The sequence below is a fragment of the Enterococcus sp. AZ095b genome (assembly GCF_051714725.1).
Lineage (GTDB): Bacteria > Bacillota > Bacilli > Lactobacillales > Enterococcaceae > Enterococcus_B > Enterococcus_B pernyi.
In genome coordinates this window covers 287,546-402,888 of record NZ_JBIOSL010000001.1, presented here as the reverse complement: position 1 = coordinate 402,888, position 115,343 = coordinate 287,546, and the positions used below count along the sequence as shown (strand labels likewise).

Sequence of the window (115,343 nt, the reverse complement as noted above, 5' to 3'; positions counted from 1 at the left end):
TACGCCAAGATTTAGAAAAAGCTTTCTCATTGATTCCTGGGAATCATAAGTTGAATTTACATGCCATGTATCTAGATACAGACGAACCGGTCGATTTAAATGAGATCGAACCAAAACATTTCGAGAAATGGGTCGCATGGGCAAAAGAACAAGGCATCGGTCTTGATTTCAACCCAACCTTCTTCTCTCACCCAATGATGAAAGATGGCTTGACACTTGCTCATCCAGACAAAGAAGTACGGGATTACTGGATCGAACATGGGAAACGTGCTCGTAAAATCGCCGAGTATATGGGAAAAGAAATCGGACAAACATGTATCGATAATTTTTGGATGCCTGATGGAATGAAAGACAATCCAATCGACCGCCTATCTCCACGCCAACGGTTGATGGAATCTTTAGATGAGATTTTCTCAGAAGAACTCAACGAAGAATATACACAAGATGCCGTAGAATCCAAACTATTTGGACTTGGTGCCGAAGCTTACACAGTAGGTTCACACGAATTTTATATGGGCTATGGATTGACACGTAACAAATTGATCTGCCTAGACGCAGGACACTTCCATCCAACTGAAGTCATCTCCAATAAACTTTCGTCTTTAGCCTTATTCTCAAAAGGGATCATGCTCCACGTCTCTCGTCCTGTGCGTTGGGATTCAGACCATGTTGTGATCATGGATGATGAATTACAAGAAATCGGCAAAGAATTAGTCCGCAATCATTTACTTGAAAAAACAGCGATCGGACTCGATTTCTTTGACGCAACCATCAACCGGATCGCCGCATGGGCAATCGGCACAAGAAATACGCAAAAGGCATTGTTAAAAGCCATGCTTGAACCAATCGAAGAATTAAAAGAAGCCGAACTAAACTTCGACTTCACCAAACGCTTAGCCTTCACTGAAGAATTAAAAGACTTCCCATACGCCGACGTTTGGAATTACTTCTGTGAAATCAACAACGTCCCAGTAGGCATGGACTGGTACCAAGAAGTCCTACAATACGAAAAAGACGTACAAAGTAAGAGGTTGTGAGAAAGCCGTTTAGCTCCGAGTATTAAGACGGAAATCGAGAAAATAGTTCCTCATATTTTTTCGATTTTTGACTTAATATTGAAGGAGCTGGCTTTCGAACACCGTTTATCACAGGTTGTGAAAGAAGCGTTCTGGCCTGAGCAGTAAGATAGAAAATCGAAAATGGCTGGTTCATTTTTGATTTTTCTGGCTTATGACCGAAGTGTTGCTTCATGAACACTAACTATCAAGTTGTAAAAAAAGCCCTTCACCTATCAACAGAAGCCTTCGAGAATCCGTCTAACTGATTTTGAGGTTCTTTCTGTTGATTTACAAAATAACCACATACTACATGTTCTTTCTATTCATCAGAAAAAGAAAAGAGGTCTCACTCGTGAAAAAATCAGCGATGCTCACTGCTCCATTTGTACAAGAGATGATTCAAGCAACAACCAATATGTACCGCCTAGGATGGGATGAACGTAATGGTGGGAATATCACCTACTTATTAGAAGAAGCACAAGTCTTACCTTTTATCGATCCTACGAAAGTTTTACGAACACTGCCGTTGCCATTTGATGCCCAACAATTAGCCGGAAGGTATTTCTTAGTGACAGGGTCTGGAAAATATTTTAAAAATGTACAGGCAGAGCCAGAAGAAAATCTTGGATTGATCCGTGTGACCGGAGATGGTCATGCGATCGACATTTTATGGGGATTAAGCCCTGATGCTGTTCCGACTTCTGAGTTACCAAGTCATTTCATGAGCCATATCGCTCGATTAAGTGTCGATCCAGATAACCGCATCGTCATGCATTGTCACGCAACACACTTGTTAGCCATGACTTTTAGCCATCCACTTTCTGAACGCGAATTGACTCGTACATTATGGCAAATGTGTACAGAGTGCTTAGTTGTCTTCCCAGAAGGCATCTCGGTCATTCCATGGTTAGTTCCCGGTTCGAATGAAATCGGCGAAGCAACTGCTGCAAAAATGAAAGAAACCCGTTTAGTCGTTTGGCCACAACATGGAATCTATGGTTCTGGAAAAGATATGGATGAAACATTTGGTTTGATCGAAACAGCTGAAAAAGCTGCCCAAGTCTATACGATCGTCATGTCCCAAGGTGGCATCAAACAAACGTTAGAAGATGACAATTTGAAATTACTGGCTGATGCGTTTAGGGTTGTCCCACGTGCTGGCTATTTGAACGATTAACAATCGTGAGGTGCAAAATGAAATCCAATGTCGAAAAAATGATTGCTGGTGAGGTCTATCGTCAAGATGAAGAATTATTGCAGCTTCGTTTGGTCACGAGAGATCTCCTTTATGAATTCAATCATATCCATCCTCGAAAATTATCTGAGCGTCAGCAATTGATCAAAAAAATGTTCAAGCAAACTGGGGACAAACTCTTTGTTGAACAACCCTTTCATTGCGACTATGGAATCAACATCACCGTTGGAGAAAACTTTTTAGCCAATAATAATTGCACGTTACTTGATGTTGCTCCGATCACGATTGGTAAGGATGTCTTACTTGCTCCAAATGTGGGGATCTACACAGCCGGCCATGCCTTAGATCCTGTTTTACGTCAAGAGTACCAAGCAGAATTTGGGGCGCCTGTTACGATCGGCGACAACGTCTGGATCGGTGCAAATACATCCATACTGCCCGGGGTGACAATCGGTGATCATGTAGTGATTGGAGCTGGAAGTGTCGTCACGAAGGATATCCCAGCTAATTCTTTAGCAGTAGGAAATCCTTGTCATGTGGTGCGAACATTCAATAAAAAGGATCGCACCTATTATTTCAAAAAACTGCGTTATCCATCAGAATATATAATTTCTGAAACCGACCTACCTAAAGGAGAGTAAACCAAATGGCAAATCGAATGATTTTAAATGAAACATCCTATCATGGAAAAGGGGCTATTGCAGCTATCCCAACGGAATTTCATGCCAGAAATTTCAAAAAAGCAGTGGTGATCACCGATAAAGAGCTGCATAAAATCGGTGTCGTAGCAAAAGTCACCACCTTATTAGATGAGGCAGAGATTGCTTATGAAATCTACGACGGTATCGTACCTAATCCAACGATCGAGAATGTCAAAGAGGGCGTGACTTTCGTTCAAGAAGCAAAAGCGGATGTGATCCTGGCAATTGGCGGAGGTTCGCCGATAGACACAGCCAAAGCCATTGGAATCATCGTAACGAATCCAGAGTTTTCTGATGTCCGTAGTCTAGAAGGTGTGGCAGATACAAAACATCCAAGCTTGCCGATCTTAGCTGTTCCGACGACTTCTGGTACGGCCGCTGAAGTCACGATCAACTATGTGATCACTGACAAAGAGCGTTCTCGTAAATTTGTATGTGTTGATCCTCATGATATTCCAATCGTTGCCTTTGTTGACAGTGATTTGATGATGGGCATGCCGAAAGCCTTGTGTGCGGCAACTGGGATGGATGCGATGACTCATGCTATCGAGGGATTGATCACGAAAGGTTCATGGGAAATGAGTGATATGTTCCATCTCAAAGCCATTGAGATCATCGGTCGTAGTTTAGCCGATTCCGTGAATGGTGATCCAAAAGGTCGAGAAGATATGGCTTTAGGACAGTACCTTGCAGGAATGGGTTTTTCAAATGTTGGTTTAGGTCTTGTGCATGGAATGGCTCATCCATTATCCGCATGGTATGACATCCCCCACGGTGTCGCTTGCGCTGCCTTATTACCAACGGTCATGAAATACAATAAAGAGTTTACAGGCAATAAATATCGAGAAATCGCGAAGGCACTGAACATCAAAGACGCAGAATCTCGTTCCATCCAAGATATTCGTGATGCCGCTTGTGAAGCGATTGACGCTTTATCGAAGAAAGTTGGCATCCCTGCGACGATCTCCGAACTAGGTGTCAAAGAAGCGGATATTGCAAAAATTGCTGAAGATGCGTTCAATGATGTCTGTACCCCAGGAAATCCAAGAGAAACGAACGTGTCAGAGATCATTGACATCTATCAAAGCTTGATGTAAGTTTATCGACTCTCTTGTTGTTACGACTTGACTGATCAATTAAAAATGGTTCTCTTGGTTTGTGAATAACGACCAAGAGAACCATTTATTTTAATATAGAAAATTTATTTCATTAAACCATCAACGTGTACATACCTACTGCGACGATTGCACCAACCATTGGTCCTGCAATCGGTACCCATGAATAACCCCAGTCAGAACCACCTTTATTAGCGATTGGTAAAATCGCATGAGCGATACGTGGACCTAGATCACGAGCTGGATTGATCGCATATCCTGTTGAACCACCTAGTGATAACCCGATAGCTAAAATCAATCCTCCAACAGCAAAGACATTTATTCCACCCGCAAATTCTGTTTGGCCAAATGCCAATAGTCCTAAGACTAAAACGAACGTACCGATCAACTCTGTAATAAAGTTAGCAGGATAGTTGCGGATGGCTGGTCCAGTCGCAAAGGTTCCTAAGATTGCCCCTTGATCCTTTGTTGCTGACCAATGTGGCAAATAAGATAACCAAACAAGTACCGCACCGACGATTGCACCTAGTAATTGCGCGATGATGAATGGGAAAACCAAATTCCAACCGATTGCCCCTGTCATTGCCATCCCAAGTGTCACCGCAGGATTTAAATGAGCGGGTCCCATGAATCCTGAAATAAATACTGCCATCGTAACAGCCATTGCCCAACCAAATGCAATGACGATCCAACCGGAGGCTTGCGCTTTACTTTTGTTTAAATTCACTGCTGCACATACGCCGTCCCCTAAAAGGATCAAAATCATCGTTCCAATAAATTCCCCCATGATTTGGGTCATGTCTGCATTCATTTTATTTTTCTCCTTTCAGGTCACGTAAGTCTGACTCAGCGATCAGTTGCTCTAAATGTTGTGTTTCACGTTCTTTTTCTTCGTCTGTCCATTCAAAGTATGCAGCAATCGCATCAATGATCGGTTGTTTGATGGCATCTAACTGATCTCTTTCAAAAAGTAGATGGTTGGTACGGCGAATCAAATAGTCACCTGGAACTAAGACCATTTCGTTTTCTAATCCGTAACGCAGACGCGCAGATTCTGCCAAAGTCAATCCTGGATAAGGATTCATTTCTTTTGCTAATTCAAAGATGTGTTTCGCATTTGTTCCATAGAAATCTGCGATATATGCAGCATCTTTTTCATCAAGACCTGCTTCCACACCGATTTTTGTATATTCTTCGACCATTTCTTCTTGTTTCGTCGGATCAAAATCGCCGCCTGAGATCGAATAAGTCTTGGAATCAATCTCTTTTATAGTTACACCATACTCTTCTTGTAACAGTTGACGGATCAATTTCATCGCGCCTTCTGCCATTTTGCGATAATCGGTGATTTTACCACCAGATAAAGTAACTAGTCCATCTGGTTCACGTTCTAATGAACTACCGCGAGAAACAGTGGATGGTGCTTTTTCATCACGACTACTTTCTAAATGATTCAACACATCTTCGACTTCTACTCGTGATACCTTGCTTTCTTTGTAATCCGTCACCGTATCAACGACTTTACGGAAACTTTTATCAGAGATCGAACCGTTATCACCACCGTTGTAGTCAGAACCAGCATTGCCGATCAATAACGGACGTAATCCTGCCCAACTTGATTCGATATCAGCCAAAGTGATATTTGCTTCTGGATAACGATGATTGATCACGTCTAGTAAGTAATCCACATCTTCCTGTGTTACTTGAGGGTCTGTAAAATCGCCTTGGTAATCGGTATCTGTTGTCCCAAAATACGTTTTGTTTTCACGAGGAATCGCAAAGACCATCCGACCATCTTGTTTTCCTGTATCGAAATAAGTAGGCTGTGGCACAGGCAGTTTCTTCGCGTCTACTACTAAATGGACGCCTTTTGTCGGACGCATTTTTGGTGAGATCGCACGCTTGAAGTTCAGGTTACGGATCTTGTCCACCCATGGTCCACTTGTGTTGATCACTACTTTTGCTCGGATCTCAATGACTTCATCACTTAACAAATCACGCGCTTTGACTCCGATGATCTGGTCACCTTCATAGATAAAACCGGTAGCTTTCATTTTGCTGACCAGATATGCTCCGTCTTCTGCCGCTTTTTTGATATTATCGATCACTAAACGGGAATCATTATTCCGGAAATCCAAGTAAACACCGGCACCTGTTAAGCCATCTTTTTTAAGAAACGGCTCACGTTCAAGAACTTCTTCAGGTGTCAACGTATAGTTTTCATACTTCGTTCCAGTTACTTTTGCTAATTTATCATAAAGATCCATCGCTACTTTTACAGAAAACATATTGAATGTCGTTGCGCCTTCTCCTTCATAAATCGGCAATAACATCGGATCTGGTTTAGGGATATGCGGTGCCACTTGTTGTACCACTGCACGTTCGCCTACTGTATCTGCGACCACTTCAACGTCAAACGTTTTTAGGTAACGAATCCCCCCATGAACTAACTTGGTTGAGCGTGAAGAAGTTCCTTCTGCAAAATCCTGCATTTCGATCAAACCGGTTTTAATACCTGAAGCAGCTGCTTGGATTGCTACACCTGCACCAGTGATTCCGCCCCCAATAATCAAAAGATCTAATTCTTCTTGTTTCATGTGGTCAATGTTATCTTGTCTTGTTTTTTTTGAAAACATCTTGTGTTCCCTCCCTTTACTCAAATGCTTGAGTTGCTTTCACTGCTTTTTTCCAACCAGTGTAAAGTTTTTCTCTACGCTCTTCTGGCATTTCCGCCTCGAAGATTTTACCAGCTTCATAAAACTCACGAATTTCATCCGTATCTTTCCAGTAACCAACTGCTAATCCTGCAAGAAAGGCAGCACCTAATGCAGTGGTCTCCAAGTTACCGGCACGTTGGATCGGTACATTCAAGATATCTGTTTGGAACTGCATCAAGTATTCATTATTGGCTGCACCTCCATCAACTTTTAACACAGGAATCTGGATGCCGGTATCATCTTGCATCGTATCGATGATATCTCGAACTTGGTAGGCAATGGATTGTAATGTCGCCTTGATGATATCCTCTTTCGTTGTTCCTCGAGTAAGACCAAACATAGAACCACGTGCTGCTTGATCCCAGTAAGGAGCGCCAAGTCCAACAAAAGCAGGTACAACGTAAACTTCGTCATCACTAGTTGAACGTTTCGCTGCATCTTCTGAATCACTCGCTTTTTGTAGCATTTGCAGACCGTCACGCAACCATTGGATGGAAGAACCGGCAACGAAGATACTCCCTTCTAGCGCATAGTAAACCTTTCCATTTATTCCGTAACCAATCGTCGTCAACAGATTGTTTTTAGATAATTGTGGTTTTTCACCTGTGTTCATAACAATAAATGAACCTGTACCATACGTATTTTTGACCATTCCTGGCTCAAAAGCCATTTGACCGAATAAGGCCGCTTGTTGGTCTCCTGCCATCCCAGAAATCGGTGCTTCACTACCATAGAAGTGGTACCCTTGTGTATAACCGTAAACCTCTGAATTTGAGGTTACTTTCGGTAACATCACTCGTGGAATATTCAGTAGATCTAAGATTTCTTGATCCCAATCCAATTCATGGATATTGAACAACATTGTACGACTCGCATTCGAGTAATCGGTTACATGTGCTTGCCCATCTGTCAATTTCCAAACAAGCCAAGAATCGATCGTTCCAAACATCAACTCGCCTTTTTCTGCTCGCTCTTGTGCACCTTCTACATGGTCTAAGATCCAGCGAATCTTAGTAGCAGAGAAATACGCATCAATGACTAAACCAGTTTTTTCATGGAAAAACTCTTGGTGTCCGTCTTCTTTTAATTTGTTAGCAATACCAGCTGATTGACGCGATTGCCAAACTACAGCATGATAAATCGGACGTCCTGTATCTTTTTCCCAAATCACTGTTGTTTCACGTTGATTCGTGATACCAATACCGGCGATTTGTGTTGGCTTGATACCAGATTCAATAAACGCACCTGCGATAACTGATTGTACGGAGTTCCAGATTTCATTCGCATCATGTTCTACCCAGCTTTCCCGGGGAAAATATTGTGTGAATTCCTTTTGCGAACTACCGATGTGTCTTCCTTTTTTATCAAAGATAATCGCTCGTGAGCTTGTTGTCCCTTGGTCAATCGCCATGATATACGTTGATTCTGTCATTATGATCTCCTCCATTTTTGCAAACGCTTTCTTTAACTACTTTTATGGTACACCTATTTAAGGAGTAGAAACTGCCAAAAAAATAGCAATTCACTTTTTTTTTGACAGTTTTTTTAATTTTTGGCTTTTTTTTCTTGCTCGATTTTTTGCTTTAACCTTAAAATATCATAACTTGAAGCAAACTCCGATAGATAATAGTACTCTTGACCTTTTTTATCCTGATTGAAGGTGATCACAAAATCATAACTTTTTTCTGGTTGGACTTCTTCGATCACGATCCCGCTGATCCCCTTTAACTCTCGAATCAAGAACTGTTGGAAAGCAACCCGATAGATCGGTAATGATTGTAGATCAATGCCAATAACCACAGATTTTTCAATATAGAAATCGATCATCATCAAAATATTCGCGTATTGACTCATCAGATTATCCAAAACTTGATTGGTCAATTTTTTCATAGGAAGCTGTTCGACTGTCGTTTTTTTCAATCGTTCAAGTAATTGAGTCAACGAATCACCCAACATCCGTTGTTGTTGGATGAGTAAGTGTGGCGGATCATAGATGGTTAAATAGCCAGAAAAAAAGTATAACTCATTATTGATTTGTGCCAAGTGATACCCAATTGTTTTCTCTTCCTTGATTTTTAGACGCCTTGGTCGATAATGCCACAGCATGGTTTCTCGAATATACGTATCCAACACCGCTGTAGGTAACTTTTTGCTACGAGTCAACTCGTATTGATAAAATGTCTCTTCCTCCAGTACCGAGAAAGTAACGAGAAAACTATAAAACATCATCGACTCATACGCCGTAACATCAGCTGCTGTTCGACTAAGATATAAGGAAATCACCGGATGGATGGTCTGGTACAGTTGATCCTCTTGATATATTTCTTTTTTCTCTTTTGTACTAGAAAACTTCATCTTATCTGACAGTAACCTTTTCCGTGTAATACCGATCCATGTCGCAATTTTTGTCGATGATTGTGGGGAAAAAGTTGTATTCAACACATGCGCCAATCCTACTATCAACGGACGCTTATCTGGAGTATCTTGTAAATACTGTGGTCTTTGTGACTCTGGGAAAAATTGAAATAAGGAATAATAAAAATAACGGATCTGGAGCTCTTCTCCTTGGATTTGTCCATTCTTTATCTGTAGAGAGAACTCTTTCAATAGCTGATTCAATTCTTTGGTTTTTCTAAAGACAGAGGATTCACTGATCGTAAAAGCTGTTGCCAAACGAACACTTGAAGCTTGTTGGTGTTCAAGAAGATACGTCAAGATCTGATATTTCACGCTTTGTTGTACCAAAAAAAGCATGATTTTTTCTAAACTCGTATGCTCATCTAATTCAAGGACGACTTGAAATTCATTTTTTCGGACAGAAATCTTTGTTTTCATCATACGACCGATCAATTCAAGGTCTTCGATATATTGGTCGAAGGCAGATTTTGATAATTTCACAGAGGAGCGCAACTCATTGATTGAAGCGGAACCACCTTCTAATACAAGCATTCGTAAAATCTCAATTTGGATTTGCTCTTTTTTTTCTAAAAATTCTTCAATCTTCATCGAAAGAATCAACCACCTTTACAAGAGCTGTTGGCGCTCGATACTCTGGTTGAAAGAAGAATTCGCGCGCTTCCAGGTCTGCGAGTGTCCATCCTTCCTCAACTGCTAAAGTCAGTCGGTCTAAAAGATAGAAAATAACTGCTTGGCTATGACATTGCGCGCCAATCAGTTTTCCTTCTTCCGTCAATAGCACTTTTATTTGGATCAACTCCTGATTCGCAGCAGAAGCTCTGGTGGTTAAATATTGTGTGTTGATTTCCCCAGCATAAAAGATACTTTCGCTTTCTGTTAAACCGACACTCCCAAAATAATGTCCGAACCAGTGATTACCGATTGGACGATACGTACCTAAATCCTTCTTTTGTTGCCCACTGATATTTTTACTGGCGATCTTCGCCGTTCGAATCGCATTGTTGACTAAAGACACGTACATCTTTTCTTGCGTTGGTCGATAGGTTACTTGGATGGCATCGCCAATAGCATAAATATTTTCCTGGGATGTTTGCAGGTAGTCATTTACCCAGATCGTCCCATCATCATTCAATCGCAAGGATTCTTCCCATAATTGATTATCTGGTCGGGTGTAATTTGCTAACAAGACTAAATCATACGTCTCACTTCTTTTTTCCGTGAAGATCTTTGTTTGTTCTGCTTCAATGATTTCTTGTACTTGTTCATTTAAGAAATATCGAATACCTCGATTGTTCAGCTCGCGATACAACGGCTTGATCATCTCTGGATCAAAATATCGGAATAAAACTGTCGATTGGCTTTCGTACAGATGAAGTTCTTTTCCCAGGTTCGCTAATCCTTCGATGAGTTCCAAGCCAACTTGCCCTGCACCGACCACTGCGATTTTTTTTGCATTTCCAATACGTTGTTGGAATTGTTGCGAAGTTTTAGGATCTTTGATTGTCCAAATCGTGTCGTTTTCTTGTGTACTAAAACGGAAGCGTTGTTGTGAGCCTGTCGCAATCACAAGAAAATCGAAAGACAATATTTCCCCATCATTTAATTGGATTTGGTTTTTATCGTTGTTTAGCGCAGTCACTTCTGTTTCTACCCGTACTGCTATCTGATGTTCTTGAGTCAATTGCTCTTTATTGATCCAATAATGATGGGCTTCTTCATGAAATTCCCCTTTTAAAATCAAATTGACACTATTCGGGATAAAACCTATCCGCGCTTGCTTCTCAATAATGATTATCTCACTTTCTGGACAGTCGTTGCGCAAAGAAATAGCTGTCTGAATGCCCGCAAATGAGCCACCGACGATTACGATCCTCATATGTTATTCTCCTCTTTTTCATCTATTATCCTTAGAGTATCATTTCTTAGAAAACGTTTCAATCAGTAAAGGGTATCGTGGTGGACGCTCGCTGGAAATAATCAGATAATCCCTTTCACTAAGCCACGCTATTGAACTAGAAGAACGAAAAAATTAGTTGAAACATCGAAGATAAAAACACAAGGAGCACTCGAAATTTGTTGGTTTTCGAATGTCCCTTGTGTTTTTGTGCGTATACACTGCCTGACTTATGCCACGCTTTCTGATCTTAGCTTTAAATTTTATAGCCAATGCCCCAAACAGAGGTGAACAATGACAACGCCCTCCACAATGCACAAATCACTCCCCCACAAAAACAAATCGAAACGAGTCAAAGTGGCGATGATGAGCAAAACAACAACGAGTAAACAGATTTTGATTGTGCCAATGATTTACTTGATCAAGCAGATGAGCCTGGGATTCTTGTGTCTATGAATGGTGATCAATTTGAACTAGAGATCACAAAATTTTATCAAAAAAATGAAGATGAAGAATCCTATGACATGGCCGTTTCCTCTGACGAAAAATTAAGCTTTACTATTACCAGTGAGATTGAGATTACATTCGTTATTTATGATGCACAAACTCAAAACTCTCGAATCGTTGAAGGCTCAAGAGCAGACTTACAGCTTGAAAAATCCGTCAATCTTTATGGTCAACAAGTTGGCGATACCTTTATTGCCACCAAAGTCATCATCATGCAAATCAATTAGATAGCTAGAAAAGCTGGTTGATTAGAAAAGAAAAAACTAAATGTACCACCCTTATACTTTAAAATCACACACCAATCTATCTTGATTGATACTTCGATCCTATCCAATTGTTTGGAGAATGATATGATCCCAATTGTCTAAGTTTTTCAACAAAAAAAGTGCTAGTAGAAAACAAGACTGTTTTCTACTAGCACTAAATATTAAAGAACTACTTTTTAGAAACACTACAAGCTTCTATGCTCTCTTTTTTTACACATCAGCACATCGATTATTAATTCGCTTGATTGATGGAGATATTATGCAGGTTTTCAACTAATGTTCGATGTTCACGAGGTCCGGTTGACTCTGGTGCTTGATCGAGCTGTTCGATCAAAGTCAATTCTTCTTCTGATAATCGGAAATCAAAAATGGCGATATTTTGCTTTATACGATCCACATGGACAGACTTAGGAATTGTGATAATCCCTAGTTGTGTTTGCCAACGTAGGATGATTTGTGGGACAGTTTTTTGGTATTTTTCAGCTAATTCCTTTAAAACTGGTTCATCAAAAATCCCATCTTTTCCTTGGTTGAAGGGACTCCACGCTTCAGTCACGACGTCAAAATGAGTGGCTGTTTCTCTTTGTTGTTTTTGTTGACGGTATGGATGTTGTTCGATTTGGTTGATCACTGGCTTGATCCGATGATTCAAAATCAAATCAGTCAAACGACCGGTTGAAAAATTAGAGACTCCGATTGCCTTTACTTTTCCTGCATCATAGAGTTCTTCCATGACACGCCATGCGCCATAATAATCATTGTAAGGCTGATGGATCAAGAAAATATCAATATAGTCTACCCCTAATTTTTGTAAAGAACGTTCGTACGCTTTGTATGCGCCCTCGTAAGAAGCATCAGTGACCCATAACTTGGTTGTAATAGTGATCTCTTCTCTTGGAATCCCACTTTTTTTGATTGCCCGACCAACGGCTTCTTCATTGTAATAAACAGCCGCAGTATCAATCAGGCGATAGCCAGCATTCAGCGCTTCTAAAACGACTTGCTCACATTCTTCTTGATCCCAGATTTGAAAGACACCAAATCCAAGTACAGGAATTGTCAATCCGTTGTTCAAGGTCCGTGTTTCCATCATTGATTTCCTCTCCAAACTCCACGTTATTTCGTCAATTCAGCAACGACTTTTTCTCCTAATAAATGTGCAGACTGTGGGTTTTGTCCTGTTAATAAACGCCCATCTGCATGAACAACTTCAGTAAAAGCTTTCCCTGCCTGATAATCGGCCCCTTTTTCCTTCAATGAATCTTCGGTTAGGAATGGTACGTTATTCGTTGTTCCATTTAATTCCTCTTCTTCATTACTAAAGCCAGTCACTTTACGTCCAGCTAAAATGGACTGTCCGTTTTCATCAACGACAGGTAATAAGCCTACGACACCATGACAAACCGCTGATACGATCCCATTATTTTTGTAGATCGCAGAACCAATCTCTGCTAATCTTTCTGATCCGGGGAAATCCCACATCGTTCCATGTCCACCGGCATAATAAATCGCTGTATACTCTGTTGGGTCCACTTCATCCGGACGTAACGTTTGCCCTAACGCACGATTACGAAAGTCTTCATCTTGGTAATAGGTCCAATCTACTTGGTCCATATCTAATATACTTTTTGGTTCCAATGGTACGTATCCGCCATTCGGGCTAACAAAATCAGCTTCGATCTTGTTTTTGACTAATACATCATAAAAATGAGTCAATTCACTTAACCATAAACCTGTTGGACGCTCGATATTGTCGTATTTTTCTACATTTGTCAAAACAATCAAAACTTTCATTTTTTCAGCTTCTTTCTTAGATATTGATGGTTGATCCATAGCGTTGATCAAGAAAATTATACAACGGACTTGGTAAATACAAGTCTTTGTATGCTTCAGAAAAAGGTTTCGTCACAAATTCAGCATCTCGACCTTCTAATAATTTGACTGCCCATTCAGGATCTACCAACATTTGTTGACCTACTGCTACGAGTTCCGCATGAGCTAACACAGACTCGACATCTTTGCGGTTACGGACATTCCCGACACCTACTAACGGGATTTTCCCTTGAATCGCTTCGTGGACATATTCAAGAATTGATTTTTCGTTGTAGGTCTCAGAACGAGCCACACGATCATATGTGTTCAATGAAACATGCAGATAGTCTAATTTCGTTTCACGTAATTGTTCCATCAACCAAATCGTTTCTTCAAAACGGATACCTGGTGTTTCAAATTCTTCTGGTGAAAAACGATAGCCAACAATAAATGGTTTGGTTGCGTGTGTTTCAACTGCTTGGAAGACAGATTTCAATAATTCTTCAATAAAATGATAACGTTTCTCTAAAGAACCACCCCATTGGTCTTCTCTACGGTTCGAATGAGGAGAAAAGAATTGTTGGATCAAGTAAGTATTCGCACCATGTAATTCTACTCCGTCAAATCCTGCTTCAATGGCTCTGCGTGTTGCTTCTCCAAATGCTTGGATCGTTTCACTAACTTCTTCATCACTTAATGCCCGAGGTGTTTCGGCAGCTGGACGTTCTGCCGGAATCGCACTAGCAGATACTGTTTGTTCTCCTGATAATGTCGCACGGCTTGTCATACGACCGCCATGGAAGATCTGCACGATTGCCTTGGCGCCTTCGCCTTGAATGGCTTGTGCTAACTCGCTTAGACGAGGAAGCATTTCATCATGGGCGATACTCAATTCCCCTGGCCAACCTTTACCGATGTCTTGCACATTTGCTGCACCAGTGATCACAGCTCCTAATCCTTTTGAGCGTTGTGCATAGTATTCGATCTCGTCTTTTGTGATTACCCCATTAAAAAAGCTAAGTTCTGTAGTCATTGGTGATAGCATCAACCGATTTTTCAGCTCACTACCTGATGGAAATGTGATTGATTCATTGAATTTTGCCATTCTTCTTCCTCCAATATGACGAATGTCACTTATTTTTTCTCGTATTTATTTAACCATACGATTAGTTGTACATGCAACTGTTATGTTTAAAAAATTTTATTTTTTTTGTAATTTATTGGTCGCTTCATTCAGCTCTTGAGAAAGCCGCTCGCTCTCGGCAGCACCTAAAACAACTTTATATGCGTGGTGCAACTCATCCCAACTACTGTCGATCTCTTTGACAAATTCACGACCTTCATCAGTTAAAAATACCAAAGATAACCGTCCTTCTGTAACCGTTTTGACATAGCCTTTATATTCTAACTTTTCTACAAAACGTGCAATCGTTGAAGGCGCTGAATACAACATCTGCGCGATATCTTTTTGAGGAATACCGTTTTTTTCTTTCAAAATCAGTAAGATAAATCCATAAGTAGGTGCAAGTCCCGTTTTCTTGAAAGCTTCATCAGCTAATTTATTCAATACTCGATCGAGCTTCTTCACACTAAAAAAAAGACATTCTTCTAACGAACGTTCAATTGATTTCCCCATTTTTACACCTCCTGTTAGCGTACATATCATAGTATGATTTAGTTGATTTGTCAAAGAGGAGAATAGCATTCATATGTAGTTCAAATGATCATCTATAAAAATACAATGATATGTAGAAGCATCTATTCGTTTTTAGAAGGTGTAAAACAACTAAGGACAAATCCCCATTGTCGTATCTAAACATTCATATAGCATGCAATGAGCAATTCAGTTCACGCATTTAAAAACAACCCACGCTCATAATGAGATCAGACGGAAAGGATGGTTACTATTTCCCTCAAAATATCCACACTATAAACTAGTCTATGCTTAATGTTGATTCTTATTGAGTAATACGAATTCCTACTAGTTTTTTCATACGGTGCCAGTGACTGAAAAGGATTCTTTCGAATGACCTTGAGTCATTCATCAAACTGCTTATGTAACCCAGCTCCCTTAAGTTTAGTAAGATCTTTTTCGTAATTTTTTTAATTTCTATAATGTATCCCAATCAATCTCATCTAACTCTTCCGTTTCTTCCTCTTCGTATTGCTTAATCTGATTGAGCACCCCTGTATTTTGTAAATAGAGCGTTTCCTGAATTGCATTCCAATCTGATTTACTTATGATTACTACACTTTCCTCTTCACTTTTAGAATGGATGATTTCAACCGGTTAATTGTCTGCCACAGCATGCCTAATCAAGCTATATAAATGATTACGAGCCTTCGTTTCCATCTCTATTCACGCCCTTCTTTATTGCTAAGTATAACGTACATACAAGCGTGCACCAATAATCATAAACCTGATAAATTTCATCTTATATCTCTTGTTAACATAGGCTTTATCATTTGATTTCATTGACTGATCATAAAGAAGAGAACATAGCTTTTTATTCAATATCTCCAAGCCTAAAAAAAATACAACACTAGGCTCGAGACATTAGGTAGCTTGCACACCTAAAACCAAATGAACGGTGTTCCAGAAATAAGTGTGAAATATAAAAAATGAAAAGAAAAATTTCCGATACTTCACACTTATTTCTCGGAGCTGAGCAATTCTATCACTCATCACCCAATTTTCACTACAAATGCTTCATAAGGACGTAATTCGATTTCTCCTACAGGTACTTCTCGATCATAGTTGGCAATGATTAGTTCCGTTGCTTCTTGCGGAATAGTCCATTCATGTGTTTGCTCGGATAAGTTACAGACGATCAACCAACGTTCTTCATTTAGTGTACGATAATAAGCAAAGACCTCAACTGGCGTTTCTGTCAACAATTCATATTCTCCCCAAACGATGATCTCATTGTGTTTGCGTAACTCGATCAAGCGTTTGTACGTATAGAAAATCGAAGAGGAATCTGCGACTGCTTGTTCCGCGTTGATGGTTTTGTAGTTTGGATTGACGGATAGCCAGGGCATTCCTGTCGTAAATCCACCATGTGCTGTTTCATCCCACTGCATTGGTGTACGTGCATTGTCACGTCCTTTGGCATTGATAGACTGCAAGATATCTTCTTTATGATAGCCAGCTGCAAGTCGTTCGTGATACATATTGATCGTTTCGATATCTTTTGCTTCTGAGATGTCCCGGATTGGCGCATTTGTCATGCCTAGTTCTTCCCCTTGATAAATATAAGGAGTCCCTTTCATCATGTGTAGTAAAATAGCAAACATTTTTGCACTTTCTACACGATATTCCTGATCATTCCCCCAACGTGAAACAATTCTCGGTAAATCATGATTATTCCAAAACAAACTGTTCCAACCTTCATCACCTAACGCTGTCTGCCATTTTGACAAAACTTTTTTCAGTTCAGAAACATCTAAAGCTTTTAGATCCCATTTATCCTTACCTTCTTGTTGGTCCAAACTCATATGTTCAAATTGGAAGATCATGGATAGTTCATTTCTTTTAGGGTCTGAATAAAGCTTCGCGATTTCTGTCGTTGCGCCCCAAGTTTCACCTACCGTCATCAAATCTTTGTCGCCAAAGGTTGCTTGATTCATTTCTTGTAGGTATTCGTGAAGCCGAGGTCCATTATTGGTGATTTCTTGATCGGGTAGTTTGCCGATCGTATCGATGACATCCATGCGGAACCCGCCAATTCCTTTATCGATCCAAAAATTCATCATGTCATAGACTTCTTGTCTGACTAGCTCATTCTCCCAATTCAAATCGGGTTGTTTCTTGCTGTATAGATGCAAATAATATTGACCAGTCGCATCATCAAATTCCCAAGCAGGTCCACTAAAAATCGAACGTAATGTATTAGGCACATCACCATTTACTGGATCACGCCAGATATAATAATCTCGATATGGATTGTCTTTGCTTTTTCGTGATTCGATAAACCATGGATGTTCATCAGAAGTGTGATTGACGACTAAATCCAAAATGATTTTGATGCCTGATTTCTTCGCTTCCTCAATCAGTTCGCCCATTTCAGCCATCGTCCCAAACTCAGCCATGATTGCTTCATAATCGCTGATGTCATAACCATTATCATCATTTGGGGATTCATAGACTGGGGAAAGCCAGATCGTATCGATTCCTAGATAGGTTAAATAATCTAATCTTGAAATAATCCCTCTTAAATCACCGATTCCATCTCCATTCGTATCTTGAAAACTACGTGGATACACTTGATATACCACTGATTGGTGCCACCATTTTTTCTCCATATGATCCTCCATTTGTTTTGTCCTATTCTTAAAGAATTGTAACGCTTACAAAAACAAGAGTAAACAGGTACAAACATGTTACCGATAACATTAAAATCTGGGGTTTAGAAATAAAAAAGAGCGTGGGGAAAGTTTCAATTCATGGAGTATGCCTGAAAACAGAAACCATCGATTGAAATAAGTAGAATTTGCTATCAACATGTCCGTTTAGAGTGTACCCTAAATAGACACTAGCCGATTATTGAAAAATCTCAATTTCCAATGTATGATTAGGGTGTATTTTAAATAATTCGAGAAAGTAGGTAAAAAATTGAAAGTTGCTTATATTCGAGTTTCGTCGATTGATCAAAATGAACAACGGCAAATTGAAGAAATGAAAAAGTATGGCGCAGAAAAAATTTTCATCGAGAAACAATCTGGAGCAACGATCACCCAACGACCGATTTTTCAGGAAGCTTTAGAGTTTGTCAGAGAACAAGATATTTTTATTGTCGAAGCCATCGATCGATTAGGCAGAAATTATGACGAAATCATTGACTCAGTCAATTACCTCAAAAAGAAAAATGTACAACTAATCATCACTAGTTTACCAATCATGGCTGAAGCAATTGGAAATCCTCTCCTGGATAAATTTATTAAAGATTTGATCATTCAGATCTTGGCCATGATTGCCGAGCAAGAGCGTTCTGAATCTAAACGACGCCAGGCACAAGGAATTAAGATTGCAAAAGCGAATGGTGTTTACAAAGGACGTCCTAAGTTATATAGCGCAGATACAAAAGATCCCCAACGTCGCCTTGTTTATAAAAGCATCGTTGAGGATCTTGAGAATGGCGTTGCTATTTCTAAGATTGCAAAAGACTACAATATTACTAGACAAACAGTTTATAGAATTAAAAATGAAATAAATAATAAGAATACCTATATAAAGACAAATAATCATTAACCATTATAAAAACTCTTACTAAAGTAAGAGCCTACACATTTAAGTTATTCCCATCAGCCATCAATCCATCATACCACATTGAAAATCATGGAATGTTTCGGGTCCATACTGCGTTTGTACCCACATAGTTCTTTGAAGTAGATGAGATAGTCACTTTCGACGATTCGAAGGATTTCCACATCTGAACAGTGATCAAAGTCGATCAGATCTACTACTAGACTCATCTTGGCATCGATTCCTAAGATCTCCGGCAATAGTTTCCAAAAATTCTCCTGACAGATCTGACTTACTAAGGTTTCCAATCGTTGGATCTGGGTGTTTAAATAGACCTTTAGGTCTTCACTTGCTCGTTTTTCTGCCTCTTCAAAGGTACTTTAAAAGCCCTCCAGATACGCTTCTTTTGTAAAAAATGTAGGCATTGTTTTTTCCTTCCTTCTTTTAAAATGTTTCATGATCGATCAGTGGATTCAACTGATGCTTGACTCTTGCCCAATCTTGCGCCGTAGGAATACTGCCCATAAGAACATAATCCGTGTCAAGAGCGTAATCCAAAAGGTACGGTCGATAGTTCGTTACAATCAAATCAACGTGTGCATCATTTAAATGTTCCGGCGTCAATTCCTGAAGCGGCATAAACAACAGCTTATGATATTCCCCTAATAGTACACGTGCCTGCATTCGGATGGATTGAACCACTAAGTAGTCACCTTCTAATAAAAATAAAACTTTTTTGACCGGTTGGTAATAGTGGAACAATAAGTTCATATATGCCGTAAAACTCACCACGATATCTTCAAAATATCGGGCAGAAAAACTGAGTACTCGGGCATGTTTTAAGAGAAATTGTTTATGGGCTTCATAAATCTGTTTATCGCTTTTCTTTACTATCCAATGGATTTCTTCTAGCTCTTTGTTCAACACTGGACTCACTGCTTCATTCATCAAGCGCGAAATGAAAAAAGAGGTCATAAACGGTTCTAAAGTATCCGTATCCCATTGTTCAAAGAAAGGATCAGAAAGATAATCTGACACGATGAACTGAAGATCCTTCCAGCGGTTGAATCGTTGGTTAAAAGTTTGTTCTTGGTCCACACGATGGATCGTCCGTTTGGAAATAATCGATAAATGGATCCAAGCGAATTCTTCCTTTGATAGATAGATCTCGTATTCATCTTTGATTCTTTCTTGTAAAGAATAAAGCAACTGAAAATCTTTTTCCTGATAAATGCTTACTTTTACCCATTCAGGTAAGGACATAAAATGGTTTTGATGAACTCGGACCATTGCGATATAAAGCTGGTAATAAAAGGCTGAAATCGTGATTCCCGTACCCAATTCATACTTTCCCAATTTGCCAGACAGTTCGTTCAAGACCAACGTATGTAAGTCTTCTGGCGGACGGATTGTATACGGAGTTTGTTCACTGCTATAATAAAAATCAAAAAAGAACTTTCGGATATTGGCTTCTTCCCCTAAAAAATTGACTGGGTTAAAAGCCAACGTTAACTCATACTCAGCTAATACCGGTCGGATTCTTGATAAAAACCTTCGTAAAGTACTCTCTGCATAACTGTGCTGGTGAGCCAAGTCAGCCACTGTAAAATCTTTTCCCCAAAAAACATTTCCCACGATTTCAAATAACACTTCGTTTTCCAACAGTTGTTCTTTTTTCTCTTGGTAGTCCCTACGATTTCGTTCTTCAAAATAATACCCACTATAATTCGAACGTAATTCGATGCTTGTGCCAAAATGGTTTTTGAATGCTTGAATATCTTTTATCAAGGTACGTTGTGAAATAGCCAGTCGTTCACTCAGCTCTCCAATCGTAAAACGCCGTTCTTGTTCCATCACACTTAACACCTGCATCCATCGCTTGACCTCTGCGCTTGTAATAAACGCCATCTGAAACTCACGCAATTTTTTTCCCCCTCACTTTTTCAAATATTTCCCTCTTATGCTCGTTCACTCATCTTTACTCAGAAAATGCAGAGAGCACTTCATCGATTTTCTCCTTGCTAGGTACATAGGGAAGTTCAATCGTTTCACGAGCGTTTCTAGCTTGTGGTTGATTCACGATTTGTACATGACGTACTAGTCCAAGTGGATTCATTTGGGCAGCTTCCACCACCTGTAAGCCAGATTTTTTTAAAATCGTTTCAACTTCCTGTTTGATCCATCGTGTCAAAGCACGTGGTCCTACTAGCTGATAGGAAACATAAATCGTCTGGCTATATTTTTTCTTCTCAGCTAAAAAACGTTTCATGAGTACTTCTAAAGGAGACGGTTTCTCACTGTTTGCATATGGCACTTGTTCTGGTGCTTCAAGTGTAGGTAGCTGGAAAAAGGCCTCCATTAAAAAAAGGAGTGTTTCGAAAAAACCATAAGTCAGTCCTTCGGTCTTATGCATCGGTAACTCATACTCACTCGCAGGTGAAAATGTGCGGGTAAATGCCTGTTGTGTCAAAGGGTTCAAAAATTGACTCTCATCTAACGTGAGAAGAAACAACGCAGCTTTTTCTGGTCCTGGCAGAACCACACTCACCTGTTGATCCAAAGCCTGGATTAGAGTTGTTTGGGCTTGTTTATGTGCCACTTGTTCTTGTAAGCAATGTCCTTGGTCGACTCGTTGCTTAGCTAGTTTCAGCCATTGATTAAACAAGGTTTGATCTAGGTACCAAGGTCCGTCTTGAATCGCCACTTTCTCCTGATGTAGGTCCTGAATATGCTCTGAAAGAAACCTAGGATACAATGGTAAGGTGAAATAAAAATCATAAAGGAATTGGCGAATCCCCGCTTCTTCTCCCCATAATCGATTGGTTTTAGATTCAATTTTTATCCCATAATAGGTCGTTAATAACGTTTGAAGCTGCCGTTTCATCCGTTGGAAGCTTGCACTCGACACATCAAGATACGCCATCCACTGTTGATTGTCTAAACACTTTTCCGCAGCCAACTGATCCACAAAGAGAAAAAGTTTCTCTTCATTTAGTAACGCTTGTTTCTTCTCATAATACTCTTTAGGGTTCAGAAAGGAAAAGTGATAGCCCTTCTCATCGCCGATCAAATGGATCCGCTCACCAAAATAGTCCTTGATCGCCTTTATATCCTCAATAATCGTCCGTCGCCCAAACCCAGTCTGTTTAGCTAAGGTTTGTGCGGTAACATGTTCCTCTTCTTCTAACGTCGCCAATAAGAGCAGCCAACGTTTCGTCTTATCTGCCATGACTAAATGATCAAATAAAATGTGCATATTTTTTCTGTCCTTTCTATAAAGAAAAAGAAAAGAGCCGCAGCCCTTTTCTTTCTTGTGACTAATTGTCGGGAACTACACTTAGTTCCCAGGTGAGTGTTGTTTCATAGGTGCTTGCTCTTGGATTCGCGGTTGGAGGGACTTCAAGTGCCACGCTTTCGCTTGCACTTTCACCGTCACCAAACCGATAGATCCAGGTACCTGCTCCTTGGCCATCGAGCGCGGTCAGAAGTTTAGTCTTTTCTCCTGGAATTAAGGTAACACCGTCTTGATTATACAACATCGGTTCATCACTTCCGTGAATAGACTCCAATTGTTGGTTAGTGAAAGACAAACGTGCCCCTCTTAGTTCATTTTCCTGTAGATCCGTAAATTGACTGTTTTGCGTAACTGCTAATTGCCAGCCGTGACGTTCCTCTTCTGGCCGTCGATCACTGATCTGGATATAGTTTGGTCGCTCTTCAGCCTCATTGACGGTTCCATCCGGATTTAACAAGCGTTGCGGTTGCGCATAATATCGCTTCGTTCGCGTAGAAATTGCTTGTTGGCCAAATGTGAATCGAGAAGCAAAATCTATGCTTAACAAGCCTTGGTCTTCTTCGAGCTCAGGTTTATTCTCTGGATCGACTTCTATTTCTGGATTCATCGGATCCTTAGGATTAGGTGGTCTTCTCGATTTTTCAACAACCGTACTTGCGGTAGCAGATTTTCCGTTTAGATAGGCATAAGCCGTCACTTCGTTTCCTTCAGTGAATAGTGAATCTTTAGGTAACTCATATAAATAGTCTCCATTTTCATCAGCAGTCACATGATATTTATCGGTTTCCGAAAAATTTGGTGATGGAATTTCACCATCTGGTATTGCTGGATCACCAGAGAACCGTATTACACTGTGCGGAGAAGCCTTGCCGGTAATAGTATAAGAATTTACTTCCAATGCGTCTTCCGTTAGAGGGTCAATAGTTATCTCCACATCTGGTATTTTTTCAAAGAGTATTCTCTGAACGTTACGTGTAGTAAAAGCTTCATTGAAGCTAGTCATCGTCTCTTGAAAGATAGAAGAAACATTCGTGATTGTTGGATTTATCGTATTGTAACGAAGAATTAAATTAAAAATAGGGGTCCAAAAATAATCGGGTTCTTCTGTAAAATTATCTCTATTCCATTGCTTAACAGATTGAACATCAATATCCAATTGCCCTGTACTTCCTGTGATATTAATCAGTCCATTAGTTACAGAACCTGAGATCTGGTTTGTCCGTTCTAAATTAACCTTTTTTGCATCAGAAAATTCAAATATTGAATTTGCTGAAGCAAAAAATAGTAAATTTTGATTGATTGAATTACTGTCACTTTTTATGTCCATAGATCCATCTTTAGCAATTTTAAAGTTAGCAGCACCTGCGACATAAATGATGCTAGAAGATGCACTTCCTCGACCTTCAGCATTTATATTAAGTTCAGCATCTGACCCCACTAAAAGCGAACTTCCCGCATTCATAGAAACTAAGTTGCGATTAACTCCATTACTTGTGAAACTGTGATTCGTAGATTCAATATTAAATTTTGCTCCATCATTAACCTCTAAAGTAGAGGTAGTACTACGCAAAGTTAGTGCTGCAAAATTCCGAGTCGTATCAATATTGATTGTTGATCCTTCATCCATTATCAAATTTCCATTTGCAATATCAATGCTGGATCCAGTCTGCGCATTCGCATTCGCACTGGCTAATGTACCGTTTGATTCTAGGTTGAAGGTAGCATTTTTTTCAAGTGTAAGACTACCTGACTGGTTACCTACGCCAATTACGACATTGCCAGAGTTCAAAGTAGAAAAATTGACAACAGCATCTTCTTTAATTGTTAAACTGCGTGACTCAATATTTATAGAATTAGGAGTATACACAGCAAAGTTCGTTCTAAAAGGTGAACTATAGCTTGCTACTACATGGTTATCAATTTTACCATACAGATCTACATGGGTATAATAAGGTGCAAGCATTTGATTCCCCACAACAGACACATCTTTCAACGCTATTCTGGATATCTGTTGCTGAGCCAACGAGAGTCCCTGTTGAACTGACCAAAATCCCCACCAGTTACCTGAGTAAATAGTCGCATCGTTAAAAGTGATATCCCAAGGTGATTGTGCATTATGGGTAACCCCCATCGGAACAAGTGACACTGAGCCAAAATCTATATGATGTCCATTCCCATTCACTACTAATTTTCTCGAACTATTTGCAGGTGTCAAATAAACAAATTGTGCACCTCCTGATGGATTAGAACCTACGCCAGTAATAAATCCCGGTACAGTGGAGTTTGTTGGAACTTCAAAGTCTTTTGTCACTTCTATTGTCGTGATAGAAGGCGTACCTAAAGCCTGTCCAAAGTCTGTCCAGTTAGTTACCTCAGCTACTCCTTCTTCAGGAGAAATATAGGAAACAGCCTTGTCAATTTCAACTTGATCACCTGTAGCTGTGTCTTTATTTTCTTTACTTTCTTCGGCTTCAGTTGATTCATCTTTATCTACATTAGTTTCTCCTTGTTCATCCGGTGATATTGTTTCCATCGGCTGTATATAAATTTGTACTTTTGCTTCATCGATTGCGGCTTCATAACTTCCTTCTTCTTCGAATACCACCGGAAAAGTGAATGTTTCTTGCATTTTTTCAGAATGAATTACCCAGTAATTTGCTTCCTTGGATTCTTCGATCGTAACGCCTACTGGCATATCTTCTTCAACAATCCTAGCTTCTTCAGGCAATTTTACGGTTGCTTCATTTATTTTTTTATTTGCATGAAATGAGAGAATGATATTTTCTCCAGCTTTGCCTACAATAGTTGAATCAATAGTTGAAAAAGAAAGAGGTAAATCTTCAATTTCCTTCAACTTGGGAATATTAGGTAGAACTTCTTCACTAAAGCCATCTAGTTCGGTTTGATTTTCTTGAATATCGATTGCATTTACTGAAGATAAACTGACGGATGCAACTGGAAAAATGAGCACTTGAATAAATAGTAATCCTATACTAATAACACTCAAAAGATAGCAGAGTTTATTTTTCATTACGATATTTCCTTTCTATCTCTATGCGAGGAAAATTTGTATACTTATACTTCTTTTTCGCTTTCACGTGCTTTTTTCTTTTGCCACATCAGGTAAAGCACAAGTCCAAGCATTAAAATAAGCAAAATAATCGAACCGATCATCCACCAATTGACACCAGAATCAATCATTACGTCTTCTCGATTTAACTTGCGGGCTTCTTCGGCTTCAATCGTAAATTCACGCGTCCATGACCATTCATTCTCTCCCGATGTAGCTGTTAATTCTAGGACATAGTTCCCACCTCGAAAACGGTCGCCTTCTAAAGAAATCGGGAAGTTGAAATTAGAATTTGGGGCCATCTGCATCATTTCTTTCTCCGCCTTATAGAGAACCTCGTTCTCCCCTACTCGTTTTACGGTCGCTTCCACCGCCAATTGATTGACAAAAGTGGGCGTAAAGTTTTGTAACGTGGCGCTGATCACATTGCGGTAGTTCAATTGATCTGCAAACACATCTAATAGTTCCAACTCCGGTTGCACCGAGTCTCGAGTATTACTAACGACCACACCAACCACATGGGCAAACTCATTCTTGATAGCTACGCCTTCTCCTCCTGGGGCATCGCTATCTTCCTCTTCTTTTACTTCGGTGATCCTTAAACCGCCGGCTAAATACCCTTCAAAGGCGTCTTTAGGCATTTGCAGAGGAATTTCTATAACCTTTGTTTCATTTCCAGCTAAAGCAATGACCTCCGAAGGAGTCATCAGCTCATCCAAGGAGTGGATTAAGGATGGATCCGCTTCTTCAACATCTTTGCCATACTCGACATTCCCCAAAGTATTAGTATAAGCTGTATGCGGTGTCACCTGAACGTTGATTGGTTCTGAACTGGAATTTCCGACTTCTAGTCGCAAAGTCTCTTTTTGTCCAGGAGGGAGTAATAACTCATAGTATCCTTTACTTTCATCCACTTGGCTCTCTGGAAAAAGAGGGGTAACATACGTATTTAAACTCGCTTCTTCGGCCTGGACCGCCCGTGGCAAGAAAAAGAAGAGCGCTATAAGCAACCATAGACTTTTTTGTATCGTTTGTTTGTGTATCATTTGTCATAATCCTTTCTAAAAAAGCAGCGTCACAGAAATCTGTAACGCTGCCAGTGACTAATGGAACATGGAAATAGGAATGTTTTACTTCTTAAACCGCATTAGGTTCCTCATTATCTGGTGTTAGTTCTAATTCCCATGTCAATGTAGAGGTATACGTTACTGCATCTTTGGCAGTCGAGCCAGGAACAAACAATTGGATCGCCTTATTTTCAACGACATCTACCCCATCTTCTACTTGTTTTGCGAGCGCATCATGATCTCCCCAAACAACGGAAGAAGTTCCGCCACCCTTTTGGTTAGCAGCTGTCATGACCGGCACGGCCTCTTCACTTGGAATCAACTCTAAACCACTTGTGTGAATCGTCGGTTCCTGATTTGCATCATTCACACTGTAACGAAGGGAAGGATCGAATAACGTAATTTTGGCGCCTTTTAACACACTATTTAGGGTATCTGTTTTTGCTTGAAATTCACTTAAACTCACGCTCAGTTCCCATCCTTCATTCGTTCCGCGGGTGTCTTGAACTTGTGCCATACTGACATAAGGAATCATATTTTCCTCGCCTGTTGTTCCGGCTTTCTGTTGCATTTCCGCAATCATGTTGTAATGTTCATCAGCAGTTGAGATAACTTTCGTTCCAAAGTTCATTGTTGGAACTGTTGCAATCGTTAGTGGTCCCGTACCAGGAATTGGTGGGATCGTCACATCTGGACCTTCAGGATCAGGTTCTACTACTGTGTCTTCAATATTTGGAGTGAAGGTGACCTGACCGGTCGTTGTTGTTTTACGTACTTCTTTTGACTCTTGGTTTCCCTCTTCAGCGAAAGCCTGTACACCTCCTGCGAAAATCGTGGTTGATAATGCGGCTACAGTTGCTAAACGAATAAATTTCATACTTAAATTCCTGCTTTCTTTTAATTAATTTTCTTGTGTTTCTTTTCTTTTTTTATTCCCTACGACTAATAAAACACCTGCCACTAAGAAACTTCCAATCCATAGCCCAAGTGAGCTACCGGTCATATTGGTTTTTGGCAAAGTTCCTCCTGGCTTTTGTGTGCTGGTGCTGGGAGGTGGATCTGGTGGACCGATTGGTTCATAAGTTCCTGTAAACCCAATAGATCCTTCTGACTCGACGGATTGGACCTGTGTACCATACACCTGCAGGGGAAATTGTATCGCTATTATTAGGGACATTAGACCAATCATAAGACCAATAGTTTTTCGCATCTTCCCTCCTCCTTTAACATCTATCTCAAAAACTATGGTTTCTAATACGTTTTAGTGAATAAACAAGGCTTAACCTTTAGCCTTCCTTATATTCATTATCTTATAACAATTTATATAAGGTTGAAAATCACAATTTTCACCTCGTTATGCATATCTAGAAAATAACCCAAAAAAACAAATGAAATCATTGATTCATCAGAATGAATGGGAGAAAATAATTAGTGCTCAAAAAAAAATAAAAGGTAAGGATCAAAAATATTTAAGTTTTTTGATTCTTATCTTTTATTTTTCTTGCTCAACTTCGATGTCATTTTCTAATTTAAGTGTTTAAAAGCGAAATAGAAAGTCCAACAGGGTATACCCTGTTGGACTCCTGCATCTATTAAATGTTTTGTTTAACTAAATACAAATTTCTTTAATAATTCTATGATAAACAAATCAGTTTGCAAAATGATATAAATTCTAAAAGATTGTCCAAAAAGTATGTTTTCGGGACAATCTTTTTTATAAACATATTTTTAGACTACATTAAATATCATCGAATATTTATTTTTTGTACTCTGCTCATTGCCACAAAGTTCCTTGAAGTACGTGCGATAGTCTGTCTCAACAATTCGTAAGATTTCATTTATTGGCAATTTGTTATAGTCATAACTAATTAGTTCTGACATTAGTGTTAGTTTCGCATCTACCCCTAGAATTTTAGGAAGATTCTCCCAAGAATTATCTGGTGAAACTGTACTTGTCAATTGATCGAGTTGCTCGAACTGTTGTTCCAAGTACGCATTAAGTTCTTCGTTTTCTCTTTTGTCTTGTGGCATACGTTTTTGGAACTGATACCTGTATTCATCCGTTGTTAGGGGGATATTCATCTTGAAGTTTCTCCTTTCTTTTTTCAGTTTCTTATTGATTTAATAAAAATTTACTACTTATTATTGATCTGACTAACAATTCGATCTATCAAAGACTCTAAAAATTTTACAATTAGAAAACAGTATTCTTTTCTAATTGTCAGGAACTGCACTTAATTCCCATGTCAAAGTTGTCGAATAACTAATTGCTTCTGGATTCGCCCCTTTTGGAACATTTAATGCAACACTTTCTTTTGCCGTCTCTGCATCACCAAACCGATAGATCCAAGTACCTACACCTTCATTTCCTTGCGCTTTCAACAAGGTACGCCTATTCCCTGGGATTAGCTCACAGGGTACAGATTGTAGCCCAGGTGCTGTTCCACCTTGTGCAGAAACCACTTGTTGGTTCGACAGACTTATACTAGCGCCATTCAATACTTGGTTTTCTTCCCCTTTAAATTGTTCTTTTTGCGTGACTGCTAATTCCCAACCATTACGCTCAGATTCTGGCCGACGATCACTGATCTGCACATAGTTAGAGCGCTCTTCATTTTCATTGACCACACCATCTTCATCCAATAGACGTTGCGCTTGTGCATAATAAGTTTTGTCATGAATAGAAATAGCTTGTGTGCCAAAATTAAAAGAAGAAACGAAATCAATACTCAGTAGACCTTGTTTTTCTGGTAGTTCTGGGCTATTTTCTGGATCAACTTCAATTTCTGGATTTAATGGATCAACTGGATCAACTTTTTCTGTTACATATTGGAAAATTATTGTTCCATTCTCACTTAAGACGCCCTTGTAATTGCTAGTGCTACTCTTAAGTATATATCCTGGAATATCAATAGGTTTCACTTCATAATCTTCACCCTTTATACCATAAAATTGATTACTATCATAAAGCTCATTTCCATTCTCATCTAAATACTTGATTTCCATATTTATCTTTTCTCCTACAGCCACTGAGTTTATAGCTGATTCTCCAAATTCCTCTCCTGTAAAAGCAAATATTCTAGAAGATATCGAATATCTTGAGCTTTCTGCTGTGAAAGACACTTCCCTAAAGCCATTTGGATCTACCTCGGTTGAAGTTAGTCCATTTCCTCCTGCAAAACTCTCCCCTTCATAAACGATTAGTCCATTACGTGCATTCCCAGTAAATCCCCCTCTGACTAAGTATTCTCTTCCAGGAACAGTATTGAATGATTGCCCGGCAATCAATGTAGTATTTTCCTTGATTCGGACTCTCAACCCTTCATTATCTGATTTATTTCTAAACAAAACTCGATCAGTAGTTTCAGTTCCATCAAAAGCATATCTGAATTCTGAATTACTCTCTAATGTATTTGATATGCTTAATTCTGTTAGTGGGCCAAGTATCCCTGGTCCTATGAACAGTGACCAGCCATCGATAAATTGACCACTTGGTCCATAACTAAATAATGGATTTCTAAATTCTGTAACCTTCCTATCAAATGAAGGATTAGTTTGATAGCTATCCAGTAATTCATCGTATTGGCTATAATCATTTTCAATCAACTCGCTTGATTCCTTCATTTTATCAGCAGGATTTTCAATAGAAACTTCCTCTTCTTGCTCTTGAATCTCCACAGTTGCTTTTACTTCTCCCACAGACAGTTCATAATTCCCCACTGTTTTAAATACAAGTGGAAGAATAAACGTAGTTTGAGCATGTTCTGACTGAATCAACCATTCCTTAGACTGCTCACCTTGTATAACCGAGGCTCCTTCTGGTAACTGCTCTTTGACGATCGTCGCTTCTTCGGGTAAGACCACTCGTGCTTCTGAAACTTCTTGATCAGAAGCGAATGTCACTTGTAGGGGTTCTTCAGTCGTTCCTTGTAATTGAGATTGAGGAAAGAAAAAGTTAGGAGTACTGGCTAGTTCTTCTAATGAATTTTCAATAGCAGGGAGTTCCACTGGTTTATGCCCCTCTGTGTCTATCTTTATCTCTGCGGAGTACATGCCTATCGGCATGAATACTGTGTGAATCACTAGAATTGTCGTCCCTAAAAGAAGCATCGTTCTTCTTAGTCTTGAGATCATTACATTTCCTCCGTGTTATTCGTTTGCTCTTTTTTTCTTTTATGGAGAAATAGGTAAAGAATGATTCCAAGCAATAAAACGAGTACCATGATTGCTCCAATCATCCACCAATTAATACTTGTATCAATCGTGACATCTTGTTGATTCAATGCTCGAGCTTCGTCCGCCTCGATCGTAAATTTCCGTTCCCATTCCCATTCCTCTTTCCCAGAACGTGCCGTCATTTTCAACAGATACTCCCCACTGCGAAAGCGATCCCCATCTAAGGAAATCGGAAAATTGAAATTGGAGTTTGGCGCCATTTGCATCTGTTCTTGACTTGCTTGGTATAAAATTTCTTCTTCACCAACTCGTTGCACCGTGGCTTCAACTTCTAAGCGATTCACGAATGTTGGAGTGAAGTTTTGTAGATTCGCACTGATAACATTGCGATAGTTGAGTTGATCGGCAAAGACATCCAACAACTCTAAATCAGGTTGCACGGCATCTTGGTTGTTGCTCACCACCACACCGATAATATAGGCAAACTCATTTTGGATGGCGACCCCTTCTTCGTCACTCGTCTCTTCTGTTGTGTCTTCTTTGACTTCTTCGATCCGTAAGCCACCTGCTAAGAATCCTTCAAATGCTTCTTTTGGCATCTTCAGATCAAGTGTCACTGTTTTCGTTTCGTTACCACCAAGCTCGATGATTTCGGGATGTTCGATCAATTCATCCAGCGAATGCTGGAGTGTGGGGTCGGCTTTTTCCGCGTCTTGTCCGTATTCCACGACCCCCATCACATTCGTATACGCAGTATGTGGCGTGATTTTGATTTTCTTTGCTTCTGCATTGGCATTTTGTAGTTTCAATGTCAGTTTTTCTGTCGCATCCGGTGGGAGAGTTAGCTGAAAATAGCGTTCGTTTCCTGCCTTTTGATTTTCTGAGAACTCCGGTGTCACATAAAAATTCAAGGTTCCCTCTTCTGCGCCCACACGCATCGGTGCCACCAAACTAACCAATAACAGAAGCAGTATCATTCCTGTTTGTTGGATTTTATTTTTTCGATATGTATTTTCTTGTTTCATTTATTTTCCCCTTTCTTTAAAGAAAGTAGCGCTACAATCTTGTAACGCTACACCATTTACTTCTATCAGCTGAAACCGTGGGTTTCTTCAGGACTATACGCCATCAGTCACACCTGTTTTGTCTTTATCATCTTCATCGTCGTCTTCATTATCCCGAGTAGAAGATAATTCCCAAGTTAGTGTGGATTTGTATTGTGTCGCATCTTTCGCTGTCGAGCCAGGAACAAATAATTGAATGGCATTGTTTGTGACTACCTCAACCTTATCATCCGCTTCTTGTGCGTTTAAGTCTGCTTGATTTCCCCAAACCACTGAAGAAACACCAGCACCTTTATCTTTTTCTGCGTTCATCAAGGATACGGCAGAAGCATTTGGTATCAATTTTAATTCAGCTGCATGAGCTACTGGCGCATTCCCAGCCGTGCTTCCTTCATACTGGATTCTTGGATTCAATAATGAAATTTGTGCCCCAAGCAAGGTATCATTGACTGTTTCTTTCGTTGCTTTAAAGTCGGTCATACGTACTTGTAGATCCCAACCTGCATTCGTTCCCCGGACATCTTGTACTTGTGCAAAACTGACATAAGGGACTTTGTTTTCTTCACCCGTCGTACCTGCTTTTTGTTGCTTTTCTGCGACCATATTATAGGTTTGATCTTGATTCGAAATCACTTGTGAACCGAAATTCATTGTGGCAGCTTTCATGATCGATAAAGGTCCGGTCGTTCCTGGCACTTCAGGTTCAATCTCTACATCTGGTCCATCTTCTGGTGGGATAACCACTAGCTCTTCATCTTCATTGGCTGTAAATTCAATTGTTCCATCCGTAGTGACATTACGTACTTCTTTTGATTTTTCCCCGGGTGTTTCTTCTGCGAAGGCTGTGACACCTCCAACAAAAATGGCGGAGCTTAATGCTGCAATGGTTACTAATCTAACGAATTTCATGTATTTAAATCCTACTTTCTTGAGTTGTTTTTTTCTTTTTGTGCCGCCAAAACCAAAAGCCAAGTACTATGATGATAAGCAAGAGACCAAACATTGACCAAATGCGCATCTGTTCCTCGTTTGTTTTCGGTAATCTTCTGGCTGTTGGGTGACTGACCCCTGAGGGGTGTTGAGCAATTTCTTTTGGTAAATCTGGTTTGATCGCACCTTCCGGTGCTGGCTCTGGTGTTCCTGGTGTTTCATATATGCCAGTAAAACCAATTGTCCCGTCAGTTTCCACTGAGCGTACTTCTGTCCCATAAACAACTAGTGGTGCATACATTTTAATCAGCAACATACCTATACTTAGTATGTATTTTTTTTTGTGTTTCATATCCCTCCCCCTATAACCTTTCTTAACTGTCTCAAAATTCTTCGTTTTTGAGGAGACGACAAAAAAGACATCCAAATAGCAGCTGATGTCTTGAAAAAGTGATTAAATTAAGTTTCTTGTTGAAAATATAAATAACGAATTAAACTTATCAAAAACGAAGGTTTTTGATACAATATTTCCTATAAGTATTCACGCGTGTTTCCTTATGAAAATAAGCATACTTGGAGAAAGGGAAAAAATCAAAATCGTTCTTTTCATGGAGACCTGAAAAAACAAAAAAATCTATAACTACTTGGTACGAGCGAAAACGGTTAGAACCATTTCTTACGGTAGGGATCAATCTTTTTTTCTAATTGATGCCAATCTTGATCATCTGGCACTTCTTTTAACAGGACATACTCCGTTTCAATAACATAGTCTGATACATAGCGGGAATAATTGGTGACGATCAAGTCAACCTCATCCTGTTGTAAGTTTTCACTTGTTAGAGACTGTAATGGCAAAAATATGATGTGATGTTTTAATCCAAATTGTTGGATCACACGTGTTCGAATATACTGACAGAGAAAATGATCGCCCTCTAAAAGAAAGTAAATCGTCTTTGCTGGTGAATAAAGATCTAAAATTAATTCACTGTATACCGTCAAACTCACACAAATATCTTCTAAGTAGTTAGAAGAGCTAAAGGAAATAGGAGCCTGTTCCTCCAAAAACTGTCGATTCTTCAGATATATTTCATGATCAGAATGAATCACTGCTTCTTTAACATCTGTCATTTCTTTATTAAGCACAGGTGTAATCAAATGATTGATTTTTCTAGATAAAAAAAAAGCACGCATAAACGTGGTGATTGTTTGATCACTCAATTCCGGGAGTTCGTGCATTTGTAAGAACTTCTCAGTCAAATGGGCACTTTCATTTCCCAGATGAAAATGGTCATAAAATAATTGTTCCTGATCTTCACGATCTACTGTTCGTTCTACGATCATCATTAAATAGATCCAGGCAAATTCTTCTTTGGGGTATTCGATGCCGTACAACTCCTCAAAATCTTCTTTCAAAGAATAAAGTAACGAAAAATCAGCCCCTGTATCAGCTAACTTTATCAACTCTTCGGGTAAGTCTATGGTATATCCTAAACTAGCCCGTTCTAAAGCAATAAAATACGTATAGTAATGAGACTCTGGGGACATGCCAGAGCCAATCCTATAGTTACCGAGTTTTCCATTTAACTTTGTTAGAATCAGCTCGTGCAGAGCAGGATCGGGCAGGAGGGTATACTCTGTTTCGGTTCCTTCATAATAAAAGTCTTTGAAAAATTTGCGCAGACTGGCTTCATCTCCATGAATCGTTAATGGATTGGACACCCACTGCAATCCATAGCTTTTTAGTACTTCATTACTTTGGCTGAGCATCCGTCGAAACGCACTCTCTGAATAGTGATAATAATCCGCTAATTCATCGACTCGGTACAATTTGCCATAAAAAATATTGCCAATAATTTCAAATAAGCATTCATTTTCCAATAACTGTTGTTTTCTTTTTTGATAAATCGACGGTTTTGTTACTTCAAATAAAAAGCCACTGTTTCCAGAAGCCAATATGATACTCTCGCTAAAATAATCCCGCATATATTTTAGATCATTAGCAATCGTCCGCTCCGTCACTTGTATCTTCTCTGCCAGTTCACCGATTGTAAAGAAGCGATTACGCTCGATAATACTTAATAGTTTAAATAATCGACGCGTTACACGATTACTAATAAAAGCCAATTGTAGATCCCTCATAATTTCCTCCTAATTTTTATTTAACTACTTTCTTGTACTATTACATAAATAGCATACTTATTGAAAATGATAAACCTTATTTTCATCCTAAAAGCTAAAAAAATAAAAATCAAAATAGAAAAGTCCTTTGTGAGTGGATAATAGCGTACTTTCTATTGTCTTTCCGTATACCCTCTAAATATATGTATAGTATAATGATGACAAAGAAATAAGGGTCAAAAACATAAAAGTTTCTGTCCCTTATTTAATTGCTCATTTATTCGTCCTTCTTTGTAATCTCTCACTAAATCGATTTAGCTTTTTCATGTCACTACTTGAATGATTATTAGGAGTTCTAGAGGCCATACCCTGTTGGACTAAAAAATGCAGAAATACATGCGATAAACATATATTTTTATTATCAACCTTATACCATTTGTTTACTATTAATACACAAATCTTAGTAAATACTTTGAAATAAGCAAAAAACATTGAAAATCAATATTTTAAACAAATATGATTTTATATCATTAGCCTATACCCAAAAGTATAGTTTTAAAACCTTAATTTATGCTATTATTGTCCGTGTTGCATTTGAGAACCATGCTGTTTTATATGGTTCTAAAACATCTCTTTGCTATATCCGCAATCACTGGCAATTTTAGAACCATGCTGTTTTATATGGTTCTAAAACCTTAACAGCATTTGTCCTTCCGTCTGGTCACACAACTTGACGGAGTTTACCCTTCAGTGAGTGGTTTTACCCTCACTATTTCGTTGCCAAATCAACGATTGTTTTATTTCAGATACTTTTAACTTCTATTCCGTATCTTTTTCCTTTATTTACTAGTTGCTCTTTCAGTTGATAATAAGCCCACTCTCCATAATCTTTATCTGGTTCAGCAATACATATAACCTGAGCTTTATTGCGAATAGCAGTTTTAACGATTTTCGCAGAACATTGATTATTATAAGTTTTAACAAAATTACTCTCTCTGCTCTTTATTGCTTCCCATCGATCTTGATTTAATTTCCTTTTTCGACCATGACCGCCCTTAGAGAATATGCCTCGGCTTTGTTCTTTTGATTTTATTGCTTTAATTTTACTTTTGAAGTTCCTTATATATTGGCTATCACCAAAGGATATTACCGTTTGATTATTAACTAAGCATTCACCACTACATAAATCTACAAAGTTTACAATCAATTCAGTACCTTCATTGAATTCCAGTTCATTATAGCTTTTTTCAAAAGAAAATGTTAGATTAAAAATAATTTTCTACCGTCATAAATTAGATTGCTCTGATTTAATTTGTAATCACCTTTTGCAATGTATTGTAAAACTGAAGCAACATCTCTTGCTTTCCTTGGCTTACTACCCAAATTTACTTTAAACCTAAATCCTTTAGGCAAAGAAATATAAAACTTGTCTGCTTTATGTATTTTAATATCTCGCCCCCTGAACGGCAATAATCCATATTTGTTTTTATTTTTATATATTCTAGGTGTTCTTTGTCCAGATACGATCCCAATGAAATCATTGCCAAAGTCTTTACTAGCTTTCATATTTGCAGAATCAATAAAATCCGAATAATCAAAGTCCATTTTTTTAGCTACATCTCGTGTTCTCGTTTGACTCTTCAAACCTATTGCTTGCGTCAATATTTCTCTCGCTTCTTTATTTTTTTCATTTCTCAGTTTAGATAATTCAGCTTTCGCTTTATCAAGTTTCTTTTGATCTATCGGATCATTATATCCTAATTTTTCAATCCGATCTTGAATGCTTTTTTCTCTCTCCGCATAGCCTTGATCCATTTCTTTGATTGCATCTTTTAACAACTCTTCAAACATCAACTGTTTATATACCATATTCAATGCTTTTACGTATTCTCTACTATTTTTCCAAAAAAAATCATAAAAGGAATTTTTTTCTTCTTGCGATCCATCAATAGATACTTCTATTTTTTTTGTCATAGTTATTGTTGTCAATTTTAGCACCTCTTTATTTTCCATCTAGCATATAATTATTTGAAATTATTGAAATTTTTGTCAAATTAAAAATATATCAATCTATCCTGTAGTGTATCTACGCTTATTGTAAATCTGAATTTTAATTTTTTAGAAGTTAACGTTGACTTAAAGTACATCGAGTTACTCGAATAATAAAAAATTCCTCTCTTTACTAAAGGATTGCTTTTCTAGAATAAAACTAACCTTTAACTCTTTCAATTTATCTCTATCTGAGTTATAATTTAAGTAAATAAGGAGCTATGCTCTAACATAGCCCCTAGTGTAGTCCGTTCAAAGCGGATGGCATTTTTAACAAGTTTAGAGCCTGTCTACTCTGCCAAAAGTTGAGACGGCTCTATTTTTTTTGTTCTTTTTTGAACTTTAACCATGCCAAAACCGAATCACTAGCTTTCGCTATAGCAGTAATTACCACTGCTGCTGCTCCGATAATAGCAATGATTTGATCCAATGAGAACAAATCAGGCATTTCCTTTCTACAGAGTACGACCGATAAGCTAATAAGCCCATAGGCACCACGCTCCTTCAATTGGATTTGCCAAACCGCCACAAACTTTCTACGATGATATTATATCACACCTATCTAATTCCCTTTATTATAATTTTAATAATTTTACACCTTATCTCCACCTTTTCAATTATTTAAAAAGTGATATCACTTTTAGGTTTTAGTATAAAAAGTGACGTCACTTTTTGAGTGCTGGTACCTCAAATCCTGATTTTTCTTGCACGATCAATAGATCTAACGCAATACACATAATCCTAGATTCACTTTTTCCGTACTTCTGTTTGAGTTCCTGCAATTCTTTTTGTCTATTTTCATCTAGTGTGACGGGTAAGCGTTTGTTTCCTGTTGCAATCGGCACTTCTTCTCTCTCCTCTCATCGAAACAGTCCTATAAAAAATATAGTTATGATCATTTTGAATATTAACCTGACCACCGCCAATACGAATCGCCAAAAAACCAAACAAAATCCCAGTATTCCTAAAAATACTACCAAGTTTACATCCACAGCAGCACTATGAGACATAAGTATTTCGCCAACAAATAGCACTAATAGTAAGGGAATAATTTTTTTCATATAAATCTCCTTCTTTCTCTTAGGTTAGCGGGCTTGCCCGCTTATTTCGCACCACCTAAGCGGCGGGGGCGGTCGGAGCGATTGGTGCGAAATAAGAGCTTGTCCTGATTTTCTAATTGGAGAAACTCTTATTTCACACTTTTTCACTTTTCGGTATAAATATAAATACTAATTATTGTTTTTTTAACATAAACATTTGATAAGCAACTTTTTTTCTCTCTAACTCTACTAACATTTGTTCGGTCTCATCAAAATGAAATGTTTCATACAATTCTTTCCGCCTTTCAGAGTTATTGCCCTTTGAATTTGCTACTTCTTTTTTGTACTCATCAAGAAACGATTGAGGTTCCGTTAACATGTACCCATTTCCAAAAACCAAGGCTAATTCGGTCTCGGCTGTTAGAAATTGAGCAAAAAGCACATAATAATCAAAGTGATTATATTCTTTTTGATTTAGCTCCTCCATTCTTTCTTCCATGTTCTTACCACTTTCTACAAATGTTACATAGTCTTTTTCTGAATAGTATTCTTTCCTAAGAATCAAGCAATTAATATAATTTTTTACATACTCATTAGTCTCTAAAAATACTTTCATGATATAATGGTCGGTCTCAAAACGTAAAAGCGTACTGTTATTTTCCATTTTAGGTAGAAGTGTATAATAATTAACCTTAGCTTCAACTTTTAAAACACTCGTTTGCTTCTCGTTATATAGCTCTTGTTCCACACTATTTACAAAGTACCCTAACTCTTCCATACAGCTAAATGAACTTTTCACTCTTCTTGTTACCTCGTTTAAATGTTCCCTATTTGTCAAAAATTGACAAATGTCCTCCGTCGATAATTGATATACAACCTCACTCATCTTCATTCCCCTCCATTTCAAGTGTGTACAATGCGCCATATTCTTTGATTTTTTCAAATAAATCTAGCCATTCATTAGAAATTGTCTTAGCTTTTTTGGTCTCCGAATATTTGGCATAAGTAAGTTCTAACGCCTGATACTCGGAAGGAGTAATCGTACTCGGTTTAATACCTGAATCCAAGCACACCAATGCTTGAAACAACCATTTTGGATTTTGTTTCTTCAACTGTTCCAAAGTTCGGTAATACGTTTCAATCAAATTGATTGCTACACTAGATTCAATCATTTCCTCGACAGCTACTGATAGCTGTTTCTTGTAGTGTTTTTTTGGCACACGAGTCTCATTGTATAGAAAAGTCATATCCTCCATTTTTTGTGCCATTTTGTCCAAAGGTAATTTAGTAAATTCATCATAGTATTTTTGAACCATGTTTTATTCCTCCAAGTCATTTTCGATTAAAATATAGTCGCCACGTACTAATGAATATTTTCTTCCACATGTCTTACACTGATAGCGATATACAGATTTTATAGAATCCGCTTTTTCTCCACAGTCACATGCAATCTGATGTGGTACACTTTTATACCTTATATTTGGTATTGGATACAACACACTAAAAGGTACACCCCAATAATCATATTTTTCTCTCACAGTTGACCCTGCCTCCTCTTAGGGAAAGGTTTTGAACCTTCCGCCGTTTCTTTCTTTATTGATTTGTTGGCCAGAATGAATCAACTAAAACAGCAAAGGACAAGGGCGCGTAGCGTGCATTTTACTCTTGTCCTTTGCTGTTTTTGGTGATAAAAGGCAACTTGTTGCCGGTCTGGCAAATCAATAAAGAAACAGCGGACTGGATCAAATCTTTCTACCAGAGGACACCTTTACGATCCGTCTTGCGTAGCAAGACCCCATTTTCTTTATGAACGCTTTGCGTTCGCTTTTTCTCGAACGGCGGTGGCGGTTGGAGTGAGAGAAGGGTTTTACAATTGAGAAGGCGTTTACGCCTTCCTAACAAGGCTGTTTCATTTTTATGTATAAAAAAAGCTACCATTCCATAAAGAAATAGTAGCTTGTCTTTTATCTAAGTTAGATTCCCATACTCTTTGTATAATGATCTGGATTCAATAAATCCATTGTTTCGATTACTAGTTGTTTTCTTTTATTGAAATGGCCAGTTACAGCGATATTGTATTTATTATCTTCCATAATCAATAACCTATCTGCAATATCGATATTTGCGACAACACAATTAATCGGTCCATTTGTTGTTTGTAACGTAAATCTTAACAGTAAAGGTTGTGTTTGAATTACTCTAATTTTATCAAGTAAACCAATATATTTTGTCATTACGCTCACCTCGTAAAGAGTATAGCAAAATCCTCTAAAATTAGAAATTTTAAGTGTGCTATAATGTTATTGCTGTCTGCTACCCCGGCCCATTCTGGCAAGGGGAGGAGGTTATAGATTTGAAATTTCTTTTTGATTTTGCTTTTGCAATCATGGCAGAGGTAGCCGCACACTACATCTGCCAATGGCTTGATTGCAAATTTGCCAACAAAGACAGTAAGCCTACCCGTTAATTCTTATAAAGAAACGTAAAAGAAAACCACTAGCCCGCCAGCTAGTGGTTTTTGGTTATAGATTGAAAATTCTTTTTGTTGTCTAAATTATAGCATAAACCGTATCAAATGCAACCTGTAGAATAAACTACTTAAAATGGTAACTCGTCATCGCTGATATCAATCAACCGACTATCAAAAGGATCATTTACTTGATTAGTACCATCCTGTTTCTCAAAGTGAGTCGTTCTTGAACTATCTTGCTCTGGATTATACTTGGCACGATTTTCGGTGGCTGTTTTACTTTCTAACAACTGAAAATTATCGGCCACAACTTCAGTCACGTAGACACGCTGTCCTTGCTGGTTGTCATAAGTCCGCGTTTGAATCCGTCCAACGACGCCGATTAAACTACCCTTTTTAGCTAATGTAGCCATCGTTTCCGCTGGTTTACGCCAAATAACACAATTGATAAAATCAGCTTCTCGATTGCCACTTTGATTGGTAAAATTACGGTTAACGGCTAAAGTAAAAGTAGCCACTGCTGTACCACTTGCTGTATACCGTAAGTCGGGATCTTTGGTTAACCGTCCTACTAAAGTTACATTATTGATCATTTTTATCTCTCCCTTTCTTGATTCATTTGTTGGTGTCTTTGATAAGCTAGTTTTCGCTCTTTTTCTTCGACATGAATCACTTTTTCCATCAAAATACTGATCAAATCCATTGTCTCATCGTACGTGATTGACGCAGCATAAGGATTGCTTTTTTGATATTTCTTCCAGGTATCCTTTAGCTCGTGACTATTTTTCAGTACATCCATATCCTTTTCATAGTAAATCTTTAACGGATCAGTTTTTCCTCGACGTGTAAATGTATTTCTCACACTATCTTTCAAGGTCTTCTCATCGATTTTCTCCATTTTAGGAATAGTATAGAGATCATAAAAATCTTTTCCTCTCGAATTATCTGTTAAAAAATCAAAGGTTGCACTTAATTTTTCAGCAATAATTTGTTCTGTAGGATAGGATTCCAAAGGAATCGTTCGATCCTCAAACATCAATTTATGACTGTGAGTGATCGTTGCAGGATAGATCGAGTCACCTGTCGTCACGTCTACCTTAAAATCTGGCCGCATGTTTTCCAAATGTGCCAGTACACGTAAGCTAAACCCTGGATAATAATCAGCTTCCCTCGTTTCTTTCATTCCTTGAATCTCAAATTGAATGCCTTCTTTCGTCGGCGTTGAAAAAATATCGTTTAGAACCGTTGTCAATGTTTCTTTGGTTACTTTCATTTCTCGTAAAGTCGTATCAATGTCTTTAGTTGTTCGATTTTCAATGCCATACTTTGAGCCAATTAAGAAGCCGCCTTTTAACACAAAATTTTCACGATAAGGAGACTCTGAGATTTTTTCCAAGAATTTTTCCATCATAAAATGTCTTAAAACAAGCTGCGGATCAACTTCTTTTTCTCTGGAAATATTCTTCACTTTTGCTTTTAATTGCGTAGGTGTCATGTGTCTTCTCCTTTAATTTAAAGCCATAATATAAGAGCGCATCGTTTTGTCTGTAGGCAAAATTCGTCGATACTCATTCAATTTTCTAAGATTTTTTCTGTCCGACTCCATGTAGTTTTTGATTGCTTTTACTTTGATTTCATCCTCAACGTTATACCAGGGATTCCAAATGTCACATAAGGTTCGTTCTGGATCATAAGCTATAACAGGATTCCCATAGCGACTCTTTATTTCGATCTTACCTAATTCATACCATTCCGCTTTTGAATAGTGTAACTCAACTGCGAATTCCTTCAACCCCTTTTCAGAAACGTGATAACCGTAAGGTACGGTTAGATCGATCTGTCTAGGGATCATATCCGTTAAATCATATAAATCCAACGCGGTGATATGCGAAATAATGCCGCGCTCATATTTCTTTTGTGCCATAAACAATTCATCAGGAAATTGACCAGGTAAGGTGAAAAAACCTGGATACTCACGATCCAGCTCTCCACGATCTACCATACGTTTGATCGTTACAGGAGAAATGCCCGCTTTTTTGGCATCCTTCAAAGCCAAAGTTCCGTTAAATTCTTCTAGCAGCTTGTAAACCATTGCTTTTGTCATTTTCTCCCTCCTTTGTATACGTACAAACTTATAATTGTAGTATATCATAAGTTTATACGTATACAATAGTAAGGAATATTTTATCGATCTAATTCAATTTCTTTTTGAATCCGCTGCTGGTTCTTTAATTGCTGCAGTCTTCGTTTGTTGGCACGTAATTTCTCTTGTTCTGAACGAATTTTTGCTTTTTGATTTTCGATTTCTTGTTGTTTGTGTGTTGTATTTCGCATAAGATAACCCCTCCATTATTTTGTAGTGCGTCGTGTTCTTTTCTTATAGTTCGTTTTTTTCTTTTCAGAAAACTCAAACCCTGTGGTGAAATCTTCTTTTAAAACGATCGTTGCTTCAAACGAACCCTTTTGTCCTTTTAATCCTTTCACTGGTTGGCTTGTTCGGCCTTTTTGAATGATCTCCTTCAGCTGTGTCGCTGTGAGTTTCTTCTTGGCAATCGTTGTCCATAATTTAAAATCACAGGCTTCAGACGTACAAGCTGCCACCTTTTGATAGAGTAAGACTTCTTGTTCCTGGCATTTTGGACAAGTTCCTAAATGACGCGCAGCTTCTTGCTTTTCACTGGCTGCTTTCACCTCTTGTAACGTTGCTCCAAAATCAGTGGCTTGGATTTGCCCTGGGACGACTTCCAACAAGTGAGAGACAAATTTTTGGATATTAGCTAGAAAAGTACCTTGTGTCCCTTTTTGCTCGCCAATCTTTAATAGGTAACTTTCCCATTTAGCGGTCATTTCGGCGCTCGTAAGCAGCGGCTCTTTTTCCACGGCTTGGCAAAGCAAAATCCCTTTATTCGTAACCACGAGCTTATTTTTCTCTACCTTGATATATTCCTTTTGTTTCAAGGTTTCAATAATATTCGCCCGTGTCGCTTCTGTACCGATTCCTTCCACTTCTTTCAATATGGATTGCGCTTCTTCACTATCAACGGTTTTCCCAGCTGTTTTCATCGCCGTGATCAACGTACCTTCGGTATAAGGTTGTGGTGGCTTCGTTTCTTTTTCAAGGACTTGTAGATCTATCGTCACCATTTCTCCTTTTGTCACCTTAGGAAGTAGCGGCTCTTCTTCCTTCTCTTTTCCGTCGCTCTCTTTGCCAAATAACTTCTTCCAACCTAGATCTATCGGTACTTTTCCGATTGCCTTTAACTGAAGCTGCTGAACTTGCGTCAAGATCGTTGTTTCTTCATAGGTATATTTTTCCGCAAACATGGCTACCGTTGTTTTTAACACTTGTTCATAAATGGCCTGCTGCAGTGGACTTAGTTGTTCAAAAGCCGCTGCTGTCATAACCGTTTTTGTAGGAATGATCGCGTAATGTTCCTGGACTTTCTTATTGTTCACGTACCGACTATTCGGTGTATGAATAGGAGTCGGAATTTCTTCAGCCCTCAAAAATTGCTTGTATTCGTCTAAGTGATCCAGCAGATACGCATATTCACCTTCCGTAATATAAGGGGTATCCGTTCGTGGATAGCTTAGATATTTCCCTTCATACAATCCTTGCATAGCTTCCAAAGTGTCTTTGGCACTAGCTTTCATGAGCTGATTCATTTTAGACTGAAGGCTAGATAGAGAAAAAAGACGCGGACTTGCCGCGCTTTTTTTCTCGGTTTCAACTTGGCGAATCATGCCTGGCTGTTTTCCCAATTGAACACCTTTTTCTTTTAAATAGGCTTCAAATGCTTCTTGCGTCGCTTGGGTTTCATTCGGATCGAGCTTCGCATCAAATGTGCCACTTTGAGTGATTACTTGGGCTTTTCCTTCAAAATATGGTTCTTTTTGGAAGTTTCTAATCTTTTCCTGCAACTGATAAATCATGTAAAGCGTTGGGGTTTGGACTCTACCTAAGGAAAAACTTCCTGGTATGCCTTTTTGCTGCAAGAGTAAACTATACAGCGGGCTGCCATTCATACCGATTAACCAATCGGCGATCTGACGTGCTTGTGCTTCTTCAAATTTGGGATAGGTCTCTTTTGCGTCTCGTAATTGCTGGAATCCCTGATAAATGGCTTCTTTTTCTAAGGAGTTGATCCAAAGTCTTTTAAATATCTTTCCATGATCGGCGCCTGCTTGTTGAATGATCGTCCAAGCGATCAGTTCCCCTTCACGATCGCTATCTGTCGCAATAATAATGGTGTCGGCCGATTGAAGTTGCTGCTTCACCATGTTGAATTGCTTTTTCTTATCTTTAGGAACATGATAGTGATAATGTGTAGGGAAAATAGGCAAATGCTCTAATGACCATTGTTTCCAATTTTCATCGTACATATCGGGCGAATCTAACTCGACTAAATGACCAAAACCATACGTGATCACAGTTTCACCAGGAAACAATCGATCTTGGATCTCAAAATACCCGTCTTTTCGGGTAGCTTTAGAGAAGCTATCGGCATAAGCTTTTGCTTGTGACGGCTTTTCTGCTAAAATGACGGTTTTCATAATGACGGTTTCACTCCCTTTCGTGTTGTCTGCCTTGTTGAAACAACATGGCACGTTTTTGCTTTCTGATTTCTTGTTGCTGGATCTCATGCTTCAATTGATCGTTCCAATCCTTTTTCACTTCAGGTACAAATTCATGTTCATGATTTTTATAGCCTTTGTAGTATTGTTCTGCTTTATAAGAGAAAAGAATCTGCGCATTAATATCCCCTTTTTCTTGATAAAAACGATCAAAATCGTACGTACCATCCACGCGTTCACAAGCTTTTAATTCTTTTGCGACTTCTCTACAAATATCTTTCAAATTAATGGATCCTATTGAATCGTTAACAGAAAGCTGCTGGCCAAAAGACGCATTGACTTTGTGAGCGGAAACCAGTTGGTTCGTTAATTGCAGATTGTTTTCTGTCTTGTGTATGGCCATAATAGCTTCTGGTGTGACCTTTTCTTCTTTTGCGACTTCTTCATAAATGATTTTGTATTCTTTTGGCACTTGCCAATCATTAGCGATTCCTCGTTCACAACGTACTTTCTGATTCGTAAATGGATCGACTGCGCCCATTAATTGTTCCTTTTCGTAGAAAATATGTCCTGCACGATCATTATCCACACAAATCTCAATCGATTGAGGAAAGGCTTGTTTCTTTCTCAATTCAGATACTGCCTCACCAAAATAATGACTGATCACATGGTGTTTTAACCCTTCCATAGAGACTAACCACGTATCGTTTAACTGATCACGATTCAGTGCAGCGTAGCTAAGTAAATCAATACTACTCTCAAAAAATTTTAACTGCTTAGGGTCACCGATCTTTAGGTTAAAGCCATGATTCGCTGTCGAATTTTTATCTATATGCTTATACGTGCCTCTCTCACCAAAACGTTCATAATCAATAAACGTTCCTTGATAACTCGCCCCCACAGTCTCTTTTGTCTGTGGATCTTTCCATAAAAAGGCAACCGCATGATCTAAACGATTGTCTCGAACTAAAAAATTTTGCCGTTCATGTTTTGGCTTTAGTTCAGTAATCAATCCTTCTTTTTCTGCATAATCAATCAACCACTCTGGCAATTTTCGTTCTTCCTTCAGATAATTCCTTCCTTTTTCTGTAAGTGGTTGATAATCAACGGGGTGATCTTTGTACTTTTCTGTCTCAAAATGAAGATTTTCTACTCGTTCTGTTTTGGCTTCATTCTTTAGAATAAAATCAGTGGCTGCTTTAAATTGTTGCTTAGGGTCTTGGATCTCTTTGTCTATAAAAAAAAGTTTAGCTAATTCAATAATGTCGCCACTAATATTTTGACTATTCCAATAAAAACGTTGTTTTCTTCGATCGAAAACAAACGAATCATGGTCTTCTAAGCGATAGTCACGTCCTTTATTGACTACAGCCATTCCATTGTTTCGTGCAAAATCCACAATATCCATTTGCTTGCATCGATCAATGAGACTCATTTTTTTCTCTGTCATTTTCAAACCTCCCAAAAGAAAAAAGACTATCCATTTTTCAGATAGTCTTTCTTACTTGTTTTATACGCGTTCTTTTTGTGACAATTGTTGTTCATAATAGATTTCATTTTTTCGTTTGGCCACTTCTGACACTGTCTCAAGTGAAAATCGGAATGGATTTCCTAGCGCAAATTCTTCTGAAGGTAACGCCGTTTGGATCTCTTTTCCATAACTTTTTCCTTTTAGAATCACTTGATTATGCTGCGGATCTTCAATAAACGCCGCATCCTTCAAATGTAACGTTCGACCCGTATCTTCCTCCATTACTTTCCCGTCTTTCTTGTCGATCCAAAGTGAGCCAACAGGAACAATATTCTTTTGTTCTGCCGTTTCCACAGTATTTTTATGCTCTTGCTTCACTTCTGCTGGTTGGATCTCTGGTTCTCTTTCTCTGTATTGATTGATTTCATTAGAAATGGTTTGAATGAATTCATTTGCGACACGGCTGACATCATTCATGATTTTCCCACGTTCCGCAGCTTCCTTATCATCCAACGTCTGACCATTCTTCGTCCATGCTGCAATATAAGGAATAGCTTTCTCCGACGTGTCCATTCCAAAATGTTTGCACACAATATAAGAAGTCATTTCTGCCTGCAATTCTTTAGTTGCGGTATCTAATTCTGAAAATTTGTGCATTCTTGCATGAGCTAATTCATGAATACTTGTAGCTAAATGCTGCGTAGGAGTATTTCGAGTATTCATGACGATTTCTTCTTCGCCAGTAAATTCGTTACGAACGTACGCCCCACGTGCTTGTCCTAATTCTCTTTGATAGACTTCACTTTCTGTCATATCTCGAATTTGAATTCCAATATTTTTGGCTACCGCTTGAATCCCAACTTGAAGTTCTGTCTGCCCTGTTTGATCCAATTGAAAATCAAAGACGCGGTTCGGGAAGATTTTCGGATAGTCTTCAGGCTTCAATTGTGTTTGTGTGATATCAAACACTTTTTCAATCGTGTAGTAAGGTTTTTTGATCACTTCGATTTGACCACTTTCGATTCGTTTTTTATCTTCTGGTGTAGCCTCTGTTTCTCGAACAAAGCCACGTCCTTTCTCATAAAATCCTTTGACCGTTTTTCTGACAAAGATCTTGTTCCCTTGTTCCCCTTTTTTGATATAGATTCCTTCTTTTTTCAACGCAGCACGACCTAAACAAGCCATTGCTCCTGGAAATTGTTCCTCGATCAATAACTGATTTCTAAAAGATCGTTCTGGAAAACGCGACATAAAGTTCAAGAGTTCTTTGACGTCTTCAGGAGAATGGGTATATTTTTTCACCGCATCCAGTGCCTGTTGGGAAAGCAATTTGACTTCTTGCTTAATCTCTTCTGTTGACCGTTTTTGATAACTTGGTTTCTTTGTCTCTATCTTTTTATCGTGGCTACCTATTTCATTTTTTATTACTTTTTCGGTATTCTTTTCTAATGTTAACCACTCAAAACTCTTGAAGCAAATGTATAACATTGGTATACAGGATAAACGAATATTAGCGATAATATACAGAATGTTAAAAGCGCCTATTAAAGGGGAGGGTATACCTGCGAAGGGCACACCACAAGGAGGTATTCTATCACCACTATTATCCAACATTGTTTTGAATGACTTAGATTGGTGGATAGCTAACCAATGGGAAGAAATGAAAACAAGACACACCTATGCACAAAAAGGCGGAAAAGTACAAGCTCTAAAAAGGACTTCTAAATTGAAACAAATGTATATCGTAAGATATGCAGTCGATTTCAAAGTCTTCACCAACTCCCACAAATCAGCAATTCGTATCTACCACGCAGTCAGAGGTTATCTCAAAGACAGATTGAACCTTGATATATCACCCGAAAAATCTACGATTACTAATCTGAGAAGAAATAAGTCGGAGTTTTTAGGATTCTCTCTTAAAGCAGTTAAAAAGAGAAGTAGATATGTTGCCAACACATCTGTATCCTACAAAAAGAAAAAGACAATCCAGGAAAAGTTAAGACAACATATTATCAATATACAAAAATCTCCGACTTACGAAAGTATTGTTAAATACAACTCATACATCTTAGGGATACAAAATTATTACCGAATTGCAACTCATGTAAATACAGACTTCAGAGAAATTGCCTATCGTCTTAATAAGACTATATTCAATCGTCTAAAAACTACTGGCAAGCGGGGTGTCCCCAGAAACCAGAGTATCACCTACAAGAAATACTTCAAAAATAACTATCGTACATTCGAGATTCAAAAAGTAAACCTCTACCCTATTGCTGACATAAAAACTCAAAATGCCCTGAACTTTACTCAAGAGAAATGCAACTATACTGCCAAAGGCAGGAAATTATTAGAACATGAATATCTTGATAATATGATTAATAAGGAAATCAATGCCCTGATGTATTCCACCACTGAATACAATAGCATGGAATACATGGATAATCGCATCTCCAAATACTCCATGCAAAAGGGGTGTTGCGCTATCACAGGTGAATTTCTCCTTGCAGAAAGGGTTCATTGTCATCACGTTCTTCCGAGAAACCTTGGTGGAACGGATGAATATAAAAACTTAGTAATAGTGTCCAAAGAAGTGCATAGATTAATTCATGCAACAACTAACATGACGATTAAATGGTATGTGGATAATCTTCAACTGGATGGAAAACAATTGAAGAAGATAAATACATATCGTAAGAAATGTAATTTAGAAGCGATTAAAGAATAGTTATTTGATGGAACGCCATGTGAGGGGAAACTCTCATGCATGGTGTGGTGTGGGGGAAAAGTTGGAGATAACTACAAAGACTTACCTATCACAATTGTTGATTTGTGGCTTTATCCCTAGAAAGGAATAAGCTTGTCTGTTTACGAAGCTCTAATGTTTGCGTTAGCATTCGCTACATTAGTTCTGACGATCAGCAATAACAAAGACAAAAAAAAATAACCGTCCGCTTTAGCCGGTAGACGATTATTTTTCTTTGAAATATATTTAAATCGGTCACCGTCTTAAACGGTGCTGCTAAGGGGAGTTGTTAGCGCAACTCCTCTTTACATACTGATTATACCATGATACTGCTAAAAAAACTACATAAATGCCAAAACCGGAAAGCTTGCTTTCCTTTTTTTGTTGCCCCGTAAACGGTGGTGGTGGTCGGAGTGTCGGGGCAACAAAAAAACTTATCCTTTAAATTAGTTTAACGCTCATTTATAAAATCATTTTCTTCTAACATTTTTTTCAATACTCCATTGAACTCTTTACTCGATACAATATGAAGACGATCAAAAGCAGAAGCATCGATTGATTTCAGCTCTTCGTCTTGTTTCTTGAGCATAAAATATTCTTTAAACATATCTAAGGAGTTATAAATTATATTGCTTGGTGTGACATAAATCAATTGGGCATTTCTTTTTTGTGTAAGCAACCGAAGATACTTTGGAAAAATTGCTTTCGTATATCGATTCTGTGATTTAAGTGTTAGCTCAATTTCAAAATGCCAGTTACTAACTTCTGCCATCTGGTTTTCGAATCGTAAAACATAATCTGAAACATGAAACAGTGTTCCTTTTTTTGCTTTAGACATATCCTTCTTCTCATACATCTGCCTACGTTCCGATTGAGCCAGTATAAACGTTGACTTTTTCTTTGCCAAGTCCATGGATTCAATGAGATAGTTAGTAACTTCAATATGGTGGTTCAAATTGTATTCAGGTACTTTGGGAAAACTATAAATTCCACCTATCGAGTTATGACCCTTTTTTGTCAGAAAAAAGTAACGTAAATACCCCAAGTATTCCCCATAAAGTATAAGCTAGAATTCCAGCTATGCTTCCGTTTCGTAATAATTTGATCATAATCCTCTCGTTTCACGGTATTATTTTCTCATATAATCTTTGTAATAATTAATGAACTGTAAATATTATCAACTTTATATAAATTCCTTAGCTTAAATTATAAATTGCAAATAAAGCAATCTATAATTTAGTATTACAAATAGAAAAAGCATAAATTATGCTACAATAAAAAATATTTTGATCTCCTCTCTCTTTTATTTGTTAAATATTTAAATTTACTGAATACTAAACTAACCTATTATAAATTTGAATTATTTTACGTTATGTACAAATAATATGTCAGTGTTCTTTTTTGGTAAATGCCTATTTTTATTAACTGTACCCATACAGAGTGGAGGAATTAGCCATGCTATATAAAAAATTAGAAAAAAAAATACAAATAAACATAGAACAAAATAATATGCAACCTGGAGAAAAACTACTTTCTATTAGAAATTTAGCTTCTCTCTATTCTTGTAGCAAAAACACAATTATCAAAGTACTAGAAGAACTGAAAAAAAAGAAATTATCTACTCAATTCCGAAAAAAGGATATTTTTTAGCTAAGCCAACAAATAAATATAAAAATACTACAGAGATAATTGATTTTTTATCTGCAGAACCAGAAAATTCTATATTAACTTCCAAAAATTTTATCTTTCTATAAAGGAAATTGATCTATCCTCATATGTGAATAAGAATACGACAGACAGACTAAAACGATATGTATTAGATGATTTATCTAACCATCAAGTTTTCACAACTAAAGATCGGCTAATATTTACGACTGGATCACAGCAAGCAATTGATATTTTGATCAATATGCCTTTTCCGAACAAAAAAACAAAAATTTTAGTTGAACAACCTTCCTACTATGGAGCCTTATGCTCCGCTAAACTTTCAAATAGTGATGTTATTGGTATTTCTGTAAAAAACTATAATATTGATCTAGATGAATTAGAAGATATCTTTAAGAATAATGACATTAAATTATTCTATATTATGTCTAGATTTCATAATCCTTTAGGACATTCTTATTCTAATAAAACAAAACAAAAAATTGCAGAATTATCTGATAAATATGATGTTTATATCTTAGAGGATGACTTTCTTGGTGACTTAGATCTTAACAGTAAATCTGATCCAATATTTACTTTTAATCCCAATGGAAAAATTATTTACGTAAAAAGTTTTTCAAAAATTTTATTTCCTGGATTACGTGTTGCTACAGTTATTTTGCCAAAGGATCTAATCAAAGATTTTCGATACTATAAATTTTGTAGAGATTTTTCTACGCCCTCTTTATCTCTTGAAATCATTGCTAATCAGTTTGAAGATGGGATATTAGTACAACATCTAACTAAAATGAAAAAATTATATTATTTAAAAATGAAAGAAGTGAGAAGGTGCTGTTATAAGTATTTTCCTCCTAATATGTATCCCTACATTCCAGATACTGGTTTTTATTTCTCTTTAAAATTACCAGATAATATCTCCTCTAGAGAACTGGCTGATGTTCTGAAACAAAATAAAATCTTAGTTAATAGTTTAGATAATTGCTTTATACCAAAATTTCAAGAAACTAATTTAATTCGCTTAAGTATTTCAAAAGTTACCTTCAGTGACATAGATTATGGTATAAAAAAAACTGGGCAAAATAGTAGTAGAGCTACAAAAAAACAAAAATTCTATATTTAACAGGTAACTTATATATACAATAAGGTATCGTTTATAATCAAAAATAAAATATGCTTTAATTAGTGTTCGTTTCTATAAACTATAGTTTGGTTAGTAACAAATAAATTTTAATTAAACACTATAGAATCTTTATTAATATCTATACTAAAAAATAAGAAATTATCTTTTCACATACTGTAGACAAAAGAAACACCTAAATAGTTCTTAAGTGTTTCCTTTTCTTAGAAATTTATACTATATTAAATACCATCGAATATTTATTGTTTGCACTCAGATCATTGCCACAAAGTTCCTAAAAATACGTACGGTAGTCCGTTTCCACAAGCCGCAGAATCTCTTTTATTGGCAATTTACTATAGTCGTAACAAATTATTTCTGCCATTAGTGTTAGTTTCGCATCAATCCCTATAATTTTAGGGAGATTTTCCCAAAAATTGTCTGGTGAAATCGTGCTTATCAATTGATTGAGTTCCTCGAACTGTTGTGTTAAATACGTATTCAGTTCTTCGTTTTCTTTTTTATCATGTGACATTCTTTCTTGAAACTGGCGTAGATATTCATCCTTTGTTAGAGTGGTTTCATCTTACATTCTCCTTTCCCTTTGTCTTTATTTTTATGGATCTAGCTGCAGTATTTAGATCATCATTCTGGATAGCAATTTTTTGATTTATCAAAGTGTGTAAATTTATAGTAAGAGGAGAGAAAATGGAATGCTTTTCTAATTGTCAGGCACACTACTTAATTCCCACGTCAACTTGGTCGAATAAGTAGTTGCTTCTGGATTCGCTCCTTTTGGTACATTGAGTGCTACACTTTCTTTTGCTGTTTCTGCATCACCAAACCGATAGATCCACGTCCCTGTCCCAGATTCTCCTTCTGCTTGTAGTAATATTTTTCTTGTATTTGGTAAGATTCTTTGTACAGGTTCTGATATAAAATATATCTCTCTACTTTTAGCAAATGACACGGGAGAGTCATCATTATCTTGTAGCAGTTCACTAAAAAACTCTTTCGAGATAATCTTTTTTAGGCGAAAGCTGCCTATTCCTTAATAACAAAGAGTATTTGCTATAATGAAATAAATACATGTATATTACCACTAATTGTTGGGCACATTGCACACGATCTTTTTTAGCGTTTAATAATAACTCCTGATTTAGATAATCATTGAATTGTAACCTATCGCGTAGGTTTCTATTTTCGTGAACGAATAATTCTATTAACCCCTCTGGTAAACTAAGATTAAATTTTTCTTCTATCCTACCAAATTAATTGGCCCATATATCTCGAGAATGTAATACATATGGTAAATCGATTCTTTTATCAATAATTTTTTGCAAATAATTGTCTCCATTCATAGCTATTTTATTAATATCACCCACAAAAATTATTGGCAATCGATTATGCAATATATTGAATAATTTATATGTTTCTTTTTGTGTATCTACAGACACACGATCAAAATCATCTACAACTAATACTTTATCTTGAAGAAATATATCTATTCTATGAAATTTTAATATGGAATAAAATAATTGATCTGATTTGACTTTTAAGAACTGGCCAACTGCTACTACTAAAGCTATACTTCCGGCTATTTTTATAATAAAGCCCAGGAATACTTCTTCTAATCCTAATTTAATAGCTGGAGTTGCTAAAATTGATATAGCTACACTCAGTATAAAAAGAAATCTAGTAAATATATAACAACCAGAAAATAATTGGCTAAATCCTATATGAATGACCGTTCTCTCATCCTTTAACTCCCATAAATTCAAGTATATAAATTTTTTTCCGGTTGCTTCACTTCCCACTTTATTTAGAAATTCGGTCTTTCCAGATCCCCATGGTCCATTTAAAAATAATGTTTTTTTCTCTTTAGTTAATTCGGAAAACTTCTTTGCTGATTCTGTGATATCAATTGTTTCTAACTCGATTTTTTCTATGTCCCTTACCTCCCCCTTACCTCCCTTCCTTTTCATGTTATATTCCAACAAACATTTTATCAAAATTAACAGCAATTCTAACTGATACTTTAGTTTCTATAGCCCAACATAGTTTGTATTTTATAATTCAAATATATCAAGAAATCTAAAAAGCCCAACAAAGTATACCCCAATGTCATTAAGTTAAGGCAAAAAAGTAAATAATAGTCTCAAGTATATCGCTTTTTTCTTATTAACTTGACCAATTTTATATTTTTAAGCAACACAAAAAAACGTCCTATATGGTATAGTCCGATTTATAATATTAGGCAATACGATATAAAAAACCAACAAATTTCTTTTTTGTTATATTTCTCTGGTCACTCCGATTCTGTCGTATGGGGAGGAGATATCTTCTTATCAAAATTTCTACATTGACGGTTTGATCAAGAAAAAATCTTTTACAAATGCCTATAGCTTGTGTGAAATTAAGCTGATAGAACTGCTTTAAAGGAGCTGATAACGCCACTACCTGAGCAATTTCCATTGAAAAGTTGTATATAATGAGACGAGCGTAAATTTCTTGAATAATAAACTCTAGTTTCTTTGAGTGGAATTGGTTTAAACCTAAGGCATATTTTAATTCTCTAAAGGAAGTTTCAATTCCCCAGCGTAAGTGATAAAGTACTTTTAAATCTTCGCTTTTAAAAGTGAAGGAATCAAGATTCGTGACTAAAGATTCATAACTATCCTCACTCAACTTAATCCGAACGACTCTGAGACTAACGGGATAGCTTTCTTTTGAATCGGATGGGAGATAATCAAAGCTGGCTTTTTTACGCACAAATTGATAGCTTTTGTCAGCTTTGATTTTATTGGTCTGTCTTCTTGTTAACCAAAGGTTAACCTCTTTATCAAATGTTCCTTTTTGAGGTAATCCAAGTCCTTTAAGAAAGCCATTACTTTTGGTATCTTTTACTCGAATTACGAATTTTTGACCACTTTTTCTAATATGTTCGTACACGTTAAATGACTCATGACCACGATCTGCAATAATAATTGTCGGCTTTTCAAAAGTAAACTCATCAACCATTTGACACAAACTGCTCCGTTCGTCTAGCTGTCTAATTTTTTGGAAGTTTACCGATGCATAGTATTTATTTAATGGGTCATATAAAGCATTGAGATGAAAAGATCCTACAGATTTATCAAACTTTCCGATGGTGTAATGGGATTCAGGATCGTTTTCATCATAAGGAATATTAATATCGGAGCCATCATGAGCCAATAGTTGGTACCCTTTATATTGCTTGTTTTGGTTACTTGAAGGAATGGTTCGGTAGAAGAGTTGTTTGAAAGCTTCAATCTTTATTTTACTTCGAGCCTGTACAAATGCGGAAGCAGTTGGCGTTTGAAGTGTAAAATCAAAGTAAGAGAGTAATTCACTAGAAAGACTTTGTCCACCGAAAGAGAGAATAATTTTGAGAGTGGTCTCAAAAGATAATTTTCTATTTCGTGAAAAATCAAGCGGAGATTGAGCAAAAATTTCAGGTTGATTTGTAATACAGCGAATTTGATCTTCTAAATTTTGTTTGATTTTATGAGCTGCTTGAAGTGTGGATGAAATGTTGATGGTATTAGACATAAGGGCACCTCCAGAATAAGTAGCGCTATGACGTTTTATTATTGTTAAAATAATTGTATCAAGAGAGTGTCCTTTTACATAGAAAAAATAAAGCAGGGAAACTTAAATGTTTTCCTGCTTTTTTCCTTAACTTAATGACATTGAAGTATACCCTGTTGGACTAAACGATTAATTAATAATTTTGGGTTTTACAGTACTCATTTTTTTCTGGACTTAAATTTTACTGAAGATAATCCAATTACATAATAAAATATTAGACTATAAATTCCACTAGGTCTGAAATCTCGATTAACGATATATTCAACAGTAATCCCAAATGCACTTCCAATTAATCCCGAATAGATTACGGTTAAATATGGGTGGTCTTCAGTAAATTTTTTGAATTTCATATTTAAAGTGTACTATACCTAATAGCCACTTCTTTGCCAGCAGCATCGTAACCTCTTTGGAAATAGAACCCAATCCACCCATTTTTATTCTTATCCCAAAGTTTAGCGACCGACGCACCAGGTTTAGATCCCATTTGAGTCCAACCAACCGCATTTAATAGTCCTTGTAAAGCCCACAGAGGTACTACCCCAAAAATTCCCAATACTGAACCAATTCCTGAATAAAATGCTGTATTAATTGCATTAGTTGCTACACCAGTAGAAACTGCAACGTTCGTGTAGAATGAACTACCCCATCGAGATACATTAGCTTTGAGCATTGGGTCTGTCTTTACAACAGAAATACTTCCATCTTCATGTACTTCAGCGTAAACCCCAGGGGGCATCTCTGGAGTATGTACAGTCTCCACTACAGTTGACTCATCAATAAATTCTTCTGCACATGCAACACTACTTGGAACCAACGTGGATAATAACATGCAAGAACTAAGAACTAAAACAGTAATTTTCTTTTTCATTTTTCCACTCCTCAAATTGTATTTGTTACAATCGTTACAATAACATACTTATATAGCGGAAAAATATATTAATCAAAATATGCTGTTTTAATGACATTTTCGCTTAATAGGGTTATTTAAAAATATTATTTTTATAAAATAACTAAAAAAATAAATTAAAATAACTCAACAAGCAAATATTACCTATCGAGTTAGCTTAATTATAATATTAAAAATATTTATCATCTTTGTATCTATTAAATATCGTCACTTTATTTACTACCTCTTCTTGCATTATTTAGCAATCAAGCTAGGACGAATTTTTTCTAACCTATTTTGATCAGGTACATAGTTAAGGAAATTGCCGATTGTCGTTAGAACTATCTCTTCAACTAATCGTATAAACTTGAACTGTGGGGTTGCTGCTACGTAATTAACAAAGTTTTTATCCGTGTATTCAAAAGACCACATATATTTCAAACGATTATTATCGTAAAGATCGATTCATTTCATGTCGTCATATTCTAGTCCTTATTTTTCAACGGTTCGATTTGTGGGTGGGACAAAAAATAAAATTCATTTTTTGTTGCATACCTTAAAACCGAATAAACGGTGTTTGCAAACCGGCTCCTTCAACATTAAGCTAAAAAATTGTCAAATATAAAAAGTAATTTTTCAATTTTCTATCTTACTGCTCAGGTCAAAACACTTCTGTCACAAACTCGTCGAACCAGTGACCGGTCATCTAAAGGCTCACTTGGGGGTGCTAAATTTTTCACTAACGTGGGCGAGTGATATCAGATTGACGCTCATGGCACTAGATCTAAGGAAATTAGGGCAACACATGGATAAAAAGTGTGTATATGACTAAAAACGAGTCCAATTTTGACAAAAAAACATCAAAATCAGACTCGTTTTTTATTTTTGAGAAAGGGCAACTGGACTGTCCCACACTCTTTTAAAAGCGAATGAACACTCAAGTTCTACCTAAATCAATCAAACATTCAAGATCCACATGAATCCTATAAAGACAAAGAATAGCGCGTACATGATTGGTGAGACTTCTTTGCCACGTTTTGCTGCTAGCATGGTGATTGGATAAAAGATGAATCCTAATGCAATCCCATCTGAGATACTATAAGTCAACGGCATACCGATCAAGATCAAGAAAGCAGGAATCGCAATCTCCATTTTTCCCCATTCGATCTGACGTAATGATTGGGCCATCAACACACCAACTAAAATCAGCGCAGGTGCAGTCACTTGAGAAGTCACGACTGATAATAATGGTGAGAAAAACAACCCGAACAAGAATAAAATCCCTGTTGTGATTGCAGTTAGTCCAGATCGTCCACCAACGGCGATCCCTGCGGATGACTCAACAAAAGCCCCAACTGGCGATGTTCCTAACAATGAACCAGCTAACATCGCAGTAGAATCCGAAGCCAATGCTTTCCCAACACGTGGCATTTTGTTATCTTGCATGAAACCGGCTTGGTTTGCTAGGCCAACCAATGTTCCAGCTGTATCAAAGAATGTCACTAACAAGAACGTCAAAACGACTACCCACATTTGTAAGCTATTGATATCACCAACGTGTTTCAATGCAATTAAGAAAGTAGGTTTCAAGCTAGGTGCTGCCGCAACAAGTTGTGAAGGCATAGGAATCAGTCCAGTGACTAGTCCTAGAAGCGTGGTAGCTACCATTCCGATAAAAATCCCTCCTGGTACGCGACGAACTAACAATACCGCAGTAACGATCAAACCAAAAATCGTCAACCAAGTGGAACCGACACTCAATGAACCTAAGCCAACAAGAGTTGATTCATTTGCCACGATCAAGCCACCTTCACTCAAGCCTAGAAAGGCAATAAACAAACCAATCCCGCCAGAAATCGCAAACTTCAAGTCTGTTGGAATCGCATCAATGATCATTTCACGTAATTTAAAAATGGTGATCAAAATAAAAATCAACGAAGCGACAAACACCCCTGCCAATGCTGTTTCCCATGGAATCCCCATACCTAAACAGACTGAGTAAGCAAAAAAGGCATTGATTCCTAGCGCAGGTGCTGTTCCAATCGGGTAGCGTGCAACGACCCCCATCAAAATACAGCCAATGGCACTGGCTAATGCTGTCGCAGTAAACACTGCCCCTTCATCCATCCCCGAAGCACCAAGTACTGTTGGATTGACAAATAAGATATATGCCATAGAGATAAATGTCGTAAACCCAGCCAGTATCTCACGTTTCACCGTCGTATTCAGTGCGTCAATCTCGAAGTAGGAAAGTATCTTTTCCTTCATCGTTCATCCCCCTAAAACCGAACATTTATAAAAAAGTTCTTACTATATTAGATTTATTAATAAAACAACGTGTTTAATATTATCCCAAATATAGAAATAAGTAAACAAAAAATTCGGATTTAATCAAAAATCCGAACATTACTATTTACCTATTCCGCTTTCATTTAGAGAAAAGTATGTCGATTACTAATAAATAAAACTAAGTACACAATAGTTGAAGAAGCTTCTATCTATGGGTTTCTTTACCGATTCGCTTTTGTTCTTCCGCACGAAATTGCTGATTGTCGATTTGGCTGATCGGTAAATTACTCCCTTTCCCACGATAATCTAAAGAATTTAAACCACCGAAGCCTGTATCGACCATTTTATTCCATCCTTTGGCAGGATTTTTCCCAGATTTCAAATTCTTCATTCTCAATTTATCACTCTTTTTCATCCGTTGCTTTTTGAAATAATCTTCAAGTGTTTCAGTGATCGAGATTTTCATCTTCTGTCTCCCTTTCATCTACTTTTTCTGTCGATTCTAATTTTGCAATCACAAAAAAATTTCCTTCAGGATCGGAAAAGTTAAACGTCAACAAGCCATTATTCTCCAAAATTTCACCAGCTGTTTCGATTTGTTCGTAAAGTTCATCAAACTTATCTGTAAAGAAAATCATAGACGGTGGTGGACCTAACACTTCTGGTGAAAATCGTTCAACGAATGTCCGAGGAAAAATAGCCAACTCCAATTCTTGCGACATACGTAAGACAATGCTTTGATATTCCTCTGGCAATTCCAACGTTTCAACGATTTCTGCCTTCAATTGCTCAACGAAAAACCGACTGACTAACGCGACATCTTCAACATATAGCATGACACGAGATTTATGGATCATTTGACAACGCCTCCTCTAAATAAAAGCTTGTTTTCATTATAGCACGAAAGCAGAAACACACTTAGTGGAAGTCACTGCTATTAAGCACAAGATGATCGAGCAAACGTTGCTTATTTTCGTGTTAAGCTATCAAAAGACAAATCACCCGCAATCTTCAAGTTTGCATTGTTTGAAGATTACGCGTGACTCCATCGTTTTGGTTATTTACTACGTGTCCGGTCACAAAGTGATTTCTGGTTGTTCTTTCGTCACTGTTTGTCTAGTACTCGTTACACCAAATGTTCGTTCAATGTCTTCTTGTAAAGCAGTCATTGCTTTTCCGGCAACTTCTGCTTGTTGTGCGTTGACTGCCTCGATCACCAACACAGCGTTCGTCGTTTTTTTCGTTAACATGGTCCGTTGCGCTTCACGCCAGTTAAAGCAGCGACAAACTGCGCCTTCTTTATCATAATAAATGATTTCTTCTGGTAATGCGGGCGCATCTGCTTCTGCGCCTAATGGCAAGAAATTTTCTCCACCTTGAGCTTTACCCAAATGAAGATCCCCAACGATTGTGTCAAGATCTTCTCCGCCACAGGGTACGCCAAAGCGCAAAGAGATACTATTATAGATATCCACTAACGGACTGATCGGGACAAATTCGCGACCTTGACTGGCTCTTTTTAGCAGTGCCTCGATCGATGAACGTGCGCCTTTTTTTGTCTTGAACTTGGTAAACGCTTGACGCCATTGTGCAATCACTTCATTTTGACTAAAAGGTTCTTCTGTTAAATAATTTCTTGCTTCTTTAGCAGCACGATTCAATTTGTCATAATAATCTGCTTTGTTTTCTTCAACGACTTCGTTATTGATCCCTTCTACCGTTAGGATCTCGATTTTTGCTTCTGGGAACACTTCCCAAAATGATGGATCTGCTACAAATTTTTTCATTCGTTACACCTCATTGATTTTTTTGACTAAGATATGATCGATCTGTGCATCGTCGCCCATATAAAACACATGTTGTCCTCGGTGTATGAAACCATGCTTACGGTAAAAAGCTTGGGCTGGATCATTATGTTCCCACACACCTAACCACACAGCTGTTTTTCCCTGTGCTTTCGCTTGAGCCAACGCCCAGTTCATCAAGTGAGTGCCGATCCCTTTTTTCTTATAGGGTGGTCGAATATAGATCCGTTCGATTTCTAGATGATCCTCAGGCATTTCCTCGGATTGTGCTTTTCCTATGTTCAGTTTTAGATAACCTGCAATTTCGCCATGATCTAGCGCCCAGAAAAAAGCTGAGTCTGGCTGGATCAGTTCTTTTGTCAATCGCTGCAAATCATACGCTTGCGAAAGATATGCATCCATATCTGCCTGCGTGTTATATTCACCAAAAGTATCTGTGTACGTTTCAATGCTGATAGCTTGGAGACGTTCCACTTCACTCCCCACAATCGGTCTGATTTCTACCTTCTCCACTCCAACATCCCTTTCAATACAGGCGTTTATTGCCCTTTTTTACAAAATTCCAGTCTTCGCTGATATTTTTCCTTACGTGTGTCAATAATCTTTCCAACTGTTGGATTTCTTCTTCAGACAAGCCAGCTAAAGCGACTTTCGTAGAATAATGGTGTTCTCGGATGATCATCGGATAAAGTGCTTCTCCTTGGGCTGTCGGGTAACACCTTTTGTTTTTCTTGTTCTGTTCGTCAGTTACCCGTCGAATCAAGCCATTACTTTCCAACTTTTTCAGCGCACGGGCAGTTGTCGTTCGATCGACTTTAAGCATTTCGGCTATTTTTTCTTGAATGATGCCTGGATTTTCACAAATGCGAACGAGATACAGGTATTGCCCCCTCGTCAAAGCGACTTCCTTGAACTCAATATTACTGATCGAATCTAACGCTCGTGCTATCGCGCCAATTTCTCTTATGATCTCAGCCATCTCTTCTCTCCTTTAGTTGTACTTTTATTGTACTGATTTTTGTTGCAAATGCAACAAAAATATATTGATCACTCAAAGTAAGGCAAATCACCTTTCGCTAAGATCGCAAGCTGTTCTTCTGTCGTCCGTTTTTGGGAAAGGATAGGCAAATCATCCAATGCAAAAAAGGCACTATTTGAAGTTTCATTATTCGTGATAAAAGAACCTCCGATGATTGAACATCCAAAAATGACTTTATAGTATTGAAAGGCTTGTGGAATATCTTTTCGGGTATTGGTATCAAAAATTGCCAGTAGTTGATCCACCGTCACCGTTAGCCCGGTTTCTTCTTTCACCTCTTTTCCAATATTTTCCTTTGGTGAATAGCCGATTTCTGCAAAACCACCTGGCAATGCCCATTCTTTTGTATGACTATCTTCCACTAGCAGTATCTTATTCTCTTGTTTGATGAAGGCACGCACATCGACTTTTGGTGTGGGATATCCTTCATTTTGGTCTAAAATAAAAGCAAGCTGTTCTTCGATTTCCTTTTCGCCATTACTCAATAAAGATAAAGCAATCGATTTCAATTCTTGGTAACGTTCTTCGTCAAATGGATCTTTGCCATAGAAGAGACCGGCTTCTGCTATCGCTAATAAGCGTTTGTATTGTTCGATTTTTGTTGCCATTTTGATTCATTCCTTTCGATAAATCCGCGTTGCTATCTCTTACTCCAAAACTACAAGAAACCGCTTATGTAAGTCAAGGATTGTGTTATAATTTGTTTTAAAAGGAGGGATGTTGGATGTACTCGCTCATGCACCAAATCATCACTGAAAAAGATTTACAACGACAAGTCACGCTGATTGAACTACTTTTGAACCATCCCAAAATCACTGTCAATGAGCTTGCTGAAGAAACCAATACAACGGAACGTACGATTTTTTCCGACTTACAAGTCATCCGCTCACAATTACCTGATGGCTGGTTGATCGATAGTGATCAGTCAGGGATTCGTTTACTCAATCAAAAAAATCTACTTGCCAATGATCTGTGGGAATTGTTTCTAAAACAATCCGTTAGTGTACAATTGATCAAAGAACTATTGTTTACAAAAGAATGTTCCACAACCAATTTTTTAGCAGTCAATGGACTTTCTTACGAAACGCTGAAACGTCATACAAGAAAAGTCAATCGCCAACTCCTTCGTTATGGGTTACAGATCAAGCTGACAAAATATACAAGTACGATGAGTGGTTCTGAGAATGCGATCCGCTTGTTTTATCATCGTCTTTTGATGCCATTTACTCATAATAATTATTTTTTTGAAGATTATTCCATCCATGAATCCCATTACTTTCGTTTTTTGAAACGCTTGAAGCAAACCCCTTTTTCTGTTGAAACAGAAGAGATCTTTGGAATTTGCTGGTTTTTCATCAACACGATACGTGTCAAGGCAAATTGCCGTATCAAGGACTCTTTCTTTAAACCTGAAGATACTCTTTACTCCACGTATGCTACTGAATTAACCGAACTTTATGAATTAGAAGGCGTGTATTTACAAAAAGATGAATTGATTTTTGCTTTCTTTTGCTTTTTAGAAAGTTGGAATTACAACAATCAATACCAAGAACCCGTGGCAGATATCTTGCAAAGTTATCCTTTTTCAGGCAAGATCAAACAATTCGTTCAGGATTTAGCTGATACCTTGCACTTAGAAAAACTAAACGAAACAAAACTTGCTGATAACCTGATTTTGTTACTGTTGAAATACCATGAATCACCTATCTTGATCGAGCAGCTGAATTTGCAATATCACTATTTTTTGGAAGAATATGAGCAACAATATCCGCAGTTGTACCCATTCAAACAAGAATTACTTGAGCAACTGAAACAAGAGTTGCCTATTCAAGAAGACGAATACTTTCTACGCCTACTATCCTTCTTGATCCAACAAGCAATCTTATCCGTTCGTCCAAATAAATTGAACCTGTATTTCTTCTTTCAAGGCGAACCCTCTTGGAAAGCCTTTTTGCAACAAGAATTAAATGATTACTTTGGGAAACGAGTTCAATTGATTCCAGTAGAATTATCTCAACTTTCTGACATCACGTTCCATAAAAACGACTTGTTCGTCTCAAACACCCCCCTCGACCAAGTCCCGATACCAATCATCTACATCTCTACCATACCAACAAAAAATGAGCTCGACCAATTGACCGAACTCACATTTAGAAGTTATTTGTAAGGTTGTGAGAAAAGCGCTTTGACCTGAGCAGTAAGATAGAAAATCAGAAAATAGCTCCCCATATTTTTTGATTTTTTAGCTTAATGTTGAAGGTCAGCTTTTCGAACACCGTTTATCAGGTTTTAAAAGAAGCGTTCAGCTCCAAGTATTAAACCATAAAAAGCGACAGCCTTCCTCTACAGTAACCTAGGGGGAAGACTGTCGCTTTGACTTTATCTCTTAAACGATCGACGATTCTCAGTTACCGGCAAAAGCTTCTCTTTCTTTTCTTTTAATCCATGTTTTACTGATTCGTTTCTCGACTTCTACGATTGTAAATAATAGAAGTACATTTACAAGGATTGGTAAATGTTGAGCAAAGCTCAAACTTGTTGTTTCAATGACTTGTTGCGCAAAGGGTAGATAAATGACTCCAGTTTGGAGGACAAATAAAATACCTAATGAAATAAATAAGAATTTATTTTGGAAGAAGCCTTTATTCAATGAAGCATCGACTTGCTCACGGCAATTGATCATATAGACGGCTTGGGCAGCAACAATATTTTGTAAAAGAACAGTTTGTTGTAAGGCTTGACCTTCAAACTGCATTGCCAACCAATAAGCTGGGATAATGATCAAGAGGGACACATAGAAAATCCGGAAAACATTGTACTTCGTCAAAATCCCTTGGTTAGGATCTCTTGGTGGCCGACTCATCGTGTCTTTACTTGCTTGTTCAAAACCTAAAGCATAGGATAACGTGATTGTTGTCACCATATTGACCCATAAGATTTGGATCGGTGTCAAAGGCAATGGCTGATTCGCAAGTAATGCCCAGATGATCACCAAGCCTTGTGCTAAAGATGTAGGTAAGAAGAAGCTGATCGTTTTTTGTAAATTATCTAAAATCCGCCGTCCTTCTTTGACTGCTTTAGCGATCGTATGGAAGTTGTCATCGCCTAATACCATATCTGCGGCTTGTTTACTGACTTCACTTCCTTTGATCCCCATAGCGATTCCCACATCTGCTCGCTTCAATGCGGGCGCGTCATTGACACCATCACCGGTCATCCCAACGATTTCACCATTCTTCTGCAAAGCTTCTACGATCCTCAATTTATGCTCCGGAGTCGTTCGAGCAAAGACATCGACTTTGCTCACTTTCTTCGCTAAATCTTGATCAGAGAGTCGATCGATATCGATTCCTTCAAGGACATTACTCGTATGCTTCAATCCGATTTGATCCGCAATTGCTTGGGCTGTGTCTTTGTGGTCACCAGTAATCATTTTCACTGAGATCCCTGCTTGCTGACATTCTCTTACCGCTTGGATCGCACTCTCTTTTGGTGGATCAATGATTCCTGCAATCCCAACAAATGTCAGTTGTTGCAACTGTGCATGGTCTAACTCTTGCTCAATAGGCATTTGCTTGTAGGCGAACCCTAATACACGTTGGCCTTTTTTCGCTAGCTGTGATGCTTGGTTGATCCATTGTTGCTGTTCTGATTGTGACAAAGAAGATCTCGATAATAAAACTTCTGGCGCTCCTTTGACAAACACTACTGCATGGTCCTGTTCTTCATGCAATGTTGCCATATATTTATAACTTGAGCTAAATGGCAATTTAGCAAGCGACGTTTTTAGGGGAAGATTCTGTTCAGCTGTGTATCGTAATAAAGCTAGCTCAGTTGGATTGCCACTCAACGTTTCCACTACTTGATCCTCTTTCGTTTGCACTTCTTGACAATTTTTCATGATTTCAAGTAAGCGTGTCTCATCTTCTGTCATTGTTTCCACAACAGTCATTTCATTTTTGGTCAACGTACCCGTTTTATCTGAACAGATCACCGTCATTGAACCAAGTGTTTCAACAGAAGGTAATCCTTTGATAATCGCTTGTTCTTGTGCCATTTCATTGACCCCAAGTGAGAGGATCATCGTCAATACCGCTGGCAAGCCTTCTGGGATCATAGAAACGATCAACGCAATGATTGTTGAGAATAAAAAGTTCCACTCTAAGCCATACCTAAATGAGGTAAAGAAAATCAAGAATAAACTTAGAAAAACGATTCCTCTGAAGATTTGCTTGTTTAACTGATGGATCTTGCGAACCAAAGGGGTTGTTTGTTGTTGGACTGATTGTAATGCTTGATTGATTTTTCCAATCTCCGTCGTATTCCCTGTTTCAACGACGACACCAAGTGCCGATCCAGCTTGGACAAGTGTACCTGAAAAAGCCATATTGAGTTGATCTCCTGCGCCTAATTCGTCGACTAACGGCTCACTTATTTTCTCGACCGCATCGGATTCACCGGTCAACGCAGCTTCTTCGATCATCAAACCATATGTTTCGACTAAACGAATATCGGCAGGCACGACATCTCCAGCTGTTAAACTAACTATATCCCCTTGCACGATCTCAGTGGCAGGAATACTTTTCTTGACGCCTTCAGAAAGAACCACTGCGTCTTGACTCATTAAACTTTTTAGCCCATTGAGTGACTCTTCTGCTTTTCTTTCTTGCCAATAACCAACAAAACTATTGATGATCACTACAAGTAAAATAATACTACCTTCAATATAATCACCCGTTAAAAACTTCAAGACAGAAGCCACCATAAGGATGATCATCAACAAATCCGTAAAATGCTTCAAAAATTTCCGAAGCGGACTGACTTTCTTTTTTACCTCTATTTCATTTCTTCCTTGTATTTCTAAACGACTGGTACGTTCTTGATTTGAAAGACCATCTTTGGTCGTCTTTAATTTATTCATTGTTTCTTCAGCAGTTTCTTTGTACCATGTCATCGGCAATCCCTCCTGTATTTCATTTGATAATACTTATTATACGTAAAAAGGAGGGTTTCTTATGTCGATTATTTCAGGCAAACATGAAATAATTAGTGTGATTTAATATGAGCCAGGTTTCTAGGTTTGCTTTTCAAACGAAAATTTTTGCCTTTACTCCGATTGCTTCGTTGATTTTTGTTCACTCAATTTGTTCTTTATTTCTTGTTCCCAAGAAGGTTTTCTAATTTTTTCGATACATAATGGGGCAACAAAAAGAATGCCGCTGATCAATGCGACAGCCACAAAGTTGATCCATGTACCAGCTTTTAATGTAAGTCCGACAGAAAAAACGATTGCTGCAAATAAGACTAACACAACAAGCCATGCACCGAGATTCCCATTTCCCTCTTTTTTACCGATGCGAAATGGACGAGGGATAGTTGGATTTGTTTTTCTAAAACGTAAGAATGCGACACCCATGATAAGATAGACGATACAATAAATCACTGTCGTTGCATTTACTAACATCAAAAATGCTTGATTGACTCCGGGAATCAATAAATAGAATAGTGCAAATACAGAAATGATAATGGATTGTGTCAAGATCACCGCTTTTGACACATCAAATTCATTGGTTTTCCAAAAATTGAAACGAGGAGGATACGCGCCTTTTCTTGCACTTTCTGTAACAGTTTTGGCTGGACCAGAAGCCCAAGCAGACAATTGTACAGCGACACCGACAAATACAAGTAAGCTGAATAGGTTCACAATCATATGTGGCAAGCCAAGAATTTGGCAATCGATCGAAATGGATTGAGCAATATTATTCAACTCCATTTGACCCTTTGGTACCACATTGGCAACGACTAACGCATTCAGCGTATTTACCACAAATAAAAAGACTAACGCAGCGAAAATACCGCGTATATAAGTTTTAACTGGATGTGCCAATCGAGTGATATAAACAGAAGACATTTCGATTCCAGTAAAAATGAACATGATCGGTGCAAAATAAACGAATGATTTTGCAGTACTTGGATCGGGAACTAAAAGATCCCAAGAAAATTTCCCTAATGTTCCATTTGGCATAATACCGATCTTGATCCATGCTGCGGCACCTAATAGGAGCATCAATGCCAACGGGACATACAACCCCAACCAGACACCGATTTTCCCGCCAATTTTTGCCATGTCGAATTTTAAGTTCAATAGTGTGATGATCCAATAAACGACTAAAATCACGAGCAATGTGAATTTACTATTCAAGCCCAATGGGACGTTATTGACCATGTTGCCAAACAATGGGGCAAGTGCTGAGGCAACCATGACCATCCCTGGAAACATTTGAACCCATAAAAGCCAAGAGACGACAAATCCCCATTTTCTACCGAGGGATTGAGAGACCCACAGTTCTGGCCCTCCCTTTTGAGGAAACATCCCTGCAAACTCTCCTGAGATCAGAGAGATCGGAAACGCATAAAAGAGTACAGCAACTAACATATAAAACAACATCGTCCAACCAGTGGCAGCGACATCAGGAATATTGCGGACGCTTGCGACTAAAGCGCAAGTCATCCCAATAAACGTTAACGTTGACAGTTGTTTGGTAGATTTTGAGTCTGTCATGATTGATCCTTCTTTCTATCACTAAAACTACGCAAGAACTTCTCTTAGTTTTTCTTCCATTGCGTGTTTGATGGCTTCGGTATAATAAGCAAAGATGTTGTCATCGGTTAAATACGGAGTCATGATCGCAGCTCGCAACAAAGTAACTTGTTGTTCTTTTTGCCATTCCTCTTTTGGAACACCCATGCTTTCAACAAATGCTACTGGAGAATCGCCATAATCCGCTTGCGTGAAGGTCGTATGAGAAGTGATAAAGCGTTCTGCGTACACATCACCTTCCATATAAGAGGACACATCAAACATTTCTTCATTCAAACGGTTGATTTCTTTTAAATCTGTACAACCTTGGACTTTGAATGCCCAATCGACCATATTGAAATCTGGATGATTCAATGGATAGACTTCGATTGTTTTCCCATTGACAGTAAAGCTTAATTGATCAAGAAATTCTCGGAAACGTTGAGCGGCTTCGATCGATGCACCAATCAATTGACCATAGCCAGTGACATTCAAAGGCAGAACTCGGTGTGCCGTCCAAACTGCCGCAGCCGTTGCCCCAGCTTTTGAACCTTCTAAAATATAAGCACCTAACATATCTGGTGCTTTAACGGATTTTTCAAACACATAAGGTGCAAAATAAGAGATGATATTCCGCATACTTTTATGTTTGATCGTGATTCCTCCTGCCGCATAAGGTACATAGCCCATTTTATGGGGATCAACAGTCACTGATTCGGCTTCACTGATTGCCTTGAATCCTTCATAAACACTTCGTTCGATTTTCACTTCATGATGGAAAACATGATGTTCTTCATAAAATTCTGCTAATGATGCGTAAGGTACAAATTCATACGCTTCATTCATGAACAAGCAACGGGCATAGCCACCATAAGCTGCATCCACGTGAAGGTAGAAATAAATGCCTTCATCTTTCAATTTTTCTCTAAGTTCAACGATTTGATCGACACGATCGACTTGTCCTTCTTCTGTTGTACCTACAACAGCGACCACACCTAGGATGGGGATATGTTGGATAGCTAGTTCACGAATCGTCTTTTCCAATACTTGGACATCCATTCGGTAGCAGTCATCAACGGGGATCGCGATCATTTGATCCAACCCGACACCACAAATATCTAATGCTTTCATCCATGAATAGTGTTTGGTTTGAGGAACAAGCCATTTGCCCAATTCTTGGATGTGTTTCCCACTTCGTGAAGATGCAGCTTTGACTCGATCTAATTCTTCATCAGTAAATGTTTCGATCATTTCTAAGATTTCTTCTACAGATAGATTAAGTAATTCCCAATCCGATAGGTCTTTCACTTTTTCAGGGTAAGTTTCTTTGACCGCTAAAGGAATCGATTTGATACAACGGGCATACCATAGACCTTCTAAATTCGCAATTGAACCATCCGCTGTCAGATGGCCCCAACCATTCGGCATACTGAACAGCTTCGCAAAGTCTTCTCCGATTTCTGCTTCCATTTGTGACGTGGCCATTGAGGATTCCAATGCCACGTTATTAGGATTCCAAAGCATCGCAAAGTGATAAGCCAACAAAGCTGGCATCAATGTTTCTGCATTCATTTGTCCCCAATAACGTCCGGCTGAATGCCAAGGAATTGAACCGGCACGCATTCGTTCACTGACTTCATCTAAGACCTCCATCATATGTTGTCGAGTCGCAAGATAAGATGTTGTTGATTTGTCTGCTTCACTGATTGCGGGAAGGTCAGCTGGCAAATAATTTTCACGCCAACCTAAATGTTCATCCACCATCTTATTCAATAACATTTTATACACTTGGCCATTTTCTGCTTTGTCGCCAATAAAGACGGCTTTGATGTCCATATCTTTCATGATTCATTTCTCCTCTCTTGTTACCTGATCACAGGAAATAATCAGCCGGCTGTTGTTGCTTGATCAGTTTACGTGTTTGACTATACGCTCAAATTTTAAAAAAATTTTTTTAATAACATATCTTTATATTTCTTACTTTGAAGACAAAAAAAATAAAGTCTGATTATTCTGTATTTTTAGCTCAAAAAAACGAACGATGTGACTAAACTCCCTATCTAAGAATGGTTCAATTTATTGATTATAACGTTTAAGTCACGAACAAAAAAAAAGAAATCAAATGTACTTATTCGTTGAAAAATATTCATATTTGTTTTTTCTATTTGGTTCTTTTTATCAATCAGTTCCCAATTTTTTTAATTAAAACAGATACAATAACAAAAATAAGTAAATTTAGCATCTTGTTTGCTAAGAAAGATTGGGTGATAGATGCGTATCTACAAAAAACATGGCATAATAGCTAAGTGCTTGTGCATGACTATACAAATAGGGAGGATTCCCCATGATTGAACATTATCTTGAGAAAAATCTCTTACGCCAACTCTTTCTTTGTGGACAGTTTTATGTAAATAAGGAAGTCCATCTTCCAACGACAGCTACTTTGTTACATGTTTGTCAAACCACTCTGTTGAATGATATCAAATCATTAAGTAGAGAATTGAGCGACCAAATCATTTATCAATCAAAAGAAAAAGAAACCTATTCTTTATACTTCGCACCAACAACTTCTCGCTTCCAATTGATGCAACGACTCTCTCGGCCGTCTTTATTTTTAAAAACTTGCCTTCTTTACTTAGAAGATGAACCAGATTATATCCAATTGACCGAACTCGAATTTGTTTCAGTCAGCAAAGCTTACGCATTGAAGAAACAAGTGTTAGACTACTTTCAAGCATGCGATATCGCCATTGAACATCATTCCCCTCACTTTACTAACATCGAAAGACGCTTGGTTTTGCTAAATGTGAGCTATCGGACAGGCACATTGCCTGACCTCTCTCTTCCTTGCTCCTTTGATGTCCAAGCGCAAGAGTTTATTCAAGCAGTCACGAAAAAAAGTGGGCGGATCTATGATCGGGATACCCAAGAGATTTTGCAAACAGGCTTTCTGATCAGTCTGTTCTATCAAAAAGACGCCCCGCTATCAATCGATCAATCCTTCATCGATGAAATCAAAAAGAGACCGATTTATCATTTCGTTCTTGCAGCTTGGGAAGAAAGTCCGTTTAAGCAATTTTTTCAACCAAATGAATTTTATTTTATTCTGATACTCTTCAATTTATGTGATTATGGATTTGATTCTTATGAAGCAATCGAGCAGGATTTTGCCCAACTGCATCAGGTCTTTATTGAAAATAATCCAGAGACAAAACAATTGATCCAACAATTTGAACAACATTTTGATCATGCTTTTCTTGGAAACAAAGCTTTTGAACGTGCTTTGATACGTATTTTGCGTTCTGTTTGGAAAAACTATCAATTGTTCTTACCTGAAAAATTTCATTTATTGACCGATGAACAACGAGAGTTATTTGAAGAAGTAAAACGGATCGTTAGCGATTGGAGCCATGCACTTCCTTATCAATTAAAGATCAATCCAAATTGTCTGCGGTCATTCGTTATTGAATTGACTGGCATTTTACGCTTAGATAAACAAAAATTAACTGTGCGGATCGTGACCAACTCAGATATCAAATACCTGATTTATCGCGAAGCTTTAGAGGCTGTTACGACATGTGACATTTCCGTCGAGCCAATGATTTATAAACAATTAAGTAAAGAAGCTATCGATTTTGTGGCAGCCTCATCTAACCGGCTGTTGTGTGAACGTACACTCTACACACCTGTGGCCTTGTCCATGGAACAAATTATTCCAATCTCAGTCGAAACAGTGGAACAAGCAATTATACTGCTTGTAAAAAGTAGTTCATGAGGAAGGCATACTTTCGTAATAGTAACTCTTGCACACATTTATTCTGTCGTATAAAGTGTGTGCAAAGCTAGACAGTTCCATAAAAAAAGCTAGAAAACCAAAAATTCATCCTACAAGATTTTAGCTTTTCTAGCTTTTTTATAATCGTTACTTTCTGAAAAACTATTCAATTTTAAGAGACGTGATCACTAATATCATTTACCCATTCTGCCTATGATGATGCAAACTTAGACATCTGCTGGGCCGATTTCTTTATTCAAGAAGTAAGAGATGATCGTACGAATCACAACTAATGCGGCCAACTGAAAAATATCTTGTAATGTCGGTTTGATGATCGACTCGATGATCCCAGCAGAAATCAATATCTCTAAACTCAACAAGATATACCCACCCAGCATTTTTTTGATGCCATTATTTTGATGAATCCGTTCATTTTGTTTGAATGACGGATTCAAGGAATCTTTCAAAAAATCTTTGATTGAAAGAAAGCCTCCCCATAATAAGACCACAATGGCAAAAATATCTAAAATCAAGACCAACCATTCAAGATATGGATAAAGCAGTGTCATCCAACTGATCTCCATCAAACTTCCCTTCTTTCATGCGATACATGACTCGCAATTTCTAAATTTAAGAAATAAGAGATGATCGTGCGAATGATAATGATCAATGCTAATTTTAAAATGTCTGTCCAAGTTGGTTTAATGACAGATTCGATGAGATCTGCCACGATCAGTACTTCTAAACTCAACAAAATGTAACTAGCTAGTAGTTTTCGAATATCCGCATTGCGCCGATTACGTGTCGCATAATCTTTAATCAATGGACGTTCCAACATCAAATTTTTTAAAACTAAAAAAATTCCAACCAACAAGACTAAAATCGAGAAAATATTCAAAATCGCAGTCACCCATTCCAACAAATGGACCAACGTTTCACTAAACATCTTTACACCCCACTTTTTCTTCTACTCCTATCCTACTAAGAGTAAAGAGTTTCGTCCAGTTTGAGCAAAAAAAGAAAACACAAGTGTCTGTGTTTTCTTCTGACTCTGTACTTTTTATTAGTGAATCCCACTATCATCTTTTTACTGAGATCCAGTATAGCTAGTAATGGCAGACAATTCAACATAGCTCTAAAACTCTCTAAGGATTATTATTCGTCCATTCATTGTTTTGGAAGCATTCAATTCAACATAGCTCTAAAACCAGTGTGCAGGGTTAACACCAATTGAGAAAGTTTTGGAAGCATTCAATTCAACATAGCTCTAAAACAGAACGTCAATTGGAAAAGTATGAGCAACGGTTTTGGAAGCATTCAATTCAACATAGCTCTAAAACTGCTGATCCTAGCTCTGCTGGTTATTATGAGTTTTGGAAGCATTCAATTCAACATAGCTCTAAAACCACTCGGAATCCAGTAATCAAAGGTGAAAAGTTTTGGAAGCATTCAATTCAACATAGCTCTAAAACGGAATGAAGGTGAATAAACATGATTAATATGTTTTGGAAGCATTCAATTCAACATAGCTCTAAAACACAAGATGTACAAACAAGTTGACGGATACGGTTTTGGAAGCATTCAATTCAACATAGCTCTAAAACAATAAAAGAGGAGGAAAAGTAATGTTAACAGTTTTGGAAGCATTCAATTCAACATAGCTCTAAAACTCTAATTTCATTGTTTATCACTGTTAAATCGTTTTGGAAGCATTCAATTCAACATAGCTCTAAAACAGTTTAAAAACTGATTAGCCCTTAAAATATGTTTTGGAAGCATTCAATTCAACATAGCTCTAAAACGAATGGCAGATGCTATCCGTAGAGGAACGTGTTTTGGAAGCATTCAATTCAACATAGCTCTAAAACAATAAAAGAGGAGGAAAAGTAATGTTAACAGTTTTGGAAGCATTCAATTCAACATAGCTCTAAAACTCTAATTTCATTGTTTATCACTGTTAAATCGTTTTGGAAGCATTCAATTCAACATAGCTCTAAAACAGTTTAAAAACTGATTAGCCCTTAAAATATGTTTTGGAAGCATTCAATTCAACATAGCTCTAAAACAACATCGAAGTCATTGACAGCAATTGTATTGTTTTGGAAGCATTCAATTCAACATAGCTCTAAAACCTTCGTCGTGCGTCATGGGTTTTTGTGGTTGTTTTGGAAGCATTCAATTCAACATAGCTCTAAAACGCGGATATGAAGCAAGATGGAACGTGCCTAGTTTTGGAAGCATTCAATTCAACATAGCTCTAAAACTGCCGTCAGATGGTTCTTATCCGGACAACTGTTTTGGAAGCATTCAATTCAACATAGCTCTAAAACAAATATTATAAAAAAGAATTACGCAAACAAGTTTTGGAAGCATTCAATTCAACATAGCTCTAAAACTATCGTTAGGTAAATGGGATATAGAGAATGGTTTTGGAAGCATTCAATTCAACATAGCTCTAAAACTACCTTTTATTATAATCTTTCAAAGGATTGGTTTTGGAAGCATTCAATTCAACATAGCTCTAAAACTGGTTTTTTCACTGAATTGACAGACGGACGGTTTTGGAAGCATTCAATTCAACATAGCTCTAAAACGCACTCGTACCTGCTCCCATCGATTCAGTTGTTTTGGAAGCATTCAATTCAACATAGCTCTAAAACGTTGGGAATAAGAACGTTGATGGGTTTGATGTTTTGGAAGCATTCAATTCAACATAGCTCTAAAACAATATCGCTTACCAAATAATTGGCGATGAAGTTTTGGAAGCATTCAATTCAACATAGCTCTAAAACAGGCGCATTAGCTAAAAAAGTTTTAGGTGGGTTTTGGAAGCATTCAATTCAACATAGCTCTAAAACCTCGTAGAAAAAATTTTTTCTGACAAAGTTTCGTAATCGCGCGATTCGTTCATAGCAAAACTTCAGAATTGAATACTTATTTTCTTTTATTCTACCATACTACCATCTATTAAAAAATAATCATTATCTAAGATTGTTTGTGTGATTCCTGCAATTTTTCTTGGTTCGATAAAAAGAACATCCATGTTACATAAAGAAATATAAGATCGTATTTCTTCTATTTCTTTCAACGTTAAATACGAACAAACATTGATAAAGATTAATAGTTTCTTTTTTGTCAGATACTTAAATACTTGTAAAATCTCGATTATTTTTTCATAAATCGTATCACTCGTCGTTTCTATTTTGACTCCTAACGCCTTGAATAATTCTAAAATCGTGATCTCATCACTTTCCAAGTCCATCTCATGGTCTAATAATTCATACTCAATCAGTTCACTGATCGTATCTGTCAATTTAGTGATCATCGACTTCACTTCTGGCTTTTCGTTCAATTGTCTTTCTAAATCTGAATAAATCAATTTCAGTGTCGCGGCTGAATTGATGTCAAAGCCCAAAATATCTGTTATCATCATCAATTCGCTTTCTTTAATCGTTTCATGCCGTTCATTGAATAACTTCACTTCACCATTTTCTTTATAGGTGTACAGCTGTTGGATCATTTTAGCAAACACCGTCACGTCTTCTATGATAAAAAAATTCGCATGCTCAAATTTCATTGGCTGATCAAGTAATGAAAAATTAAGATTCATCATTGAACTCCTCTCCTAAAAAGATCACTCGGTCATCTAGATTCCCGATACTTTGATCTTTTTCACCAGTCAAATAAATCATTCGACCAAATTGCTTTTCTGTTACTGTAAGGATCGTGATCAACCCTTTCTTAGGATTATTCCCTTTTAAACGACCGATCATTACCTGATTGGCGGTATTGTTAAGCAGGAGTTTACTATAGACGGAAAACTGATGCATGATGAAGCCTTCACTGATCAAAAATTTTCGAAAACGACGATAAGCTTTGCGGTCATCGACGGTTTCAGTTGGCATATCGAACATTAATATCATTCTCATATAGCGATAACTCATATTCCGAAGTGTGGAACTCCTTTCGCTTCTTTATTTAATGCTTTGATTACTTTCTTTGTATAATCTGCAACGATATTTGTCAGGAACATCTCTTTTTTCTCATAAGAATAATTCGTTAAGAACAGATCGAATAATCTGCGTTTGATTATTGGAAATTCTTTCTCACGTACCTCGTACACGATTTGATCGACTAATGGGCGAAACGGCTCCATTAAATCACTGGCTAAGTTAAAGTCATTAAACTGATTGGCATGTTTCAACCCAAATTGAGTCATGCAACCATTCTTGACGATTTCTCGAGCAAATAGACTCATCAATAAAGTATATCCATAATCTAATCCAGCATTGATTGCATTGTCTGCTTCTCTAGTGAATTTATTTCCAAACAATGTTTGGAAATAAATTCTGGCTGCATGGCCTTCTCGATTGGTTGGATCTAGTAATTGTAAACTGGCAGTCAACTGAGCAATTGCTTCTGCTTTTTCAGTAAATAAACGCTTTTCTAAAAAACGTTGCTGATTGTTGATTTTCTGTGTGATGATCTCAGTCCAAACACTCGCTTTGTCATCTTTCTTCCATTCGATTTGCCGAGTCAATTGTAAACTGCTATCATGCCGACTATAAAATGGCTGCAATTTTGCAGTAGGTAATCGTTTGTCATCACAGAACAAGACAAGGACTTTTTCATCCACTAAACGCTTGAGCAACATTGTAGTAATCGTGATATCCGTAGTTTCTAATAATAGAACATCGATTTCTGACAAGTGGATTTTTTCTGTTCTTTCTGCGTTCCTAAAAATCAAATGATTGTTTGTATAGGTCAATTTTGAATGTGTATTGATTACAAGCGTTCTCCATCCCATAACTTCCTTACCTCCACTCGCCTTTCATATAATCCAGTAACCGATTGGTAGATAATGGTTGCTTCCCAAATGTCGGTCAAACTCTTATATCTTTTTAATATCTTAATATCAAAAAACTTAAACTCAACAGAAGCACCAAATAACGTAAATTTCAATAAAGATAAAATAGCATCTATCATTTCTTTCAGATCTACCTCTTTATTTTTTTCATAGGCAACTTTTATTTTTTCAAGATGTTGAGGAGCCAAAATATAACGCACCCCAAAGTCAGAGATAAAATCAAAAATGTCATTAAACCCTTCTTTATGCGCATTGACATAATCAAAACTCACTTTATGATTGATTTCATCGTAATGTCTTGCATGATAAAGCAATGTAACTAGATGTTCAGGTAAAATCAATGAGTTAGCTTTTTGCGTTTCTTGATGACTCGCAATCATTCTCCGATATCCACCTTGTGCTTCGAATAATATATATTTAGGCAATATCAGCCATTGTTTTACGCCCTCATAGCCTTTTGTTTTTAGAAACTCTCGTGGGTCTTGTTCGAATCTCAATTGTTCCATAACGGTAATTCCTTCGATTCCTTTGGTTACCTTCTTCTGTTTTCCTTTTTCAAAGATAAAAATCACCGTATATGCCACAAGTGGGCTACCATAGCCACCATATTTCAAAGGATCTAATGATGCTTTTCTTGGAATTAGTTTTTCTGGATTCGCTTTTGAATTAATTGTTTCCTTATAGAATCCACCTTTTTGTTTTTCTACTTTCTTAACGATATTCACTTGGTGTGCGCCAATCGTCTTCTTGATTGTTGAGAGATCACGTTTTTTATTCCAAATCACTTCACCTTGCTCATCACAAATGATTTCTTCACTTTCAAAAAATTTCATGATATTAGAATAGAATTCTTTTTTTGCAGTTGCTTTATTGATCTGGTTGATATCCCCTTTGATATAACTTCCGTAGACAAATTCTGGTGCCAACTTAGGATATTTTTTTAGTAAAGTCATTGCGACTACTCCGTTTAAATAAGCGTCGTGGGCATGGTGGTGATGATTGATCTCTCTCACCTTATAAATATCGAACATCTGACGGAATTGGCTTGTCAACGTTGATTTCAAGGTAATGATACTTGTTTTCTCAGTCGCACTTACTTCTTCTGGTAAATTAAAATGCTGATGTAACAGATTGGCAACATGTTTCGTTATCTGTCTTGTTTCGACTAACTGGCGTTGGATAAATCTTGCCTTGTCTGCCTCGGTCAGATTTTGTTTTGTAAGATTGGCTAGTTTTTTGTCACTGATCAATTTTGCTTGATGTAGCTTTTCCCAATGTGATCGCATTCTTTTGACAACAAGTGGGTCCGGGGCATTATCTAACTTTCCACGATTGACTTTTGATGAAACTAGGACCTTATTATCTAAAGAATTATCAACAATAAAACTTCTAGGAATAATATGGTCAATATCATATTCTGATAAACGATGAATCTCTAGTGGTTCACCTGTATACATATCTTTTCCATTTTGCAAATAATATAAATACAGTCGATCTTTTTGTAGCGCTTGATTATCTGTTGGATAGTCTTTCAACAATGGACTGTCGATATTCTTCAATGCTTCTTCTAAGGCTTTTAAGCGGGGGCTTGAACGGCTTGTTCTTTGATTCTCACGTGCCATTTCAATCACTATGTTCTTAGGTGCCTTACCGATGATACCAATGATTTCTTCGACGATTTTGATACTTTGCCAAATCCCTTTTTTGACCGCAGGACTTCCTGGGATAGCCTTCACTTGATCAACCAATACGTTTGAGTCGCTCATGATCAATTCATTAGCAATCGTTTCTTTAAACGAAAGATGATCATCATTGATTAGTTGCATGAAATTTCGATTACGATTGCAAGGAAAATCATCATCATCGATCAAATAATCAAGAATGGTTTTCCGGGACTGCTTCTCTCGGATTCCTTGGATCATTTTTTCCGATAGCCGTCCCCAACCAGTATAATGTTTTTTTGCTAATTTCTTGATAGCTGGAAGACCTAAGACAGTTTCGTACGGTTTCAGTTGTTCCCTAATCATTTCTCTGTCTTCAAAAATCGTCAAAATTTTGATAATTTCTTCAAACATCGTTGTCATATCGGGATCATCTAATAATGTATCCATCTGATCTGATAATTTCAACAAATCATGATAGGTGCTATAAGAAGCATTGAATGACGTTTCAATTCCTTTGATTTCAGTTGAATCGATCTGCTCGTTCAACTCTAAAAATTTCCTCAATTGTTTTTCTGTTACTCTTGGATGTTGCTTGAACAACTCGTTAAAAATCTTGCGTTTTTGTTCACTTGAAAAATAGTGAGATTTGCCACGTTCATCTGTATAACTGACTTTTGTCAATTCATTGAAGATCATGAATCTTTGATAAATCAAACTTTGTTTTGGTAAAACTTTTTCCTTTGGTAAATACGTATCTTGATTTGTCATTCGCTCAATAAATTCAATGGCTGAATTCTCTTTATCAACCACTTCTGCAAAATTCCATGGAGTGATTTGGCTCGGACTCTTACGTTTGATCCAAGCGAAAGGACTTTGACCTTCTTGTGCCAACGGTCCTACGTAATATGGGATTCGAAACGTCAGTAGTTTCTCGATTTTTCCTTGTGCCCCTTTTAGAAAAGGATAAAAACGTTTCTGCCGATCCATAATTTCTCTCATTTCAACTAAATGGATTTGATGAGGAATCACCCCATTTGCAAAGGTACGTTGTTTCAATAGATAGATCTCTAGATCAATTTTTTCCATGATTGATTGGCTTTCCTCTAATCCAGCTAGTTCTGTTCTTAGAAATTTATAAAAATCTTCTTGTGTCGCTTTCCCCTTGACATACCCAGCGTATCCATTCTTACTGCGATTCTTAAAGAAATCATCGTACTTTTTAGGTAAGTCTCTACGGACTAGTTCTTTTAATTGTTTAAGGTCTCGTTGGTGCTCTTCAAAGCGCAACTTCATATTCGCAGACAACTTAGCTTTCGTTTCATCATCTGACTTAGAAAGGATTTGCGAAAGTAAAATCGCATCATACACACCCTTCGCTTTTAAAAATAATTCTGCATAATCGTCACTTGTTTTTTCTAGCAGTTCATTTAAATCCTCTTCATAACAATCACGAGTAAAATTCAACTTCATTTCTTCTTCTAAATCAAACGTCTTTTTAAAATTTGCTTGATTTCCGACCATTAGTTTAAGGAATTGAGCAAAATTTCCAGTACTTTTTTCAGATGGATAATAAGCTAATACTTTTTCCACTCGTTTTGCCTTAGATAGCCGCTCTGTCAAAATAGGGACAGCATCATCCAAATCTCCTATAGGTTCTGGAAAGAACTGTTGGTATGCTTGTAAAAATTGCTGATAATTTTCGGTTACCGAGGTATTTTCAGTATCTAATTCTCCTTCAAACAAAAAGTGTCCTCTGTACTTCAAGCAATGGGCAATCGCTAAGTACACTAAACGAATATCTGCTTGTTCTTTTGAGTTTGCTAGATCATGCCTCAAATGGTAGATGGTCGGATATTGACGATGATAATTTTTTTCCTCCGACAATGTAGCAAAAACAGGAAACTTAGCAAATCGTTTGTCTGCTTCCACACGATCTCCTTCTTCTAGCCGAGCAAAAAAATTGGGATCTTTTTTATGTATCTCTTCTGCAAAAATATCTTGTAATGCTAAAACTCTTTGACGTCTTCGTGCGATCCTACGACGGTTCGTTCGTTTGATCCGTCGAAATTGTGCAGTTTTACCTTCTTCGAATAAACGTGCACCCCAAAAATTCTTTTTTATTTTCTTTCTATTCGAGTCTCCTTGAATACTCATTTTTCTTGCGACTAATCGATAATCATCCGTCAACACTGCCCATCCAACCGAATTTGTCCCAATATCTAATCCAATCGTATACTCTTTTTCCATACTTAAATCCTCACCTCTCAACATGATAAAAAAACAAAATCAAAAATATTGTTGTAAGTCTGACAATCTATGCTATAATAAAACCATTGGTAGCATTCAATTCAATATAGCAAGTTAAAATAAGGCTTTGTCCGTCATCAGCTTCTAGGAGCAAGCGCTGTCTCGGCGCTTTTTTTGACTTCATCCGTCTAAAAACTATACAAAAACAACTATGATACCCTTTTCATTCATCCTATCACACTCTTTTCTCAAAATCATCATAATAATAAAAAAAACCAAAATGACTGATCCTAGTTGATTATCCACTGGAAGAATATTTTAAATAATCAAACCACCTTTTTTTAAATAACAAAAATGAGATTCGATTACTTGTATCTATTAGTCGATGAAACATATTCTTTCTCTCTAAACCAGAAACTACGAAGTTTTTTCAAGAAATCAGCAAATGTTGGTTCTATTTTTTTCAGCCATTATCTCTTTCCCCTTTTTTTGCCTCAGTGATCGTCACTAATTCTTCTTTGATTCATTTAACATTTTCTTACACTTTATTGTGAAAAACAGACACTTCCTCTAAACTGTCAAAAATCCAGGTTGCTTCCTTACCCTATCATTTGGCTTATTTTTCTAAACGCTTTATGCTTTGAAGTAGAAACAGTTCACAAACCAAAAGGAGGTTTTTTTATGAGCAAGAAATGGTTGAAAGTAGGCATTGGCTTAGGACTAGTCGCTATAGGTGCTGTTTATCTTGGCAAAAAAACAGGCTTACTAGAAGATGATCGTCACCTTTATGATGAATTTGAATCCATCTAGAAAAATCGCTGTGAAAATGAATTGGTAAATATTGGAGGAACGCATGATGCAAAAAAAGAAAGCAATTATGATTGGTGCAGGAATCGCGAATATGGCAGCTGCTGTTTATTTGATCCAAGAAGGCAAATGGCGTGGAGATCAAATCACTTTCTACTCCTTAGATGACCATGGATCAAATGATGGCGCTCCTGTGGACACAGTGACTGATGAATATTGGAACAAAAATCACCCATTAGAAAATCAAAAAGGCTACGTTGCACGTGGTGGACGTATGCTGAATTACCGTACGTATGTCGATTTGATGGATCTACTCAGTCGTATCCCTTCTGCCACAGAACCGGGCATGACAGCCGAAGAAGATACACGAGATTTCGATGCCAAACATCCGACATTTGATAAAGCTCGCTTATTGGAAGGTGGCAAGGGAATCGTTGATGGCGGTAAATTAGGCTTCAATAATAAAGATCGCGTATTATTAACGAAACTAATCGCCATGCCTGATTCAGAAGAAGAAAAATTAGATAATGTGACGATTGCTGAGTATTTCAAAGATGATCCCCATTTCTTTAAAACAAACTTCTGGTTTATGTGGGAAACGACTTTTGCTTTTCGAACACGTAGTTCTGCACAAGAATTACGTCGCTATATGCACCAAATGATTTATGAGTTTACTCAAATCGAGCATTTAGTTGGGGTCAATCGAACACGCTATAATCAATACGAAAGTATTATGTTGCCACTGATCAATTATTTGAAAGAACAAGGTTGTAAAATCATTTTGAATCGTCGTGTCGTTGACTGGGAATTCAAAGAAACAGCGATGCAAGATGAAATCACTGTGACTGGCTTGAAGATGATCAATACAAAAACACAAGAAGAAGAACATGTCGTTGTTGATGGAGATACTGGCGTATTATTTACAAATGGTTCGATCACTGATTCGGCAACACTTGGCGACTACGAAACACCCGCAGAGGAAAATATGGATTACGGTGCTGCTTCTAGTTTGTGGAAAAAAGCCAGTGAAAAATTCTACAATTTAGGCAATCCAGATAAATTTTTCGCAGATCGTGACGCAAGTGAATGGGTCAGCTTTACGTTGACAACGAAAAATCATGTGTTGCTAAATGAGATCACACGTATCACGACACAAGAACCAGGTAATGCGTTGAATTCATTTATTTCAACAACACCGATTACCCCACTTGGTCAAAAAGATGTCAATATGTCTATCGTCGTGCATCACCAACCGCATTTCACTTCACAAAAACCGAATGAAACAGTGATTTGGGGCTACTTCTTGTATCCAAGACGTCGTGGTGAATTTGTCGACAAAGAGTATATTAAAATGAACGGAAAAGAAATGTTAGAAGAATTACTTGGTCAGCTTTCAAAAGTTGATCCTGGTCCAGTAAACATTCGCGAAAAAGAAACCGAAATCTACGATAGTGTCATCAATAATATTCCGGTTTACATGCCATATGCTTCTGCCTTATTTAACAATCGTGCGAAAAGTGATCGACCAAAAGTCATTCCTAAACATTCAACAAACCTTGCCTTTACTGGTGAGTTCGTTGAACAGCCTTATCAAATGATCTTTACCGAACAAAGTGCTGTTCGTTCAGGAGAAATTGCGGCATTCCATTTTGCAGGTATTCCAATGTCACGTTTGGTGAAAACACCACGTTATGACAAAGATATCCCTACGTTGATGCGTGCAGCGAAAAAAATGTTTGATTGAGGTTCACTAAAGGAATTCACTTTCCTGTGCTACTTCAGTCCTAAAACAAAAGTCCTCCACCTATGGAAATAGGCGGAAGACTTTTGTTTTTTCGCTATTTTTGATTTTGTCCGACAGTTCTTTTTTTGTTTTCTCTTTTTGCAAGGAGCCATGCGAAGCCGCCCACAACAATCTCACTTCCTCCGATCAATAAAACAATCAGGGTAAAGTTAGTGAGATATATTCGCATCAAGCCTTGAAGTGACTCCATTTGCTCATCCGTCTGCAAAATCTGCGCATAGTATAAAGTTGTGGCAAATGCTAGACTTATCAGTCCAGCGCCCATCAGACTACACGCAAATTTTTTGATACGTGAACGGATAGAGCCTGGATTGAAATAAATGAATCCTGCTAAGATCAATAGGCTCACACTCACAATGCCCCAAGCATAGTGAAGTACCTGGTGGCTCAGGTCATTGATTCCTCGAATAAAAAGATGCAGATAACTTGGTTGGACACTTCGTTCAAAGATCCCGCCGATCATATGTAAAGCGAGTTCTTCTCCCGCAATCCCTTCTTCAATATTGATCTCATGTTCTGTTTTATATGTATGGATCGTCTCTTTGATATGTTCTTCCAACTCCGTTGCTTGGATCAAGCTTGGTTGCTTGTCACGATAAGTTTCTTTGACAAAATGCTCGATATTCTTTTTGACTAATTCCTCAGATATACTGTCGGCAAGCACTTCTGGAGTGACTCTTGCTTCTTGGTGATAGCTCTGGACACGACCATTGATCTCTTTCGTTACCTTTTGTATGTAGTTTGCTTGTTTGATTTGTTCATTCATAAATCCTTCATTTGCTAAAGTCGTATAAAAAAGTCCGCCAATCGACAAAAAAAAGAGCCAGACTGTACACACAACTCCTATAATTATTTTGATTAATCGACTATTTCTCATTTCTCTCCTTTCCTAGGTCAGCACAAAAAATTGTTCTTTTACGTTTTATTTTGTTGAAAATCAACTACTATAATTATAACTTTCAGTCAATAAAACTACAACTTCCTTTTTTCGTCAAAAGTTATTTTACTGTTTTAAACTAAAACTAAAAGCGCGTTTCATTGTGAAAAAAAGTAACATTCCCTTAGAATGAGTTTATAAATAACTATCGTTAGTTTTATTAACGAAAACAGGAGAGGAGCACTACGATGAAAGCAGTCACTTGGCAAGGAAAGCAAAAAATGGAAATTAGAAATGTTGATGATCCAAAAATTTTAGCACCAACCGATGCAATCATCCGTATCACTGCGACAGCGATTTGTGGATCTGATCTCCATCTTTATCACCATGGGGAATCCGTTATGGAAAAAGGCTATGTCGTTGGACATGAACCTATGGGGATTGTTGAAGAAGTTGGTTCTGAAGTGAAAAAGTTAAAAAAAGGACAACGTGTCGTTATTCCTTTTAATATTAGTTGTGGCCATTGCCATTTTTGTGCAAACCATATGGAAAGTCAGTGTGATAATTCCAATCAGGAAGAATTATACGGCGGATTATTCGGTTTTGGTAAATTGAACGGAAATCACTGGGGTGGGCAAGCAGAGTATCTTCGGGTACCTTTCGCCGACTCTACGTCATTTATCGTTCCAGATAATGATTTACCTGATGAAAAAGTTTTATTTTTATCTGATATTTTACCAACCGCTTATTGGAGCGTTGCAAATGCAGGGGTTAAAAAAGATGATACAGTCGTCGTCTTAGGTTCAGGTCCTGTTGGTTTATTTGCACAAAAATTTGCTGTGATGGCAGGAGCAAAACGTGTCATTGCGGTCGATCCAGTCAAACACCGATTAGACAAAGCAGTCCGCTATAATCAAATCGAAACCTATCTATTAGACGATGTGAACCAAGCCGGAGATGATTTATATGAGTTAGCTCGTGGCGGTGCAGATGTCATCATTGATTGTGTCGGAATGGATGGTTTAGAGCCAACAAAAGAAAAAGCTAAAAATTTAGTTAGCTTACAAAGTGGAACGATCTCACCTATCCAAATGGCTGCTAAAGCGGTCAAAAAATTTGGTACAGTGCAAATCACTGGTGTTTATATGACACCTGCTTCTTCCTATCCACTTCAAGAATTCTTTATGCGCAATATTGACGTCAAACATGGGCAAGCACCAGTTGTCCATTTGATGCCAAAAATTTATGACATGATTGCAGAAGGACTGTTTGATCCAACTCAAATCATCACTCATTCGATGCCGTTAGAAGAAGCGGCTCGAGCATACGAGATTTTTGATAAAAAAGAAGATAAAAATATCAAAGTTGTCTTGAAACCGTAGAAATAAAAACTAGTTAGGTGATTTTATATGCCAAGAATCAAACGAAATACCCATGATGTCGAGATTGGCAAAGAAGAAGATATTGAGATCCGCGGACGGCGTTTTCGCTTGTATTTCCAAAATCGTTACACATTGATTTCTTTAGCGGTTGATTTACTCACAGGGATTTTTTATGTCTTAGGGAGTATTGCTTTACTCACGAAAATCCCTGATTATTACAGTAATTACTTGTATTTAGCAGGCGCCATCTTCTTGACCACTCGCCCCATCTTACGTATCGTGCGAAATGTCTTTATTTACGATGAAAAGAAACAACGAAGAGAACAAGCGAAAAAAGAGAAGCATGAGATTTGATTCAACATCTCATGCTTCTCTTTATGTTGTTGTAGTGATTTGATACAACCGGGCAGTTGTTCCACCTTCTTCCTTGACCATAGTTAAAAATGACCAATCATATCGTTCATAAAAAGAGGTGTGGTCTGTCATCAAATAAAGTTTTTTGAATCCTAATCGATGCATCTCTTCTCTGGTTTGTTCTAATATCCATTTTGCTAATCCCTGATTCCGATGCTCCGGTTCAACATATAAAGTACACAGATTAGGTGCTAAATCTGGGCGGTCGTGGAAGTCATTTTCGATGACACCTGCTCCTCCAACGATTGCACCTTTTTCATCGAGAATGACATACCATTGAGGAATACTTTCCTTCTCGATGATTCCAGTACGTATACTTTCCGCATAAACCTCAGCAGGGATGCCCCACTTTGAGGAAAACCAACTTGCGGTTTCTTCCAGTAATTCTGGGTGTTCATTTAATTTGATCCATTGATACATATTCAACTTTTAAATCTCCATTCATTATTCATGCGTCGTGTAAAATAGATGCCTAAGCATGTTTATCTATGTTTGAATTTTTGCTTCTTCTTCCGACCTAAGCTAGAATAGATGTCAAAGGAGTAAGTGAGATGATTGCACACAAAAGAGACGGACTCCATGTAGTTTAAGCAAATAAAAAAATTACATGGAGGAATCAAACATGACAAATATTTACGATGATCAACAATTTTTTGACCGATACAAAGAAATGCCTCGTAGCAAAAATGGCTTACAAGGTGCTGGAGAATGGCCAACGCTTGCATCTATCTTCCCCAATCTCCATGGTCAAACAGTCCTTGATCTTGGATGTGGCTATGGGTGGCACTGTCGTTACGCTGCTTCGCAAGGGGCAAAAAAAATCATTGGTGTCGACTTGTCTGAGAAGATGCTAGCAGAAGCTAGAGCTCGAACAAACGATACCACGATCAGTTATATGCAAGACGATATTTCAACGATCCGGTTTGCCAAAGACTCATTTGATTTCGTGTTCAGTTCTTTAGCTATCCATTATGTAGAAAATTGGGAACAACTCGTCCAGCATGTCCATCACTTCCTAAAACCGAATGGGCAATTTCTTTTTTCAGTTGAACATCCTATTTTCACAGCAGATGGTCGGCAAGACTGGATTTATACAGACAACGGTCAGATCATGCACTTTCCAGTTAATCATTATTTTGACGAAGGGGAGCGTGACACAAACTTCCTAGGATCTTCTGTAAAAAAATATCATCGAACGATTACAACTTATCTTGAGACATTATTGTCTAATGACTTTCAAATCAACCATGTGCTTGAACCAATGCCACCGTCACATATGTTAGATATGCCTGGTATGAAAGACGAATTAAGACGTCCGATGATGTTGATTATTTCTGTGACAAAGAGGTAGAGGCGAATCATCGATCCAAACATTCTTAGTCCATCTGCACAAATTTTATTAAGCGTCTGGAAATAGGGTGTCCCTATTTCCAGACCTTTTTCATCGACTAGAAAATGATTGATGCCCCTTCAAGCTTTCAATCACTTTCTATCACTGAGTTTTTGATTTCTTCTTGTTTCTTTTTAGCGAATTTAGCTAGTACCAATTTATAAGAAATCAAAATCATTTTCTCGATTTCCTCGTCTGACAATTCATCTTTGCCTAACATGATCGAATTCCAATGTTTCTTATTGGCATAGTAACCAGGTATAATGATCCCAGGGTACATCGTTCGTAATTCCTCGTTTTTTTCTGGAAAATGTTTTAACGTAATCAATGCTTTTTCATTCTCTTCTGGACTCATCATCCCAAACTGTTTACCATCCAAATCAAAATAAAGCGTTTCCCAATCTTCACGAAAATATACCCTAGCTCCTGGAAGGGTGTTCCCATATGCTTGGAATCGTTCGATCCTTTTTTGAATATCTGTTGTATTCATACGCTATCCTCCTATTCAAAAAAAATACTTACAAAAACTATACGTTGCTTTCTGAAAAATAGCAATGATAACAGTAGTAAAAAAAAAAACGGAAAGCAATCACTTGCTCTCCGTTTATTATTTCTTACGCGTTCAATGCGTCTTTTTTCATTTCTTGGATCGTTGCTACTTTAACGAATGGTAGATAGATCAGAATTGAAATCAGTAAGTTAACCGCAGATAACACTGCGCCTGAAAGACTGTTTGTTGCTAAAAATCCGCCGATCACTGGTGGTGTTACCCATGGTGGCATTACTGTCGCTGCTGGTACAAGTCCTGTTGATGTCGCAAAGTACGCAACAGTTACTAAAACCATTGGTGTTAAAATAAATGGAATAAACATCACTGGATTCAAAACGATTGGTAGACCAAACATTGTTGGTTCGTTGATATTGAATACTCCTGGTGCAATCGATAAGTTCGTTACGACCATATAAGGTTTGTTTCTACGTCCTACTAAATAGATCGCAATCAGTAATCCTAGTGTCGCACCTGTACCACCTAAATTGACAAAGCTGTCAAAAAAAGGTTTATTGACGATAAATGGTGCACTTTGACCGTTGGCAATCGCTTCGACGTTTGCTTGGATCGCTGGCGCATTGATGGTTTGCATCAATGGATCGACCATGTTTGCTCCATGTAATCCGAAGAACCAAAGGAACGGTGTAATAAATGCAAGCAATAATGCAGATGGGTAAGAGTTAGCAAGCCCCATAAATGGTTCTTGAACCACCGTGTAGAATGCGCCAACAATATCAGCAACACCGAATGCTGCAAAAATCGCAGCGATTAGTGCGAAAAATGAGATCGTGATCATTGCTGGTAATAATGACGCAAATGCTTTTGCTACTGCTGGTGGCACTCCGTCTGGCATTTTTATGATCAATTTTTCATTTCCACTTAAACGAACAAAAATCTCTGTTGAAATAATTCCGACAATAATTGCAATAAATAATCCGTTTGAACTCATACCTAAAGCGCCGCCTAGTGCGAAGAATGAACCTAATGAAATCACTCCAGCAGATACGCCATCTTTACGGTAACCGTTTGCTAAATGATAAGCTAATAAGAACGCAATCAAAACAGAAAGAATCGCAAACGTTCCGTTCCAAGCAGCCGCACCGAATCCTTTCCATGCTTCACCACCAAAAATCGAATTCATCAATTCTTGGAATCCAGGGATCGGCAAGTTATTGATCATTACAGCTAAAGCGCCTAAGATCATTAATGGCATACTGACCATAAAAGCGTCACGAATGGCCACTAAATGGCGTTGTGCACCGATTTTTGATGCGACTGGTATAAAGTGTTTCTCCATAAATGCTACAAAGCTATCCATATCTTTTCCTCTTTTCTCCTTTAAAAAACTTTTATTTAAGCATCTATACGACGGTATAGATCAATGATTTCTTTTGCTAAATCTGTAAACGCGATCGATGTCATCAAATGATCTTGACTATGAACGGTTAACAAAGTAACTTCCATGTGTTCCCCTTGTGCTTCTTGTGTTAATAACCCTGTTTGCGAATGATGCGCTTGAACCAATGATTCTTCTGCGTCTTTGATTTTTGCATCTGCTAATTCAAAGTCACCTTTTTTCGCAGCAGCAATCGCTTCCATTGCATCGCTTTTTGCGTTGCCACCGAACATGATCAAACCCATGATCGCTTCTAAATTTTTTTGATCTTCCATTTTCTTTCCTCTTTTTCTTGTTTTTATTTATTGATCAATGATTCTGCTTGTTCCAATACTTTTGCCCCGTTCATCATGCCATAGTCTTGCATGTTGATAACATCTAACGGAATCCCTTTTGGTGCTAGTTTTTCAGCAAATTGACTTTGCATGAAACGTACTTGTGGCCCTAATAATAAAACGTCTACATTTTTTGATTCTAGTTGGCTATCAGCTTCTGATGCTGAAACTGCAAAGATGTCCGCTTCTACACCTTTTTCTTCTGCTGCTTTTTGCATTTTTGTCACTAATAAACTTGTACTCATTCCTGCAGAGCAGACAAGCATGATTGTTCTTTTCTCCATTTTGAACACTTCCTTTTCTTCTTCTTACATTTTTATATAATGCAAGTATCGTGCCAACTTTGAAATCGCTTTACCACTTTGATATAAAAGGGTTTTCATGTTGTTTTTTATCAAACACACTCTAATTTTTCTATCGCACACTATTTTTAGTGTGCAAAAAAAGAATGGAACACCAGAAACTACCAAGTAAAAAGTAAGTCTGCTCCTCACTTGGTAGATTTCAATGATTGCTTGCTAGAATTAATCAACAAGTAGTTACTTCGTTGATTGATTTTTTGATTCAATCGCATCGATTCTTCTCATAAATTTCAATTCTTGTAACACTTCTATAGAAGTAACACGTTTTTTTGCCAAGACTTCAAATTTTTGTCGTTTGTAAGCCCATACGATTTTATCTAAAAAATCAGTATTTATAAACTGAAATTATTGAAAAAACCATTTTTTTAACTTTTGATCATCAACAGTTTGCTAACTATTGCATTGACCTTTTGCGTCTACATACTATTTGAACTAGAAAATGCGCGAATAAATGCCCATCAGACCATTCTCGAGTTTGTTGAACAGGTCAAAGAACAAAAAAATCGTTTGGAATAACTAACAGGACCATTCAAGTAAAAAAAGGGGATTGTTTTCTTGTATACCTGGGAAATGGTCAACTTCAAAAAAAGAAAGGGCCATATATCTTAATATGGCTGCTTTTATGTGTCGTTTTTACTTATTCACTTCATCGCTATCACTTTCGTCAAGTTACTGGAACATCAATTTAGCCAACGGCAATATTGTGATCGTAGACAAGTTTTCGGCACTCACACGTTATATCATCATCGCTATTCAGCGATCCTCTACGGATGAAATCATTAAAAGAATCATCGGAATCCCAGGAGATTCTATAAAAGTACATAACAATGAACTGACCTTGCATTTGGGAAACGAGCCACATTCTCCTACAGAGATTTTTTGGCTGAGTCCAGAAGTAGTTGCGCAAATGAACCATTCACAAAAAAAATAAGTGAGCTAACGCTAGAAACAGCGATAGTGTCAGAAAACAAAACAGGAACCGATAGCTACTCGTCCCCCGAATCTTTAATACAAACCGGAGAGGATAGACGTATTTTGTATGTTAAGGCTCTTTCTGCTGCGTCGGAAACGAATTTGAAACAAATAGAAAAGGAACAAAAAAGCAAGACGATAAAACCTTCACTTTAGAAGAACAAGAAGGTAAGCTATTGTACCAAGTAAAAATGAAGAAAAACAAGCTACGCCGTCTGTCTCTACATCACCTCTCAAACACAAGATATGATAGCATAAGCAAGAGGAGGTCGGAACAGAAGTATTCAGCCTCGATAAATAAGGCGCCAGCCACTAAAATTGTTCTACAAATTTTCGTGGCTGGCGCCTTATTTCCGAAGAGGTTACTTCTGTCCCTGCCGTTTATTCGGTTTTAGAATATGCATGAGGACTAATCCCCCAGACACGCTTGCTTTTGTTGTATCCACTTCAACGTGATTTTCTCACACGTTAATTTTCTGCCAAAATCGTTTCGATCGTTGCTAGTTCTTCTGGTGCAAAGACGAGATTATCTTTCATTTTGACACTTTCCTGCAACTGACTCAAACGGCTAGCACCGACTAAAACACTTGTCACTGATGGTTGTCGCACATTCCACGCCAATGCCATCTGAGCCAATGTTTGTCCTCTCGCTTCCGCCACTTCCTGTAACTGTGTAATTTTACGTAGTGTCGGTGCAATCTGTTCTTCTGAAAGAAAAGGGATTTCTTTTCGATGCGCACGTGATTCTTCAGGAATACCATGTAAGTAGCGATTCGTTAACAAGCCTTGTGCTAATGGACTAAACGTGATTGCACCTAGTCCATTTTCAACAAGGACAGGTGCTAAGTCCGTCTCAAGCAATTCTCTTGAGAACAGATTGTAACGCATTTGATGGATCACGAAGGGCGCATCTTTTTTGCGTAAAATTTCCGCCATTTTCTGCGTGTCCGCCCCATTGTAGTTAGAGATACCGATATAAAGGGCCTTTCCTTGTCGAACTAATTGCATCAATGCCTCTGCGGTTTCTTCCAAAGGCGTTTCAGGATCTGGACGATGATGATAGAAAATATCCACATAGTCCAAACCCATACGTTGCAAACTCTGGTCACAACTGGCAATGATCGACTTACGAGACCCCCAATTGCCGTAAGGCCCATCCCACATATAATAGCCTGCTTTACTAGAGATAATCAGTTCATCTCGATAGGGTTTGAGATCCTCTTTAAAAAGTCGTCCAAAGTTTGTTTCAGCTGCTCCAGCAGGTCCACCATAATTATTGGCTAGATCAAAATGGGTGATGCCTAAATCAAAAGCCCCCTTTAAAATTTCCCGCTGATTACTGATGGGATCATATTCCCCAAAATTTTGCCATAACCCTAAGGAAAGTAAAGGCAGTTTTAATCCAGATTGACCGCTTTTACGATACTCCATGTTTTCATAACGCGTTTTATCAGCTACATACATTTCATTCACTCCTTATTTTATGATTATCACAGAAGTCTTCCACTCCCAAAAAATAAAGAGTTACTTCTGGAATGCCGTTTTTCATTTTCAAGGATAGCAGATGACTACTGACCAAGATTTTTTAGCCATCTCTATTTCAAGTCCCCATAGATTACTTTCAAATTTATATCTCTTCAATAGAAAACGCTACCAAAATTATGTTGCTTGTTTTAGTTCTTCGCTTTTTTTCCCCAATTGGTAGTCATTTTTTGCAAAAATGCTAATTGACGACGAGTTTGTTTTATTTTTTTGTAACGTTTTGGTTGCTTCCGATAAAATTGCTGATGGTAATTTTCTGCCGGCCAAAAAGCTGTCGCTGGTAAAATAGCCGTAACTATCGGTTTTCTGTAGCGACCTGATGCGCTTAATGCTTGTTTCGACGCTTCAGCAGTTTTTTGTTGCTCTTCATTTTGAACAAAAATGATTGGACGATATTGTTCTCCGCGGTCTTGGAATTGTCCAAATTCATCCGTCGGGTCCGTTACTTGCCAGTAAATCTCGACTAGCTCTTGATAACTGATCAATCGCTTATCAAATATGATCTCCACTGCTTCCACATGACCGGTATAGCCGCCACTGACTTGGTCATAATTAGGGGAATCAAACTGCCCGCCTGTGTATCCAGACATCACAGAAATAATTCCTGCTTTTTTCTCAAAAGGCTCTACCATACACCAAAAACAACCGCCAGCAAACACTGCTCGTTCTTGAACTGTCGGATCTGTCAGTTCGTGTTTAGAAAAATCATACCGCGCTTCCCCTAACGGATCGCCGACCATTTGCAAATAGAAATCCATGACATCTGGAGTTAGATTTTGTCGTAAAGCCAATGGTCGCAAAGAAACTTCCAACTTTTCAAGTACCTCTTTTAGAGAAACAGAAGTTGCTAACTCTTCTTTCGCTGTCATTAGTTGTTGTCGCTCCCAGTCTCGCGTGTTTGGGTTTAAAATCAAATTGTAGAGAGTGGTGATTTCTTCCTCTTTCTTCATCGGGTCTCCCCCTCCCAAAGTGTCCACTGCCGATCCAAGGAAACAGGAAAAAGCTGAGATTGCTTTTCCCCTATTTTCTTTGAATCATTTAACATCCCTTAATAATACACTTCATCTAGAAAAAGCGCATGTGCGGGAACTGTCTCGCCTGCTTGCTGTCTGACTTTCGTTTCAAAAATCGTATCGATCAAAGATAAATCAGCTTTACCTGAACCAATATCTAAAATCGTTCCCATTAAGATCCGTACCATTTTATACAAAAAACCATCCCCTACAAATGTAAAATGAAGCATATTACCTTCTTGTTGGACCGATAATTTTTCAATTGTACGTACTGTTGATTTTTTTGTTTTTTTCAATGCTGAAAATCCAATAAAATCATGTTTTCCTTCTAGTTTCCGACAAGCTTCTTCCATTTTCTCCAAATCAAGTGCCTTCGGATAATCAAAACTATGGTTTCTTTCAAACACTGTTGGAATTGGAGCATTCCAAACGTAGTAACTATATTTTTTCCCTTTTGCATTATATCTAGCATGAAAACGTTCAGGTACTTCTTCCACTTTTTTTACCACAATATCTCTTGGCAAATAACGATTAAGAAAATCCAGCATCTCCATTCGACTCATTGTACTAGCTGTTTTGAAATTAGCTACTTGACCTCTGGCGTGTGTTCCAGCGTCTGTTCGGCCAGAACCGATAATCTCAATCGTTTCCCCGGTCATTTGCGAAATGATCGCTTCGATTTTTCCTTGGATCGTTTTTTCATCATTACCAAGTCGCTGCCAACCAGAATATCTTTTTCCATCATATTCGATCGTTAATTTTATATTTCTCATGTATTCTCCTTCTATTGGATCAAATGATCCATTGTTTTCATTTAGTGTCAGTATAGCAGATAACACCATCTTCTTCTCAAAAAAAAACGCAATCCAGAGATTTCTCTGTTTTGCGTTTTTTTCTTTTATAATTTTGATCAACCTAAGAATTTGAAGACTTCTTCCCGGTCGTAAAGTTTCAAGACTTTTTCAAATACCAATTGCGTAAATAAAGCAGCCGCGACTGGTACGACGAACCAACAAATCAACACCATCACGATATTTAGTCCAGCATCTAATGAAGCAAGAGGGCCAACTAAACCTACGATCCCAAAGCCCGCAGAAGCTGGTGTTCCTGATACAGAGAAAAGTGCGACAGGTATCGCTGTGATAACCGCACTTACTAAACATGGAAGCAAGATGATCGGTTTACGGAATAAGTTCGGCATCATCATCTTCATCGCACCTAACGCAATCGCGATCGTGACACCTGATTTATTGACACGCCAAGAATTGACGATCAACACAAATGTTGTGGCTGCAACACCCATAGCAGCAGCTCCTGCAGAAACTCCATCCAATTGGATCGCTAAACCAATCGCAACTGTTGAAATCGGTGAAATGATCAAAAAGGCAAATGAACAACCGATCAAAATAGACATCAAAATAGGTTGCAATGTCGTAAAGTTATTGATACCTTCACCAATTGCAGAGGTGATCGCTGTCACATAAGGGAATAAATAAAACCCAACAAGACCTGCGCCCACACCGACTACGATTGGTGTCAATACGATTGCGACTGAGCCAAAGCGGTCACCGATCAATAGGATCAGACCAACAGCAATCGCTGCAGTGATCATCGTATTGATGATATCTCCTGTACCTGCCCCTACATATACTCCTGCTTCACCAAGGTCTGGCATAAAGCGGACAACACCAGAGCCGACAAATGCAGCCCCAGCTACTACCATCATTTGCATCGGATTAAACCCAAATTGTAACCCGATCAAACCACCAATGATCAACGGTGTCGCTAATTGGAAGATCACAGCTAGTTGTGCGATCGTCACAGCAACAGGATATTCACTGAAATACTTTAAAATAGCTCCTAAAACAGCATTTGGAATCAGTCCTACGATGATCCCTGTTGCTGTTCCAGCTAATACTTTGTTCAAAAAAATTCTTGGCGTTAATTTATTCGTCGTATCCATTTATTTGTTCCTCCTATTTCGCCTCTAAAATCTGTTCTTTTGCATGCACGAGCGCTGTCAAAAAGTCACAGTAAGGCGTAGCGATCCCGTATTTCTTTCCTTTACGTGAAATCGCACCGTTGATATAGTCGATTTCTGTCAAACGGTTGTTTTTGATCAAATCTTGATGCATTGATGGGAAGTGCATACCGATCGTTTCAGGATCAAAGCAAGTTTCACAGTGGGCGACTGCTTCTTCCACATCTAAATCAATATTTTCGGCTTTTGCTACTTGACCAAATTCATTTACGATAGCAACAACCATATCATGAGCTGTAGAAGTACGACCAAGTCCTGCCATATTCACGTCTAAAATCGTACATAAGCCGTTCATCGTGCCATTAACACAAGCTTTACGATAGATCGAGTAATGGATATTACTTGAATACTTCGCATTCAAACCAGAGTCAGCTAAAGTTTCTGCCAATTCTTTCGCAGCTTCTTCTTGACCGTCTCCTAAGTTTTGTAGTTCTACTGAACCACTACCGAATAATTTCACACGTCCAGGACCTTCTAAGCCTGCCGTCCACATTGTATTACCAATAAAAATATTTTTCATTGGTACAAATTTTTCAATAATATCTTCATGGCCGATTCCATTCAATAAACAAAGAACTTTTGTCTCATCTTTGATCATTGGACGGATATCTTCCAACATTTTTTCTAGTTGCATTGCTTTCGTGAATAAGACGATCAAATCAACTTTTTCTACGTCATTGATCTCTGATTGAAGAACGACTGGGATATCGACAACGATGTCCTCACCGTTAAAGTTAGCTTTCAATCCGTTTTCTTTGATCGCTTCTACATGGTCTTTCCAACCATCGATCAATGTCACGTCATTTCCACCTTTTTGCAACATGAGTCCAAACCGACTCCCCATTGCACCTGCACCAGCAATTGCTATCTTCATTTCTTAGTTCTCCCCCTTTAATTTGGTTATACGACGAATAAGCAAATAATTCCTCTCACGATCATTCAATCATTCACAATGTCCACTAGTTATGACTGATCATTCGCTTGAAAAACTATTTTACTTGACTCATTTTCCCATTTCCTTTGATTTATTTCAAATAGCCTGATTGATTACTCACAAACGTAAGCGTTATCTATCCATTTTAAGCCCTAGTAGATGGGTTGTCGTACGACACTAAGGAATATTATACACTAAAAACAACCCGTTTTTTTAATATAACCTCGATTATTTTTGTTAATTTTCAAATCAACTACGTTATATAACTAATCAGATACAATTGTGAACTACCACACGATCCGATCCAAAAAACAGGTTATCTGGTACTTTATAAACATATATTTCGCTAAAAAATCCTATTCCTCCTATTTGTTTTAAAAAAAAGCAGCTACCAGAAAGGATCACTGGCTTGCTGCTATTCATTACGCAATCTTGTCTATTTTTTTCAATCAGGGTGCCGCATCAATCGATTGATATGCACACCTAGATAGGTAACTTCCTCTTTCGTGATTTCCTGTTGGATCATTTTCTGGATATACTGCCTTACTTTGTCTGCATTTTCCATCGCCAATGGATACAAGGTACACATTTGCTGATATAGCCCATCATCTTGTCCATCCAGCATTTTATTCGCAAACAACCGTTCAACGAAAAAACGAACATGAGTAATAAAACGACTATAATGGATCGAGTCTGGAGCAATGTCGATTCGAATCGAATATTTTACTAAGTTGACGATGCCACCAATCATTTTCGCTTGCTTCATACTATCGGTTCCCTGACTTTCTTGAGACAATGAATTAATGACATGAAAGGCGATATTTGCCGCTTCTTCAATGGGTAACTCGACATCGGATTTTTCATTGAAGATCATTAGCGCTTGCTCCGCTGCTTGATATTCTTCCGGATAGTAATTCTTGATCTCCCAATATAACCGATTGGTGATGATGATTCCTTTGGCCATACGTTCAACTGAAAAATGTAAATGATCAGGTAATGTTAAATAAATACTAGAGTTTAACCGTTTCCCTAGTCGTTTCTCCATACTGGAGACCATTGCTTTCGTTAATTCAAAATAGGTCAAAGGAACCTCTTTGATCAAATCCAATAATTGCATGGCTTTGCCTTCATCATAGGGCAGATAGATCTCATCAATCGAATCATCCGAGATGATCTCACCGGGCTTTTTGCCAAAACCGATCCCTTTTCCTAAAGCAATCATTTTTTGCTGATTGCTGTCGATCAATACCACACTGGAGTTAAGCACCTTTAGTATTTTCCTCATGATATCCTCCTTCGCTCATGGTTACTCCTTGAGCGCATCGAACAGTTCCTTCACTCGATGGATCGACCGTTCGTTCCAATAACTTCTTTATACCAGTAAAATGAATCTTTACGCAAGCGATCATAACTTCCATTTCCTTCATCATCTGCATCTACATAAATGAATCCGTAACGTTTTGACATTTGAGAGGTTCCGGCACTGACTAAATCAATAGGTCCCCAACTTGTATACCCAATCAAATCAACCCCTTCATCGATGGCTGCTTTCATTGCTTTGAAATGTGCAGTAAAATAGGCGATTCGATAAGGATCATGGATTTCATCGTCAATCACTTCATCAAAAGCCCCCATGCCATTTTCAACGATCATCAAGGGTACTTGATAACGGTCATATAATTCTAGTAAAGAAATTTTCAAGCCTAAAGGATCAATTTGCCAGCCCCAATCTGTCGCTTCTAAATAAGGATTTTTAACACCCAAAACGGTATTCCCCGGTGTCCGCTCTGCCTTTGGATCTGCGGATTCACACATAGACATATAATAACTAAACGATAGGAAGTCTGCCGTATGTTCTTTCAATAATTCTTTATCACCAGGTAACATGTCGATCGTGATATGACGGTTGGCTAAGTCTTTCAAAACGAGTGGCGGATACGTACCTTTGACTTGAACATCCGCATAAAAATGATTGTTCATATTCTTTTTCAATGTTCGTTCCACATCTTCTGGTCGACTCGTCAACGGATAGGTCATCAATTTGGTCAACATACAACCAACTTGGCTACCAGGGATCTTTTCATGGCAATGTTTCGTTGCTAAAGCCCCTGCCACAAATTGATGATGTAACGCTTGATAGATAACCGCTTCGATTTTGTCTGGTTCGATCGTATCAGTCAAAATCCCGGCAGTCGTAAATGGATGTCTAAAAATACTATCCACTTCATTGAACGTCAACCAGTAATGAACGTACTCCCCAAATTCGTCAAAACAAGTATCTACAAATCGAACAAAGTCATCCACCACACTTCGTTGAATCCAACCGTTGCCTTTCATCGCTAATGCTAATGGCATCTCATAATGAGACAAGGTCACAATCGGTTCGATTCCTAAGCGCTTCATTTCTTTAAAAACTTCTTTGTAAAATGAGACACCTTCAGGATTAGCTGTCTTTTCATCCCCGTTTGGAAAGAGTCGGGACCACGCAATCGACAAACGTAATGTAGTAAACCCCATTTCTGCAAATAAAGCTAAATCCTCTTTGTAACGATGATAGAAATCGACCCCTCGTCGTTTAGGGAACCACTTGTCTGTAGGGTCGGCTATTGCTTCTTCTACTTTTTCGATTGTCACCCCTACATGGGCTGCGTAATCTTTGTTGTCTACATTAGGTTTATAAGTTGCAACATCTGCCACAGATAGCCCTTTTCCACCAATATCCCATGCTCCTTCTACTTGGTTTGCTGCAATTGCACCTCCCCATAGAAATCCTTCGGGAAAACCTGTTTGTGTCATATCCATTTTTCTATTCCTCACTTTCATTTCTTCATTTTACTAAAGCAGAAATCATCAATAACTCAGTTTCGGGTGTCACTGATTGATTTTCTACTTGATGATCGATGTGATACTCCTTCTGATTGGTCACGACCACCACAACGACTGGATCAAATCCTGCTTGTTTGATTTTTTCAATATCAAACGCAAGCAAACGCTCGCCTGGTTGTACCATCTGACCTTCTTTAACAAAAGCCTGGAAGCCTTCACCTTGTAACTTGACTGTATCGATTCCTACATGAATCAGTAATTCTACTCCGCTCACCGTTCGTAAGCCGATGGCATGACCTGTCTCAAATAGCATGGTCACTTGTGCTTCTTCAGGAGAAAAAACAATACCTTCTTCTGGAATGACTCCGACACCTTCACCAACCATCCCACTAGAAAAGACATCATCTGGGACTGTTTCAAGAGGAATCACTTGACCTTTGACTGGGCTCACGATACCCCAAGTTCCTCCCCTACGACTCTCGTTCTCTTCTTGTGAAGTTGCTTCTTCTTGATCTTTAAAAAATACCAAGCCACCTACAAACGACACGACAAAAGAAAGAGCTGTACAGACAAATGCCCAGACAAGGTTCATCGGTTGATCTGCACTAGCAAACATCGTGATACTCGCAATCCCTGGTCCAACCAATGCGAAGGCTTCTAAAGCCATGATCCCGGCAAATATCCCGCCGATGAAACTAGAAACCATCACGATACTCAATACCCGTTTGTGTAAGATCGTGACCCCATATAATGCGGGTTCAGTGATACCAAATAAAGCTGAGATTCCTGCAGAAATCGCTGTTTGTCGCAATTTTGTATTTTTTGTCTTTAAACTTACGGCAAAACATGCACCAGATTCAGCGATATTATGTGCCAAAGAAGCCGGTAAATAGAGCATCTCTTTTCCTAACTCTCCCATTGAAGAAACAGCATAAGGAATCATCGCTTTGTGCATGCCAGTAACGACCATCAATGGTAGAACTGCGGCAAGTAAGCCTGTCGCTAACCAGCCTAATCGTTGATATAACTCGACGATCAAATACGAGAATGCGCTACCAACGTTATAGCCTAACGGTCCTAAAATCAGCAGTGCAACTGGGACAGTCACTAATAAAGCAACCATCGGAACAAAGAAAATACGAATCGGCTTCGGAGAAATTTTCGTGACATATTTTTCGACGATACTGTAAAACAACACCGTTAAGATTGCTGGGAAGACTTGAGAAGCATACGCAATATTTTCAATTGAGAACCCTAGAAAGGAGGTTCCGTCTGCTAGAAGGGTTGCCATTTCTGGTAAAAGCAAAGCACTCACTGCTGAAACAGCTACGATTTCATTGACTTTTAGCTTTCTTGCCGTCGTCATCGTAACTAAAATCGGTAAGAAGTAAAGAGGCGCTCCTCCGATCAAATTCAATAGCAGGTAAGTAGATGAGTTTGCATCCATCACACCCAATAAAGATAAGAGCAGTAAAAGTGATTTTAAGACACCGCCACCTGCAATCGCAGGGACCAACGGTTGAAAGACTGAAATGATAAAATCAAGTAAAATTGTTCCAATAGGTTTCTTTTCTTTGTTTATGTTCTGATCTGCCGAAATTTCTCCGATCAGTTTGGCTAATTCGTCATAAACTTCCACTACTTCATTCCCAATGATTACTTGGAATTGAGCATTGCTCCGAACACCAATGACCCCATCTAAGCGTTCTAACTCTTCACGATTTGTTTGTTTGACATCTTTCAACGTAAAACGAAGTCTAGTTGAACAATGTTCCAAATGAATGATATTTTCTTTTCCGCCAACGAATTGTAAAATATGCTTTGCTAAAGTTTGATAATCCATTTTTTCCACTCCTTCTTTCGTTTTTCTTTTTCGCTGCGCAGACAAAAAAGAAAAAAGCAGGCAAGACCATAAGAAATAACAACAAAGGATTCTTTGTGTGTCTTTCTTTAGGTCCTGCCTGCTTTACCAGTCACATGCCTGTTTTATTTACATTTACTATAACAAGTATTTTTTAAAATTGCAACCCCTTTCTTTTTATTCATTTAGCCACGGCTAAAAATCTCATAATCGATTTCATCGACTGATTTCGCCACGAGGATTGCTGAATACACATCAGAATTGACATTCAAAATCGTACGCAACATCCCTACCAACCATTCAACACCGCCAAAAATGGCAATACTTTCAATAGGTAACCCCATTTGCGGCACGATGATGGCTAAAGAAACGAGCCCCGCACCAGGAACTACCGCATTGGCTAAAGAAATAAAAGTGGCTAAAATCGCAAGATAGACCATGGTCGTCCATCGAAACTCTACTTGGTACATCTGGGCGATCGTGATCACCGTCAGTGCCATGTGCATTGCTGAGCCATTACTGTTCAATGACATTCCTAATGGTAAGACTAAGTGACTGATTCGCTTACTCAACCCTAATTTATGTTGTGTTTCTTCTAATTCGATTGGTAAAGTGATGGCTGAAGAAGTCGTTGCAAGTGCCATGATCGACATATTCTTCATATTCATGATCAATTTTAACGGATGTAATCGGCCGTATATACTGACAACAACTAACCATCCCAGTAAGAACAATACTGTAGCTAAGCTATACACCAGTAGATATTTTACCATTGGCAGAATGACTTGTGCGCCTAATTGGCTGATACTGCTACTCACCAAGGCAAATATCCCAATAGGGGCAAAATGCATCACATATTTGATGACTTGGATAATCACTTCGTTAAAATCAATGATTAGTTGAAACAACTTCGATTGGGGCTGTTTTTGTCCATATTGATTCAAGGCTAGGCCAAAAAAAATCGCGAAAACAATGATTTGGATAATCGAACCTTGCGTAAGGGATTCAAAAATATTTTTAGGCACAAACTGGAGAAACGTTTCTTGGATCGACAGCTCTTGCGCCTCGATCGTAGGACTTAATCGCTCTATATGTTCCATGCCAGATCCAGGCGTAAACAAAACAGCCAATAACACACCCCATAAAGCTGCCAATAAGGAGGAAATCCCAAAGATGAGCAAGGTGCGTGTCCCAATACTTGCTAATTCCTTCAAATCAATACTACCTAAAGCTTGAATGATCTGACCAAGAATCAATAATGGGATCGCCATCTGCATCAGTCGTAAAAATACTTCGCCAATCGGTTTTAACACAGACGCACTCATTGGCCAGAACATCCCTACCAAAATACCTAAAGCCAATGCAAGGCTAATTTGAATGATCATGGCATTTTTTTTCATCACTCGTTACCTCGTTTGTTGGATCACTGTTCCCGCACCTTCAGTCAAATGGTTCAATTTTTCAATGGAAGTAATGACTGCTTGACGTTTTGGATCACTTGCAACAAAACGGACCGCTGCCTCTACTTTTGGCAACATACTTCCAGCTGCAAAATGACCACCAGCTACGTATTCTTTTGCTTCTTCGGGAGTCATCGTCTCTAAGGCTTGTTCTTCTGGTTTTCCATAGTTGATATAGATATGCTCGACACCAGTTAAAATGATCAAACGATCGGCACCCACAGCGTCTGCCAATACGGCTGCTGAGAAATCTTTATCATTGACCGCTTCCACGCCTTGATAAAGCCCAGATGATTCAATTACTGGGATACCACCTCCACCTGCACAAATCGTGACAACATTAGCTGCTACTAACGCTTGAAGTGCTTCTTTTTCCACAATTTCTTTTGGTTGAGGAGATGCAACGACTTTACGATAACCACGTCCTGCATCTTCCACGTATGTTCCTTCATTTTTTTGTACCGATTTTTTTGCCTCCTCTTCTGTATAAAATGGTCCAATCGGTTTCGTTGGCTTCTGAAACGATGGATCATTCGGATCAACTAACACTTGTGTCACGATGGAAACGACCGGTTGGGTGATCCCATGTTGCGTAAACGCATTGGTTAACGCTTGTTGTAACCAATAGCCAATACTTCCTTGTGTCATTGCGACACATGTATCCAAGCTCATTGGAGGATTTTTTGCGCTTATTCCTGCTTGTTGCTGCAATAATAAATTGCCAACCTGCGGACCATTGCCATGACAAAGAATGACTTGTTCTCCTTGTTCAACAAAAGCTGCGATAGCTTCAGCCGCCTGTTCGACTATGGCTTTTTGTCCTTTATCGGTTGGATCAGTTTCTAAAATAGCATTCCCACCTAAAGCAATCACATTTAATCCCATGTCTTTCCTACACCTCTTTCTATTACTTCAGCGTTTGTGTACGATCCTCTTTTGCCAATAGGGCAAAGAGAATCAACCCGATGATCAACAAGACACAAGAGAGGTAAAAACCAACTTGCATCGAACCTGAAGTATCTGCTAAATAACCAGTAACGTAAGGAGCTAAAATCGATCCTGACATCCCGATAAAATTATACGCACTTAACGTCGTTCCTAAGGCTGCTCTTGGTGCATGTTTCGTGACAAACGTCACCATGATCGGGTCAAGTGCTAATTTCCCAGTCAATCCATAAAGAATCAGCACTGTGATCAATAAGGTACGATTGGTAACAAAAGCGATAGCAAAAACCGAAACGATTGCTAATGGAACCAAAACAAAGACTAGTTTCTTCGTCGCTCCTGTCTTATCATTGATCCGTGCAAAGAGTAAGGCGCCTGGTATCGATGCCCAAGGGACCAAAGAAGAAATAAAGCCAACACTCGCTCCAGTAAATCCACGTTCTGCAATCAAAAACTGCGGCAACCAAGTAAGAATCACAAAATTAGCATAAATGCTGGTAAAACATAAAATAAAGGCTGCTACTAAGTTACGATTTGTAAAAATCTGCTTCAAAGAAATTTTTTCTTTTGGACCTTCTTCCACTTCTGCTTCTTCACCCGGACGGATCACTTTTTCTTTCAACAATACATAAAACAAAATGCCGACAATCAATGTAGGAATCGCCATCAGATAAAATGGCTTGCTCCAATCATCCCCGTTTTCTAAGACCAATTTACTTGATAGAAGATAACCGCCTGATGTTCCAAAAGCCATACCACTATTAATGATGGCATTTCCAATCGTCCGTTTACTCTTTGGAATCGCTTCTGTCGACAAGGCAAACTGTGGACCGTAGTAAGCACCTTGCCCGATCCCAGCGATGGCACGAATCACTAAGAATAAAATAAACGTCGTGGCTAATCCGGTGAAGTATGTCGCTACTGCCAAAAGTAAAAATCCCACTGTGATGACTAACTTTCGTCCAATTTTGTCTCCGACGATCCCAAAAGGAATCTGAGCGATGGCATATGTCAGAAAGAAGATACTATTTGCTAAGCCTAATTGCGTATTGCTTAAACCGAATTCTTCCCCGACCACTCCCATGATCGGGTTAAAAATCGTTCGTGTGGCATACATCAAGATCCAACCAATAAAAAAGATTGCTACTACTTTGATCCAGTAAGTATCACTGACTCTTACTGCTTGTTTTTGTTTACTCGCTTCCATGTTTCACCCTCACTTTCTTCTCCTTCGATTGCTTGTAGCGCCAACCAAATACCAAAAGCTAGATCCTTTCCCGAAGAATGACCAATTCTCATGATTTTCTCTAACTGTTCTTCTATTTTCTCCTCTTGGTTTTGTGCTAAGTCTGAAAATAATTGATACACTAGTGAATTGGCGTACCCCTTTGTCGCACAAGTTAGATATGCTTGGCTGATTGCAGTCGTTGCCGTTTGGGCTTCTCCCAGAGCAACCGCTAGCGCGATTCCTCTGGGATCTGAAACAGTCCCTAAAACAAGCTGATAACCCATCAATAGGTCATCACCACTAGGCGTCAACCCTTTGCCTCTGCCTAAAAGATAACCAACGACTTCTTGCCATTCAGTTGTCGTCCACTCTCTGTTTGGTTGTGCCATTCGAGCAAACAGCGTGGATGCACGTTTATCTACCGGTAACCCGATTTTTGTCTGCCAGTTTTTTTCAGCCAAAAATGGTTTCAATAAAAGTAGTTGTTTTTTCGATAGCCCTAACGTGAAGACGTTGAGAGGAACCAGCCGACACGGTTTTAATGTCACTTGTCTGACACTTGAAATACTGTAAATCGTCAATACATCATCACTTATTTTTACACGATTTCCTGTTTGAAGAGCCGAAGCAAGTGTGTTAAATCGATCTTCAGGAAGATTGATACCAAAACTAGATAGATAGTCATGAAAACAGGCGATATTGATCAATTGTTGCTTGATTTCAACATTAAAGGAATGCTCAAATACGCTGTGGATCACACCTATTTTTCCAAATTGCAAAAGTGGAGATAAATACTCGCTCATTTGAATTTCTTGATTACTCAACGTTGATCCCTAGCTCCTTAGCATAGGCCTCTAAGGCTTGTTCAAAGCAAGCGAGTGGTGCCCGAACTGTACCTGCGCCAATTTGCCCCACTCCAGCATTTTTGTGCGCGATCCCAGTATTTATAACAGGAGTGATTGCTGTTTCCACCACTTTGCGAATATCGATTCCTAAGCAAGTTCCTTGAAAATCCCAAGTTGGTATCGAAAACGTTGGGTTATGCCCTTCGCAGATTTTCGCCATTTCATTTGAGGTTGCTAACGCATCTTCAAAACCACCTGCACCAACAAAACGGGTCACACCTGGTGCTGCGACCATGGCCATTCCACCTACACCGACAGTTTCAGTGATAGCACTATCGCCAATATCGGGATTACCATCTTCTTCATTGAATCCTGTAAAGTACAAGCCCTTTGGTGTATTTACAGGCGCTAGATGCCATGTATCGCCTGTTTCTGCGATTCGGACACCAAAATCGACACCATTACGTGTCATCGTTGTCACGATTGTTCCTTTAGTCCCTTGGCGCGCACCATCGACGATTGCTTTTCCCGTAGCCATCATGATATTCAAGAAAAATTGATCCGTATCTGCTAAGAACTTGATTACATCATATTTTTGTTCTTCAGGAATCTCCGTTTGAATGATCAATGGAGCGATCTCTTTCAGGAAATTCAAAGAAGCAGCAATATTTCTTTGATGGAATTCATCCCCCATCGTAATCGACCGGGCGATCAAAACATTTAGATTCAATCCTTCCTCGGTGAATGCCAATGCTTGATGGATTGTTGGTCCTAGTACTTCTTTGATCCAATCTAAGCGATCAACGACTTCTTGGGAATACGCACCAAAACGTAATACCTTACCGATACCTTCATTCAAGATACAGAAGGCTTGATTGCCTTCTTTCCGGTTTTCAACAATGAAGACCGGCATATCACCAGAAGTGATCCCTCCCATCGGTCCTACTGCTTGTACATGATGACAAGGAATGAATCGCACTTTATTTGCTTCAAAAAGTGCTAATGCTTCTTCTTCGTTTTCTGCCCAACGTTCGAATAACGCTGCACCTAGACACGCGCCTCGCATCGGTCCGGTCATCGCCTCCCAAGTGATTGGCGGGCCTGCATGCAATAGTGTTTTTTGCTTTGGATCATTTAATTCAGGAATCACCGTTTTTGCAGGGACCACATCGACCAGAAACGGCTGTGCGTTCTTGATTTTTTCTGTCACTTTCTGATTTTCCTCATCAATTTGCTCCTGATGCTCTTCCAACGCATCTAAAATTTTGATCATTTTCTTGTTACCGCTCGCGCGAGGCCGCCAATCCAACTGGACTGTTTGTCCACCATAGGTGACAATCGATTCGTTGAAGCTTTTCAAACCGACATTCACTACACGCGGTTTCGTCGTCAACAACTCCATGACTTGCTCACTCGGTTGTGGTACAGAAACTGTTTTTCCATCATATGCTAAGACTTCTTTATCTGCTTCAGACAATCTGATGCCTTTTAACAACAACGCCAGTTGAACCGCTTTAGCATTACTCTCTGCGACAAAAACACCTGCTTCTTTCAAACGTTCCACTGATTTTTGGTAGTCTTGTGGATCATTCTTCGTCCCACACACTGTCGCCACGAAATAAAGTTCACGTCCTGCTTTTTCCGCTTCTGACTGCACAGATTGGATCGTTGGTAACAATGCACCCACCATGTCTTCATGGGCACCATATCCTAAAACAATATCAAATAAGATGACGCCAGTTTCTTCTTCCTTGGCGTACTCTTCTATTTTATGGATCCGGACTTCCGGATCGATCATTGGATGTGGTTTACCTTGTGTATAACGATCATCTCCTAAATCAATCACTTCATACCCTTGAGATTTCAAGATATACCCATCTTCTTTGACCAGACCACCTAAATCTAATGCTTCTGAAATCAGCATGCCTGCTTCAGCTGCGAGCGTTCCTCCAGAATATAGCCCTTTGACGACTTTTTCTTTAGCAAGCGTCAAGACACCCGGCTGTTCTAGTGCTTCAAAGTAATTTTTTTTCACTGTTGCTTCGTTTGCTAAATCCACAGCGATACGGGCAGTTTCCTCTAACGTGTGTGCCAGATAGACTTTTCCTTCGTGATTCGTTGGTTTTTCTCCTAAAAATATAGCGACGACTGGTTTTGAAATACTCTGCAATAATTGCACTACCTCGTCACGTACCTCTTTTGCAGGTGGCTTAGAAATCACACAGATCACATCTGTTGGTTCATGGTTTTCAAGTGCCACGATTGCATCTTTGACCGTTATTGCTCCCACCTTGTCGCTCAAGTCACGACCACCGGTACCAATGGCATGAACCACACCTCCACCTAGACGATCAATGATTGTCGTCACTTCTTGGATACCCGTACCAGATGCACCAACTACGCCAATATTTCCAGGTGCGACAACATTCGTAAAAGCAATTGGGATACTCGATAAAATACCTGTCCCACAATCTGGCCCCATCATCAATAATCCTTTTTCATGCGCTAGTTTTTTCAGACGGACTTCATCTTCGATCGCAATATTATCCGTAAATGAAAAAACATGCAGATTATTCTTCAACGCACGTGCCATTTCTGCTGCGCCGTATTCCCCCGGAATACTAAACAAGGCGACATTTGCATCTGGTAATTGTTTCAATGCTTCTTTCCACGTGGTCACTGATTTATTCGGTTGTGCTGTCTCTTTTGCTGATAGATCCGCTAAAAAATCATCAATCATTGGCAGTACCTTTTCCATGATTGATTCATCCTCACTCTCTACCACGATCATTAAATCGTTCGCAGACGCAGTTTGTGCCTTTTCTGTTAAAAGTGACGTGTTATTCAAAATATCTTTATTAGCATCCGTTCCCATCATGATCTGGCTCATGTTGACTTCCTCAAGCGAATTGATTTGATTAGTCAATAGCATCAAGTTGATGGAATCTTGATAATTATTTGGTAAAACAACCGTTTCTAACATAATGCCCCTCCTTATTCATTCTTACACTGTCATTGTAGAAGATTAAGAAAGTGTTTTCATCGGACGCATTTCTAAAAGAATGCTATACTTTTTATCCATAAAAGGAAAAAAGGAGAATATGATGAAATTAAGGGAGTTATTATTGCTAGGTGAACTAAAAAAAGGGAAGATTCTAACGAATGAGATTGGTTTAGATAATGAAGTCGAAACTGCAATGGTCTTAGAAGCCATTGATATCGAAAATTGGAGCAAACAAAATCAGCTGATCCTGACCTCGTTTTATGCATTGAACGACTTGTCAGAAAAAGAACTGGAAGATTTTTTCATCAAGATGTGTCAAATCGGGATCAGCGGTCTTGTGTTAAAAACCGATCGTTTTATCAAGGTGATCCCCGAATGGTTTATTGAGTTATGCTTCAAATATGAAATCCCATTGATCAAAATTAGTCAAGAGATCAGCTATGAAAAAATTTTATTAACGATTTATGAGCCGTTACTCAATGCACATGCCCATACTTTACGAACCTACTATGAAGCACGCCAAAGATTCAACCGTCTAGAAAAACAGTTTTCTTCTTTAGAAACGATCATGCAAGAGTTTTATCAAATCATCGAACTTCCTTTTTCCTTAAAATTGCTTGATAAAGAAATCGAAATTTGCGAAGGGATGATTCCAACCGATGCCATCGTACTCTCACGTGAATCGCTACCACAAACAGATTTCATGAAAAACGATTATTCTTTACTGACACTTTATGCTCAAACAGACTCGAAAAAACGCTATGCATTAGAGATTGCGATTTTCAATAACTATTCTCTCAATTGCTTATTGCTTGTTTATCTGAACAACCAACAAATCAAAGAAACCGACCTAGTCATTATCGAAAATGCCATTGACGCCTTGCAAGAAAAATTCAATACAGAAAGCCTATTGAAAAAAGAACGCTATACTCGTTTAAATAATTTAGCTGATGCGATTTTACAAAATACACCACGAAATCCTGAAGAACTAGATAGCTTGCTACAAGAAGCGCATATGCAGTCAAAAGATACTTACCAGACAATCGTCTTTTCAACTAAAGAGATGCAAACGCAATTAATGAAAAATCGCATCCTTACACTTTTACGGACACTGAAAAAAGAGGCGATTTTCTTTGACCAACATCAATATTCAGCTGTTTTATTCAACTTTGCTCAATCGGAAGGGCCTATCACTAAAGATCAGATTTCACGTCTGATGGTAGAAATACTCGCAGAAAATCAACAAGTAACATTTGCCATCAGCCAAGCAAAACCACGACAGGAAATCAAGGAATTGTTGTTTGAATGTTTGGATATTTTGAATTTCAATACCTCATTTTACAATGGTCCTGTTGTGACATCCGAAGATATCGGCATATTCAAACATTTTATTCGAGAAAATCAGATAGCAACATTGCAAGAAGCAATCCCTCTAAAATTGGTGCAGTTGGCTCAAACAGACTATGACTTATTTGAAACTTTTTATTGTTTTTTACAACACAATCGGAACTACAAACAAACAGCAGAAGCAATGTTTTTACATGCTAAAACGATTCGTTATCGTCTCCACAAAATTTCCAATTATCTATCAATTGATTTAACAAATCCGTTACAAATGATCAATCATGAGATTGGCGCCTATATTATCAAAATGAGGAGACAGGCAAATGAAAGAAACCAAACAACTACTCGATGACATTACAGTAACCATTTATCCTGCTCAGAGTGATACACCGAAATATATCCTTTATTTGCATGGTGGCGGATTGATTTACGGATCAAAAGGTGACATACCCAATAGGCTAAAAGATCTCTTTTTAGCTCATGGCTACACTCTGCTAGCTCTTGATTACCTGTTGGCACCAAATACATCTGTAACAGAAATCATTGCAAAACTAAATGAAAGCTTTGATGCCTTAAAAAAGACAATCATTCATGAACACCCCTTTGGTATTTGCGGGCGTTCTGCCGGAAGTTATTTGATGTTCCACCTAACCAAATATTTGTGTGTGGATCGAGGGCTTTCACCCAATTTCCTAATCAATTTTTATGGCTATGCTGATTTTGAATTTCTGAAGAAACAAACCACTCCCACCACACACACATTAACAGAAGAAATGCTTATAGACATTGATCAACAAACACCCACGGCAGACGATCCACTGATGGGTCGCGCCTTACTTTATTACTATGGACGACAACAAGGAATCTTAGCCGATTACTATCGCTTACCGAAATCACTGGATTGGTCGGATTATGCCATTAGTGAAACAGAACTTGCAGTTTTTCCTCCTTGCTATAGTACCGCCAGCACCTCAGACCAAGAAGTACCTTTTGCTTCAAGTAAAAGGATAAGCAAACAGATCCCGAATAGTCGATTCAAACCTGTTTATTATTTAGAACATGACTTTTTGAAACAAATAAACGAGCCCCAAGTCCAAACAGTCTTAAAGGAATTATCAGATTGGTTATCCACCAAAGAGTCACTTTGACATATGGCACAGAAATCTAGTAATAAAAATGAAAAAGCCTATCTCTCGATAAATAGGAGGATAGGCTTTCACTTTTTACGATTCATTCAAAACTTGAATCAATCAACTAGATATTATTTTTTATTGGTCATTCGCCACTCGCCACTCTAACTCGTTTAACAGTGGCGTATAATCCACTTTGGTGAAATCAGTCACATCGAATGTATAAAGCGTTCCAAGTTCAAAGTGTTCATACTTTCGATCATTTATAACAGCTCTAAATTCTTCTTTGGTGATATGATTGGTTCCTAACGATCGGTCGTCCAACGTATCCCCATAATGATAATGGTCCATGATATAACTCAAATGACGTTCAGGATCACGATCTCTTTTATAACGTCGTTGCCATAGTACATCAAAGTCTGCGTGCAAGCGAATCGTGATCACTTCATATCCATATTTTTTTGATAACGCTCCTAATGGTCCTTTTTGTTTGTCACTGAAAGGATACTCTGAAACAATCACTTTCTTCCCTGCTTCCATGTACAGTTCCAACGCTTGATAAAAGAATGGATACACCTTGTTTTTTTCTTGCTCTGCTCGTTCAGCTAAATTATCGAATCCAATTGATTCAGCGTAATACTCTTTAACTTCATCTAAGGTAAGACGATACATCGTTGGAAACCGTTCGAATAGTCGTTCCATCAAATAAGTTTTTCCTGTCCCAGGACTTCCTGCCAAAAGAAACAAATATTTTTTCATTTTAGCTCTTTCCTGCATAGATCTCACTTCCTGTGTTCAAAAACAGGCCGATTTTATGTTTGATGATTGCCTTTACTACTTCGTTGGCTGGAATCACGTTGTGGCGTAATGATCGGCTGACTTCTGTTTCCCCAAAGCTTTCTTTTGCTGTTTTCGTCCAGTTGACAAGTAGCTCTGTCCCAACATTGAATTTACGTATTCCATGGTTGATCAACTCTGGATAATCTTCCTCTTTCACTCCAGTACCGCCGTGGATGACCAAGGGAACATCGACTACTGCGTCGATTTCTTTCAGGAGTGTTAGATTGACTTCTGTTTTTGATTTGAATTGTCCATGATTTGTTCCAATAGCAATTGCTAATGCGTCTACTCCAGTTGCTGCTACGAATTCTACCGCATCTTCGGGTTTCGTATACACTTTATCATCTTCTGCCACATGGATTCCTTCTTCCGTCCCACCAATCGTTCCTAGCTCCCCTTCTACTGAGACACCACGAGCATGGGCGTATTCAACGACTGCTTTTGTTTTCAAGATATTTTCTTTAAAAGGTAGATGGGAACCATCATACATTACTGAAGTATAACCGCTATCGATTGCTTGCTTGATATCAGAGAAATCACGCGCATGATCCAGATGAAGAACAGCGTCCACCATTTCTTCTTCAGCAATCGTTTTCACTACATTGACTAAGACATTCATCCCAATATATTTCGCCGTATCCACACTTGTTTGGATAATGATCGGCGCACCCATTTCTTTGGCTGCTCGTAACATTTCTGGCAACATCTCTAAGTTATGCGTGTTGAATGCGCCCACGGTAAAATTCAAAGCTTCTGCTGTTTTTGTTACCTCTTTTAATGTCGTATACATTTTTTTTATAGCCACCTTTATTCTTATTTATTCCCTGTAATCGTAAGTTGTTTAGCAATTTGTCGCATCTCGTCCATTTTCCCCATATAATGATCAATTCCTTGATCGTCCCCAGCTCGTGCAGCTTCTGCTCTTTTTGCATTATATAAAGACATCAACTTCTTGTACCCATCATTGATACTTTTCTTCAGTGATAAACTTTTCTCAAGGTGTTCGATTGCCTGATCGTTATCCCCTAACTCAGCGAGCTTTAGTCCTACTTGTTCAAAAAGAACCGCTCGTTGGTCTGTTTCTTCTGTCTGGTCGATATCTTTCTTTAGTCGTTCGATCGTTGTTTGAAGTTCTTCTTTTTCTTCGATGGAAAGCGTCTGTATTACTTCAGGTTGCTCTTTTTTCTTTTTCAAAAAACCAAACATTATGCTCCCTACTTTCACATTAGAATGCTTTTAAAATCGGACTTAAGATCCAAGCGTACAGTAGCGCTACCACTACTGTATCGACATCTGTCGCTGTCGCACTAACAAATCCCATTGAATTGAAAATCGTTACTAATAATGCTGGCAACAAGGTAATAAAGAAGCCATGAGCGATTCCACCAATGATTGCTCCTCGTCGTCCCCCAACTGCATTACCAAAAATACCCGCTGTCCCCCCAGCAAAGAAATTCGTCAACATCCCTGGCAGAATCATCGCTAATCCAAACATCGGCAACGTAAACATCGCAATGACCGTACCGATCGTTGTTGTGATAAACCCTAAAATCACTGCATTGGGACTATAAGGGAAGAACACCGGACAATCTAACGCTGGAATCGCATCAGGAACTAGTTTCATCGCAATCCCACGAAACGCTGGAACGATTTCGCCTAGTAATAAACGTACCCCTGAAAGTAATACGTATACACCAACAACAAACTGGATGGCTTGTAAAAAGGCAAACATGATATAGTTTTGACCTCCTGATAGCTCAGCCGCAAACGTCTCTCCTGCAAACAACACAGTCACGATATAAAGTGGCACCATCACCACCATGACTGATAAATACGTATCTTGTAAAAATTCAAAGTGAGCAGGCAATTTAATGTCTTCAATCGATTTCTTGTTCTCGCCTCTTTCACCAAAGATTTTTGCTACCCCAGCCTCAAATAAATAGCCGATCGTACAAAAATGCCCTAAAGCAATATCGTTTGAACCGGTGACCTTACGTATGATTGGTTGCGCCATCGCTGGCATCGCAATAGCAAACACTGCCCCAATGAAACCACCAACTAAAATCAAGACAAACCCACGTAACCCAGCGAAGTACCCAAATACAGTGGTCATCGTCGCCATCCATAAGATTGCTTGACCAGTCAAGAAGATATATTTCCACTTCGTAAAACGGGCAAGTAAGATATTAAAGATAAAAATAGCTAAAAAGGTTAACGCGATATCTCTACCTAGACCAAGTTCATTCATTGCTTGACCATTGATTGCTTCAATTGACGGGATGATTCCTTCCATTTGGAACCCTTCGGTAAAAATTTGCCCAAAATATGTCAAACTACCGACGATGATACTCGAACCCGCACTTAAAACTTGAAATCCTAGCAATGTTTTCAATGTACCCGAAATAATTTGACCCGTTGATTTCTTTTGCAGGATCAGGCCTAGCATCGCAATCAAGGCAATCGTGATCGATGCTTGAGTCAAAATATTTTCGATAATAAAATTGATAACGCCCATATTTTCTCCCCCTATTTTTTCTTGATTAGATAGCTCCCTTACTTTGTAAAACTGGTGTTAACTTCTCTTCGATCTCAACTTTTGAGACGATATTTTTCAAGTAAATCATGGCTGTTGTCGGATCAATGGTAAATTTTTCAAATTGTGAACGAAAATTCTCTGCGGTAATGATCACATCTGGCTTCATCGAAACGGCCGAAGAGATATCGCAGTGATCCAGCTTAGCTGTTACGCCTAATTTATTCAATACATCCTCGGCTGACATTTGAGCGGCAAAACTACTTCCTAGTCCTGCGCCACATACAAATAAAATATTCAATTTGTTCATTCCACTCTCTCCTTTTAGCTACTTAAATAGTCGTTTTTTAAATAAATCTACATTTGGACTTTCGATCAAACGAGTCAATTTCGTTTCGTCATTGATCAACTCGATCAACTCCTTCATGATGGTTAAATGGGAATATGAATCTACTGCTGCTAAGCAGAAAATGATTTTTACTGGGTCCATCTCTTCATTGCCAAAATCAACTGGCTGACGAATTGTCGCGACACTCACGCCTAACTTATTGACGCCATCTTCTGGTCTGGCATGGGCTAATGCCAGATTCTTGCCAATAACGATATAGGCGCCATACTCTTCTACTGCACGGACCATCGCATCAACATAACTTGACTCAACGATATTTTCTTTCAACAATGGTTTAGCCACTCGTTCAATCGCTTCTTGCCAATTGTCTACGTGTTCTTGGATCAATATATGATTATCTGTCAAAATGTCTTTTAGCATTGGTTGGATCTCCCTTTTATTGATTTCTAAATGATTTTGCTCAAATAATGTTTCTAATTTGGTGTAGATTGGCCGATCAATCTTGCCTCCACTTTCTTCCACGATCCGCAAGACGTCGGTAAACAATTCTGTTTGCCCACTCTCTGTCGGAATCAGTCGTTGGACCTTTTGGTGAGCATTTAAAAAATCTGCAA

102 protein-coding genes, 3 pseudogenes and 1 CRISPR repeat array (2 of these 106 running past the window's edge) are annotated in these 115,343 nt (G+C 38.2%); of the genes and pseudogenes, 19 read left to right on the top strand and 86 right to left on the bottom strand.

Annotated elements, in window-relative coordinates; translation table 11 throughout:
* The 4 genes from rhaA to fucO form a co-directional block, all read left to right on the top strand.
* Positions 1-1,037: the 3' portion of an L-rhamnose isomerase gene (rhaA, locus tag IGJ99_RS01915; RefSeq protein WP_019722530.1), read on the top strand. The gene continues 220 nt to the left of window position 1, outside the view; only the last 1,037 of its 1,257 coding nucleotides appear in the window; its start codon lies beyond the left edge, outside the window; its stop codon occupies positions 1,035-1,037.
* 373 nt (positions 1,038-1,410) lie between these two features.
* Positions 1,411-2,235: a rhamnulose-1-phosphate aldolase gene (gene rhaD / locus IGJ99_RS01910; RefSeq protein ID WP_349520904.1), complete on the top strand. Its 825-nt coding sequence runs from the start codon at positions 1,411-1,413 to the stop codon at positions 2,233-2,235.
* A gap of 17 nt (positions 2,236-2,252) precedes the next feature.
* Positions 2,253-2,894: a sugar O-acetyltransferase gene (locus tag IGJ99_RS01905; protein WP_062805746.1), complete on the top strand. Its 642-nt coding sequence runs from the start codon at positions 2,253-2,255 to the stop codon at positions 2,892-2,894.
* Positions 2,895-2,899: 5 nt separating this feature from the next.
* Positions 2,900-4,051: a lactaldehyde reductase gene (gene fucO, locus IGJ99_RS01900; protein ID WP_023519044.1), complete on the top strand. Its 1,152-nt coding sequence runs from the start codon at positions 2,900-2,902 to the stop codon at positions 4,049-4,051.
* Positions 4,052-4,163: 112 nt separating this feature from the next.
* On the opposite strand, the gene IGJ99_RS01895 is transcribed toward fucO, so the two are convergent.
* From IGJ99_RS01895 to IGJ99_RS01875, 5 genes are all read right to left on the bottom strand, one after another.
* Positions 4,164-4,880: an MIP/aquaporin family protein gene (locus IGJ99_RS01895; protein ID WP_438747537.1), complete on the bottom strand. Its 717-nt coding sequence runs from the start codon at positions 4,878-4,880 to the stop codon at positions 4,164-4,166.
* 1 nt (position 4,881) lies between these two features.
* Complete coding sequence (glpO, locus tag IGJ99_RS01890) at positions 4,882-6,705, bottom strand: type 1 glycerol-3-phosphate oxidase (protein ID WP_349520900.1); 1,824 nt, start codon at positions 6,703-6,705, stop codon at positions 4,882-4,884.
* A 16-nt stretch (positions 6,706-6,721) separates the two neighbouring features.
* Positions 6,722-8,218, bottom strand: coding sequence for a glycerol kinase GlpK (gene glpK, locus IGJ99_RS01885; RefSeq protein WP_034690589.1), 1,497 nt, complete (start codon positions 8,216-8,218; stop codon positions 6,722-6,724).
* A gap of 113 nt (positions 8,219-8,331) precedes the next feature.
* Positions 8,332-9,792, bottom strand: a complete 1,461-nt coding sequence (locus IGJ99_RS01880) for a helix-turn-helix domain-containing protein (RefSeq protein WP_062805749.1) — start codon at positions 9,790-9,792, stop codon at positions 8,332-8,334.
* On the bottom strand, positions 9,782-11,080 hold the full coding sequence (locus tag IGJ99_RS01875) for an NAD(P)/FAD-dependent oxidoreductase (RefSeq protein ID WP_096081347.1): 1,299 nt from the start codon (positions 11,078-11,080) through the stop codon (positions 9,782-9,784). The genes IGJ99_RS01880 and IGJ99_RS01875 overlap by 11 nt, the downstream gene beginning before the upstream one ends.
* A gap of 470 nt (positions 11,081-11,550) precedes the next feature.
* Here IGJ99_RS01875 and IGJ99_RS01870 point away from each other — a divergent pair, with 470 nt between their 5' ends.
* The gene (locus tag IGJ99_RS01870) at positions 11,551-11,832 is read left to right on the top strand and encodes a hypothetical protein (RefSeq protein ID WP_349520894.1); all 282 of its coding nucleotides are present in this window, start codon (positions 11,551-11,553) and stop codon (positions 11,830-11,832) included.
* A gap of 271 nt (positions 11,833-12,103) precedes the next feature.
* On the opposite strand, the gene IGJ99_RS01865 is transcribed toward IGJ99_RS01870, so the two are convergent.
* From IGJ99_RS01865 to IGJ99_RS01845, 5 genes are all read right to left on the bottom strand, one after another.
* Positions 12,104-12,961 carry an aldo/keto reductase gene (locus IGJ99_RS01865; protein ID WP_224434921.1) on the bottom strand — a complete coding sequence of 286 codons (858 nt, stop codon included), beginning with the start codon at positions 12,959-12,961 and terminating at the stop codon, positions 12,104-12,106.
* Between the two features lie 26 nt (positions 12,962-12,987).
* Positions 12,988-13,665 carry a type 1 glutamine amidotransferase domain-containing protein gene (locus IGJ99_RS01860; protein WP_224434477.1) on the bottom strand — a complete coding sequence of 226 codons (678 nt, stop codon included), beginning with the start codon at positions 13,663-13,665 and terminating at the stop codon, positions 12,988-12,990.
* 16 nt (positions 13,666-13,681) lie between these two features.
* Positions 13,682-14,788, bottom strand: a complete 1,107-nt coding sequence (locus IGJ99_RS01855) for an NADH-dependent flavin oxidoreductase (protein WP_438734933.1) — start codon at positions 14,786-14,788, stop codon at positions 13,682-13,684.
* A gap of 96 nt (positions 14,789-14,884) precedes the next feature.
* Positions 14,885-15,319 carry a MarR family winged helix-turn-helix transcriptional regulator gene (locus tag IGJ99_RS01850; RefSeq protein WP_010736432.1) on the bottom strand — a complete coding sequence of 145 codons (435 nt, stop codon included), beginning with the start codon at positions 15,317-15,319 and terminating at the stop codon, positions 14,885-14,887.
* Positions 15,320-16,368: 1,049 nt separating this feature from the next.
* Positions 16,369-17,988: a glycoside hydrolase family 13 protein gene (locus tag IGJ99_RS01845; RefSeq protein WP_010736433.1), complete on the bottom strand. Its 1,620-nt coding sequence runs from the start codon at positions 17,986-17,988 to the stop codon at positions 16,369-16,371.
* A gap of 310 nt (positions 17,989-18,298) precedes the next feature.
* Here IGJ99_RS01845 and IGJ99_RS01840 point away from each other — a divergent pair, with 310 nt between their 5' ends.
* Positions 18,299-18,934 carry a recombinase family protein gene (locus tag IGJ99_RS01840; RefSeq protein WP_438770521.1) on the top strand — a complete coding sequence of 212 codons (636 nt, stop codon included), beginning with the start codon at positions 18,299-18,301 and terminating at the stop codon, positions 18,932-18,934.
* 68 nt (positions 18,935-19,002) lie between these two features.
* Here the strand turns inward: IGJ99_RS01840 and IGJ99_RS01835 are convergent.
* The 29 genes and pseudogenes from IGJ99_RS01835 to IGJ99_RS01695 all read right to left on the bottom strand — a co-directional run.
* A pseudogene (locus tag IGJ99_RS01835) lies at positions 19,003-19,281 on the bottom strand (DUF7006 family protein); the annotation flags it as partial.
* 91 nt (positions 19,282-19,372) lie between these two features.
* Complete coding sequence (locus tag IGJ99_RS01830) at positions 19,373-20,851, bottom strand: helix-turn-helix domain-containing protein (RefSeq protein WP_438770519.1); 1,479 nt, start codon at positions 20,849-20,851, stop codon at positions 19,373-19,375.
* A gap of 55 nt (positions 20,852-20,906) precedes the next feature.
* The gene (locus IGJ99_RS01825) at positions 20,907-22,184 is read right to left on the bottom strand and encodes a helix-turn-helix domain-containing protein (protein ID WP_438770517.1); all 1,278 of its coding nucleotides are present in this window, start codon (positions 22,182-22,184) and stop codon (positions 20,907-20,909) included.
* A gap of 61 nt (positions 22,185-22,245) precedes the next feature.
* Entirely contained in the window at positions 22,246-25,254 is a 3,009-nt protein-coding gene (locus tag IGJ99_RS01820) for a WxL domain-containing protein (RefSeq protein WP_224434471.1), read from the bottom strand.
* Between the two features lie 44 nt (positions 25,255-25,298).
* A complete protein-coding gene (locus IGJ99_RS01815; RefSeq protein WP_224434470.1) occupies positions 25,299-26,339 on the bottom strand; it encodes a DUF916 and DUF3324 domain-containing protein in 1,041 nt (346 codons plus the stop codon).
* Between the two features lie 91 nt (positions 26,340-26,430).
* On the bottom strand, positions 26,431-27,237 hold the full coding sequence (locus IGJ99_RS01810) for a WxL domain-containing protein (protein WP_224434469.1): 807 nt from the start codon (positions 27,235-27,237) through the stop codon (positions 26,431-26,433).
* A gap of 24 nt (positions 27,238-27,261) precedes the next feature.
* The gene (locus IGJ99_RS01805) at positions 27,262-27,570 is read right to left on the bottom strand and encodes an LPXTG cell wall anchor domain-containing protein (RefSeq protein WP_224434468.1); all 309 of its coding nucleotides are present in this window, start codon (positions 27,568-27,570) and stop codon (positions 27,262-27,264) included.
* A gap of 518 nt (positions 27,571-28,088) precedes the next feature.
* Positions 28,089-28,442 (bottom strand): DUF7006 family protein, encoded by a 354-nt coding sequence (locus tag IGJ99_RS01800; protein ID WP_438770515.1) that lies wholly within the window; start codon positions 28,440-28,442, stop codon positions 28,089-28,091.
* A 132-nt stretch (positions 28,443-28,574) separates the two neighbouring features.
* A complete protein-coding gene (locus tag IGJ99_RS01795) occupies positions 28,575-30,494 on the bottom strand; it encodes a WxL domain-containing protein (RefSeq protein ID WP_438770514.1) in 1,920 nt (639 codons plus the stop codon).
* The gene (locus IGJ99_RS01790; RefSeq protein ID WP_438770512.1) at positions 30,494-31,561 is read right to left on the bottom strand and encodes a DUF916 and DUF3324 domain-containing protein; all 1,068 of its coding nucleotides are present in this window, start codon (positions 31,559-31,561) and stop codon (positions 30,494-30,496) included. Before IGJ99_RS01790 ends, IGJ99_RS01795 begins: the two co-directional genes overlap by 1 nt.
* 93 nt (positions 31,562-31,654) lie before the next feature.
* Positions 31,655-32,509, bottom strand: a complete 855-nt coding sequence (locus tag IGJ99_RS01785) for a WxL domain-containing protein (RefSeq protein WP_438770510.1) — start codon at positions 32,507-32,509, stop codon at positions 31,655-31,657.
* Positions 32,510-32,513: 4 nt separating this feature from the next.
* A complete protein-coding gene (locus IGJ99_RS01780; protein ID WP_438770509.1) occupies positions 32,514-32,882 on the bottom strand; it encodes an LPXTG cell wall anchor domain-containing protein in 369 nt (122 codons plus the stop codon).
* Positions 32,883-33,193: 311 nt separating this feature from the next.
* Complete coding sequence (locus IGJ99_RS01775; RefSeq protein ID WP_438770507.1) at positions 33,194-34,669, bottom strand: helix-turn-helix domain-containing protein; 1,476 nt, start codon at positions 34,667-34,669, stop codon at positions 33,194-33,196.
* A gap of 781 nt (positions 34,670-35,450) precedes the next feature.
* Positions 35,451-35,855: a hypothetical protein gene (locus tag IGJ99_RS01770; protein ID WP_192924804.1), complete on the bottom strand. Its 405-nt coding sequence runs from the start codon at positions 35,853-35,855 to the stop codon at positions 35,451-35,453.
* A gap of 53 nt (positions 35,856-35,908) precedes the next feature.
* Positions 35,909-36,661 carry a hypothetical protein gene (locus IGJ99_RS01765; RefSeq protein WP_438770504.1) on the bottom strand — a complete coding sequence of 251 codons (753 nt, stop codon included), beginning with the start codon at positions 36,659-36,661 and terminating at the stop codon, positions 35,909-35,911.
* Positions 36,662-37,013: 352 nt separating this feature from the next.
* Positions 37,014-37,226, bottom strand: coding sequence for a hypothetical protein (locus tag IGJ99_RS01760; RefSeq protein WP_438713255.1), 213 nt, complete (start codon positions 37,224-37,226; stop codon positions 37,014-37,016).
* Positions 37,227-37,362: 136 nt separating this feature from the next.
* On the bottom strand, positions 37,363-37,542 hold the full coding sequence (locus tag IGJ99_RS01755) for a hypothetical protein (RefSeq protein WP_438770502.1): 180 nt from the start codon (positions 37,540-37,542) through the stop codon (positions 37,363-37,365).
* A 15-nt stretch (positions 37,543-37,557) separates the two neighbouring features.
* Positions 37,558-37,758, bottom strand: a complete 201-nt coding sequence (locus IGJ99_RS01750) for a hypothetical protein (RefSeq protein ID WP_086335635.1) — start codon at positions 37,756-37,758, stop codon at positions 37,558-37,560.
* A 172-nt stretch (positions 37,759-37,930) separates the two neighbouring features.
* Positions 37,931-38,623: a hypothetical protein gene (locus IGJ99_RS01745; RefSeq protein WP_438770501.1), complete on the bottom strand. Its 693-nt coding sequence runs from the start codon at positions 38,621-38,623 to the stop codon at positions 37,931-37,933.
* Complete coding sequence (locus tag IGJ99_RS01740) at positions 38,616-39,053, bottom strand: hypothetical protein (RefSeq protein ID WP_349521196.1); 438 nt, start codon at positions 39,051-39,053, stop codon at positions 38,616-38,618. Before IGJ99_RS01740 ends, IGJ99_RS01745 begins: the two co-directional genes overlap by 8 nt.
* 3 nt (positions 39,054-39,056) lie before the next feature.
* Positions 39,057-39,275 (bottom strand): DNA helicase UvrA, encoded by a 219-nt coding sequence (locus IGJ99_RS01735; protein WP_071867389.1) that lies wholly within the window; start codon positions 39,273-39,275, stop codon positions 39,057-39,059.
* A 435-nt stretch (positions 39,276-39,710) separates the two neighbouring features.
* Positions 39,711-39,971: a hypothetical protein gene (locus IGJ99_RS01730; RefSeq protein WP_349521194.1), complete on the bottom strand. Its 261-nt coding sequence runs from the start codon at positions 39,969-39,971 to the stop codon at positions 39,711-39,713.
* A gap of 364 nt (positions 39,972-40,335) precedes the next feature.
* Positions 40,336-40,800 (bottom strand): single-stranded DNA-binding protein, encoded by a 465-nt coding sequence (gene ssb / locus IGJ99_RS01725; RefSeq protein WP_349521192.1) that lies wholly within the window; start codon positions 40,798-40,800, stop codon positions 40,336-40,338.
* Between the two features lie 2 nt (positions 40,801-40,802).
* Complete coding sequence (locus tag IGJ99_RS01720) at positions 40,803-41,702, bottom strand: nucleotidyl transferase AbiEii/AbiGii toxin family protein (RefSeq protein WP_438770499.1); 900 nt, start codon at positions 41,700-41,702, stop codon at positions 40,803-40,805.
* 12 nt (positions 41,703-41,714) lie between these two features.
* Positions 41,715-42,311, bottom strand: a complete 597-nt coding sequence (locus IGJ99_RS01715) for a type IV toxin-antitoxin system AbiEi family antitoxin domain-containing protein (RefSeq protein WP_002293530.1) — start codon at positions 42,309-42,311, stop codon at positions 41,715-41,717.
* Positions 42,312-42,391: 80 nt separating this feature from the next.
* The gene (locus IGJ99_RS01710) at positions 42,392-42,541 is read right to left on the bottom strand and encodes a hypothetical protein (protein ID WP_164885436.1); all 150 of its coding nucleotides are present in this window, start codon (positions 42,539-42,541) and stop codon (positions 42,392-42,394) included.
* Between the two features lie 15 nt (positions 42,542-42,556).
* Entirely contained in the window at positions 42,557-44,761 is a 2,205-nt protein-coding gene (gene topB, locus IGJ99_RS01705; protein WP_438770497.1) for a DNA topoisomerase III, read from the bottom strand.
* Between the two features lie 10 nt (positions 44,762-44,771).
* Complete coding sequence (locus IGJ99_RS01700) at positions 44,772-46,232, bottom strand: toprim domain-containing protein (protein WP_438770495.1); 1,461 nt, start codon at positions 46,230-46,232, stop codon at positions 44,772-44,774.
* A 60-nt stretch (positions 46,233-46,292) separates the two neighbouring features.
* Positions 46,293-47,699 (bottom strand): annotated as a pseudogene (locus IGJ99_RS01695) (ImmA/IrrE family metallo-endopeptidase); the annotation flags it as partial.
* A 31-nt stretch (positions 47,700-47,730) separates the two neighbouring features.
* Between IGJ99_RS01695 and IGJ99_RS01690 the strand changes: the two are divergent.
* A complete protein-coding gene (locus IGJ99_RS01690) occupies positions 47,731-48,981 on the top strand; it encodes a reverse transcriptase domain-containing protein (RefSeq protein WP_438770493.1) in 1,251 nt (416 codons plus the stop codon).
* Positions 48,982-49,450: 469 nt separating this feature from the next.
* On the opposite strand, the gene IGJ99_RS01685 is transcribed toward IGJ99_RS01690, so the two are convergent.
* Entirely contained in the window at positions 49,451-49,837 is a 387-nt protein-coding gene (locus tag IGJ99_RS01685) for a hypothetical protein (RefSeq protein WP_224434458.1), read from the bottom strand.
* A 602-nt stretch (positions 49,838-50,439) separates the two neighbouring features.
* Between IGJ99_RS01685 and IGJ99_RS01680 the strand changes: the two genes are divergently transcribed.
* Both IGJ99_RS01680 and IGJ99_RS01675 read left to right on the top strand, forming a co-directional pair.
* Positions 50,440-50,649, top strand: a complete 210-nt coding sequence (locus tag IGJ99_RS01680) for a GntR family transcriptional regulator (protein ID WP_438770491.1) — start codon at positions 50,440-50,442, stop codon at positions 50,647-50,649.
* Between the two features lie 127 nt (positions 50,650-50,776).
* The gene (locus IGJ99_RS01675) at positions 50,777-51,784 is read left to right on the top strand and encodes a PLP-dependent aminotransferase family protein (RefSeq protein WP_438770489.1); all 1,008 of its coding nucleotides are present in this window, start codon (positions 50,777-50,779) and stop codon (positions 51,782-51,784) included.
* 292 nt (positions 51,785-52,076) lie between these two features.
* Here the strand turns inward: IGJ99_RS01675 and IGJ99_RS01670 are convergent.
* The 12 genes and pseudogenes from IGJ99_RS01670 to IGJ99_RS01615 all read right to left on the bottom strand — a co-directional run.
* Positions 52,077-52,331, bottom strand: a pseudogene (locus tag IGJ99_RS01670) (DUF7006 family protein); the annotation flags it as partial.
* A 171-nt stretch (positions 52,332-52,502) separates the two neighbouring features.
* Entirely contained in the window at positions 52,503-52,751 is a 249-nt protein-coding gene (locus IGJ99_RS01665) for a WxL domain-containing protein (protein ID WP_010736456.1), read from the bottom strand.
* A 301-nt stretch (positions 52,752-53,052) separates the two neighbouring features.
* Positions 53,053-53,766 carry a P-loop NTPase fold protein gene (locus tag IGJ99_RS01660; RefSeq protein WP_438770487.1) on the bottom strand — a complete coding sequence of 238 codons (714 nt, stop codon included), beginning with the start codon at positions 53,764-53,766 and terminating at the stop codon, positions 53,053-53,055.
* Between the two features lie 268 nt (positions 53,767-54,034).
* A complete protein-coding gene (locus IGJ99_RS01655) occupies positions 54,035-55,354 on the bottom strand; it encodes an IS4 family transposase (RefSeq protein ID WP_347082699.1) in 1,320 nt (439 codons plus the stop codon).
* Between the two features lie 391 nt (positions 55,355-55,745).
* Positions 55,746-56,261 (bottom strand): hypothetical protein, encoded by a 516-nt coding sequence (locus IGJ99_RS01650; protein ID WP_194179661.1) that lies wholly within the window; start codon positions 56,259-56,261, stop codon positions 55,746-55,748.
* A gap of 975 nt (positions 56,262-57,236) precedes the next feature.
* The gene (locus IGJ99_RS01645) at positions 57,237-58,547 is read right to left on the bottom strand and encodes an NCS2 family permease (protein WP_224434454.1); all 1,311 of its coding nucleotides are present in this window, start codon (positions 58,545-58,547) and stop codon (positions 57,237-57,239) included.
* Positions 58,548-58,773: 226 nt separating this feature from the next.
* Positions 58,774-59,034 carry a hypothetical protein gene (locus tag IGJ99_RS01640; protein WP_019724093.1) on the bottom strand — a complete coding sequence of 87 codons (261 nt, stop codon included), beginning with the start codon at positions 59,032-59,034 and terminating at the stop codon, positions 58,774-58,776.
* Complete coding sequence (locus IGJ99_RS01635; protein ID WP_023519027.1) at positions 59,015-59,425, bottom strand: glyoxalase/bleomycin resistance protein/dioxygenase; 411 nt, start codon at positions 59,423-59,425, stop codon at positions 59,015-59,017. The genes IGJ99_RS01640 and IGJ99_RS01635 overlap by 20 nt, the downstream gene beginning before the upstream one ends.
* A gap of 219 nt (positions 59,426-59,644) precedes the next feature.
* Positions 59,645-60,355 (bottom strand): B3/B4 domain-containing protein, encoded by a 711-nt coding sequence (locus IGJ99_RS01630; protein ID WP_438770485.1) that lies wholly within the window; start codon positions 60,353-60,355, stop codon positions 59,645-59,647.
* Between the two features lie 3 nt (positions 60,356-60,358).
* Positions 60,359-60,886 carry a GNAT family N-acetyltransferase gene (locus IGJ99_RS01625; RefSeq protein ID WP_438770483.1) on the bottom strand — a complete coding sequence of 176 codons (528 nt, stop codon included), beginning with the start codon at positions 60,884-60,886 and terminating at the stop codon, positions 60,359-60,361.
* A 13-nt stretch (positions 60,887-60,899) separates the two neighbouring features.
* A complete protein-coding gene (locus IGJ99_RS01620) occupies positions 60,900-61,352 on the bottom strand; it encodes a MarR family winged helix-turn-helix transcriptional regulator (protein WP_023519026.1) in 453 nt (150 codons plus the stop codon).
* Positions 61,353-61,420: 68 nt separating this feature from the next.
* On the bottom strand, positions 61,421-62,020 hold the full coding sequence (locus IGJ99_RS01615) for an NUDIX hydrolase N-terminal domain-containing protein (RefSeq protein ID WP_224434452.1): 600 nt from the start codon (positions 62,018-62,020) through the stop codon (positions 61,421-61,423).
* Between the two features lie 116 nt (positions 62,021-62,136).
* On the opposite strand from IGJ99_RS01615, the gene IGJ99_RS01610 reads away from it, so the two are divergent.
* Positions 62,137-63,579: a helix-turn-helix domain-containing protein gene (locus tag IGJ99_RS01610; RefSeq protein WP_010736466.1), complete on the top strand. Its 1,443-nt coding sequence runs from the start codon at positions 62,137-62,139 to the stop codon at positions 63,577-63,579.
* A gap of 237 nt (positions 63,580-63,816) precedes the next feature.
* On the opposite strand, the gene IGJ99_RS01605 is transcribed toward IGJ99_RS01610, so the two are convergent.
* The 3 genes from IGJ99_RS01605 to tdc form a co-directional block, all read right to left on the bottom strand.
* On the bottom strand, positions 63,817-66,366 hold the full coding sequence (locus IGJ99_RS01605; RefSeq protein WP_023519024.1) for an HAD-IC family P-type ATPase: 2,550 nt from the start codon (positions 66,364-66,366) through the stop codon (positions 63,817-63,819).
* Between the two features lie 153 nt (positions 66,367-66,519).
* Entirely contained in the window at positions 66,520-67,974 is a 1,455-nt protein-coding gene (locus IGJ99_RS01600) for an amino acid permease (RefSeq protein ID WP_153829941.1), read from the bottom strand.
* Positions 67,975-68,001: 27 nt separating this feature from the next.
* On the bottom strand, positions 68,002-69,837 hold the full coding sequence (gene tdc / locus IGJ99_RS01595; protein ID WP_023519022.1) for a tyrosine decarboxylase: 1,836 nt from the start codon (positions 69,835-69,837) through the stop codon (positions 68,002-68,004).
* Between the two features lie 499 nt (positions 69,838-70,336).
* Between tdc and IGJ99_RS01590 the strand changes: the two genes are divergently transcribed.
* Positions 70,337-71,767, top strand: a complete 1,431-nt coding sequence (locus IGJ99_RS01590) for a DNA-binding protein (protein ID WP_409173731.1) — start codon at positions 70,337-70,339, stop codon at positions 71,765-71,767.
* Positions 71,768-71,994: 227 nt separating this feature from the next.
* Here the strand turns inward: IGJ99_RS01590 and IGJ99_RS01585 are convergent, their stop codons facing one another.
* From IGJ99_RS01585 to cas9, 6 genes are all read right to left on the bottom strand, one after another.
* Positions 71,995-72,351, bottom strand: a complete 357-nt coding sequence (locus tag IGJ99_RS01585) for a DUF1622 domain-containing protein (protein ID WP_019724648.1) — start codon at positions 72,349-72,351, stop codon at positions 71,995-71,997.
* Entirely contained in the window at positions 72,351-72,713 is a 363-nt protein-coding gene (locus IGJ99_RS01580) for a DUF1622 domain-containing protein (protein ID WP_010736474.1), read from the bottom strand. The genes IGJ99_RS01585 and IGJ99_RS01580 overlap by 1 nt, the downstream gene beginning before the upstream one ends.
* Positions 72,714-72,939: 226 nt before the next feature.
* Positions 72,940-74,625: direct repeats of the CRISPR family, unit length 36 nt; unit sequence GTTTTGGAAGCATTCAATTCAACATAGCTCTAAAAC.
* Positions 74,626-74,711: 86 nt separating this feature from the next.
* On the bottom strand, positions 74,712-75,377 hold the full coding sequence (gene csn2, locus IGJ99_RS01575) for a type II-A CRISPR-associated protein Csn2 (protein WP_041684361.1): 666 nt from the start codon (positions 75,375-75,377) through the stop codon (positions 74,712-74,714).
* On the bottom strand, positions 75,367-75,711 hold the full coding sequence (gene cas2 / locus IGJ99_RS01570; RefSeq protein WP_023519019.1) for a CRISPR-associated endonuclease Cas2: 345 nt from the start codon (positions 75,709-75,711) through the stop codon (positions 75,367-75,369). The genes csn2 and cas2 overlap by 11 nt, the downstream gene beginning before the upstream one ends.
* Positions 75,708-76,574, bottom strand: coding sequence for a type II CRISPR-associated endonuclease Cas1 (cas1, locus tag IGJ99_RS01565; protein WP_023519018.1), 867 nt, complete (start codon positions 76,572-76,574; stop codon positions 75,708-75,710). The genes cas2 and cas1 overlap by 4 nt, the downstream gene beginning before the upstream one ends.
* A complete protein-coding gene (gene cas9, locus IGJ99_RS01560) occupies positions 76,553-80,545 on the bottom strand; it encodes a type II CRISPR RNA-guided endonuclease Cas9 (protein WP_438770480.1) in 3,993 nt (1,330 codons plus the stop codon). The genes cas1 and cas9 overlap by 22 nt, the downstream gene beginning before the upstream one ends.
* 681 nt (positions 80,546-81,226) lie before the next feature.
* Here cas9 and IGJ99_RS01555 point away from each other — a divergent pair.
* The gene (locus IGJ99_RS01555) at positions 81,227-81,355 is read left to right on the top strand and encodes a hypothetical protein (protein ID WP_010736477.1); all 129 of its coding nucleotides are present in this window, start codon (positions 81,227-81,229) and stop codon (positions 81,353-81,355) included.
* Positions 81,356-81,401: 46 nt separating this feature from the next.
* On the top strand, positions 81,402-83,096 hold the full coding sequence (locus tag IGJ99_RS01550) for an oleate hydratase (protein ID WP_438770479.1): 1,695 nt from the start codon (positions 81,402-81,404) through the stop codon (positions 83,094-83,096).
* A 94-nt stretch (positions 83,097-83,190) separates the two neighbouring features.
* On the opposite strand, the gene IGJ99_RS01545 is transcribed toward IGJ99_RS01550, so the two are convergent.
* Complete coding sequence (locus IGJ99_RS01545; RefSeq protein ID WP_349521034.1) at positions 83,191-84,033, bottom strand: hypothetical protein; 843 nt, start codon at positions 84,031-84,033, stop codon at positions 83,191-83,193.
* 248 nt (positions 84,034-84,281) lie between these two features.
* Here IGJ99_RS01545 and IGJ99_RS01540 point away from each other — a divergent pair, with 248 nt between their 5' ends.
* Positions 84,282-85,415 (top strand): alcohol dehydrogenase catalytic domain-containing protein, encoded by a 1,134-nt coding sequence (locus IGJ99_RS01540; protein ID WP_010736480.1) that lies wholly within the window; start codon positions 84,282-84,284, stop codon positions 85,413-85,415.
* Positions 85,416-85,442: 27 nt separating this feature from the next.
* The gene (locus IGJ99_RS01535) at positions 85,443-85,769 is read left to right on the top strand and encodes a YrhK family protein (protein WP_010736481.1); all 327 of its coding nucleotides are present in this window, start codon (positions 85,443-85,445) and stop codon (positions 85,767-85,769) included.
* Between the two features lie 21 nt (positions 85,770-85,790).
* Here the strand turns inward: IGJ99_RS01535 and IGJ99_RS01530 are convergent, their stop codons facing one another.
* Positions 85,791-86,249, bottom strand: a complete 459-nt coding sequence (locus tag IGJ99_RS01530) for a GNAT family N-acetyltransferase (protein WP_224434918.1) — start codon at positions 86,247-86,249, stop codon at positions 85,791-85,793.
* Positions 86,250-86,451: 202 nt separating this feature from the next.
* On the opposite strand from IGJ99_RS01530, the gene IGJ99_RS01525 reads away from it, so the two are divergent.
* A complete protein-coding gene (locus IGJ99_RS01525; RefSeq protein ID WP_349521031.1) occupies positions 86,452-87,180 on the top strand; it encodes a class I SAM-dependent methyltransferase in 729 nt (242 codons plus the stop codon).
* A gap of 127 nt (positions 87,181-87,307) precedes the next feature.
* Here IGJ99_RS01525 and IGJ99_RS01520 read toward each other — a convergent pair whose 3' ends face one another.
* The 4 genes from IGJ99_RS01520 to IGJ99_RS01505 all read right to left on the bottom strand — a co-directional run bounded on the left by IGJ99_RS01520 (position 87,308) and on the right by IGJ99_RS01505 (position 89,784).
* Complete coding sequence (locus IGJ99_RS01520; protein ID WP_224434447.1) at positions 87,308-87,709, bottom strand: MmcQ/YjbR family DNA-binding protein; 402 nt, start codon at positions 87,707-87,709, stop codon at positions 87,308-87,310.
* A 124-nt stretch (positions 87,710-87,833) separates the two neighbouring features.
* A complete protein-coding gene (locus tag IGJ99_RS01515) occupies positions 87,834-89,087 on the bottom strand; it encodes a PTS sugar transporter subunit IIC (RefSeq protein ID WP_019723248.1) in 1,254 nt (417 codons plus the stop codon).
* Between the two features lie 35 nt (positions 89,088-89,122).
* A complete protein-coding gene (locus IGJ99_RS01510) occupies positions 89,123-89,440 on the bottom strand; it encodes a PTS lactose/cellobiose transporter subunit IIA (RefSeq protein WP_010736486.1) in 318 nt (105 codons plus the stop codon).
* A 23-nt stretch (positions 89,441-89,463) separates the two neighbouring features.
* A complete protein-coding gene (locus tag IGJ99_RS01505) occupies positions 89,464-89,784 on the bottom strand; it encodes a PTS sugar transporter subunit IIB (protein WP_010736487.1) in 321 nt (106 codons plus the stop codon).
* 688 nt (positions 89,785-90,472) lie between these two features.
* Between IGJ99_RS01505 and IGJ99_RS01500 the strand changes: the two genes are divergently transcribed.
* Positions 90,473-90,793, top strand: a complete 321-nt coding sequence (locus tag IGJ99_RS01500; protein ID WP_349521026.1) for a S26 family signal peptidase — start codon at positions 90,473-90,475, stop codon at positions 90,791-90,793.
* A gap of 509 nt (positions 90,794-91,302) precedes the next feature.
* On the opposite strand, the gene IGJ99_RS01495 is transcribed toward IGJ99_RS01500, so the two are convergent.
* The 13 genes from IGJ99_RS01495 to fdrA form a co-directional block, all read right to left on the bottom strand.
* The gene (locus IGJ99_RS01495) at positions 91,303-92,298 is read right to left on the bottom strand and encodes an aldo/keto reductase (RefSeq protein WP_349521024.1); all 996 of its coding nucleotides are present in this window, start codon (positions 92,296-92,298) and stop codon (positions 91,303-91,305) included.
* 209 nt (positions 92,299-92,507) lie between these two features.
* A complete protein-coding gene (gene msrA / locus IGJ99_RS01490; RefSeq protein ID WP_010736490.1) occupies positions 92,508-93,326 on the bottom strand; it encodes a peptide-methionine (S)-S-oxide reductase MsrA in 819 nt (272 codons plus the stop codon).
* A 98-nt stretch (positions 93,327-93,424) separates the two neighbouring features.
* On the bottom strand, positions 93,425-94,162 hold the full coding sequence (truA, locus tag IGJ99_RS01485; RefSeq protein WP_023519006.1) for a tRNA pseudouridine(38-40) synthase TruA: 738 nt from the start codon (positions 94,160-94,162) through the stop codon (positions 93,425-93,427).
* A gap of 137 nt (positions 94,163-94,299) precedes the next feature.
* Entirely contained in the window at positions 94,300-95,352 is a 1,053-nt protein-coding gene (locus IGJ99_RS01480; RefSeq protein ID WP_375152029.1) for a PTS sugar transporter subunit IIC, read from the bottom strand.
* Between the two features lie 13 nt (positions 95,353-95,365).
* The gene (locus IGJ99_RS01475; protein WP_010736493.1) at positions 95,366-96,304 is read right to left on the bottom strand and encodes a 2-dehydropantoate 2-reductase; all 939 of its coding nucleotides are present in this window, start codon (positions 96,302-96,304) and stop codon (positions 95,366-95,368) included.
* A gap of 505 nt (positions 96,305-96,809) precedes the next feature.
* Complete coding sequence (locus IGJ99_RS01470) at positions 96,810-97,649, bottom strand: PRD domain-containing protein (protein WP_010736494.1); 840 nt, start codon at positions 97,647-97,649, stop codon at positions 96,810-96,812.
* A 50-nt stretch (positions 97,650-97,699) separates the two neighbouring features.
* Positions 97,700-99,160 carry a glycoside hydrolase family 1 protein gene (locus IGJ99_RS01465; RefSeq protein ID WP_034691653.1) on the bottom strand — a complete coding sequence of 487 codons (1,461 nt, stop codon included), beginning with the start codon at positions 99,158-99,160 and terminating at the stop codon, positions 97,700-97,702.
* A 31-nt stretch (positions 99,161-99,191) separates the two neighbouring features.
* Positions 99,192-101,033 (bottom strand): beta-glucoside-specific PTS transporter subunit IIABC, encoded by a 1,842-nt coding sequence (locus tag IGJ99_RS01460; protein ID WP_438770477.1) that lies wholly within the window; start codon positions 101,031-101,033, stop codon positions 99,192-99,194.
* A gap of 203 nt (positions 101,034-101,236) precedes the next feature.
* Complete coding sequence (locus tag IGJ99_RS01455) at positions 101,237-102,451, bottom strand: dicarboxylate/amino acid:cation symporter (RefSeq protein WP_010736497.1); 1,215 nt, start codon at positions 102,449-102,451, stop codon at positions 101,237-101,239.
* A gap of 6 nt (positions 102,452-102,457) precedes the next feature.
* Positions 102,458-103,396 (bottom strand): carbamate kinase, encoded by a 939-nt coding sequence (arcC, locus tag IGJ99_RS01450; protein ID WP_062805817.1) that lies wholly within the window; start codon positions 103,394-103,396, stop codon positions 102,458-102,460.
* Between the two features lie 22 nt (positions 103,397-103,418).
* On the bottom strand, positions 103,419-104,663 hold the full coding sequence (locus IGJ99_RS01445; RefSeq protein WP_023519001.1) for an MFS transporter: 1,245 nt from the start codon (positions 104,661-104,663) through the stop codon (positions 103,419-103,421).
* Positions 104,633-105,508, bottom strand: coding sequence for a DUF2877 domain-containing protein (locus IGJ99_RS01440; protein ID WP_010736500.1), 876 nt, complete (start codon positions 105,506-105,508; stop codon positions 104,633-104,635). Before IGJ99_RS01440 ends, IGJ99_RS01445 begins: the two co-directional genes overlap by 31 nt.
* Positions 105,501-108,512, bottom strand: coding sequence for a DUF1116 domain-containing protein (gene fdrA, locus IGJ99_RS01435; RefSeq protein ID WP_224434442.1), 3,012 nt, complete (start codon positions 108,510-108,512; stop codon positions 105,501-105,503). Before fdrA ends, IGJ99_RS01440 begins: the two co-directional genes overlap by 8 nt.
* A 121-nt stretch (positions 108,513-108,633) precedes the next feature.
* Between fdrA and IGJ99_RS01430 the strand changes: the two genes are divergently transcribed.
* Positions 108,634-110,229: a PucR family transcriptional regulator gene (locus IGJ99_RS01430; protein WP_224434441.1), complete on the top strand. Its 1,596-nt coding sequence runs from the start codon at positions 108,634-108,636 to the stop codon at positions 110,227-110,229.
* Complete coding sequence (locus IGJ99_RS01425; protein WP_438770475.1) at positions 110,201-111,025, top strand: alpha/beta hydrolase; 825 nt, start codon at positions 110,201-110,203, stop codon at positions 111,023-111,025. The genes IGJ99_RS01430 and IGJ99_RS01425 overlap by 29 nt, the downstream gene beginning before the upstream one ends.
* Positions 111,026-111,145: 120 nt before the next feature.
* On the opposite strand, the gene IGJ99_RS01420 is transcribed toward IGJ99_RS01425, so the two are convergent.
* The 6 genes in view from IGJ99_RS01420 to IGJ99_RS01395 are tightly spaced (at most 25 nt apart) and all read right to left on the bottom strand, a layout consistent with a single transcriptional unit that may run on beyond the window.
* The gene (locus tag IGJ99_RS01420) at positions 111,146-111,766 is read right to left on the bottom strand and encodes an AAA family ATPase (protein ID WP_041684352.1); all 621 of its coding nucleotides are present in this window, start codon (positions 111,764-111,766) and stop codon (positions 111,146-111,148) included.
* A 1-nt stretch (position 111,767) separates the two neighbouring features.
* Entirely contained in the window at positions 111,768-112,637 is an 870-nt protein-coding gene (locus IGJ99_RS01415) for a class II fructose-bisphosphate aldolase (RefSeq protein ID WP_224434439.1), read from the bottom strand.
* Positions 112,638-112,660: 23 nt separating this feature from the next.
* Complete coding sequence (locus tag IGJ99_RS01410) at positions 112,661-113,053, bottom strand: tetratricopeptide repeat protein (protein WP_169058418.1); 393 nt, start codon at positions 113,051-113,053, stop codon at positions 112,661-112,663.
* Between the two features lie 19 nt (positions 113,054-113,072).
* Positions 113,073-114,362: a PTS sugar transporter subunit IIC gene (locus IGJ99_RS01405; RefSeq protein ID WP_023518995.1), complete on the bottom strand. Its 1,290-nt coding sequence runs from the start codon at positions 114,360-114,362 to the stop codon at positions 113,073-113,075.
* Positions 114,363-114,387: 25 nt separating this feature from the next.
* On the bottom strand, positions 114,388-114,690 hold the full coding sequence (locus IGJ99_RS01400) for a PTS sugar transporter subunit IIB (protein ID WP_010736508.1): 303 nt from the start codon (positions 114,688-114,690) through the stop codon (positions 114,388-114,390).
* A gap of 18 nt (positions 114,691-114,708) precedes the next feature.
* Positions 114,709-115,343, bottom strand: partial view of a BglG family transcription antiterminator gene (locus IGJ99_RS01395; RefSeq protein WP_062805823.1) — the final stretch only. The gene runs 1,447 nt beyond the window's last position; the window shows 635 of its 2,082 coding nt (coding positions 1,448-2,082); its start codon lies beyond the right edge, outside the window — the gene reads right to left on this strand; it ends in the stop codon at positions 114,709-114,711.

Coding starts and splice junctions, on each gene's coding strand:
- IGJ99_RS01905 (WP_062805746.1), top strand. CDS start 2,253: ATGAAATCCAATGTCGAAAAAATGATTGCTGGTGAGGTCTATCGTCAA.
- fucO (WP_023519044.1), top strand. CDS start 2,900: ATGGCAAATCGAATGATTTTAAATGAAACATCCTATCATGGAAAAGGG.
- IGJ99_RS01895 (WP_438747537.1), bottom strand. CDS start 4,880: ATGAATGCAGACATGACCCAAATCATGGGGGAATTTATTGGAACGATG.
- glpO (WP_349520900.1), bottom strand. CDS start 6,705: ATGTTTTCAAAAAAAACAAGACAAGATAACATTGACCACATGAAACAA.
- glpK (WP_034690589.1), bottom strand. CDS start 8,218: ATGACAGAATCAACGTATATCATGGCGATTGACCAAGGGACAACAAGC.
- IGJ99_RS01880 (WP_062805749.1), bottom strand. CDS start 9,792: ATGAAGATTGAAGAATTTTTAGAAAAAAAAGAGCAAATCCAAATTGAG.
- IGJ99_RS01875 (WP_096081347.1), bottom strand. CDS start 11,080: ATGAGGATCGTAATCGTCGGTGGCTCATTTGCGGGCATTCAGACAGCT.
- IGJ99_RS01870 (WP_349520894.1), top strand. CDS start 11,551: ATGAATGGTGATCAATTTGAACTAGAGATCACAAAATTTTATCAAAAA.
- IGJ99_RS01865 (WP_224434921.1), bottom strand. CDS start 12,961: ATGGAAACACGGACCTTGAACAACGGATTGACAATTCCTGTACTTGGA.
- IGJ99_RS01860 (WP_224434477.1), bottom strand. CDS start 13,665: ATGAAAGTTTTGATTGTTTTGACAAATGTAGAAAAATACGACAATATC.
- IGJ99_RS01855 (WP_438734933.1), bottom strand. CDS start 14,788: ATGGCAAAATTCAATGAATCAATCACATTTCCATCAGGTAGTGAGCTG.
- IGJ99_RS01850 (WP_010736432.1), bottom strand. CDS start 15,319: ATGGGGAAATCAATTGAACGTTCGTTAGAAGAATGTCTTTTTTTTAGT.
- IGJ99_RS01845 (WP_010736433.1), bottom strand. CDS start 17,988: ATGGAGAAAAAATGGTGGCACCAATCAGTGGTATATCAAGTGTATCCA.
- IGJ99_RS01825 (WP_438770517.1), bottom strand. CDS start 22,184: ATGCACATTTTATTTGATCATTTAGTCATGGCAGATAAGACGAAACGT.
- IGJ99_RS01820 (WP_224434471.1), bottom strand. CDS start 25,254: ATGAAAAATAAACTCTGCTATCTTTTGAGTGTTATTAGTATAGGATTA.
- IGJ99_RS01815 (WP_224434470.1), bottom strand. CDS start 26,339: ATGATACACAAACAAACGATACAAAAAAGTCTATGGTTGCTTATAGCG.
- IGJ99_RS01810 (WP_224434469.1), bottom strand. CDS start 27,237: ATGAAATTTATTCGTTTAGCAACTGTAGCCGCATTATCAACCACGATT.
- IGJ99_RS01805 (WP_224434468.1), bottom strand. CDS start 27,570: ATGCGAAAAACTATTGGTCTTATGATTGGTCTAATGTCCCTAATAATA.
- IGJ99_RS01800 (WP_438770515.1), bottom strand. CDS start 28,442: ATGAATATCCCCCTAACAACGGATGAATACAGGTATCAGTTCCAAAAA.
- IGJ99_RS01795 (WP_438770514.1), bottom strand. CDS start 30,494: ATGATCTCAAGACTAAGAAGAACGATGCTTCTTTTAGGGACGACAATT.
- IGJ99_RS01790 (WP_438770512.1), bottom strand. CDS start 31,561: ATGAAACAAGAAAATACATATCGAAAAAATAAAATCCAACAAACAGGA.
- IGJ99_RS01785 (WP_438770510.1), bottom strand. CDS start 32,509: ATGAAATTCGTTAGATTAGTAACCATTGCAGCATTAAGCTCCGCCATT.
- IGJ99_RS01780 (WP_438770509.1), bottom strand. CDS start 32,882: ATGAAACACAAAAAAAAATACATACTAAGTATAGGTATGTTGCTGATT.
- IGJ99_RS01775 (WP_438770507.1), bottom strand. CDS start 34,669: ATGAGGGATCTACAATTGGCTTTTATTAGTAATCGTGTAACGCGTCGA.
- IGJ99_RS01765 (WP_438770504.1), bottom strand. CDS start 36,661: ATGGAAAATAAAGAGGTGCTAAAATTGACAACAATAACTATGACAAAA.
- IGJ99_RS01750 (WP_086335635.1), bottom strand. CDS start 37,758: ATGAAAAAAATTATTCCCTTACTATTAGTGCTATTTGTTGGCGAAATA.
- IGJ99_RS01745 (WP_438770501.1), bottom strand. CDS start 38,623: ATGAGTGAGGTTGTATATCAATTATCGACGGAGGACATTTGTCAATTT.
- IGJ99_RS01740 (WP_349521196.1), bottom strand. CDS start 39,053: ATGGTTCAAAAATACTATGATGAATTTACTAAATTACCTTTGGACAAA.
- IGJ99_RS01730 (WP_349521194.1), bottom strand. CDS start 39,971: ATGACAAAATATATTGGTTTACTTGATAAAATTAGAGTAATTCAAACA.
- ssb (WP_349521192.1), bottom strand. CDS start 40,800: ATGATCAATAATGTAACTTTAGTAGGACGGTTAACCAAAGATCCCGAC.
- IGJ99_RS01720 (WP_438770499.1), bottom strand. CDS start 41,702: ATGACACCTACGCAATTAAAAGCAAAAGTGAAGAATATTTCCAGAGAA.
- IGJ99_RS01715 (WP_002293530.1), bottom strand. CDS start 42,311: ATGACAAAAGCAATGGTTTACAAGCTGCTAGAAGAATTTAACGGAACT.
- IGJ99_RS01710 (WP_164885436.1), bottom strand. CDS start 42,541: ATGCGAAATACAACACACAAACAACAAGAAATCGAAAATCAAAAAGCA.
- topB (WP_438770497.1), bottom strand. CDS start 44,761: ATGAAAACCGTCATTTTAGCAGAAAAGCCGTCACAAGCAAAAGCTTAT.
- IGJ99_RS01700 (WP_438770495.1), bottom strand. CDS start 46,232: ATGACAGAGAAAAAAATGAGTCTCATTGATCGATGCAAGCAAATGGAT.
- IGJ99_RS01690 (WP_438770493.1), top strand. CDS start 47,731: ATGTATAACATTGGTATACAGGATAAACGAATATTAGCGATAATATAC.
- IGJ99_RS01685 (WP_224434458.1), bottom strand. CDS start 49,837: ATGTCTAAAGCAAAAAAAGGAACACTGTTTCATGTTTCAGATTATGTT.
- IGJ99_RS01660 (WP_438770487.1), bottom strand. CDS start 53,766: ATGAAAAGGAAGGGAGGTAAGGGGGAGGTAAGGGACATAGAAAAAATC.
- IGJ99_RS01655 (WP_347082699.1), bottom strand. CDS start 55,354: ATGTCTAATACCATCAACATTTCATCCACACTTCAAGCAGCTCATAAA.
- IGJ99_RS01650 (WP_194179661.1), bottom strand. CDS start 56,261: ATGAAAAAGAAAATTACTGTTTTAGTTCTTAGTTCTTGCATGTTATTA.
- IGJ99_RS01645 (WP_224434454.1), bottom strand. CDS start 58,547: ATGAAGGAAAAGATACTTTCCTACTTCGAGATTGACGCACTGAATACG.
- IGJ99_RS01640 (WP_019724093.1), bottom strand. CDS start 59,034: ATGAAAATCTCGATCACTGAAACACTTGAAGATTATTTCAAAAAGCAA.
- IGJ99_RS01635 (WP_023519027.1), bottom strand. CDS start 59,425: ATGATCCATAAATCTCGTGTCATGCTATATGTTGAAGATGTCGCGTTA.
- IGJ99_RS01630 (WP_438770485.1), bottom strand. CDS start 60,355: ATGAAAAAATTTGTAGCAGATCCATCATTTTGGGAAGTGTTCCCAGAA.
- IGJ99_RS01620 (WP_023519026.1), bottom strand. CDS start 61,352: ATGGCTGAGATCATAAGAGAAATTGGCGCGATAGCACGAGCGTTAGAT.
- IGJ99_RS01615 (WP_224434452.1), bottom strand. CDS start 62,020: ATGGCAACAAAAATCGAACAATACAAACGCTTATTAGCGATAGCAGAA.
- IGJ99_RS01610 (WP_010736466.1), top strand. CDS start 62,137: ATGTACTCGCTCATGCACCAAATCATCACTGAAAAAGATTTACAACGA.
- IGJ99_RS01605 (WP_023519024.1), bottom strand. CDS start 66,366: ATGACATGGTACAAAGAAACTGCTGAAGAAACAATGAATAAATTAAAG.
- IGJ99_RS01600 (WP_153829941.1), bottom strand. CDS start 67,974: ATGACAGACTCAAAATCTACCAAACAACTGTCAACGTTAACGTTTATT.
- tdc (WP_023519022.1), bottom strand. CDS start 69,837: ATGAAAGATATGGACATCAAAGCCGTCTTTATTGGCGACAAAGCAGAA.
- IGJ99_RS01590 (WP_409173731.1), top strand. CDS start 70,337: ATGATTGAACATTATCTTGAGAAAAATCTCTTACGCCAACTCTTTCTT.
- IGJ99_RS01585 (WP_019724648.1), bottom strand. CDS start 72,351: ATGGAGATCAGTTGGATGACACTGCTTTATCCATATCTTGAATGGTTG.
- IGJ99_RS01580 (WP_010736474.1), bottom strand. CDS start 72,713: ATGTTTAGTGAAACGTTGGTCCATTTGTTGGAATGGGTGACTGCGATT.
- csn2 (WP_041684361.1), bottom strand. CDS start 75,377: ATGAATCTTAATTTTTCATTACTTGATCAGCCAATGAAATTTGAGCAT.
- cas2 (WP_023519019.1), bottom strand. CDS start 75,711: ATGAGTTATCGCTATATGAGAATGATATTAATGTTCGATATGCCAACT.
- cas1 (WP_023519018.1), bottom strand. CDS start 76,574: ATGGGATGGAGAACGCTTGTAATCAATACACATTCAAAATTGACCTAT.
- cas9 (WP_438770480.1), bottom strand. CDS start 80,545: ATGGAAAAAGAGTATACGATTGGATTAGATATTGGGACAAATTCGGTT.
- IGJ99_RS01555 (WP_010736477.1), top strand. CDS start 81,227: ATGAGCAAGAAATGGTTGAAAGTAGGCATTGGCTTAGGACTAGTCGCT.
- IGJ99_RS01550 (WP_438770479.1), top strand. CDS start 81,402: ATGCAAAAAAAGAAAGCAATTATGATTGGTGCAGGAATCGCGAATATG.
- IGJ99_RS01545 (WP_349521034.1), bottom strand. CDS start 84,033: ATGAGAAATAGTCGATTAATCAAAATAATTATAGGAGTTGTGTGTACA.
- IGJ99_RS01540 (WP_010736480.1), top strand. CDS start 84,282: ATGAAAGCAGTCACTTGGCAAGGAAAGCAAAAAATGGAAATTAGAAAT.
- IGJ99_RS01535 (WP_010736481.1), top strand. CDS start 85,443: ATGCCAAGAATCAAACGAAATACCCATGATGTCGAGATTGGCAAAGAA.
- IGJ99_RS01530 (WP_224434918.1), bottom strand. CDS start 86,249: ATGTATCAATGGATCAAATTAAATGAACACCCAGAATTACTGGAAGAA.
- IGJ99_RS01525 (WP_349521031.1), top strand. CDS start 86,452: ATGACAAATATTTACGATGATCAACAATTTTTTGACCGATACAAAGAA.
- IGJ99_RS01520 (WP_224434447.1), bottom strand. CDS start 87,709: ATGAATACAACAGATATTCAAAAAAGGATCGAACGATTCCAAGCATAT.
- IGJ99_RS01515 (WP_019723248.1), bottom strand. CDS start 89,087: ATGGATAGCTTTGTAGCATTTATGGAGAAACACTTTATACCAGTCGCA.
- IGJ99_RS01510 (WP_010736486.1), bottom strand. CDS start 89,440: ATGGAAGATCAAAAAAATTTAGAAGCGATCATGGGTTTGATCATGTTC.
- IGJ99_RS01505 (WP_010736487.1), bottom strand. CDS start 89,784: ATGGAGAAAAGAACAATCATGCTTGTCTGCTCTGCAGGAATGAGTACA.
- IGJ99_RS01500 (WP_349521026.1), top strand. CDS start 90,473: ATGGCTGCTTTTATGTGTCGTTTTTACTTATTCACTTCATCGCTATCA.
- IGJ99_RS01495 (WP_349521024.1), bottom strand. CDS start 92,298: ATGTATGTAGCTGATAAAACGCGTTATGAAAACATGGAGTATCGTAAA.
- msrA (WP_010736490.1), bottom strand. CDS start 93,326: ATGAAGAAAGAGGAAGAAATCACCACTCTCTACAATTTGATTTTAAAC.
- truA (WP_023519006.1), bottom strand. CDS start 94,162: ATGAGAAATATAAAATTAACGATCGAATATGATGGAAAAAGATATTCT.
- IGJ99_RS01480 (WP_375152029.1), bottom strand. CDS start 95,352: ATGGATACGACGAATAAATTAACGCCAAGAATTTTTTTGAACAAAGTA.
- IGJ99_RS01475 (WP_010736493.1), bottom strand. CDS start 96,304: ATGAAGATAGCAATTGCTGGTGCAGGTGCAATGGGGAGTCGGTTTGGA.
- IGJ99_RS01470 (WP_010736494.1), bottom strand. CDS start 97,649: ATGAGGAAAATACTAAAGGTGCTTAACTCCAGTGTGGTATTGATCGAC.
- IGJ99_RS01465 (WP_034691653.1), bottom strand. CDS start 99,160: ATGACACAAACAGGTTTTCCCGAAGGATTTCTATGGGGAGGTGCAATT.
- IGJ99_RS01460 (WP_438770477.1), bottom strand. CDS start 101,033: ATGGATTATCAAACTTTAGCAAAGCATATTTTACAATTCGTTGGCGGA.
- IGJ99_RS01455 (WP_010736497.1), bottom strand. CDS start 102,451: ATGAAAAAAAATGCCATGATCATTCAAATTAGCCTTGCATTGGCTTTA.
- arcC (WP_062805817.1), bottom strand. CDS start 103,396: ATGGGATTAAATGTGATTGCTTTAGGTGGGAATGCTATTTTAGAAACT.
- IGJ99_RS01445 (WP_023519001.1), bottom strand. CDS start 104,663: ATGGAAGCGAGTAAACAAAAACAAGCAGTAAGAGTCAGTGATACTTAC.
- fdrA (WP_224434442.1), bottom strand. CDS start 108,512: ATGTTAGAAACGGTTGTTTTACCAAATAATTATCAAGATTCCATCAAC.
- IGJ99_RS01430 (WP_224434441.1), top strand. CDS start 108,634: ATGAAATTAAGGGAGTTATTATTGCTAGGTGAACTAAAAAAAGGGAAG.
- IGJ99_RS01425 (WP_438770475.1), top strand. CDS start 110,201: ATGAAAGAAACCAAACAACTACTCGATGACATTACAGTAACCATTTAT.
- IGJ99_RS01420 (WP_041684352.1), bottom strand. CDS start 111,766: ATGAAAAAATATTTGTTTCTTTTGGCAGGAAGTCCTGGGACAGGAAAA.
- IGJ99_RS01415 (WP_224434439.1), bottom strand. CDS start 112,637: ATGTATACGACATTAAAAGAGGTAACAAAAACAGCAGAAGCTTTGAAT.
- IGJ99_RS01410 (WP_169058418.1), bottom strand. CDS start 113,053: ATGTTTGGTTTTTTGAAAAAGAAAAAAGAGCAACCTGAAGTAATACAG.
- IGJ99_RS01405 (WP_023518995.1), bottom strand. CDS start 114,362: ATGGGCGTTATCAATTTTATTATCGAAAATATTTTGACTCAAGCATCG.
- IGJ99_RS01400 (WP_010736508.1), bottom strand. CDS start 114,690: ATGAACAAATTGAATATTTTATTTGTATGTGGCGCAGGACTAGGAAGT.